Consider the following 115,343-nt stretch of genomic DNA (forward strand, 5'->3'; position numbering starts at 1 on the left):
GCGGTGCCGGCTTTCATCCTGGAGCTACCGGTAACGAATTCAGGTCCCACCACTGCCTCAATAGGAAATTTGGCTACTTGCGCTAAGGGACTGCCGGCATTACAGGTAATTCCTCCGGTAATAATGCCCATTTCATTACATTTTTTCAGTGCACCCACCACGTATGGCGTAGTCCCGGAAGCAGCAATACCCACGACCACATCCCTTGGACTCACTTCATGAGACTGGAGGTCGTTCCAGCCTTGTTCCTTGGAATCTTCGGCGAATTCTACGGCCTTCCTGATCGCACTGTCACCTCCGGCAATAAGACCGATCACCAAATTGTGAGGGACGCCAAAGGTGGGTGGGCATTCACTTGCGTCTACAATTCCCAGTCTACCGCTAGTTCCTGCTCCAAGATAGAATAGTCTCCCTCCGGCATTGATCTTGTCGGAAATAGCCCTCGCCAATTGCTCGATCTGGGGCAGAACGGCATGTACCGATTCCGCCACCGTCTGATCCTCACGATTGATATTGGCCAATAACTCGGAAATTGGCATTTTTTCCAGGTCTTGATAAAGCGAATCTTCTTCTGTGGTTTTTTTGAAGGCCATGGTCAAAATTACGACACTTTATGGATAATTTCCGATTAACTGTATCTTTAAGCGAACTATGTATTCTACCGACCAACTTCGCAATCACTTTACCGCAGTACTCAACGACAATTGGCAGGACGGATTTACGATTCCCTGCCAGGGATTGTATCCTTTTCAGTGGTTTTGGGATTCCGGGTTTATAGCACTGGGATGGGCACATCTCGATATGGATAGAGCTAAGCAGGAGATACTGGCTCTGCTTAAAGGGCAGTGGTCCAATGGGTTTATTCCTCATATTGTTTTTCATAACCCATCGGATAGTTATTATCCCGGACCTGAGGTATATCGGGCAGATCTCAGCGAGCACGCGCCAGAGATTCCTACCTCAGGGATCACTCAGCCCCCGGTTACCGGATTTGTTCTGCAGGATATGTTCCGGATCTCTGGCAACTCCCAGGAGTTGTTATTCTTTATAGACTCCATATACGACCAGGTCTTTGCCAATCACCAATATTTCTATGAGAACAGGGACCCGAATATGGAAGGATTGGTTTATATCTGTCATAACTGGGAAGCCGGGACGGATAATACTCCCGTTTGGGACTTGATCTGGGATACATTTAGCGTACCGGAGTATCAACTGAACAGAAAGGATACTAAGCTGATCGATGCCTCTCACAGGCCTTCAGATGCCGAATACCGCTATTACATTCATCTGGTGGAATTGTTTAAATCCTGGAATTACCAGGATGATCTCATTGCCGAACAATGCCCATTTCTGATCCAGGATCCCTTGTTCAACAGCATGTTGATCGCGTCCAATCGTTCCCTGATCTGGTTGGGAGAGCTCTTGGGGAGGGACCAACAGGTCGAACAGTTAAGGGCCTGGACCGAGTTGGCAGTACAAGGGATGAATGACAAGTTATACGATCCGGACTTGAAGGGGTATGTCTATTACGATCTGAGAGGAGAACGGAAGCTACCGTATTTGTCCTCTTCCAGCTTTGCTCCTTTAATGGCCCAAATACCTTCTGCAAGTCAGGCGGACGAAATGATCGGTCATCTGTGCGGGGGGCGATTTGGTGGAAAGGATCAGGAAAATTTTCTGTGTGCCTCTTTTGACCCGCTAAGCGAATGGTTCGAATCTTCGCGGTATTGGAGAGGTCCGGTTTGGATCAATCTGAACTGGATCATTTACAAAGGACTGCGGAATTACCAGTTAAATACCGAAGCCGAACAAATCAAGAAGGATACGCTTGATCTCTTGACCAAGTACGGTTGCTTTGAATATTTTGAACCCTCTCGTGAGATGAATGAAGGACTCAAAGCTGGATACGGAGGGAATAATTTTTCCTGGAGTGCAGCTCTGGGGCTCGACCTATTAAACCAATAAGACCTATATGAACTGGATCGATTACGCCATCGTCGGAATTTACATTGTATTCTTCCTCGGGATGGGATACTTTTTTAAGGACAATAAAGACTCCAAAGATTATTTCCTAGGAGGTCGTAGCCTGGGCTGGTTTCCTCTTAGTCTTTCTACCATGGCTACTCAGCTTTCGGCTATCAGTTTTATTTCGGCGCCGGCATTTGTAGGGCTCAAAATGGGTGGAGGTATGAAGTGGCTCAGTTTCGAATTTGCTGTTCCTCTGGCTATGATCTGTATCATGTTGTTTATTATCCCACCACTCTTCCGATCTGGGGTAGTGAGTATTTATGAATTTGTAGAGAAACGGTTCTCTGCGAGTACACGCTTGGTACTCAGCGTGGTCTTCCAGATCTCCCGCGCTCTGGGTACCGGAGTTATGGTGTATACCATTGCGATAATATTACAGGCAGTTCTGGATGTGGATTATATCTATACCATACTGATCATATCTGTGATCACTATTATCTATTCCTGGCAAGGTGGCATGAAGGCTGTGGTTTGGGGAGATGCCATACAGATGATCCTACTATTTGGCGGCCTTTTGGTCTGCTTGGTCTATGGCTGGCAATTGGTACAGGATGCCGGAGGTTTGGCTAACGGATTTGACCCGGAGCGACTGCAGGTCATCGATATGAATCTGGGAATAGGACCGGACCAGGAATATGGATTCTGGCCCATGCTCATCGGTGGTTTCTTCTTATATGTTTCTTATTACGGCTGTGATCAGACCCAGGCACAACGTATGCTTTCGGCCAAGAATGAAAAGACGATCAGACAATTGCTGCTGGCCAACGGACTTCTCCGATTCCCTGTAGTGCTGATCTACTGTACCATGGGTCTTATAATTGGGGCTTTGGTCAGCTTGTCACCCGAGTTTTTGGCGGACATAGCCTCGACCACTCAAAAACACTTTCCACAGGAATATGCATCGACCGGCTTTAAGGCCGATCTGATGATCCCGGTGTTTATTATCCGCTACCTGCCTCATGGCTTTATTGGCCTGTTGATGGTGGCCATTATGTCTGCGGCCATGTCCTCACTCAGCTCTACGGTAAACTCCTTATCTGCGGTCAGTGTAGAGGACTTTTTTAACCGGGGGAAGAAAAAATTAGAAGGTGCAGCCTATATGCGATTGTCCAAATATGCCGTGGTCTTTTGGGGAGTGGTCTGTATTGCTTTCTCATTTCTTTTCGGGGGCAATAAAAATACCGTGATCGAGATCATCAACGCTATAGGCTCAGTGTTCTATGGTCCGGTGCTTGTAACCTTTATCCTGGCCATCTTCTCCAAGCGGGTCAATCACATTGGTATGAATGCTGGGATCATCACAGCTGTTTTGATCAACCTGATGTTTTCCGGAACGATTCAAGGCATTTTCGGCTTCGATCTAGGAATAGAGATATTCTGGATCTGGCTCAATTTTACTGGGGTGCTTATATCCCTTGTGATTGCGTATGTGGTTTCCTGGCTGACTCCGGCTGTCCCTATAAAAAACGGAGGAACCAGGCCCTTCGAGGTTAAGCGCTCTGATATCTTTTCCAAGGAAGTATATATACTCGCGGCCTTTTTTGTGTTGATCCTGATCGTTAGTTATTTCATTCCTCAGATCTTTGGTTAGATGCATATAGCTGTAGTGCCGGATAAGTACAAGGGCTGCTTGACCGCCGAAGAGGTTGGGGAAGCAATAATATCTGGAGTGAGGGACTACGATCCGATGGCTAGCTGTCACCCATTCTACATATCGGATGGAGGAGATGGATTTTTGGATGCCATACAGCGGTACAGACCGGAGTTGAGGCGTATCTCTGTTCCAACTGTGAACGCTATGGGTCAATCCATCACAGGAACCTATCTAGTGAACCAGGTGGAGAGGACGGCCTATTTTGAGCTGGCGTCGGCATCTGGTCTGGCGTCCTTGAATCCAAATCGTCTTGATGTTGTAAATGCATCCACTTACGGCACAGGTTTAGAGATCGCCCATGCCCTGAAGCAAGGTGTGGAGAATATTATAATCGGTCTGGGGGGAAGTGCCACTAACGATCTGGGACAAGGTATTGCCCGGGCGTTGGGGTATCGGCTCTTTAACGAGGAAGGAGAAGAACTAAAACCAGGTCTTTTATCGCTAAAGCAAGTTCACCACATTAAAAGTCCACAAACTTCACTTGAAAAGCTCAATTGGACAGTTATCAACGACGTAGATAATCCCCTGCTTGGACCCGAGGGCGCTACCCGTGTATACGGACCACAGAAGGGGGTGACCCCAGAGTTGATCGACCCGATTGAAAAAGGTATTGCCCATCTTGCGACCCTTTTCGAAGAGCTTTCCGAAAAAGAAGTTCGGGATATTCCGGGCTCGGGAGCAGCGGGTGGTACTGCCTTCGGATTGATGAGTCTGTTTAAGGCAGATTCCGTTCAGGGAAGCCCGTTTTTGTTGGAATTGACGGGATTTTCCAATCTATTGAGCAGTGGTGAGATCGACGCGGTGATCACAGGAGAAGGGAAGATGGACACTCAAACTGCCTATGGCAAATTAATAGCTGGAGTAGCAAAGGTTTCTGGCGAATACGAAGTTCCCGTGGGAGCAATCTGCGGAATGATACAGGAAGACCTGGATTGGGAACAACTTGGCCTGAATGCCGCATTGTCCATCTCAGAATTAAATCCGGACCCTAGATACAGTTATCATCACGCGGCTGATTTGATCCGGCAGCAAACAAAGTTGCTTATTGAGCAATTACTCGATAACTAGCGTTTCTTTAAATTCTTGGACGATAGCAAAGTAACCAAGTGCAAAGTTGTTCGTGTTTGCGGTATTGTCAAATATCCCGTCATTATCTATATCAGTAGCATTGATCAGGTTTCCCCTTACGGTTAAAGACGGTGTTTCAAAGAATCCAAAATTCTGGGCGCTCTGTTCAATTACCTTATTCATATAGTCATGGAAACGTTCGTCCACACCCATGATGGAGATCTCAACCTCAGCGCCGGGTTCGATTTCCGCGTCGTAGAAATAGGAGAATGAAAACTGTTGTCCCTGGTAAAACTGATCCCGACTGGCCAGGAATTCGGTGAGGTCAAAATCAAAGAGATACCAGTCGTCCCTGTCCCCGTTATCGGTAAAGGTAACTACAACCTCAAAATCGTCCTCATCAAAAAGACCTCCAGGCCCTTGCTCCACCTCGTCAAAGGGAACTGTTGGCTGAAACTCCGCATAAGCTACATAGAAACTATCTTCAAAGTCGATCTGCAGAATGATCTCTCCATTTATCAAATTCTCGGTTAGAAAAGGCTCCGGATTCTGATAGATACCGCTTCCTTCTTCCAGTTCGACAAGCACATCTCCCTCACCATTTTCCAGATTGGTGAATGATATCTGCTGTAAACCCGCCGGAGGGACGGGTTCGAAGAAGGAATTGGTCTGGCTGACCTTGACCACAAAATTGGTGAATTGCTGGCTGGTGTCTACTCGTATCAGGGCATCCACCACCAGGCGGGGATCCTCTGAAGGTGTATCGACCTCTACCACATCCTGGCAGGACGAAAATCCTATCAGCAATCCGATAACACCTATTCCAAGTTTTATAAAAGTTCGGTTATTCATTGGCTTCTATGGTTAGAGTAGTGGTGTATTCTTGCACGATCGCAAAATATCCCAGAGCAAAATTGCCGGTGGTATTGGTATTGTCAAAATTTTCGATGTTATCGATCTCTGTGGCATTGATCAGGTTTCCCCTTACCGTTAGTGAAGGCGTCTCAAAGAATCCAAAGTTCTGGGAACTCTGTTCGATCACCTTACTCATGTAGTCATGAAAGCGATCGTCCACTCCCATGATCGAAATTTCCACCTCCGTACCCGGTTCAATTTCCTGGTTATAAAAATACGAAAAGGAGAACTGCTGTCCCTGGTAGAATTGGTCCCTACTGGTGAGGAATTCGGCCAGGTCAAAATCAAAGAGATACCAGTCGTCCCGATCCCCATCATCAGTGTAGGTCACCATGACCTCTATATCATCCTCATCAAAGAGCCCGCCAGGACCCTGTACCACCGAGTCGAATGGCGCGGTGGGCTGAAACTCCGCGTAAGCGACATAGAATTCGTCCTCAAAATCGATCTGCAGGAATATCTCTTCTCCGATCAACCCCTGGGTTGAGACTAATTTCGAATAAATCCCGGATCCAGGAACTTCCTCTATTAAAATCTCACCAAAACCACCATCCAATCCAGTAAGGGTGATTTGCTGCAAGCCTGCGGGAGGGACCGTTTCAAAGAAGGAGCGTGTCTCACTGACCTTTACCTCTACAAAGGTAAAAGCCTCAGTGGTGTCCACCCGTATTAATGCGTCTACGATCAGGCGTGGGTCCTCTGTAGGTGTATCTACTTCGATCACATCCTGGCAGGAAATCAATCCTACTGTCAGTAGCCCGTATATTAACCATCTTTTCATCCTAAAATTTGAAGTTATAGGTTACCGATGGGACGATGCCGAAGATTGAGGTTCGGACGGCTTCGTTAACTCCGGTATCCTGATTCTGCCGGAAGTTGATGGAAGCTGCATTCATTCTGTTGTACAGGTTGTATATGCTGAACACCCATTGAGACTGGAATTTACGGTCTTTATTCTTCGATGGTGTGTAGACTGCCGAAACATCCATGCGGTGATAGTTGGGCAGGCGCTCCTGGTTCCTCAGACCATAATATGGCACAACTATTCCTTGAATAACAAATTGCCCTATCGGGTAGTTAGTTGGCTGACCGGTTTGAAAAATGAAATTGGTGTTGAAACTCCATTTGTCGTTAAGGATGTAATTCCCGTAAATAGCGATATCATGGGTCTTGTCAAAGGGTGTATTGTACCATTCCCCATTGTTGATCCCTATTTCATCCGGTGTCCTTCCCGGGGTACGTTGTTCGGATTTCGAAAGGGTATAGGCAACCCATCCCTGCAACTTCCCTCTGTTCTTCCTAAAAAGGATCTCAAAACCATAGGCTCTGGCCTCTCCATTGAGGATAACTTGTTCTATATCGTTGTTGGCAATCAGGTTGGCTCCGTCGATATAATCTATCCTGTTCTGGATGTCCTTATAGTAGATCTCGGTTTCCAGGGTGTATTCTCCGCCATTGATATTTCTGAAATACCCCAGCGCATACTGATCCAACAATTGGGGTTCCACGTATGGTCCACTCGGTGTCCAGACATCCAAAGGGGTAGGGGAACTGGTATTGGACAGTAGGTGTAGATATTGTGCCATACGGATATAACTGGCCTTGACAGAGCTTACATCGTTAAAGACGTAGGAGGCCGCTATCCGAGGTTCCAGGTTGGTAAAGGACGCCAGGCTTTCTCCTCTGCTGGACTCCCTTACACCTATGGGTTCTGCTCCTTCATATATCAGCAACAGTGGGTCAAAGACCACAGGTTGATCGTTCTCGTATAGCTTCAGTTCGTCCTGTCCCAAACGGGTAAAATGACTCAGACGCAGTCCGTACTGTAAGCTGAAATTACTGGATATGTTGTGGCTAACGTCAACGTATGCCGCAAATTCGTTGGCGTATTTCTTGGTCAGTTGCTCTTCTACGATCCCGGATTCTGGGCTGTTCGGAATGATCCTTCCAGGATTGAACTGGTAGTAAATATTATTGATTCCGTAATTGACCTGAAGCTTGTCGCTGAGGTAGTGTTTCAGGTCGTACTTCAAATTGAAATTCTGAATTCCAGAGTCCCATTCAAACCCGACAAAATCCAGTTCCAGACCATAGAAATAATCCGAATAGATAAGAGATAGATTGGAAAACAACTTCTCAGAGAATATGTGGTTCCAGCGGAAATTAACTAAAGCGTTACCATAGGTGTTCTCAAAGTTGTCGCTTATTTCAAAGACATCTCTTCCAAAATAACCGGAAAGGAATATACTATTTCGTTCGTTGAGCCTGAAATTTACCTTGGTGTTCAGATCATAGAAGTAAGCGCTATTATCCAGGTCAAAAAGGGGCAAGAACAAGTGGGCGTAGGAGGCTCTACCTCCTACCAAAAAGGCAGCCTTATCCTTTATAATTGGGCCTTCTGCCAGCAAGCGGCTGGCTACAGCACCAATACCACCGTTCATATGAAATTCTTTGCTATTACCTTCTTTCTGATAAATATCCAGGACAGATGACACCCGACCACCATAGCGCGCAGGGATTCCTCCTTTGAATAACTTGACATCCTTGATAGCGTCGGGATTGAATACCGAGAAGAACCCAAAGAGGTGGGAACTGTTAAAAATGGTGGCCTCGTCCAATAAGATGAGGTTCTGATCGGCAGCTCCTCCTCGGACATTGAAACCTGAGGAAGCTTCTCCAGCACTGGTAACCCCCGGGAGTAACAAAATGGATTTCACTACATCGGCCTCACCCAAGACCACAGGGATCTGTTTGATGGTCTCTGCCTTCAGTGTGGCAACACTCATCTGTGGAGACCGGATACTGAGTTGCTCCACATCGGCCTCGATCAATACTTCATCCAATTGTTCCAAATCTTCAGAGAGCGCGATGTCCTGGACGATATTCTCCTTAAGATTTATGGTTTGACGGATCTCCCCAAACCCCAAACTGGTATAAACCACTTCGTAGGTGCCTTCCGGTAGGGTGATGGAATAAAATCCGTATTCGTTGGAGGCCGTTCCTGTACTGAGTTCTGGGATCAAGACGTTGACCCCGATGAGTGTCTCCCCGGAAGCGGCTTCTGTGACGGTGCCGCTTAGTGTATAGCGACTCTGAGCAATTCCCGATACAACGAACAGGAAGATCAGCAGGTTAGTTAGTTTCAAGAGCAATTATTTCTTCGAAGATAATCACACAAAAAAAGATCCTCCGATTTGGAGGATCTTTTTAACAGTATTTTCAGTTAAAAGTTAGCGAGGATGCCATTCAAGGTCTGGCTCGGTCGCATGGCTGGATCGGCTTTCCCGTCATCAGGACGATAATAACCACCGATGTCTACAGCATAACCTTGGGCATCATTCAATTCATTGACGATGTTGCTTTCATTAGCATGAAGTTCTTCGTGTAACTTCTTAAATCGGTCACTGAGGGCTGAGTCTTCTTGCTGTTTGGCCATGGCCTCTGCCCAATACAGTGCCAGATAGAAATGGCTTCCACGGTTGTCCAATTCATTGACCTTCCTGGAAGGACTTTTTCTATTTTCTAGTAATTTTTCTGTCGCATCGTCCAGAGTAGAACCCAGCAGACCGGCTCCCTGGTTGTTGTAAGCCCTGGACAAATGCTCCAGGCTCACAGCCAAGGCTAGGAATTCTCCAAGGGAATCCCATCGCAAGTGACCTTCACCTACAAACTGCTGAACATGTTTAGGAGCAGATCCGCCAGCACCAGTCTCAAATAACCCTCCTCCATTCATCAGTGGAACGATGGAGAGCATTTTGGCACTGGTTCCCAATTCCAGGATAGGGAAGAGGTCGGTCAAATAATCCCTTAGGACATTTCCGGTAACCGATATGGTATCCTTGCCAGCTTTTACGCGCTCCAGGGTGAAGTTTGTCGCTTCTACCGGAGACATAATATGAATTTCTAAACCATCCGTATCATGGTCTTTCAAGTATGCAGTTACTTTTTGGATCAATTGGGCATCGTGGGCGCGATCCTTATCCAGCCAAAAAACGGCCGGGGTTTCAGATAGTCGGGCACGGCTAACTGCAAGCTTCACCCAATCCTTGATAGGTGCATCCTTCACCTGGCACATTCTCCAGATATCTCCTGCTTCCACCCTATGCTCCATCAGGGTATTACCACTCTGATCGACAACTTGTACAACTCCTTCAGTACCGATCTCGAATGTTTTGTCATGAGAGCCGTATTCCTCGGCTTTCTGCGCCATTAAACCGACATTGGGAACAGTACCCATGGTGGTCGGATCGAAGGCCCCGTTGGCCTTGCAGAAATCGATGGTTGCCTGATAGAGCCCGGCATAGCTGCTATCTGGGATCACGGCTTTGGTATCTTGGACATCACCGTTCTTGTCCCACATCTGCCCGGAATTTCTGATCATGGCAGGCATAGAAGCATCGATGATCACATCGCTAGGCACATGTAGGTTGGTGATTCCTTTGTCACTGTTGACCATGGCCAGATCAGGACCGTGATCATAACATTCTTGGATCTTTGATCGAATGGCACCTTGCTTCTCATTCGGCAGTTCGTCCAGTTTACTTTCAAGATCTCCAAAACCATTGTTGAGGTCCACACCAATTGCCTCAAAATCTGCCTGGAATTCATTCAGCATGGATTTGTAATAAGCCCGAACACCGTGACCGAAAATGATCGGGTCACTAACCTTCATCATGGTTGCTTTCATGTGCAAAGAGAACAAGATACCTCGCTCCCTGGCATCGGTAACCTGAGTGTCCAGGAACTCGACAAGTGCTTTCTTACTCATATAGGTGGAGTCCACGATCTCTCCTGCAAGAACGGGTACAGACTGTTTTAGGACGGTGCGGTTTCCAGCATGGTCCTGGTGCACAATCTGCAATTGTCCATCTGATGCAATCGTCACCGATTGTTCGTTGTTGCGAAAATCTCCGCTCTCCATGGTAGAGACATGGGTTCTGGAGTCACTGCTCCATTTACCCATGCTATGTGGATTCTTCTTGGCGTAGTTCTTCACGGCCTTCGGTGCACGTCGATCACTGTTACCCTCTCTTAGAACAGGGTTCACAGCACTTCCCTTGATCTTATCGTAGATGGCCTTGATCTTTTTCTCTTCTTCGTTCTGCGGTTCTTCGGGATAATCCGGAAGTGCAAAGCCTTTGTCCTGAAGTTCTGCAATGGCGGCGTTCAGTTGTGGAACAGAAGCACTGATATTGGGGAGTTTGATGATGTTTGCCTCTGGGGTCTTAGCCAGTTCACCTAATTCGGCTAGGGCGTCCCCAATTTGCTGATCCTCTTTAAGCCATTGCGGGAAGTTGGCCAGTATACGTCCCGACAGGGAAATGTCTCTGGTTTCTACATCCACTCCAGAGGTGGCGGTAAAAGCCTGTATGATCGGCAAAAATGATCGGGTGGCTAAAGCAGGCGCTTCGTCCGTGATCGTATAGATGATTTTCGGAGATTTCGACATGGTGGTCTGTAATTAAGGTTGAATGCAGCTGAGGAAAAAGGAGAGAAGCTCCAGGGGGTTTCCGTCAAAGCGGAGCAAATATAAGGATTTGAAGAGGCTTATAAAACCGGGGACCGGTAAAAAACGGTGTTTGTATAAACAAGAAAAGCCATGTCCTTACATTACTGCACCGACATGGCTTCTTGTGAAACAAATCGTTACCAACTAATCTTTACGATTTCAAGCAAGTTTATTAAACCCTTGCAGCTGTGATTCGTTTCAAATGAGTGGCTTCTTCTTCAGACTTGCCGACCGAAGCCGACCTGTGTCTGAGGCCTCCGCCTCTCGACTCGATCTGATCTCGAAGTCCCTATCGCGAAATAGTCTTCTTCTCAGGCAATCAGAACAAGTTTGTAAAAGAACATTCTTTTAAATCTCATCGGGTGTTTCACCGATTCGATATTGTAAATGTAGAACAACAACTGAAAAATGCAAGAAATTTGGAGGTTTAAATAGTAACATGTTTTTAACGTCACTTATTAACAATTGTAAATAAAAAAAGCGAACCGTATTTGGTCCGCTTTTTTAAACACTTGATAGATGTTTTTAGCTCCTTTTCTCTTTGATTCGAGCTTTCTTTCCGGTAAGTCCTCGGAAATAATAAATTCTTTTTCGTCGAACACTACCACGTTTGTTCACTTCGATCTTCTGAAGTGCTGGCATATTCAGTGGGAAAATTCTTTCCACACCAACTGTTCCTGACATTTTTCGGATGGTAAAGGTTTGGCTTGAACCTGTTCCTTTCACCTGGATCACAGTTCCTCTGAAGAACTGAGTCCTTGTTTTGTTCCCTTCCTTGATCTCGTAGTAAACTGTGATATTGTCACCGGCAGAGAATTCTGGAAACTCATTTCTGGTTACAAATTCGTCTTGGACAAATTTAATTAACTCTTCCATGTCTGATTAACTTATAGTTACGTTCAAAGCAACATCCACGATTTTCGCCAGAGGTTGAGTTGAATCTGCCTTTGTTGCTTTAGGCGGGTGCAAAAATACAGCATTTTAACTGTTTCGCAAGTGTTTTTCGTGTTTTATTTGCTCTGATTCGACCTTATTCGTCCAATAGATCCGGTCGTTTTTCTTCGGTATTCCTCAGGGCCTCTTGCTCTCGCCAAGCCTCTATCTTAGGGGTGTTTCCGCTGAGTAATATATCCGGCACCTTCCAACCTTTGTATTCTGCAGGACGGGTATATATGGGAGGTGCTAGCATATCGTCCTGGAAAGAGTCAGTCAATGCAGAGGTTTCATTTGACAATACCCCGGGAATCAATCTGATCACTGCGTCGCATAAGACAGCAGCACCTAATTCGCCACCGCTCAGCACGTAGTCACCTATGGAAATCTCCTTAGTGACAAAATGATCCCGAACGCGTTGATCTACTCCTTTATAATGACCACACAGAATGATCAGGTTGCCTTTAAGGGAAAGCTCATTGGCCATGGACTGATCCAAGCATTTACCATCAGGGGTCATATAGATCACTTCATCATAACTGCGTTGCTCTTTTAATTGAGAGATGCATTTGTCGATGGGTTCTATCATCAGTACCATTCCTGCTCCACCACCAAACTGGTAATCATCTACCTGTTTATAGTTGTTCGAGCTGTAATCCCTTAGGTTGTGAAAATGGACTTCAACAAGGCCTTTATCTACAGCACGCTTCATTATGGAGCCTGAGAACGGACTGGCCATTAACTCGGGCAGCACGGTTATGATATCAATTCTCATGAGTTTAGAACTAGCGTTCAAAAATACGGTATTACATCAGTTCTCGACCTTCCATGTATAATGAAAAACTTCGGTGTCTTTTTTCCAACCCAGTGCTTCATATAGATGTTGGGCCGGATTATCTGTCGCGGTTTCAAGGACCAGTCCCTTGGCTCCATCTTCCCGGGCAAACCGTTGTGCCGCAAGTAAGAGTGCTTTACCCACTCCCTTGGACCGATGATCGGGATGCACAAACAGATCGTTTAGTATCCAATTGTGCTGCATGCTGACCGAGGAAAAAGTAGGATACAATTGGGTAAATCCCATGGCTATTCCATTTTCGTCCTTACAGATCAAACAGCGAGATTGATGGTGATTCAGCCGCTCCTTTAAAAACTCCCGGGCGGCCTCTATGTCGGAGGACTGTTTATAGAATTTCCGGTACCCGTCAAAGAGTTGTGTGAGATCTTCCAGGTCTGATAATGTGGCCGATATGATTTGCATTTGAACGTTTGCACAAATTTAGTTTAAATCGCCCGAAATCAGACGGCCTAGAAGACGTCTGTTTTTATATCTTTAAAGGGATTAAACACCAACCTTAAATGAAACGAAGAACCTTTATCAAGCAATCTGCGGCTGCGTCAGTGGCCTTTTCTATCGTTCCTAGTTATGTGCTGGGAAAACATCACATTCCACCCAGCGATACGCTCTATTTGGCTGCCATAGGAGTAGGAGGCCGAGGAGGGGGCATAGTCCGTGAAATGGCAGCTACCGGCAAGGTGAAATTCGTGGCCTTGTGCGATGTAGACGATAAAATGGCTGCCGGAAGTTACAAGGCGCATCCCAATGCCAAACAGTATAGGGACTTCAGGAAGGTTTATGACAATCATCTGTCCGAGATCGATGCCTTTACCGTTGGTACTCCGGACCATACACACGCCGTGATATCGCTTCCTTTTATGCGTGCTAAGAAACACGCATATGTCGAAAAGCCACTTACACACAACATTCACGAGGCACGATTGATGGCCAAGGTTGCTGCCCAAGAAGGTATAATTACGCAAATGGGTAACCAGGGAGCTTCCAGTGATGGAATTCGTCAGGCCCAGGAATGGATCAATGCGGGAGTGATCGGGAAGGTACATCGGGTAGACTGCTGGACCAACCGCCCGGTATGGCCTCAGGGGTTTAAACATATAACCGAGAGTCAGCCTGTTCCGGACACCTTGGATTGGGATCTTTGGTTAGGACCTGCTGCAGCCAGAGGATATAATGCGAATTACTTACCATTTAAATGGAGGGGATTCTGGGACTTCGGGACTGGTGCCATGGGTGATATGGGATGCCATATCATGGAAACACCATTTAAAACACTAGGACTGGGCTTTCCTTATGAAGCTGAGGCCAGTTGCACAACGATCTGGTCTGGTGATTTTGTAGAAGCCGATTATTCCGAGGCTTGTCCACCATCTTCTATCGTGCGGCTCAAGTTCGATTCGCCTGTTCACGGTGATGTTTCCCTGAATTGGTACGACGGTGGTATTATGCCGGATCTACCTCCAGAGCTTCCGGATGGGGAAGAACCAGGAGGAAGTGGAGGTGGAAGTATCTTCCATGGATCGGAAGGGATAATGATCACGGATACCTACTCCGGTAATCCACGTTTGTTGCCGGCCGAGCGAATGAAGGATTTTAAGCCTCCTGCCGAAACTATTGCTCGTGTCAAGGCCTCTCATGCGGGTGAATGGGTAGAAGCCTGTCTGGACAGTTCCAAGTCTACATCTTCACCTTTCTCATATGGAGGGCCGCTTACTGAAGCTGTATTGATGGGCAACTTGGCTATCAAAGCCTTCCAGTATAAGACGCTGAAAGAAGGAAAAAAAGTGGGGGACTGGGCGCCCTATGAGTATCCTGGTAGAAGAACAATCAAATGGGATGGTGACAACATGAGAGTCACCAATTACGACTATGCCAATAACTGGGTTAAGCGAAGTTATCGACCAGGTTGGGAAGTCAAATAAAATTAAAAAGGCCCGTAATCGGGCCTTTTTCTTTGTCTAAAATTTCGCTTCACACTTCTCTAATAATACGTATATCGTCTTACCTTAGAGATGTATTTGGCCAGCCGTATTACCTGATGGCTATATCCATACTCGTTGTCATACCAAACATATAGTACTGCGTTCTTGCCGTCTTCCGTGACTATAGTAGCATTGCTATCATAAATGGACGGGGCAGGAGACCCTACGATATCAGAGGAAACAAGTTCATTGCTCAAGGAATACTTGATCTGCTCCACTAGATTACCCTCCAGGGCATATTTCTTTAATATGGCATTGACACCGTCCTTGGAAGTGACTTTTTCCAGCGATAGGTTTAGTATGGCCAATGATCCGTTGGGAACGGGAACGCGAATGGCGTTAGAGGTCAGTTTACCCTCAAAAGACGGTAGAGCCTTGGAAACAGCTTTCCCGGCCCCTGTCTCAGTGATCACCATATTTAGGGCAGCTGCACGACCTCGACGGTATTTCTTGTGCATATTATCCACCAGGTTCTGATCGTTGGTGTAGGCATGGATAGTCTCCAGGTGTCCGTGTGCAACACCAAGGCTATCTTCCACCGCTTTGAGTACAGGAGTAATTGCGTTGGTGGTACAAGATGCTGCCGAGAAAATATCCACTTTCTCCGGATCGTAATCTGTATGGTTTACCCCGTGTACAATGTTTGGAACTCCTTTACCAGGCGCCGTAAGCAATACTTTGGATGCTCCTTTGGATTGCAGGTGTCTGCTCAGGGCCTCTTTATCTCTGAACGCACCAGTGTTGTCTATGACCAAGGCATCCTCGATACCATAGGTAGTATAGTCGATATCTTCAGGGGCATTGGCCGAGATGATGTGAACGGTGGTTCCGTTGATGATCAAGGCACTATTCTCAACGTCCACCTGTACGGTTCCTGGGAAATCCCCATGAACAGAATCGAACTGCAGCAGGGAGGCTCTTTTTTCCAGTACGGTTTGATCTACCGCTCCGCGGGTAACTATCGCTCGAAGCCGCATTTGATTGCCTTGTCCGGTGCGGGTCATTAGTTCGCGGGCCAATAGGCGGCCAATTCGACCAAAACCATAAAGTACAACGTCCTTGGGGCTGATCCCATTCTGGTCTGGTGCATCTTTCAGTTTGTTGCTCACAAAGCTGATAGCGTCTTGATGTCCGTTGTCCTCCAGGTGATATTCGTAGGTCAGTTTCCCGATATCCAGTTTGGCAGCGGGAATGTTCAAGGTTTTGATTGCCTGGGCGATCTCAACAGAATCAAAAATTGAAATGGGTTTTTGAACAAATTCCCCGGCATATTCATGCAGGTTCAGGATCTCACTTACATTGCGATCGATCAATTGATTGCGAAACAATACCAGTTCAATGGAACGATCGTACCACAGATCGCTAACGATCTTGATGAATTCGACAGATGCCTTTCGGCGATCGGTCTGAAAGGAAAGTTCTTTTTCGTAAACGTCTTCGAAGCTCATGGAATTTAGGTTATGTCATCAGGCGGATATAGCCGCTTTTGAAATTTTGTGCAAAAGTAGTTATTTCAAACGTTTTCGTAAAGCTTCTTGCTTCAAATTTTAAACCCCGTAGTTCGGTCCAACTACGGGGTTTAAAAAGAAGAAAATTCGTAATATCAACTGGATTTATCTAAAGATCACTGACCCACTTTTTCCGTCCTGGTCAACGAAATTAACTTTGATCGGATCGTCGTAATCTCGGCGGCTCATAATGCGTTTAACATCGTTAATGTCCTCTACGGAATAGTCGTTAAGCGCGGTGATTATGATTCCCTCAAGATCGTAACGGGCCATTTTATTAGACAGCGTTCGGATCACCTTTACACCGTTCTCAACCCCTCTGTCGTCTAGTTCTTCCCGGGAGATGTTCTTGACCTCCAGATCCAGGTAGTCGATCTGATAGGTCTCTAATTTGATCAAGGTTACAGGAACGATTCTGGAATTACCGTTACGAAGTACGGTCACGTCTACCACATCGTTGGGACGTTTTCCTCCCAGGTAGCCACTTAGATCAGCAAACTTTCCGATTTTAACCCCATCTATATCTTTAATGATATCTCCTGGTTTCAGACCGCTGCGCTCTGCGCCACTGCCTTGTTCCACACCACTGATGTATACACCTTCGGTCTCTGACAGTCCATATTCCTCTGCAACTCTGGAATTGAGGCTTCCGCCTGTAATTCCAAGGATTCCTCGTTGGACATCCCCATATTCCATAATGTCTTCGATCACCTTCCTAGCCACATTGGAAGGCACGGCAAACGAATATCCTATAAATGAACCTGTTTCTGATTGAATGGCCGTATTGATACCAACCAGTTCGCCACGGGTGTTCACCAGAGCGCCCCCACTGTTACCTCTGTTAACTGCAGCATCAGTCTGGATAAAGGACTGCGGATTGCCATCAAACTGGTTCAGGTCTCTGGCCTTCGCACTTACAATTCCAGCCGTGACCGTTGAGGTCAGGTTAAACGGGTTCCCTACGGCCAATACCCATTCTCCAACCTTCAAATTGTTGGAGTCGTCGAAAGGGATGAACGGTAGCTTCTGCTCGGAATCGATCTTGATCAAGGCGATATCAGTATTGGGATCCGTCCCGATCAGCGTTGCTTCGAATGAACGATTGTCGTTCAAAGTAACCTCCAGTGTAGCCGCTTGATCAATTACGTGGTTATTGGTAATGATGTAGCCGTCCGGAGAGATGATCACCCCGCTACCGGTACCCACCATCGCCCGAGGTTCTCCACCTCCAAAGATCAAATCCCTCAAACTCCCGGACTGACGGCGAATACTGGTATTGGTTACGTGTACTACTGCATTGACCGTCTTCTCTGCAGCCTCTGTAAAGTCTATGCCTGCTTCAACAGCGGCCAGTGCTTTATTCGAAGTCAGCACTGTACCAATAGAGCTTGGTTGGGAAACAACCTGTATCGGCTGCTGTTCGAAGAATAGCTTATATCCGCCCAAGGTAACTGCTCCGGCTACCAGGGCTATGGTCAAAAGGCGAAGATTGTATTTCATTTCAGTTCTATTTTACCTAAAATTACACTTAATAAGACGAGCGTTCTGTTAACAAATTTCATAATTAACGGGCATTTAACAACTTAAATTGCACGCCACTAGAGTTGGGATTTTTTACCTTTGAACCGTGAGTTTTACCTTTTATAAATACCAGGGAACCGGAAACGACTTTATCATAGTGGACAATCGTCTTCAACACTTCCCTAAAGATGACCATCAGGGTATTGCGCGCATTTGCGATCGACGTTTTGGTGTAGGGGCAGACGGACTTATTTTATTGGAGGACCATCCCAACCTGGACTTTAGGATGGTATATTACAATTCCGACGGCCATCTGAGTTCCATGTGCGGTAATGGTGGACGCTGTCTGGTTAGCTTTGCCCGGCATATGGGCTTGATTCGTGACGAGGCCTCATTTGAAGCGATAGATGGTGTTCACATGGCGAGCGTAGAAGAACGAATCGTCCGCTTAAAAATGAACGACGTCAGCCAGCTTAGGGAAGAATATGGCGGTGTATTCCTGGATACAGGTTCTCCTCATTTGGTTTTATTGAAAGATGAGGTGGAGCAGGTAGATGTGCAATCCGAAGGGCGACAACTAAGAAACGAGTGCTATGGGACCGAAGGAGCTAACATAAACTTCGTTCAACCCCAGAGTGCCAATGAATTTCGGGTTCGAACCTATGAAAGGGGAGTAGAAGGCGAAACACTATCCTGTGGTACAGGTGTTACGGCTGTAGCACTTGCCATGCATCATCAAGGCAAGACGGAAGAGGCAGAAACAGTATCAATTGTTACTCCGGGAGGAGATCTCGCTGTCCAATTCCAATTCGATAATGGCATCTATCGCGATATTTGGCTAATCGGTCCTGCCCAGTTCGTGTTCAAAGGAGATTGGCATGCATAATATGACTGGGAATAAAATATTGCTTAGAGCCCTGGAGCCCGATGATCTGCAATTGTTGTACCAGGTGGAGAATGACCAGTCCATTTGGGAAGTCAGCGGGACCATCAATCCATATTCTAAGTTTGTACTCAAACAGTATTTGGACAATGCACATCGCGACATATATGAGGTTAAGCAGTTACGTCTGGTTATTGAGCGTGTTGACGATAACTTTGCGGTTGGATTGATCGATCTGTATGATTTTGATCCCAGGCACAAGCGAGCAGGCTTGGGTATCGTGATATTTGAAAAAGAGGAGAGGCGAAAAGGTTATGCTGGAGAAGCCATACAGCTTCTGTCACAATATTGCTTTGATCACCTGGATATGCATCAGGTTTATGCCTGTATAGGAGCAGATAATGCGGGTAGCCAGGTATTATTCGAAAAGAATGGATTTGTCAGGACCGGAACCCGCCAGGACTGGTTACTGCGATCTGATGGCTATCAGGACGAATTATTTTATCAATTGATCAGGAATGTACATTAAAAAGATATTATGGGCTATAGCCATACTTGGGTTGATTGGGATGGGAGGCTTTGCCTATTACGTCTACAACCATGTGTTCAGTCCAAATACGGCTTTTCAAAATGAGGAAGCACATGTGTACATCCCCACAGGTGCCAGTTTTGAGCAGGTAATTCAGGAGCTGGAGCCCCTATTGAAGGATATAAACTCTTTTGCCTTGGTTGCCAAGCGCAAGAAGTACGATCAAAATGTGAAAGCGGGACATTTTCTGATCAGCAAGGGAATGAACAACAATGAACTCGTCAATGCCATAAGGATCGGGAATGTGCCTATAACGGTGAAATTCAATAATCAGGAGCGATTACAGAATTTGGCTGGTACCCTATCCCAGCAAATGGAAACCGATAGTATAGCTCTATTCCAGGCCATGACGGACAGTGTTTTCCTCAAGCAGGCCGGCTTTAACCCGGAGAATGCCCTGGCCATGTACATTCCCAATACCTACGAGGTGTATTGGAACGAAACAGCCGAGGCGTTTTGTAGTAGGATGAGTGATGCCTTTAAGGCTTTTTGGAATGAAGATAGAAGAGCGAAGGCATCAGACTTGGGACTTCAGCCCTGGGAAGTCAGTGTTTTGGCCTCGATTGTGCAAAAGGAAACCAGTCAGGTCGATGAACGTCCCCGGGTAGCTGGCTTATACCTGAACAGAATGCGGATCGGTATGTTGCTGCAAGCTGACCCGACCGTAATCTATGCTAAAAAGAAGGAAGAGAATGATTTTGATCAGGTGATCAAAAGAGTGCTTTACAAGGATTTGGAGATCGAATCCCCATACAACACCTACAAGAATGCAGGTGTTCCACCAGGTCCCATCACCATGCCCGATATTTCGAGTATTGATGCTGTCCTCAATGCCGAAAAACATACGTATCTTTATATGGTAGTCAATACCGAGAACTTGGGATACCATAAGTTTGCTAGCAGCATATCCGAACACAATCGCAACCGGGCAGCCTACATCCGATGGATTAACAAGCAAGGTATTAATCGCTAAGGCTATTCTGTAAGAGAATACTGAGCGAATTCCCCGAATCACCCCAAAATATACCCAATTATTGTCCGTTTAGGTTAAGCCTAATCACCTGATTTGTAAATGAAAACGTTTTCGTTCAGGGATTTAACACATTTTAACGAAGGGCATATCAATTTTGTAAAATAATTCGTACCTTTGCGCTCCCAATTTTAAGGTGGTAAAGCACCTGAAAAAATGGACCAAATGATGAGAAAAAATATCTTGTTAATCAGTGGAATAGGCCTGCTTCTTTGGTGGGTGGTCAGTGGTTTCGAGACACCAGAAAAGGTGGATCTTTCCCATTACCAGACCGGCGAGCAGGACATTTGTTATTACGTACCTAACCAGGAGGAGATCGCGCTGACGGATCAAGAGAATCTGACCTACGATCTGCTACTGGGTAAGACCTATCTCGGATTTAAAGAGGCCCTTGGCTTTAAAGAATCGCGAGGAGACTATTCTGTAATTAACCGTTTTGGTTATTTGGGTAAGTATCAGTTTGGGCCATCAACCCTTGCGCTGATCGGTATACACGATACCGCCCAGTTTCTTGTAGATAGCAAATTACAGGAAGAGGCCTTTGCTGCCAATCTTTCCAGAAATAAATGGATACTCAGACGTGATATCGCACGCTTCGAGGGTAGAGTGATTAATGGAGTCCGTGTTACGGAATCCGGAATACTAGCTGCAGCTCACCTGGCCGGGGCAGGTAACGTCAAGAAATACCTCAGAAGCGGCGGGGAACAAGCCTTTGCCGACGCCTTTGGAACGACCATCGGCTATTACCTAAAGAAATTTTCCGGTTACGACACTTCGTTCGTGGTACCGGACAGACACGCGAAGGCGACTATAATCTAAGCCTAGTGGCGGTGTAAGACAAAAAGGGTGGGTCTCTTGTTGAGATCCACCCTTGTTTTTTTCCATTCTTCTATGGTTTGTGTCAGGATATATTCAGTAGGCAGGCTGATGTCTGCAGCCACACAAAGATCTGTTTGAGGTGATAAACTGCGGAGCATGGCTTCCATCAACTGGTTATTCCGATAAGGTGTCTCGATGAAGGCTTGAGACTGTCCTGTCTCTACGGATAACCGCTCCAGCTGTTTCAATCGCTGTTTTCGTTCTTGTTTATCGATGGGTAAATAGCCATTAAAGGCAAAGGACTGACCATTCATGCCACTAGCCATGAGTGCCATTAGGATAGAAGACGGGCCTACCAAGGGGACTACACGAATTCCTTCTCTATGAGCTTCCCGCACCACTAAAGCACCAGGATCAGCTATGGCCGGACAGCCCGCATCACTGATAATTCCAACATCCAAACCCTGTCTGCATGGTTCTAACATAGCAGGGATATCTGCAGGATCGGTAAATTTATTGATCTGACTGAATTGCAAGTCTCCCTGAGACTTACGCGGAACGATCAGTTTGATGAACTTCCGCGCTGCCTTCTCGTGTTCAGCGATATAATGGTCGATCTCTTCCACTGCTTTCTTGACCAGCAGCGGTAAAACCTCCAGGGGAGGGGTTTCCCCCAGTGTATTGGGGATCAGATACAAATTTCCCTTGTCTTCTGCCATTTATCGTCGGACGATCTGTTGTGAGATCTGCTGTCCTGATCCCAAAAAGGCCCGAATGAAATAGACTCCCGCGGTAAGATCGGCTAACTGCAATTGTACCTGATCTGAGGAATTACCATTTAGTGTTCTGATCAAGCGACCGTTGACATCCATAAGCTCGATCTGCTCAATAGAGTCGTTGTCCGCACGAACAGTTAATAGGTTCATCGTTGGATTGGGATAGACGGCAATTGTTCCTTGATTTGGGTCATTAATCCCGAGTACTTGCGCCGTTAGCTTGTAGATGTCTCCTCCTATACTGATAATATATAGTTCTCCCTCACTGTCTTCTCCAAAGGAAACCCAAGTGCCACTAAAACCTGTATAGATCTCGTTATCCTCGTTAGGGTCTACAACTCCGATGAAATTGCGATAGGTGTCGGCGTAGAAATAGAAGCCTTGTAGGTCGGGATTATCAGTACCGCGATAAACATAACCACCGACAATTGAATTTGAAGTCCCACCTGAGTGTTCGTATTCTGTTATGGGGAAGGTCAGTTCAGATGGGTCAGGACACCCTCCGGTGTTAAATTCCTCACTTCCCTCATAACAACGCCATCCGTAATTGAGACCAGCCAAGGTCCAATCTACTTTGTTTACCTCTTCAACGGCATTTTGACCAACATCGGCTATCCACAGATCGCCTGCTGTTACATCAAAAGCAAATTTCCAAGGGTTTCGCAGACCATAGGCCCAGATCTCCTGGGCGTCCGTATCACTGCCAGCAAACGGATTGTCGTTAGGAATTCCGTAGTTATTGCCACCATCTGGATTATCGACATCCAGTCTAAGCAATTTTCCAAGGACCAAACTGGTGTTTTGAGCACGGTTCCCGGGATCTCCACCGCTTCCTCCGTCACCGGAGGCTATGTATAGATATCCATCAGGCCCAAACTGTATACATCCTCCGTTGTGATTTGCAAAAGGTTGATCGTATTCGATAATAATCAGCTCTGAGGCAGGGTCTGCCACGTTAGGATCTCCGTCACTGACCTTGAAACGAGAGACGCGGGTGTCACCGTCCAGTTTAGTATAATTGACAAAGAAGAACCCATTTTTATCATAATCAGGATGAAAGGCCACGCTCAATAAACCCTGCTCTCCGCCATTGGAAACATCTCCACTCAAATCGAGAAATGGAGTTCCATTGGTAGTTCCATTGCTGTTTAGGATCTTGATCTGTCCGGTCTTTTCGACTACAAACAATCGATCGTCTCCTACGTGCTTCATGTCGACCGGTTGACTGAACCCATCGGCAAATAAATCGATGTCAATTTCCACCTGTTGTGCAGAGAGCAAACAAGTACTGAACATCATTCCTAGAAGTAATAAGTATTTCATAGCTAAGTATTTAAGTATAGTAAGGTACGTATTTTCGTAATAATCAAAGATCAGATTTCGGTGGCTATAATATCACAGGCTTCATCCAACATGGCGTATACCTGATCAAAGCCTTGATTGCCACCATAATATGGATCTGGTACGTCTACATTCTCACCCGGGAACACCAAGTTCAGTATCAGCTGTACCTTTTGCCTCTGCTGCTCAGTCTTGGCCAGCTGCAATACATCCCGATAATTGGAATTGTCCATGACATAGATCCGGTCAAACAGATCCAGATCCTCCACTCTGAATTTTCTTGCTCGCTGATCCGTAATATCCAGTCCATTTTTTCTAGCAACGGCCACACTACGGGAATCAGGGAGCTCGCCGGCATGCCACCCACCAGTTCCGGCAGAGTCGACCAGAACCTGGCTGGAATCGATCTTAGACCTTAATATCCCTTCAGCCAAGGGTGAGCGACAGATATTGCCCAGGCAGACCATCAGTACTTTAATTTTCATGTCTAAAATTAAAAAATCCGGCCGAAGCCGGAATTAGTTATAGCGTTAATTTCTTGTTGAGGTCTTCCACATATTTGCGGAATTGCTTATCCGTACTGGAGAGGTTGTCTACCGTTTTGCAGGCATGAAGTACGGTGGCATGATCCCTTTGTCCAATCTGGGACCCAATGGAGGCCAGAGAGGCCTTGGTGAATTTCTTAGCAAAGAACATGGCCAGTTGGCGAGCCTGAACGATGTGACGCTTCCTTGTTTTGGACTGCAAGGTTTCTACATCCATCTGGAAGTATTCGCTCACAACCTTTTGGATGTAATCGATGGAAACCTCACGTTTGGTGTGCTTCACATAATTGTCTACAATCTTCTTGGCCAGATCGATGGTGATCTCTCGTTTATTAAAGGAAGAATGAGCAATCAGTGATATGATGGCGCCTTCCAACTCTCGTATATTCGTCTTGATGTTGTTGGCTAGGAACTCGACGATATCTTCTGGCATTTCTACACCATCCCGGTATAGCTTGTTCTTGATTATGGCCACACGGGTATCGTAGTCCGGATGGTTCAATTCTGCGGAAAGCCCCCACTTGAAGCGCGAAAGCAGTCGTTGCTCGATGTCGATCATATCCACAGGAGCCTTGTCCGAGGTCAGGATCACCTGCTTGCCATTTTGATGTAAATGGTTGAAAATATGGAAGAACACGTCCTGAGTACCGGCTTTACCGGATAGCAGTTGGATATCATCCACGATCAACACGTCTATGATCTGGTAGAAGTGTATGAAATCGTTCCGGTTGTTCTTCTTGACCGACTCAATATATTGTTGAGTAAACTTTTCAGCGGAGATATATAAGACGGTCTTGTCCGGGTATTTGTCTTTGATCTCAACTCCGATTGCGTGAGCGAGATGAGTTTTCCCTAGTCCAACACCTCCAAAGATCAGCAAGGGGTTAAATGAAGTTCCACCTGGCTTGTTCGCCACGGCTAATCCCGCAGAACGCGCAAGCCTGTTGGATTCACCTTCCAGGAAATTCTCAAAATTGTAACTGGGGTTCAGCTGCGACTCTATCTTCACATTACGGATACCAGGGATCACAAATGGATTCTTTAGTTCCGGGCTCTTGTGCTTTACAGGAACATCTACTTCCTGTGACTTTACCTGTGATCTGTTCGCACTGGGTATCTTTTCTGTGTAGGGTTGACGATTGCCATAGGTGTTCTCCATCTTAATGATGTAGACTAGCTTGGCTGTTGGTCCCAATTCCTTGGTCAGGGCAACTTTTAGCAAATTAACGTAGTGCTCCTCCAACCATTCGTAGAAGAATTTACTCGGAACCTGAATGCTAAGGGCATTATCGGTCAGCTTAACTGCTTTGATGGGTTCGAACCAGGTCTTATATGCCTGAGAAGTGATATTATCCTCTATAAAAGACAGACAATTATTCCAAACCGATTCCGCAGTTTTCGCCATTGAGTATTCGAGGAAGTTTAAGTTAGTTATTTGCGCGGTTAAGAATGCCAATTCGGAGGTCTCGCTAACAATATCTTAACAATGCAAATATGTGAACAAAAAAATGAAAAAAAAAATGGAACGGCTATTGAATTTTCACTTTTTTTTTCGGAATATGACCCTGACCTAAACTTACGAAAATAGTTCCACTTTTCAATCCCGAATTTGTCAAAAAAAACAGTCACCGAGTTACGCGTTCGATATGGGGAAACCGACCAGATGGGAGTGGTGTACTACGGAAACTATGCTGCTTACCTTGAACAGGGGAGGACTGACTGGCTAAGGGCTCAGGGCTTTTCCTACAAATGGATGGAGGCAAATGGAGTCCAATTACCAGTGGTCAAATTAAGTATCGATTACAAGCGTCCGGCGCATTATGACGAAGTAATTCGCATTACGACGAAATTAAGGAATATTCCTACGTATAAGATCGAGTTCGATTACGAAATTCACAACCAGGATAACCAGCTGTTGGTGAGTGCTTATACGGCTCTTGTTTTTGTGGATATGGAGACCAAAAAACTGATGAAAGCACCCGATTATTTGGACCAGAAACTAAGGGAAGAATAAGGGGTGTTTAAACCTGCAATTCTGCACTGACCAAATGCATCTTATTTAAGCTCAGCAGAGCGTCATCTGTCTTTGACTTCGGAACACTTATTTCGAGCAGGCAATTCTCCATTAATTCCTGGCCCAAAATGATATATCCTCTCATTTTGATCAATCGCATGACATCATTCAGTTGAGGATAAGTCGTCTTTATGATCAGGTTGGATGTTAATGGAAAGGAATCGATCACGGCGTCCTCCAATGCCATACTCGCTGCGGTCCTATATGCTTGTATCAAACCACCAACTCCTAATTTCACCCCTCCAAAATAACGTACCACTACGATGAGCACTTCAGTTATACCATTGGCCTTGATCTGACCATAAATAGGTTGGCCTGCGCTGTTGGCGGGTTCACCATCATCATTGACCCGGTACCTGAATGTTTCCGTGCCTAATTGCCATGCATAGCAATGATGTCTAGCCTTGTGATGCTTTTTCCGAAGCTCATTTAATCGTTCATTTATGTCCTCTTCTGTCTTTACGCGATAGGCATAGCCGTAGAATTTGCTGCCTTTGGCTTTCCAAAGTGATTCGCCAGGCGTGTTTAAAGAGAGGAATTGATCTTCGGTATTCTGCATTAGAGTAGGCTTACTGCGATTATACTGATTACAGCTAATAGAACACCTACCCAATTCCTTCTGCTCAGCAATTCTTTGAACAGCAATATACCCAGCAGGGTGGAGCTTAGGACAATCGCAACATTATTTAAGGTGAAGATCCCTGAGCTCGGCATGAAATCACTCTGTAATGTCCTTACCAGAAAATAAACCGAAAAGAAGTTGGGGATTCCCAGTGCCAGACCTCCCAGTGCATCTCTTAGTTTAGGTAGTTCCCGAAATCGCAAATAACGGTACAGCAGTATCAGCAGACCTATGATAGCGGCCCCACCAAAGATGATACCCGAGAATAGTGCGACTTCCTCCGGGTCAACAAATCGTTGCTCCAAATATTTAAGGCTGGTATCAATGAAGCCACTTCCCAAAAAGACCAGGGTAGGTAACAAGACCGATCGCAACCCCATACCCTGAGCTGTCCTGGGGTTTGTGGTCGTCATGTAAACTGCAATTAATGCCAGTACTATACCTGCTATCTTTCCGGCGCTCATGGATTCTTTATAGTAGATCAAGCCGAATAATATCGGAACGATCAAACTCATTTTGGTAGCCACGCTGACTACAGATAATCCATGTCTTTGAGTGGTCATCCCCATTAGATTAAAGACAACGATAAATACCACCCCGAGTGAGATGGCATATAAGAACCAAGGTTTTTCCGTGATCTCGCCCAGACCGGGGACCACCGGATTAACCAACATTCCCAGGCTAAATGCCGTGATATAATTCCCAACTATGGCAGGAAGTAATTTGACATTGAATCGTTCAAACAGCTTGAATACCACAAAGAGCGTGGTTGAAGATAGAACGCTGAGCAGGAGATAGATCACAATGAAGCTTTGTAATGGGTCAACACATCCCGTTTCACAGTATAATCCGTCTGGTGATGGCCTTCAATGACAGGTGCTTTTAATCCTTGGACGATGTTTTGTTCACCACGAAAGACCAGCGCTTCGTCCCAATATCCGGAATTGATGAACTGATTTAAGGTCTCTGCACCGCCTTCTACGATCACCGACTGGATGCCGTACCGGTATAGGTGGTCCAGAATCTCCTTCACTCCTTCCTTATTCACCGTTAACTGGATGTTTTCCCCTTTAGGATCACGATGGGTTTTAGCACCAATTATAAGCTTGTTCGCCTCGGTTTTCCAAAGTTTCCGCTCCTTAGGTAGGTCGCCACTTCTGCTAAGTACAATGACCTCCGGCGAGTTGCCGTACCAGTCCCTGGTAGTCAGAGATGGGTTGTCTTTCCTCAGTGTACCGGCACCGATCATTATGGCCTGTTCTTGTGAGCGAAGCCTATGCACTTGTTGTTTTGAATAAGGGCTAGAGATCCAAAAGGGCTCATCGGATTGCTGCTCAAGTGGCGCTATGAAGCCTTCAGGACTCTCTGCCCATTTCAAAATGATATGAGGTCGTTTTTCTTGGTGGAAGGTGATAAATCGTTTGTTCAATTCCGTGCACTCCTTTTCCAGAACTCCGGTCACCACCTCTAAACCAGCCTCCTCCAGCCTGGTCCGTCCTGTTCCATCCACCTTGGGGTTTGGGTCCAGTGAACCGATAACCACGGTTGGAATTCCGCTTTTTACAATGAGTTCACTGCAAGGCGGGGTTCTTCCGTAATGATTGCAGGGTTCCAGATTCACATAGATGGAAGAACTACTCAATAGCTCGGGCTGGCGGACCGAATTGATAGCCATGACCTCTGCATGAGGTTCTCCGGCACGCTGATGCCACCCCTCTCCAATGATTTTTCCTTGGTGAACAATAACAGATCCGACCATGGGGTTGGGATAGGTTGTTCCCAGTCCATTAGCTGCGAGTTGCAGGCAGCGCCTCATGTATTTTTCGTGTATCTTCACCCGGGCAAAAGTACGACGATTTTAGTTGAAGAACTGGAGGGTTGCGTCAGCCTGGATTGCCGATGAACAACCAGCAACTTCGCACTCAATTTATCAGTCAACGTCCAGATCCTATGGAGGGGTCAGAATGGGAACATTTGTTCTATACACTGATATCAGATTACGCCGGGCTCAGTCGTTTTCAATTCGTACAACAACTTAACGATGAGACTCCTGTTGAAGTGGTTCATCAGGTTCAGATAGCTTTACAACGACTTATGGATCATGAACCTATTCAATATATATTAGGGTACACCCAGTTTCTGGACCTCACTATAAATGTTGGACCAGGTGTACTGATTCCAAGGCCAGAGACTGAGGAGTGGGTCAGCATGTTGATCTCGAGTGAGTCTAACTCCGCGGATGACGAAACAATTAAAGTGCTTGAAGTAGGTACTGGCTCAGGTTGTATTGCGCTCTCCATCAAACATCATCTCGCAGGAGCTGAGGTAACCGCCCTGGATCTGTCTTTAGAGGCCTTGAAAATAGCCAGGGGGAATGCTGGGAAGCTCGGCTTGAACTGTGAATTTCTGCAGATGGATTTCACAAAAGCTTCACCCTCGGGAACCTTCGACGTTCTGGTTTCAAATCCTCCCTATGTTCGAAGAAGTGAAGCGCAATGGATGCGTCCTAATGTCCTAGAACACGAACCAGATCTGGCTCTTTTTGTTCCAGACGACGATGCCCTCCTTTTCTACAGGCACCTGGCAGTAAAGGGGCGAAAATTACTGAATCCCGGAGGCCGGATCTACCTGGAAATAAATGAGTATCTTAGTGTGGAAGTGTCAGAACTATTTGAAGATCAGGGGTATGAGCAGGTGCAAGTTCACAACGATCTGTTTGGTAAGCCCCGGTGCCTGACCGCAATGTTCTAATATGCGCAGTGTTTGTGTTTTTTGTGGAAGCAAGGAGGGAAACGATCAGCAGATCATTGCCCAAACTTTGTTATTGGGTCAATCCTTGGTACAACGAGATCTGACCTTGGTCTATGGCGGGGCCAGAATTGGCCTGATGGGGCAACTCGCAGCGGAAGTATTATCTGCCAAGGGGAAGGCGATCGGTGTGATCCCAGGATTTTTAAAGACCAAAGAATTGGTTCATCAGGGATTGACAGAATTGGTAGAAACCGAGAACATGCATCAGCGTAAACTGGTCATGCAACAGCGAAGTGACGCTTTTATGGCCTTACCGGGAGGCATGGGCACCATGGAAGAACTTTGCGAGATAATTACCTGGCTTCAATTGGGTCTTCATAACAAACCAGTAGGAATTCTTAATCTAAATGGCTTCTACGATCCCTTACTTCAGCTTATGGAGCAAATGGTCAGAAGAGGGTTTATGAGTATGACCAATTACGAATTGATCCTTGTAGATTCGGATGTAGACCGACTCCTGGATAAGATGTCTGAGTTCAGGGCTCCTCAGCGTCCGAAATGGCTGAATGAGCAACGGTCCTGAGCGGTCATAAATTAGTTCATTTCACTCTTCTATTTCTTCTTATTCAGTTTCATTAATTTCTATCTTTGCTTCTATGGACGCAGCCACCCAGATTGAACAATTACGCCGCGAACTCAGAGAACACAATCACCGGTATTACGTCCTGGACGAACCTGTTATTTCCGACTTCGAGTTTGATCAATTGCTCAGGCAACTACAGGATCTCGAAACACAATTCCCTCAATATGACGATCCAAATTCCCCAACGCATCGGGTAGGGGGGCGATCACCAAGAATTTCCAGACGGTGGAGCACGATTTTCGCATGTATTCTCTGGATAATTCCTATTCCAGGCAAGATCTCTTGGATTGGGAAAAGAGGATTCGAAAAGTTGTGGAGGGCCCGGTCGAATATACCTGCGAATTAAAATATGACGGGGCTTCAATGAATCTTACTTACCAGGATGGTAAACTGCTTAGGGCGGTTACGCGAGGAGATGGGGTTCAGGGTGACGAGGTAACCAATAATGTTAGAACAATCCGGTCTGTTCCCTTGAGTTTGACAGGTAACTATCCGGAACGATTTGATATCCGGGGTGAGATCGTCTTGCCCTTTGCCGGGTTCGAGGCCATGAACAAGGAACGAATTGCCCAGGGAGAAGAACCTTATCGCAATCCTCGAAATACAGCTTCGGGAAGTTTGAAGCTTCAAGATAGCTCGGAAGTAGCCAAGCGGCCATTGGAGTGCCTGCTATATAGCCTGAAGGCAATAGAACTTCCGGTTAAAACACAGTTTGAAAGCCTGGAACTGGCAAGATCCTGGGGTTTTAAGGTGCCCTCAGCTGCGCGCTTGATGTCCAATATGGAGGAAGTCTTTGCTTTTATCGATCACTGGGATATACATAGAAAGGAGTTACCCTACGAGATCGATGGGGTGGTGATCAAGGTCAATGATTACAATCAGCAGGAAGAACTGGGGTTTACCTCTAAATCGCCCAGGTGGGCAATGGCCTATAAATTCAAGGCGGAGCAAACAGCCACCCGTCTGGACTCCATCAGTTATCAGGTAGGGCGAACAGGAGCAATAACACCTGTGGCTAATCTTCAGCCAGTAGACCTTGCTGGGACAATAGTAAAACGAGCCTCCCTTCACAATGCAGATCAAATTGCCAAATTGGATATACGGGTTGGTGATCTGGTGAACGTGGAAAAAGGAGGAGAGATAATTCCAAAGATCGTAGGAGTGGATCTGACAGCTCGACCAGCGAATTCGACACCGACACAGTATATTGAGGTTTGTCCGGAATGTGGAACCGCTTTGGAACGCAAAACCGGTGAAGCTCAGCACTATTGTCCAAATACGATGGGCTGTGCTCCTCAGATCATTGGGCGGATAGAGCATTTTATTTCGCGAAAGGCTATGGACATCGAGGGACTTGGTGGTGAAACCGTTGCCTTGTTAGTACGCGAAGGTCTGATATCCAATTATGCCGATCTCTATACCTTAAAAAAGGAACAGCTATTGCCGCTAGAGAGAATCGCCGAAAAGAGTGCGGACAACCTTTTAGAAGGGGTAGAGAATTCGAAACAAGTCCCTTTCCCGCGTGTTTTGTTCGCAATTGGAATCCGATATGTAGGAGAAACAGTGGCCAAAAAATTGGCTAAACATTTCGGTTCAATTCACGGTTTAATGAGTGCTGATACCGATCAGCTTATCGAAGTGGACGAGATCGGGGATCGAATAGCGGCTAGCGTGACCGAGTTCTTCAGTCATGAAGAGAACCGCGAGCTGATCCTACGATTAGAAGCCTATGGTTTGATCCTCGAAAATCCTGAGGACGAAGCCGAAGGTGTTAAATCTGATCTCTTAGTTGGAAAAATCTTTGTTGTGTCCGGAGTTTTCGATAACTTTTCCAGGGACGAAATAAAAGGGCTGATAGAACAATACGGTGGTAAGTCTTCCGGTTCTATATCAGGCAAGACCTCCTACGTATTAGCCGGTGCCAATATGGGGCCGAGTAAACGGGATAAAGCCGAAAAATTAGGTGTTCCTATTATTTCGGAGGCCGATTTTCTAAGTATGATCGCTCCATGAGAGTATATAACTAACTAACCTCACATGTTACAAAGAATTAAAAAGCGGTCCATTCGTAAGCTGACCGAGCGGAATTTGTCCGATCGGGATACCAGCGGGCGCAATGGCCCGGTGAATAGTCTGGGAATACTGGTGGATGAATCCATCTACGGAGATCCCGATGAGTTTTATGAGTTGGGTCGAAGACTAGGGATTCAGCGTAAGGATATGCGGGTGTTCGTGTTTTCATCGGACAAACACAATCTGCCGACTCTGCGTCACAATCAGCTCAACATGAAGGAATTTAGCTGGAGCGGGGAGATCCGTAACCAGGATGCCGTTGAATTCCTTGACAAACCATTCGGATTACTACTAGGTCTATACAAAGGGCCACATCTGTTCCTGGATATGCTTGTTTCCAGGAGCAGGGCAAGGTTCAAGGTTGGCCTATCCGGCTCCGACGAGCGCTTGTTCGATCTATTGATCGGGCTGCCAAGTTGGAACCCACTGGCATTCCAGGACGAGTTGACCAAATACCTGAAAACACTTAATAAGATAGAGTAACAATTGAGTATTGTAAATGAGTTGAAAGGGACGGGAGTAGCTTTAGTCACGCCCTTTCGGAAAGATGGTGGAGTTGATGAGGTCGCACTGAGGAAACTGGTTGGTCACGTGATCGATGGTGGAGTAGAATATCTCGTTATCCTGGGAACGACGGGTGAAAGTGTTACCCTGACCCAGGAGGAGAAACAGTTGGTCAAACGGACCATAGTGGACCAGAATAGGGGGCGATTACCACTAGTTCTGGGGGTAGGAGGAAGTAATACGGCTCAGGTCATATCCGAATTGCAGGATGTGGACCGCAAGGCGTACCAGGCTGTACTTTCGGTTTCTCCGGCCTATAATAAACCTACACAGGAAGGGATTTATCAGCACTTCAGTTCTGTAGCCAGCTCTACTGAATTGCCCATTCTTCTGTACAATGTTCCAGGAAGGACAGCCTCTAACATGTTGCCTGAAACGGTGTTCAGACTGGCCGGTGACCATTCGAATATCATCGGTATCAAAGAAGCTGCCGGAGACCTGCAACAGGCCATGGAGTTGATCCATGGGGCGCCAAATGGCTTTTTGGTGATCTCAGGTGAGGATATGATCACACTTGCTATGGTGCTTATGGGAGGTGAAGGTGTAATTTCCGTAATAGGGCAGGGATTGCCGGCCGAATTCTCAGAAATGGTTCGCTTGGGATTAAGAGGAGAGGCAGCACATGCCAGGGCCTTGCATTACCGCATGATGAAGTCCATAAGCTTGATCTTTGAGCAAGGTAATCCTGCCGGAATTAAATCGATGTTATCACATCTTGGAGTTTGTTCCTCTGAAGTCCGTCTACCCTTGGTCAAGGCAGATCCAGATTTACATAAGCGGATCGGCTCCTTCCTGGACGAATTCTAAAGTTTAGTTAATTCGCATGAAGGACGGCAATCGCTGAAGGCATTGTGTTATCTTGTCCGCTAAGAAAGTTTTATAATACCCCATAAATCACTACTTTTGCCCGATGTTTTTGAAGAAAACGCTTAGAATATCTGTTGCCCTCTTATTAATGGGCGTGATCCTTGTTTCCTGTGGAGAATACCACAAGGTTTATCGTAAAGAGAACGTGGTAGACAAGTATCAGATGGCAGAATCCTTGTACGAAATTGGCAAGTACAAGAAAGCCCTCAAGCTGATGGAGCAGATCGTCCCGGTATATCGGGGCAAGCCACAGGCTGAGAAGTTGATGTTCATGTATGCCAATACCTTTTACAGCCTGGAGGACTATTACCTTTCTGGTTATCAATTTGAGCGTTTTGTCACCTCCTATCCCAACAGTGATAGTGTCGAGATAGCGGCTTACAAGTCTGCCAAGAGTTATTATGAGTTGTCTCCACGCTTTTCGCTGGATCAGGAAGATACACAGACTGCACTCGAGAAACTGCAGGCCTATGTGAATCAATACCCCAACAGCAACTACCGTTTGGAGGCCAATGCTTTAGTTAAGGAACTAAGAACCAAATTGGAGCAAAAGGACATTGAAACAGCCAACCAGATGTTGGGGCTGGGCGATTATCTGGGCAGCTACACACCGGCCATAGAATCCTATGACAACTTTATCAGTGATCATCCAGGTTCTATTTATCGAGAAGAGGCCTTTCTCGGAAAATTTAAAGCCGGTTACTACCGAGCCATAAACAGCTTACCTAATCTGAGGAAGACCAGGTTGGAAGAAGCGAAAGAATATTACAACAGCTATCTGAAATACTATGCTGATTCAGAAAGACGCGCTGAAGCAGACGAACTGCTTACAGACATCGATCTGAGAATGGCACAACTAACGGAGGGTTCCACCGTCCCGATAAACTAAGAAAGATGAATACCTTGAAGAACACGGATGCACCAATTACCACTACTACCATCGATAAGAACAAGATCGATGAGCCAACTGGTAATATCTATGAAGCGATTTCGATCATAGCCAAACGAGCTACTCAGATCAACGGAGACATCAAAAAGGAACTCTTGGAAAAGCTAGACGAGTTTGCTACTTACAATGACAGCCTGGAAGAGATCTTCGAGAACAAGGAGCAGATCGAGGTGTCCAAGTTTTACGAAAAGCTTCCTAAGCCACATGCCATGGCCGTTCAGGAATGGTTAGAAGGGAAGATCTACCACAGGAATACAGAAGACGAGGACATTCAACAATAGGCCTTATGTCCATTCTGAGCGGTAAAAAGGTTGTCCTTGGCGTTACTGCCGGGATCGCTGCCTATAAGTCCGCTTATATTGTTAGACAACTCATCAAGCGAGGTGCGGAAGTAAAGGTTGTGATGACCCCTGCATCTCGCGATTTTGTTACCCCCTTACATTATCTACGCTGTCCAAGAATGAGGTGCTGTCCTCCTTTACAGACGAAGAAGACGAGAACGCCCAATGGAATAACCATGTGGAACTTGGTCTTTGGGCAGATCTGATCCTGATCGCACCGGCCACGGCCAACACCCTTTCCAAGATGGCGCACGGCACTTGCGATAATCTCTTGCTGGCCGTTTATCTTTCTGCCAAATGTCCTGTGTACTACGCACCTGCGATGGATTTGGACATGTATAAGCATCCTTCTACCACCAAGACCTTCGAGCAACTCAACCGCTTCGGAAATATCCAGATCGAGGCCGGAACCGGCGAATTGGCCAGTGGTTTATACGGCAAGGGAAGAATGGCAGAGCCGGAAGAGATCGTCGACTTTCTGGAGCAGCACTTGTTGCAATCCGCTCCGCTTTTTGGAAAAAGGGTCTTGATTACAGCAGGTCCCACCTACGAAGCAATCGATCCGGTACGTTTTGTCGGCAATCATTCCAGTGGAAAGATGGGTTTTGCACTTGCCCGGGCAGCCGCGACAGCAGGGGCACAGGTTACCCTGGTCTCAGGGCCAACTGCCCTGGACATTCAGCATCCTTCCGTTGAACTAAAGAGAGTGACTTCGGCCGTAGAGATGATGCAACACTGCCAGGAGGTGTTTCCCAGTGCAGACCTGGCCATTCTTAGTGCAGCCGTGGCGGATTATCGTCCGGCAGATCCTGCCGATCAAAAGATCAAGAAGAAGGAGGATCAAATGAGCATAGAGCTGGTCCAAAATCCCGATATTCTTGCAGGCTTAGGCGAGCAAAAACAAAATCAGATCCTGGTTGGATTTGCCCTGGAGACGGAGAACGAGATTGAGCATGCCAAAGGCAAGATCCAAAAGAAGAACTTAGATTTAATTGTGCTAAATTCGCTCAGGGACTCCGGTGCCGGTTTTGGCACAGACACCAATAAAGTCACCCTGATAGACAAGCACAATAAGGTGACTCCTTTTAAAGTTAAAGACAAGCGGGAGGTTGCCGCGGATATTGTTCAATACATCATACAGAATTACTATGCGTAGCATAATTGCAATCATATTAATATTCTCATTTACAGTTTCTTACAGTCAAGAACTTAATGCGACAGTTAATATTGATGCCGTTCAGACCGGTCAACCTAATCTCCAGGTGTTCAGGACCTTGGAGCAGCAACTGACGGAGTACCTAAACAATACTCGATGGACCAATCAGGCGGTCAAGAATCAGGAACGTATAGATTGTAATTTCAGCATCATTGTTTCTGCTTTCGACGGGACCCTTTTTAGTGCCAGCCTGCAGGTACAGGCGTCGAGGCCTGTATACAATTCGACCTACGATAGTCCGATCTACAATTACAATGACGCCCAATTCAATTTTGACTATATCGAGTTTCAACCCTTGGTTTTCAATCTTAACCGTTTTGATTCCAATTTGATGTCCGTGATTGCCTATCATGTCTATACAATCTTGGCCTTGGATGCCGCTACCTTCGAACGAGGAGCGGGAATTCCTTTTTTCCAGACCGCTAAGCAGATCATCAATACGGCTGCCGGGAGCAATTTTTCTGGTTGGAAGGCCACAGATGGACAGCAGTCCCGTTTCCGGTATAACGATGCCATCCTATCCAATCTCTTTGCACCATACCAAGATGTACTTTACGATTATCATCGCTTGGGTATGGATGTGATGGCCGATAATCCCAGAGAGGGTAAAGAGGCGGTAATTGCCAGTATGCAAGGCCTGAAAGGGATCAACAGCAGAAGGCCTAATTCCTTTGTCCTGAGAACATTTTTCGATGCGAAAAGTCAGGAGATCAGTTCGATGTTCAGTGGAGGTCCACAGGTTGATATTGCCAATTTTGTGGAGGACCTAAACCGTATGGCACCCACCAAAAGGAACGACTGGTCGCAAATCAAGTTTTAAGACAACTTTCCTCTTGTCAGTCTGATTATTTCTCCTAATTTCGAAGGAGTAGGTTACACCCATGATCAAATCCATTTCTGTTAGAAATTTTGCCCTGATCGACGACATCGAATTCGATCTGGAGAAAGGTATGACGGTACTCACCGGGGAGACCGGTGCCGGTAAATCCATACTCCTGGGTGCCATTTCCCTGCTATTGGGGAAACGGGCCGATCTGAGCAGTGCAGGTGACCCCGAAAAGAAATGCGTGATCGAAGCCGAATTTGATGTTTCTGATCTCAATTTGATCCACTTTTTCGAACAACAGCAGATCGACTATGAACCACTGACCATAATCCGTCGCGAGATATTGCCTGGTGGTCGTTCCCGGGGATTCATCAACGACGCTCCGGTCAACTTGAACCAGATGCAAGCATTGGGTAAAGAGTTGGTCGACATCCACAGTCAGTTTGATACCCAGACACTTAATTCTCAGCATTATCAGCTGGGGGTGATGGACAGCATGGCCGGCTTGGAGATAACTATGGATGAATACCAGAAGTTATTAAGACACTATCGAAAGCTGGAAAAGGAGGAGAAGGAGCTATCTGAAGAATTGGCTCGCTCTAGGCGGGACCTAGATTATCATCAGTACCTCCTGCAAGAGTTGGACGAGATCGATCTGGAATCTGTGGATCAGCCCCAATTGGAGTTGGAATCAGAAAAACTGTCCAATGTTGAAGGAATACAGGAGACCTTGCATCGGATCAAGGCCATGATGCAACAAGACGCCGTTGGATTGATGGACCAATTATTTGAACTTCGGCGGGAACTGTCTTCGCTCTCTGGTTTCGGGGAAGTGTATCAGTCCTGGGCAGATCGATCGCAATCTATTATCGAAGAATTGGACGATCTCTCCAGGGAGATCGATCGGGAATCTGATTCGCTGGAACTGGATCCGGAACGAATGTCTTTTGTGTCTGAACAACTCGATCACCTCCAGAAACTGCAAGATAAACACCATGTTACGGATACTGATCAATTAATTGGCATTAGGGAAGAGTTACGATCCCAGGTGGACAATAGCGGTCAATTGGAAGAACGTATCGCTCAGATACAATCCGAATTGCAAGCCACTGCCACCAAACTGAGCAGTTTGGCGAATAAGATCCATCAAGGACGAAAGGAGATCATCAGGCCCTTTTCAGATCAATTTCAGGAGATCCTGGCAGATCTGGGCATGCCGGATGCAGAATTGAATATAATCTTAAACCATACGGCCGAATTCAGGGATACTGGTATGGACCAGCTAGAATGGCTTTTTACAGCTAATAAAGGAGGTCGGGCCGGCGAATTGGCCAAGGTTGCCTCCGGTGGGGAATTAAGTCGCATCATGCTGGCAATCAAATCTATTCTCTCTAGGAGAAAGCAACTTCCAACCCTGATCTTCGACGAGATCGATACCGGGGTATCCGGTAAGATCGCAGAACAGATGGCTATTCAAATGCATCAGATCAGTCGGCATTCACAGCTATTGGCGATCACCCATCTGGCACAGGTTGCTGCAAAAGGTTCACATCATTTGAAGGTGTTTAAAGAGACGGATGCAGTACGAACAATAACCCACCTGAAACCATTGGATGAAGACGCCAGAATAGTGGAGATTGCTCAAATGATCGGAGGAGATCAATACTCTGATTCTGCCCTTGCACACGCCCGTGAATTGTTGAATTAAAGCTTATCTTTGACCATTCAAATAGGTAGTCAACCCACAAAATAGAACTATGTCAAACAATCTACTAGCCGGAAAAAAAGGGATAATATTCGGTGCCCTGGATGAGAATTCAATCGCCTGGAAAACGGCCGAACGCGTACATGAAGAAGGAGGGCAGATCGTCTTAACCAATGCGCCAATTGCCATGCGAATGGGGCAGATCAACCAACTGGCCGAGAAAACGGGTTCCCAGATCATTCCTGCTGACGCGACCAAATTGGAAGACTTGGAAAACCTGGTAGATCAGGCCATGGAAATCCTGGGCGGTAAATTAGATTTTGTACTTCACTCCATTGGTATGTCTGTCAATGTGCGGAAGGGAAAACATTATACCGAATCCAATTATGACTGGACTCACAAGGGATGGGACGTATCTGCCTTGTCTTTTCACAAGACCATGCAGGTCCTGTATAAGAAAGATGCCATGAACGAGTGGGGTAGCATAGTTGCTTTAACCTATATGGCGGCTCAACGAGTATTTCCTGATTACAATGATATGGCAGATAACAAGGCTTATCTGGAGTCAATTGCGCGTAGTTTTGGCTATTTCTTTGGAAGGGATAAGAAAGTTAGGGTCAATACCATATCCCAGTCTCCTACACCTACAACCGCAGGTCAGGGAGTAAAGGGCTTTGATGGCTTCATTGCCTATGCAGAGAAAATGTCTCCTTTGGGTAATGCTACCGCTATGGATTGTGCCAACTATACGGTGGCCATGTTCAGTGATCTGACCAAGCGGGTAACCCTTCAGAATTTATACAATGATGGCGGTTTCTCCAATATGGGAGTGAGTGATGCTGTTATGGATGCATTTGTGGATTCACAATAGAATTTTCCTTCATCAATTTTGTTTAGCCCGGTACACCCGGGCTTTTTTGATGAAAAATGCTGCTAAACCTATATATCGCAAGGGTTTTCATGGATATTTAATTCTTTGGTTTATTCCAGAAATTTTAGATACCTTTAACACATAATAACTAATCTTATTTAACTAATTGATTATGAGAAAAATTACTCTATTTCTGAGTGCTTTATTCGTTTCGACTATTGGCTTTGCCCAGCTTTCGGCGAATAGCACCGGAGTTGCAGGAGTCACGACCAATCTAGAAAGAGGGGGCTCGGAGATCCTGCTCACTCATTCAAATGATCCAGCCACCATAGACGATGGTATTTTCTGTGGCCCGGCTAACCCTGTGGCCTTGACATCTTTCCGGTCTTATGTTCTAACCGATTTTGGTATTACTGGAGATTTCAATGTTAACCGTATTCAATATGGTTTCTTTGCTCTGGACGGTGTTCCTGGTTCTGGAGTTGATGTGACAGTCGAAGTGTGGACTACTGATGCAGCTTTTCCAACGGGCAATCTAACTTTATTAGCTTCAGCCACAGAAAATGTGACTGCCGCGGATGTCGGTCTTGTGCTTGAGACTGCAATTGATGCGACTGTACCCGCCGGTTCTGAAATGGTTATTGCACTTCGGACACCAAATGACGGTTTGACGACTTTTTCTATCGGAGCAAATAATGCAGGACAAACTGCACCATCATGGATCCAAAGTTTGGATTGCGTTGGTGACGACGGGATTTACGATTTAGACGCCGATTTTGCGTTGTCGCAATCTTGGGTGCTTAATGCAGTAGGTGAAGAGACAGAGCCTGGCATTAGTTGTGATTCTAACAACTACGAAGCGACTGGTCTTCCGATCGACATAGACGGTGGCGACACCCAAACTGCCGATTGTGCTAATGCGCCAAACCTGGTCCCTGTGGATGTTGACGCCATTGGTTTTGTCGGTATGGATGCAGAGATCGAAAATGTAGAAATTACAATTACCCACACCTGGGTATCTGATCTACAGATTTTCTTGGTCTCTCCTTCTGGAACAGAATTATTGCTGTCTGCCAATAACGGAGGAAGTGACGACAATTATGTAGCAACTGTATTTGAAGATGGTGCACCATCTATTGTTGGAGCATCTGCTCCATTTACAGGAACATTCTCTCCGGAAGGCGGAACTTTCGCCGATACCTTTATGGGTGAGAACGTAGGAGGAACCTGGAACTTGAAGGTTTGTGATGGTGCTTTTGGAGATACCGGACAGATCGTTTCTTTCGAAATGAATGTTTGTGCACAGCCATTCAACGATGTTTGTGATGACGCTTATGCACTGTCTTGTGGAGATGTTTATGCAGGAAGTACTGCCGGTGCAACGGACACGGCTGGAAATGATGGGCCTGATGTATATTTCTCTTTCACCGGAGAGGGCGATCAGGAAGCTGTTACCCTTTCGCTTTGTGACGGTGGAACAGGTTTTGACTCAATCCTTTGGGTATTTACAGATTGTACCTTGAGTGAGTTAGTTGCTACCAACGATGACTCTTGTGGATTACAATCAGAGTTAACTTTCGTATCTGACGGTTTTTCTACCTATTATATTGTTGTTGATGGGTTCTCCGGTAGTTCCTCAGGTGACTTCAGTCTTGAGGTAGCCTGTGGTCCTGTGACCAACGACTTCTGTGAAGGTGCCGAGTCTATCTCTTGTGGAGAGACTGTAACTGGGACAACCGACGGCGCAACTGCTGACAACTCTGAACTATGTGGTGGTGAGTTCAATATCGGAAACGGTGTATGGTATACTTTCACTGACGATTTTGGTTTCTCATCTGACTACACAGTTTCCCTGTGCGATGGAGGAACAACTTACGATAGCCAGTTAACCGTTTACGAAGGTGACGATTGTGGGAACTTGACCTGTGTTGGTGGAAATGATGATTTCTGTGGACTTCAGTCTGAGGTTTCTTTCACTGGTGACGGAAACTCTACTTACTATATCCTTGTTCACGGATTTGGAGGATCAACTGGTAGTTATAGCCTGAGCGTGAACTGTGATCCAATCCCACCACCAAACGATGATATCGAGAATGCTATCGACGTTGATGAGATCGGATTCCCTTACACTGATCCTGCTGTAGCCATGCCAGCGGCAACTACAGAAGATGGTAACCCAGTAGATTGTAATATCGATGGAGCCAATGGTGTATGGTATAAGTTCACTGCTACTGAAGCTGGTTTCGCTGAAGGCGAGATCGTTTCTCCAGCTGGATTCTCTACTGTTGTCTTCTTCCGCGCACCGGACGAAGATTCCTCTGAGGAAGATCTGATCCACATTCCGAACGGAAATAACCAATGTCTGCCTAGTACAACTGCGTCAATTCTTACTGTAGAAGGCCGTACGTACTATGTATTCGTTACCAACCAGGGAGGTGGAACAGACATCAACTTGGATTCTGGTATACTGGGTGTAGAAGAGAATGGAATCGAAGGATTCACTTTCTCACCAAACCCAGCTAGCGATGTATTGACTCTGAATGCTCTGGATGTAATCGAAAGAGCTACAGTTTATAACATCCTTGGTCAAGAGGTGATCGATAGAAACATCGATGCCACTACTGGTCAACTGAATGTATCCAGCCTTTCTGTTGGTACATATATTATGAAGGTGACTGTGAATGGTCAGGTAGGTACCTACAAGATCGTTAAGCAGTAAGCTAAATAACTTCTAATAAGAGCCATCTATCCTCGGGTAGATGGCTTTTTTTTTGACTAATTTTGCTCTCATGAGCAGGAGTTACTCCTTTGTCGTTCCGGTTTTCAACAGACCAGACGAGATCCAGGAATTGTTGGTGTCCATGACTCAGCAAACTACTGGCATCCCATTTGAAGTTGTCATTGTGGAGGATGGTTCTTCTCAATCCTGTGAGCACATCATCAAACGATTTGACACCAAGCTAAATATTACCTATTTGGTCAAGGCCAATACGGGTCCCGGACATTCCCGCAACTACGGAATGGAAAGAGCGAGCGGTAATTACTTCTTGATCCTGGACTCAGACTGCATTCTACCACCGGAGTATTTAGAAGAGGTAGATCGATATCTGGATAGTGATTTTCATCACTGTTTTGGAGGTTCGGATGCCGCCCATCCGGAGTTCAATGAATTTCAAAAAGCGGTCAGTCACGTAATGACCTCTTTTCTAACCACCGGAGGTATCCGCGGTTCTAGCAGGGCGGTTAGTCAATTTGAGCCACGCAGCTTTAATATGGGACTCTCCAGGGAAGCATACGAACAGAGTGGCGGATTTGGGCGCATCCATCCGGGAGAAGACCCCGATCTGAGTCTTAGGCTTCTTGAACAAGGTTATAAGACTACCTTCGTACCAAATGCATTTGTTTATCACAAACGAAGGATAGATCTTAATAAGTTCTATCGGCAAGTTCGAAAGTTTGGTCTCGTTAGGCCCATTATTAGCCTTTGGCATCCTAGCTCGGCCAAGATCACCTTTTGGTTTCCCAGTTTTTTTGTCTTGGGAGTGTTGATCAGTGTTCTCCTAGGAGTTCTTCAGAGTTCACTGTATATGGTTCCATTGTTGGTCTATTGCCTGCTGATTATGCTGGAGGCCTCTCTGCGTTCCGGAGGATTAAAGGTTGGAATATTAGCGGTGCTTGTCTTATTTGTACAGTTCTTTGGCTATGGTCTCGCATTTCTTGAGAGTACTACAAAGATCCGAATCCTCGGGTCAGATCCAGAGAGCGCCTATCCCGAACTCTTTTTTAATTAATTTAGAGGAAAGTTCCCTTCATGTCAGAATCTTCTCAATTCAAAAAATCGAGACCCAGGATCTTCTTCCTATTCCTATTGCTGTCCTTTGTCTTTTGGATGATGGCGCGCTCTTCAAGAGAAAATTCGAGTAGAATGGAACTTGCTCTGGCCTATGAGAATGTTCCGGAGAATAGCACCGTTTCGGCAGTAGCACCACAGTTTTTGGTAGCAGAGATCAGGACGACAGGTTTTCAGTCGTTGTTCTATAAATTAAAATCACCAGAGCTTAAGATCAATGTCGGGGTTTATGCGGCTCCAGAAGATACCCTGGTCGTAATCGGCAAGGAAGAACTTCGGCAAATGATCGGGCGTCAATTGGGACAGGATGGAGAACTCAGGTATTTAGCGGGAGAAGACTTAACCATACCGTTAGAGCGCATAATTAGAAAACGCCTACCTATAGTAGCGGATATTCAGTTGGCTTTTGAAAAAGGATTTCGGCCTATTGGACAGCCTAATGTTCAACCAGATTCGGTCACTTTGACTGGTCCTCAAAAGTTAATGGAATCTATTCAGGAGGTTCGCACACAACCGATAGAAGGAGAGAATATCAATTCTAATGTGCAGCGGAACAGCCAGTTTGTACTTCCCGCAGGCTTGCAATCTGATTATTCTTCTCAAGAGGTCACTGTAGAACTCAATGTATCGGAGTTCATTGAAAAACAAATTCAGATCAGCCCACAAATAATAAACTTGCCTCCAGAGACAGAAATACGGTTGATCCCGGAAACGGTCAAGGTGACCTTCGATATTTCTGTGGATCAATTCAACGCGGTAGGTCCAGATGATTTTGTGGTGATCTGCGACTTCAATGAAAGAAACGATCAGGAAAATTTCATGATCCCCAGGATCGATCAATATCCCGAAATGGTACAACGGGTAGAATTGGCAGATAAAAAGATCGACTATTTGATCTTCAAATGATGGTAGTCGGTTTAACAGGGGTATCGGTAGTGGAAAGACCACAGTTGCGGAAATGTTCCTGGAATTGGGTGTTCCTGTTTATATTGCCGACGATAGGGCCAGGGAACTCACCAATACGTCCGAGCGGATCAAAATCGGAATCATTGAACTTTTTGGTAAGGAGGCCTATCGTCAGGGTGAGTTAGACCGGGCATATGTGGCCGCTAAAGTGTTCAAGGATAGATCCTTACTAAACGATCTCAATACTATAATTCATCCTGTTGTGGGAGAGGACTTCTTAACCTGGAGCCGGCAGCAGCAGGCACCTTATGTGATCAAGGAGGCCGCCATCCTTTTTGAGAGTGGGAGTTACAAGGGCTGTGATCAGATTATCTTGGTAACTGCCGATCTCAAGGAGCGAATCCGTCGAATCCTTCTTCGTGACCAGACCACCAAGGAGGAGATCCTGGATCGTATGGCGAATCAATGGTCAGATGAAAAGAAGTCCGAAATGTCAGACTTCATTATCGAGAACAACCAATTGGAAAGCACTAGGGCCCAGGTGGAAAGGATCCATTTGCAGTTACTCGAAAAGTCGCGCTAGGACTGCGCTTGCGGTGTTAACATTTGGTTAAACCGCCAATCCTCTAAATGTTAAAATACTACTTTTGAGTGATGAACAAAAAGCTTTTTGCTGTCCTGATCGCGCTAATGAGCCTCGCATTGCTTGGGATCATATTCGTTCAGGGATATTGGATTCGAAATTCTTACCAGCAAAAGGAGGATCAGTTCACCATTGATGTTCGGCAGGTATTGATCGAAGTATCCCGTAGGATCCAACTGCGGGAGGTGGAAGATTATTATGCCGTATACAGTTCTTTGGCAGACAGTGTTGATATACCCGATAATGTCACCCTGACCGAGTTGGTGTACACCACAGAAGATGAAGATAAGAACGAGACAGTTATTTATACGGATCGAATTATAGAGGAAGATTTTAAACTCTCTTCAACTTTGTTCGATACGGAATTGGATTCCATTGATTTCAAAAAGATCACCAATAAAAAGAAGACCACTCGAATTGTAAGTGGATTGGACGGACGGGGCGCCCCCCAAGAGACCATGGTTGAGTCCTTTAGTCGGTTGAGGGATTATGAGCGTGGCCAATTTGAGGAGGCCTTCAAGAATATTTCTGCCAAGACCCCTATTCACAAGCGGGTCCAAGGAGAAGAGATCGAGCAATTGCTTCAGGAAGAACTGCTTAACCGCGGGTTGGCTACCAGTTTTGAATATGCGGTATACAGCAAGACATTAGCCACCAAGATCCGTTCCCGCAATTTCGAATTGGATCCAAAGAGCACCTATGGAGTTCCGTTGTTTGTGAACGATGATCTGAACACCAGTTACAGGCTTTATGTCAACTTTTCCGAAAAGCGAAAGGAAGTTTTTGGCGAAATTCTTGGGATGGCAATTTTGTCCATCATTTTCACCTCAATCATCATATTAGCATATGCCAGTGCGCTCTCACAGCTATTTAAGCAACGGCAGATCTCCCAGATCAAGAGTGATTTCATCAACAATATGACGCATGAGTTCAAAACTCCCATTGCAACGATCAACCTGGCATTAGATGCGATGAAAAACCCTATGGTCGCAGACAACAAGGAGTTTGTTTCCAAGTATATGAAGATGATCCGGGACGAGAACAGACGGATGCATGCCCAGGTAGAAAATGTATTGCGTATCTCAAAACTGGAGAAGAATGAATTGGACCTGCCTAAGGAAAGAATCAAACTCCACGATTTGATCGAGGAGGCTGTGGGGCATGTCAGTTTGATTGTAGAGGACAGAGGAGGTTATATCAAAACGCATTTAGGTGCGCTCAAGTCGTCGATATTAGCCAATCGTCATCATATGGTTAATGTGATAACCAATGTGTTAGACAATGCTATCAAGTATTCTGAGGAAGTGCCAAAGATCGACTTATATACCGAAAATGTTAAAAATAGTATTATCTTAAAGGTAAGGGATCAGGGTATTGGGATGACCAAGTCTGTTCAGAAACGGATCTTTGAGAAATTTTACCGGGAACACACCGGCGATATCCACAATGTGAAGGGCCACGGGCTAGGTTTAGCCTATGTTAAAAGGATCCTGGACGATCACGATGCCGAGATCTATGTGGAAAGCGAAAAAGGAAAAGGAAGCACATTTGTCATTAAAGTACAGTTAATATCATAGTATTATGGAATCAGAGAATAAGAAAATTCTGCTTGTAGAGGACGATCCAAATTTTGGAACAGTTCTTAAAGATTACCTATCCATGAACGGATACGATGTGACTCACGCCAAAAATGGTATGGAGGGCTTCGAGAAGTTCAAGAAAGATGATTTCGACCTCTGCATCCTGGATGTCATGATGCCCTATAAGGACGGATTCACCCTTGCCAAGGAGATCCGTGAAAAGAACGAAGAAGTTCCCATTATATTCCTCACCGCCAAAGCGATGAAGGAAGATGTGTTGAAAGGCTATAAAGTGGGAGCAGACGACTATCTGAATAAACCCTTCGACAGTGAAGTTCTTCTGATGAAGATCAAGGCCATTATCCAGAGAAAGTCTACGGATTCCCTGGCAGACAGCAAACAATTCGAATTCCAGATTGGGAATTTCCATCTCAATTCCAAGCTGCGCTTTCTCACCTACAAGGACGAGGCGCCAACAAAATTATCTCCTAAGGAGAATGATCTGTTACGCTTGCTGGCCCTACATAAGAATGATCTGATGCCGCGAGAGTTGGCGCTTACCAAAATCTGGCGCGACGATAACTATTTCACCTCCCGCAGTATGGATGTGTATATCGCCAAGCTCAGGAAGTACTTGAGCCATGACGATGGGGTAGAGATCATCAATATTCACGGAGAGGGCTTCCGTCTGGTGGTCAAAGATGAGGTGGATCAGTAATCGATGATCACTAAAATATAAACGGCTCTAAGGGGCCGTTTTTTTTTGGATATGGTCGATGATGACCTGGATATCCACCTGGTAGTCGAACCAGCTCACTCTTGGATCTCTGCGGAACCAGGTAAATTGCCGCTTGGCAAAACGTCTGCTGTTCTTTTTGATCTCTGAAATGGCCATATCCAGATCAGATTGGCCGTCTAGATAGCTAAACAGCTCTTGGTAACCTACAGTTTGTAATGCATTGAGATCTTTTTTCGGATGTAGTGACTTGACTTCTGACAACAATCCTTCTTCCATCATCAGATCTACCCTTCGGTTGATCCGATCGTAGACGATCTCCCGGTCGGCTTCCAAGCCGATCATTATGATCTCAAAGGGACGTTGTGCTTTCTTGTTGTTCCTAAAGCTTGAATACGATTGACCACTACTTATACAAATCTCCAAGGCTCGGATCAGCCGATGGGGGTTCTGAAGATCCACTTGTTTGTAGTATTCAGGATCCAATTGCTTCAGCTGCCGTTGCAGTTCCTCAATTCCTTTTTCGCGGTATAGGGCATTGATCTCTTCCCGAATTCCGGGTGCAACATCGGGAAACTCATCCAGTCCATCTAATACGGCTTGAACATAGAGACCAGACCCTCCAACCAGCACGGCGACCTTGTTTTCGGTGAAGAGCGCATCAAGTCTTTCCATTGCGTCTCGCTCAAAATCACCCACGCTGTATGGTTTGTCTATGGAAATATGCTGTATGAAGTGGTGTTTGACCAGACTTAGTTCCTCCTTAGTCGGAACAGCGGTACCAATAGACATTTCTTTGTAGAATTGACGGGAATCTGCAGAGAGGATCTCAGTGTTATAGTGTTCGGCCAGTTGAATCGCCCGAACGGTTTTGCCGATTGCGGTTGGACCGACCACCGCGATAAGCAGGGGAGAAGACTGTTGCATCACATCGTCAATTCCTCTGGATTCAGCTCTTCTCCACATTTAAAACAGAAGCGCGCGTTGTCCTTGTGACCCCCAATGCCGCATCCTGGACAGGCCTGGGTATTGTGTTGTACATCTTGTGAAGCCCGGCCGTATTCGGCGGTAACAATTCCGGTAGGAACAGCTATGATCCCGTAACCCATGATCATGATCACACTGGCTATAAACTGCCCAAGAGGAGTTATAGGAGATATATCGCCATAACCAACAGTGGTCAGGGTCACTATACACCAATACACACTATGGGGAATACTGGTAAAACCACTCTCTTCTCCTTCCACCAGGTACATAATGGTCCCGGCTATGATAGCGATGATCACCACTGTGAACAAGAATACCAGGATCTTTGGCCGGCTAAGCAACATGGCCCGCCTTAAGCGGGTGGCCTCTCCAATGTACCGGGTGATCTTCAGGATACGGAAAATTCTGAGTAGGCGCAGAGACCTCACCGTAAGCAGGTAATTGGAACCTGTTAGAATCATCGACAGATATAGCGGAATGGTGGAGAGCAGGTCGATGATCCCGTAAAAACTGAAAATATAGTTAGTGGGACGTTTTACTGTGATGATGCGGGCGATATACTCTATGGTAAAGAAGATGGTAATGATCCATTCCCCTATGTTCAGCAGATCATGGTACTTGGCATCTATCTTGGGAACACTTTCCAACATGACGAAGACCACAGATAGAATGATCAGGACCAGCAATACAATATCGAAGGCTTTCCCTAACGGGGTGTCGGCTTCATAAATTATCTCGTGCAGTTTATGCCGCCATTTTCTCAGTGTGGATGTGTTCAAATCCTTGCTGTTTAACGTAAAGGTAGCAAAGATTCCTTATATGGCGCTGGTCTTGGGAAGAGGAACGATTCGCATAACCTTGTTCTTCCGCAGGTAGGATTGAATGATATGCTGGGCATCCCGATTGTTGGACATGGGGTTCACTATGCTTCTGAGTATCTCCGGATTATCGATCTGGAAATTCAAGTTGTAAAAACCATAACCCTTGTATTGGCCATCTTCGATCAAGATCACGGAACGTTCGTCGGTATCCCTTCCTCTGTCGATCAGCATCATGTGTTTATTGTCGTAACTATGGCGTTGGATAAATCCTTCTACCCTGGCATTATATGCCGAGATCTCTTCTTCTTCAATACAGGCTCCATTGCATGTCTTTACACTGTGGTGAAAACAGGGGCCTTTCCCTTTGTCCAGTCCGGTGAGTCGCTGACATAGTTGATGCTGTTCGGTAATTTTAAACACGGCAGAGCGCGCCTGCTGGTAATTGGAAAAGGTCGTAATTGCTGGTTTTCGCCCATCCGCCTTATCTATTTTCAGATTGATATAGCCATTCTGATCGGTGAAGGAGCTCAATTGATAGGTAAAAAGCGTACGCCTGAGGGCCCTGTTATACAGTGGCTTCTTTTGCTTGATCTCCTCGCTTTCCTTAAGCTGGGCGATCAGATCGTTCCCTGTTAGCTCATAGGTAACGGTATGCACCTCGAGCTGGATCTTTTTGGATTTGCGCTTGTCGCTGGTAAAATGCTGAACCAATCTTCTGCGCATGTTCTTGCTCTTCCCTATATAGATAATCTCCCCGTCTTCCCGATGCATGTAGTACACTCCGGTCTCTGTGGGAGTAGAATCTATAATATCGATCAGTTTTGGTTCCAGTTGTCGTCGAGGATCCTGCCGGACAGAAGCTGTCAGTATATCCTTATTGATGTCCTTGGACATCAGTAGCTTAAAGAGGGTAAGCGTGGCCTGTGCATCTCCTTGCGCTCGGTGCCTGTCACTAATTGGGATTCCCAGTGAACGAACCAGTTTTCCCAGGCTGTAGGAGGGCATGTCCGGGATGAGCTTTTTGGAAAGTTCTACGGTACAGAGGGTATCCTTTTTGAACTGATAACCCAGCCGATCAAATTCGGTGGTCAGGATCCGGTTGTCAAACTGAGCATTATGTGCTACCAGAACGCAGCCTTCGGTAATCTCTATGATCCTTTTGGCCACCTCGTAGAACTTAGGTGCGGAACGCAACATTTCGTTGTTGATCCCGGTCAGGTTGACCACAAAGGGTTGAATCCGCCTTTCCGGGTTGACCAAACTGGCAAATTGATCCACCACCTTATGACCATCAAATTTGTAAATGGCGATTTCGGTAATACCCTCTTCGTTGTATTTACCTCCGGTAGTCTCTATGTCCAGTATTGCGTACATCTGCTTAGTCGGTCATGGAATTTAGTGATAATTTCTGGCACCGAATATGGCACTTCCCACCCGGATCATATTAGATCCGCATTCGAGGGCCAGTGGATAGTCGCCACTCATACCCATGGAAAGAACGTGCCAATTATGAATTGTGTTTAATCGTTTATAGAGCTGTTGTAAATGCTCGAATTCCTTTCTTACCTGGGTCATATTCGAGGTAAAACTTGCCATGCCCATAAGTCCAACAACCCGCACGTTTTGCAGTTCTTTGAAGGCTGAAGATTCCAATAGGGTATCCAATTCATGTCCCGGCAAGCCAAATTTTGTTTCCTCCTGGGCGATCCTGATCTGCAACAGGCAATCGATCACTCGCTGGTGTTTTGCAGCTTGCTTATCGATCTCTTGCAGCAAGCGAAGACTGTCAACCCCATGAACAAGATCCACAAAACCAGCCATATACTTTACCTTGTTCCTTTGTAAGTGCCCGATCATATGCCACTGTATATCCTTGGGCATCTCTTGCTGCTTGCTCACCATTTCCTGAACCTTATTCTCGCCAAAGACACGCTGACCTCCGGCATAAGCCTGCATCAGGTCCGATACAGGTTTAGTCTTGGAAACAGCAACCAGTGTAACCTCAGGCGGTAGGTCCTTCTTTAATCGAGCTATATTTTCTGCGATGGAACTCAAAATTCGTAAATGGTCACTCCGCTTCTCAACTTAGGTTCTATGAATGTGCTCTTTGGTGGCATGACCAGACCTTGATCGGCCACGGCTTTGAGTTCTTCCACGGTTATTGGTAACATACCAAACCCGACGGCAAATTTTCCACTATCCACCATAGACTGAACGTGAGCCAGATCTTTCTTTCCGTGGGAGTAGGCCAATCGGTCTTCCGTCCTGGCGTCTTCTATTCCTAGAAGAGGCTTTAAGATGGTGCGATACAAGATCTCCGTGTCCAGGGCATCCAGGGCATTGGTCATCTTATAGCGGTCTTTGCGAAGGTATAGGGAATAGAAATCCCCGTCTAGGTACATGCTAAAGTGATGTTTTTTGGAGGGTTTGTAGTATTCTGCTCCCCGATTGTCGATCCTGAAGTAAGTATCCAGTCCAATCAGAAACTCCTCCTTATCCATACCATTGAGATCTTTAACCATACGGTTGAACTGATAGATCTTCAGTTCGCTCTCTGGGATGAGGTAACTCATAAAGAAACGATAACTATTATTCATTTCATCCTGTGACAGAGCACCGGTGGTCTCGGCCAATAATATGGAAGAAGCCGTGCGATGATGCCCATCGGCAATGTAAACGGCAGGGATTTCCTCGAATGCTGCTTTGATTTTTTCTACCAAGGCTTTTTCACTTATGGGCCACAAATAATGGGTATCCCGATAGGTGGTTGTGAATTCATACTCCGCCCTGGAGTTCATTTGCTGTTGGATGATGCTGTTTATGATCTCGTTGTCTGGATAGGTCAATAGAACTGCCTCAGCATTGAAGCCAACTGTTTTAAGATATTCCATAAACATGGCCTCCCTGTCCTTGAGCGTAGCTTCGTGTTTGCGGATTCCATCCTTGTTGAGTTCGTCTACGTCTGCAGCACCAACTATCCCGTGAAAGCTAAAACCTTCTCTATTAACGATCTTGTAGACGTAATAGGAGGATTCTTCGTCTTGCATAAAGATGCCATCCTCGCGAAATTCCTGGTAACGGTTCTTCACCAAGCCGTAACGCAGCTTTCCTGAAATCTTCTTTCGGTACTTAAAGCCAGGGTTGATAATGTGTAAGAACGAGAATGGATTATCCCTTAATCTGGCCTCTAACTCCTCTTTGCTGTAACTCTCATACGATCTGGAGGCCATCAAACTGACCTTGTCTCTGGTAGGACGTACTGCTTTAAATGGGAGTATCCGAGGCATGCCTGACTAAGCGAATTGTGAAGCTACTTTCTCTGCTTTTCTGCTCTCGGAATAATCGTAGAAGCCCTCGCCGCTCTTTACGCCAAGTTTTCCCGCTGTGACCATATTGACCAATAGGGGACAAGGAGCATATTTCGGGTTCTTAAAGCCATCGTACATCACTTGTAGAATGGACAAGCAAACATCCAACCCTATAAAATCCGCCAATTGCAGGGGACCCATCGGATGGGCCATTCCCAGCTTCATGACGGTGTCGATCTCCTGTACGCCCGCAACGCCATTGTACAAGGTCTCAACGGATTCATTGATCATGGGCATCAGTATGCGGTTGGCTACAAAGCCTGGATAATCGTTTACCTCTACAGGTACCTTATTCAATTTCTTTGAAACGGATTCCACCATTTGATAGGTCTCCGCACTTGTATTGTACCCTTTGATGATCTCTACGAGCTTCATAATGGGTACTGGGTTCATAAAGTGCATACCAATTACCCGGTCCGGTCTGGAGGTTACCGCTGCGATCTGTGTGATGGAGATGGAGGAGGTATTGGTGGCTAGAATAGTATCTTCCGGGCATAGCTTGTCCAGGTCCTGAAATATCTTCAGTTTGAGGTCGACATTTTCGGTCGCTGCCTCCACCACCAGGCTTGCATATTCTAGACCTTCTTCTAAACTCGTATAGGTTGTGATATTGCCAAGGGTAGCGTTCTTATCTGCCTCGGTAATCCTTTCCTTACTCACCATACGATCGAGGTTTTTCTCTATAGTTGCCAGCGCCTTATCCAGTGCGGGCTGAGAAACATCGATCAGTTGAACCTTATAATTGAATTGTGCAAAGGTGTGGGCAATACCATTACCCATGGTACCCGCGCCGATTACGGCAACATTCTTCATAATATATCAGAGCTGTTTAAAGTTATTGATTACTTCCATGGCTACTTCCAGGGCGTCTCTACCTTGCTCCAGGGAAACCACTGGTTCTTTTTCTTCTTTGATCGCCATGGCAAAACTATCTAGTTCGTCCAGGATAGCATTATTGGATTCTATCTTGGGATTGTCAAAGTAGATCTGTTTCTTCACTCCTTCGGCATTGGTCAATACCATAGCGAAAGGATCTGAGTCATCCGGGGCGTCCTTCATTCGGACCACCTCTACCTTCTTCTCCAGAAAATCCACCGAGATATAGGCATCCCGTTGGAAGAATCTGGATTTACGCATCTTCTTCATGGAGATCCTGCTGGCGGTGAGGTTGGCCACGCAGCCATTTTCAAATTCGATACGGGCATTGGCGATATCCGGGGTCTCTGATATCACCGATACACCACTGGAATAGACTTTTTTCACAGGAGATCGCACTACACTAAGAATGACGTCGATATCGTGGATCATCAGGTCCAGTACGACGGAAACATCGGTTCCTCTAGGATTGAATTCCGCCAAGCGATGAGACTCGATGAACATGGGAGAATCAAACTTGTCACTTACAGATTGAAAAGCTGGGTTAAAACGTTCCACATGGCCTACCTGACCTTTTACCTGGTGTTTTTTAGCCAGTTCGATCAGTTGATTGGCTTCCTGTACTGTTTGAGTGATGGGTTTTTCGATGAACAGATGCTTGCCTTTCTGGATCACTTTCCGGGCACAGTCAAAGTGTGAAACGGTTGGTGTTACAACATCGATCATGTCGCAGGAGTCTATCAGGGTATCCATGTCCGGGTAACTTTTATAGCCGAATTCGTCTTCAATTTGTTTGGAAGCCTGCTGGTCCGCATCATAAAAACCGACAAGCTCGTAATTGGTTGATTGTTCCAGTAATTTCAGATGAATTTTGCCTAGATGACCGGCACCTAGTACGCCCGCTTTTAGCATGTAAACCGTTTTCAACAAAGGTAAATCTTTTTGCCCTTATTTGTATAGGTTAGAACGAGGCTGAGTTAAATTTTTCGGATAAGAAACCTTGTATTTCCTTAAGTCGTTACCTTACTTTGTATACCGTGAAAGACGACTACATTCATCAAGGAAAAAGAAAGCAACTAGTAGAGTTGTTGCGCAAAAAAGGAATAGCTGATGAGGCTGTTTTGCAGGCTATGAATCGGGTTCCTAGGCATTTGTTCATGGATTCCGGTTTTCTGGAGCACGCTTATGTGGACAAGGCCTTCCCAATAGCGGCAGATCAGACCATCTCCCAGCCTTATACGGTAGCTCGACAAACTGAGTTGTTAGAGGTAAAAAGCGGAGATAAAGTGCTGGAGATAGGCACGGGTAGTGGATACCAAAGTGCTGTTCTCCTAGAAATGGGCGTACAGGTCTATACTGTCGAACGGCAAAATGAACTCTTTAAGAAGACATCCAAGCTGTTGCCTCGTATGGGATACAGACCCAAGAAGATGGTCTTTGGCGATGGGTATAAGGGCTTGAAGGAATTTGCCCCTTATCACGGGATCGTTGTGACTGCCGGTGCACCAGAGTTGCCCAAGGATCTGTTGGCCCAATTAAAAGTTGGAGGGCGTATGGTCATACCTTTAGGCAAGACCACCCAGATCATGACAGTCTATACCCGTAAGGGCGAAACGGAATTCGAAAAACGAGAATATGGGGCCTATCGCTTTGTCCCAATGCTGGAGGACAAGAACTAATAGGCGCAACCTTTCGGACATTTCAATATCATCTAATCAGATTCCGTACTTATGAAGCGATCCATTCCTTACGCCCTGATCTTGCTAATTGCGTTTGTATTGGCAAATGCCGTGTTCTTCCTGGATGAAGGCCTGTACAGCTTCGACTATTGGAAAGAACCAGGAGAGGTCATCATCTTATTTTTGCTTAGCCTGATTATTGCCATTCCACCTGTGGTGATTCAAAGTAGGATCAAAAGTAAGAACCCGGGACTGGTCGCCCTGGGATACGCTCCCTGGATACTATTGGTTCTCGTTCTGCTCTAAATTCAAGTTCCCAGATCGAAAATATTTCCGAGCAAACTACTTTTCATTCGGTAGAATTCCGTGTATTGGCAACGCTCACAGGTAATGTGCGAGAATTTCTTGTGCTGAACATCGAATACTTTGCTTAAGAAGGTACCCGTTGTTCGAATTTCACCGATGCTAAAGGTGTTATTACCACATTTTACACATTTATAGGCTGCTTTATTCATTATTTGTTTGTTTTTTCTGTATCAAAAAGGTGGTTGATATTCCTACTGCCAGGGCCACGATAAAGGTCATTAAACGAGATGTGATCACCTGGTCCCATCCGCTTCCCATCCAAACCAGCGTAAAGATCACCCCGATAATTATGGTCCACAGGGCGGCCTTACCGTGATAGCGCTTCCAGAAGAGTGTTAGCAATATAACTACGGAGAAGGTCGAACCAATACCTGCCCAGACAAAACTGACTATGGTATATATCAGATCTGAAGGTGACCAATAGGCCACTGCCAGCGCAATCAGGGACATAATACCAGTGATCAACCTTGAGGACCTCAAATTTCCGTTATTGGAATTCGCGGATCGAGGCATCAGGTTCTCTGAGAATTCTGTGGCCGAAAGGATCAATAAACTATTTGCAGTGGAAATAATGGCCGCAAGCACCCCGGTGATCAAAATACCCGAGATGATGGGGGGAAATACGGTAGTCAGCACACTGGGCATTACTGTTTCCTGATCTGTCAACCCCTGTGGTCCGAAGATAGCCAGACCGATATATCCCACACACAAGGCACCCGTATAGGCGATCACGGTCCAGATCACACCGATATTCCTGGCAATCCTAGCATCCTTTTTGCTTTTTATGGCCATAAAACGAGTGGTGAGTTGAGGTTGCCCTCCCAGGTATCCAAAGAACCAAGAGAAGGCTCCGGCAATTACGATACCCGTAGCCAATCCGGAGGCCAGGTTGGCTCCATCTCCAAGTAATGGTTGTAAAGCGGAAGTGTCTAGTCCTTCAGTTAAGCTGGAATAAGTACTGCCCGCTTTCTCCAGGGCTTCGGACATGCTGCTCGCAAAAAGCTCCTCTTGCTTATGGGATCTCAGGTAAAAGATTCCGGCGATTGGAGCAACGATCAGGGTGACGATCATCAATATGGCCTGGATTACGTCCGTATAGGTCACAGACCTAAATCCACCGTAAATGGTATAGGGGATCACCAACAGCACTATAAGCAGCATTGCCCAGTCCTGATCCATCCCGAATAAGTTGTTCAGGGTTTTTCCACCTCCTATGAATTGAGCCCCGACATAGAAGAAGAAAAAGAAAACAATGGTCAAGCTTCCACTTATGCGGATCCACTTTCCAACTTCTCCGTGCCGTTTGGCCAGAAAGTCCGTAAAGGTGACTGCTTGGTACCGGGCGGCCTCATCTCTGAGACGACCAGCCAAAAAGATCCAGGCAACCAGTATCCCCATTACACATCCGATCGCAGTCCAGACCTCGAGAAGTCCGGTAGCATAAGCAGCTCCTGGTAAGCCTAGCAAGGCCCAGGAAGATTCGCCTGTGGCCCGTTCAGAAAGTGCCGCCACCCATCCGGGTAGCTTCCGGCCGGCTATGGAGAAATCGGCTCCGGATTTAACTTTTTTTCCTTGGTAGAATCCCCAGAAAAGGATGCCGGAAAAATATAAGATCATGATGACCACCAGGGTCGATTGTAACTCCATGCGGATAGCTTTGCCCTAAATGTAAGCAATCCTGTGAGTAATTTTTATTGGTTAGTGGAGTTCGCTAAGAGCGGTTGAAATTCTTCTTTATCCGTCCCAGGTCCCGTTTGCTCTCCCTGGATTTAATGGTCTCACGCTTGTCGTAGAGCTTTTTTCCTTTGGCCAATGCGATTCGCAATTTAGCCAGTCCCTGGTCGTTTATATAGAGCAGGGTAGGGATAATGGTCAGACCGGAATTTTTTACCTCTTTCTCCAATTTACGCAGCTCTCGTTTATTCAATAAGAGTTTTCGGGCACTTTTAGGTTGATGGCCATAGTGTGAGGCATGGCTGTATTCCTCTATGGTCATATTGATCACGTAGAGCTCTCCGTTGGAGAATTCACAAAAACTTTCGGCGATGGATGCTTTTCCTTCCCGGATCGCTTTTATTTCTGTTCCCCTAAGTACAATACCGGCCTGGTAGGTATCCAGTAATTCATACTGGAACCTGGCTTTCCGATTCTTGATCTCGACTTTCTTTTGGATGGCCATGGGCAGGCAAAAATACGAGATTAGTTCTCAATACTCCTGATGCGGTCCAACCTTATTGGAGAGTAATCTTCCCGTATCTCTTTATTGACCATCAGCCGGTCAAAAAAACATTTAATGCCCACTGAGGTCAACATTTTGGGACCATCCTGAATATGTAAATGCAGATGTGGTTCGCTGGAATTTCCGGAGTTTCCGCAATTACCCAGCAATTGACCTCGCTTAACCCGTTCTCCATTGCTTACTTTTACGGTACCTTTTTCGAAATGGGCATAGACAATATATTCACCCTTGTCTGTTAAGAGGGTCACACTATTTCCAAGTGCTTGTCTGGGATTCATAGCTCCAGGTTTGTTATCCTCCACACCGGTAATCACTTCCACAACCAGGGCGTCACAAACGGCAAAGATCGGTTTACCAAATGCCCAGTAGTCTTCGTTTCGCGTACCACTTCGTTGGTAGGTCTTATTGTTGCTTCCCAATACGAGAAAATCGAAGGCTCGGCGCTGAGCATTGGAGATCACATGATAGTTCTGGGCCTTTGTATCACCACCCCAAACGGTAAACCATTCTCCTTTGAACGGGAGGGAAAGCCTGGTTAGGTTTCGCTCAATTTTCGGTGTGACGTCCTCGGTAACAGGCATGAAGCGCAATCCACTTAGTTTGTTCTCTCTATCCAACGACAAGGCCATTTTTTGCTTCCCTCGGACAAAATGTAATAGATAGACTTCCGCCAGATTGCCTTCCTGAATGAACTCCAGGCTATCGATATTTCCATAGGCTTCCCTGTAATCTTTGAGGATCTGGTCTATGGTCTCAAAACCTAGTTGCTTCTGTACATCTTCGTTCAGCATGTCAAAAACAGCCTGAGAATCCCCCTGATTGAAATTCGTTTTGAAATTCTCCACCTGCTGCATGTAGCTAGGCTGCTGACCCAATGACAAGGCAGTAGCCAAAATCATGAATATGCAAGAAATAAGTCGTTTCATCATCGTAAGTTATTACCCTGATTAGGGACTCAATATTTACTTTTGTTACAAATATACTTTATGCGGGCACTCATATTACTCGGTCTTATCTCCATTTTAATCGGATGTCAAGAACAAAACCCCAAAACGGCACAGGAAATAGTTGATGCTGCCATTCTCTCGGCTTGTCCTGGTGGTTGTGATCAGGTTAAGGTTCAATTCGATTTCCGAGATAAACACTACAAAAGCTCTAGGGATAACGGCATGTTTACTTATGAGCGTATTTTCAAGGATTCCCTGGGATTGATCCGCGACCAGCTTCGTAACGACGGGTTTACCCGTTTCATTGACGATCAAGTCGCCAGGATTCCGGATAGCCTGGCGTTTAAATATTCCAACAGCGTGAATTCCGTGCATTATTTTGCTCAATTGCCCTTTGGACTCAACGATCCCGCCGTACAAAAAGAGTATTTGGGTCTTACTGTAATTGGGGGCAAATCCTATCACAGTATTCAGATCACTTTTCGTCAAGAGGGAGGGGGAAAGGACTTTGAGGATCAGTTCATGTATTGGTTTGCCGAAGACGACCTTCGACTGGAATTTCTGGCGTATAACTACATAACAGATGGTGGAGGGGTACGTTTGCGGGAAGCCTTTAACCTCAGGGAAATTGACGGGATCTGGTTCAGTGATTATCGCAATTACAAACCGGTCAGTAAGGAAACACCACTGACTGATCTACCTGCCTTATTTGAGGCCGGGGAGTTAGAATTACTATCCTTGATCGAGTTAGAGAATGTTATTGTAGACCGTTCCTGAAAGACTAGTTCAGTTTTAAGATCTGCACTTCGGACTTCCCGTCCATCAATGTGACCACAAACAAGGTCCCATTATCGTTATCGTCCATATCAGCGTATTTGTTTTCACCGATCATGGCATTGACCATGGCTGGAGTTGTATTGCTGTGTCCCACAACTAAGACCGTTTTGCCCGCTGTGGCCTGTTGGAACTCTTCAGAGAACAGTTTGGAGGGGTCATAGAGCTGTATCTCCAATTCCTTCTTTCGAGCAGTAGGGGAGGCGGTCATTAAGGTACGGTCGTAATCGGTAGAATAGATGGCGTCCAATTCGGTACTCGAAAACAGATCTGCCCAACGATCGGCACGGAAAAATCCTTTTTTTGTCAATCCTGGATTTTTGTTCGAAGGATCGCTGCGATCTTTTTCTGCGTGTCTAATCAGAAAATAAGTGGTCGCACCTTCTTGGACTTCTGTGGTTTGCTGGGCTGTCGTCGTCTGAAGTAGTCCGGTGGCCAGCCAAAGGAGCAAAAAGATTCGTTTCAAGGCAAAAGATTTGTGCTAAAATAAAAAAACCAACCCAGTGGTTGGTTTATTTTTTTCGGTATGTAGGTAGGTGGTCGCTTCCTTGAGCAGACATTCACACAATTGGACTCTTACAGATATTGGTAAGCAGTGATCAAGGTGTAGGTCGCCATAAAAAGGGTCACACTCGCTATATAGATACCCAGGGTCTTGTTTGTCTGAGGACGGCTGAGTTTCAATGCTTTTTGTGTTGTTTTCATCGTAATAGTTTTCTGATTGTTGTACACCATTAAGACGAAAACCCCATTGCTTTGTTACAGTTGGAATGTCAATTATTTGTTAAAGTGTCCTGATTGGCTAAGGTGTAATTCATGAACCCGATAAGCATTTCATCCGTACTTTGTACACCGTACCCTATATCTACGGATGGGTTAGGGTTTAACGGATTCTGAAAGGTGTTATCGTAAATACCTTCAGTAACGATAACAGAACCGCTTGGCAGAAATATAGGTTTTTCTAAAAGGTATTGAAATTGCCAATTGAAGTTGTAATCTGGAACTGACACCAAATCTACCCGTGTGGAGTCGGGTAATAGAGCGAACATAGAAGCCCGCTTGCCACGGTAATGCATATGAGGACAAATGGCGTGTACAAATACATCTTGCGTAATTGTATCGAATGCGACTACCTTAACTTCATCAGTATGTGCTGGGATGCTGAAATTTCGTGTTGTCGATGCTAGCGAACGATATTCTCTTTCCGGAGGTTCATTCAAGTAGTAAAAACCAATTAGTGTTTTATCGATTTCACGTTTTCCCGTTGCATTGTAATGGAGTTGCATCCCTAATTTTGAACCTTTCTGTAAATAGATACCCGTTCCTTTCGGAGCTTGATTTAACCAGCCAGAACCAGCGCTGATTGCCAAAAAATTATCGTTCCATGGAATGATCTTTCGTTTGACCAATCCTTCCACGCGGGAATTGCTTTGGCTGGTTAATAAGGTATGGTGAACAGATTTGGTGGCGGATGATCGAATATCGATATGCCCTATCCAGCGATCTACAGAGTCATTAAATTTGAAATTCTGAATACGGTAAGGAATAATTCCGGTTGCAGGCAGATCTTCTGTTTTGAGTTCGACAATGTAATCGGGTTCACCCATACTCCATTTAGTGGGTTCTTCCGACAAATTTTTCAGCGGATCGCTCCCTTCACCTTTGGTCATTCCAGATTCGATCCATTTGATAATATTTCTTGCATCTTGCTCGGCAAGAGCAAATGAATTCGAAAATTTTCCAATTTTTGGATCCGCTTTCCAAGGTGGCATGCGTTTACTTATAAGGACCTCTTTGATCATATCTGACCAGCCAACAATAGTCTGGTATTCGTCCATGGACCATGGCGCCATCCCGTTGTCTCTGTGACATCGGACGCAGTTATTCTTAAAAATTGGTGCTATATCCTCGGTGTATGTCAATGGAGTTTCAAATTTAACCCTTCGGGTCACCTTACAACCACGTACGGCCTTAGGCATCGATTTTACCTCTGATCCATTAATGATCCCATCCAATGCCTCTATCAGGAAATCATTTTCGGAAGTATCCTTTTGTGCTTCGTAGTCTAGGCGATCATTTAGAGGACCTCGGTAAAGGATTTGCCTGGAGACAGGATGCAGGACAATAACTTCAGCAGTAATCCTAATGTCCAACTCATCGGCCAAAATTTGATTTTGGTCCATAAGAACAGGAATCTCGATTCCATATTTAGAGACCTCAGATTCCACAGTATCCCTATTATCCTGAATATTAGAATTCACCATAAAGAACTGAACCCCTTTTGGTCCATATTCATCGACGATCTCACGCAGGTCGTTCAGGTAGTTACGGACAATTGGACAACCGTTGCCTTGCACAAAAAGTACGATAGCTTTTTTGTTGTTGTAACGTGAAAACCGGTGGAAACCACCTGCAGAATCATAGAGCGCATAATCGTTCATGCGATCATCCTGAACAGGGCCTGGAGTCTCATCCTTGCAGGAAAACAACAGGAATAGGCAAAGTAGTAAGAAGATCCTGGGGGACATGAGGCCAAATTACGGAATTTAGCCCATAGCTTAAACGGCCTGCATACGAAGTTCGACCAGTCGGTCTTCAAAGGTATGCTGTTCTACTGCCTCCACTACGCTTTGGAAAAGGTTCATGAATTCAGGATCGTGTAGGTGTCTTTTCTGATTGATCAGGTCAAAATGCACATATCGGCTCCACATCAAAGCCTTTAATTCCGTTCTGTCGGAACTGTACATTCTTAGTTCGACTTGAAGACTGCTCTGGTCAAAGCTGATCAACTGGGATTGGATCAGCACCTCCTCCATAGTCCAGGCCGGGCGGATATAAGCGATCTGGTTGGAACCCACCACCCAACTCTTACCCTCTTTACGGGCCATTTCGTAGATGTCTATGCCATAATTTTCGATCAGCTGGTCTTCTCTTGCGTTGACCATATAGTTGAGATATTCAGCATTATTCAGGTGATTGAAGGGATCACAATGCTGGAATCGAATTCGCGTTTTAGTTTCTAAGATCTTGGGTAAATTATCCATGTTTTAAAATTTATACCAAACGGTATATTATTATTCAAAAAAATTAGACGACCAGGGTACGATTAATGAGTTCCTCCACCTGGTCTGCTGCCTCCCTGAGGTACTGATGATTGTTCATAGTGTGACTCATAAACACGGCACCTTGGATCCTGGTGTAGAGTTCACGGGCAAATTTCTCGGAATTGGCAGCAGGTTTAACTTCGCCTTTTGCCTTTGCCCATTCCACCAACTTAGCCACATTTGCCTGGGTCTTGTTGATGACCAACTGTACACGCGCCAATAAGGCCGAGTTCTGGTGATTGGAATCAACACCTATGTTCAGAATGGGACAACCGCCCAAATGCTGGCTATAGTCGTAATAGTTCCGATAAAATTCGGGTATGAGCAATAATCGTTGTAGAGGTGAATCTGATTGCTGCTGAAATTCTGCGATGCGCTGAAGCAGTTGATTCACGCTTTTGTCAAAAGCAGCGATCGCTATGGCTTCCTTGTTCTCGAAATTACCGTAAATAGCTCCCTTTGTGAGTCCGGTTGCTCGGGTAATATCTGTCATTGAGGTAGCGGCATATCCCTTTTGGTTGAAAATAGGGGCAGCTTTTTCAATGATGAGTTGGCTCGTGCGTTGTGATTTGCTCAGCATGGGTCAAAGATATAAAAAAATACCGAACGGTATATTATACAATGAAAACAACCCCGAAGCTAGTCCGGGGTCGTTTTCGTTCAACCAATCAATCATAAAAGACAGTTTTAAGGATCTACTGCCAAACCGAAGTTCTTTTATTGTTCGATCAGGTCGGTCTGATTTCTAAAGACCAGTTCCTGGTCGAAATTGTCCAGTAGGATGATGCTATCGGTATGCACCTTTCCGGAAAGGATCTCTTTGGACAGCTCATTGAGCACTTCCCGTTGGATCACCCGCTTAACCGGTCTAGCTCCAAACTGGGGGTCATAGCCCTTATCGGCCAGGTAATCGATAGCCTCTGCTGTGGCGTCCAATGTAATGTGCTGCTTAGCAAGCATCTTGGAGACACCTCTCAACTGCAGACCCACTATTGCCTTGATATCCTCGCGCGAAAGCGGTGTAAACATCACGATGTCATCGATCCTGTTCAAGAACTCTGGCCTTACACTCTTCTTCAATAAACCCAGGACCTCCAACTTGGCCGTTTCCATGGCAGTCTCAATATCCTTGACTGCTTCAAACTGTTCCTGGATCAAGTGACTGCCCAGGTTACTGGTCATGATAATCACCGTGTTCTTAAAATCAGCTACCCGTCCTTTATTGTCGGTCAATCGACCCTCATCCAACACTTGTAACAAGATGTTGAAAGTATCCGGATGGGCCTTTTCGATCTCATCCAACAGAACGACCGAATAGGGTTTTCTTCTTACGGCCTCGGTCAGTTGGCCACCTTCGTCATAACCTACATACCCGGGAGGCGCCCCTACCAATCTGCTCACACTATGCCGTTCTTGGTATTCGCTCATGTCGATTCGCGTCATGGCATTTTCGTCGTCAAAGAGATATTCTGCCAGGGCCTTGGCCAGTTCGGTCTTACCAACACCAGTTGTTCCTAGAAATAGGAAGGACCCTATGGGCTTCTTCACGTCCTGTAATCCGGCTCGACTGCGCCTGATGGCGTCGCTAACCGCTTTGATCGCTTCGTGTTGACCAACCACTCGCTTGTGGAGTTCCTCTTCCAGACGCAGCAGCTTTTCTCGTTCGCTCTGTATCATTTTGGTCACCGGGATACCGGTCCATTTAGCGACTACTTCTGCAATGTCTTCGTGGGTAACCTCCTCCTTGATCAGGGCATTGTCCTCCTGTAGCCGAAGTTCCTCTTGGTATTTCTCCAGCTGTTCCTGGGCCTGCTTGACCTTACCGTAGCGGATCTCTGCAACCCGGCCGTAATCTCCTTCACGCTCGGCTTGTTCCGCTTCCATTTTGAAGGCTTCGATCTCCTTCTTGGCATTCTGGATGTTCTCTACGACCTCTTTCTCACTCTTCCAGCGGGCGTGAAGTTCATTTCTTTCCTCTTTGATATTGGCCAGTTCGCCGTGAAGAAGCTTCAGTTTGTCCTGGTCATTCTCCCGTTTGATCGCCTCGATCTCGATCTCCAATTGCATGACCTTTCGATCCAGTACGTCCAATTCTTCGGGCTTACTGTTGATCTCCATGCGCAACTTGGATGCAGCCTCGTCCATCAAATCAATGGCTTTGTCCGGTAAAAACCGATTCGTGATATATCGCTGTGATAGCTCTACGGCTGCAATGATGGCATCGTCCTTGATCCTCACCTTATGATGGGTCTCGTATTTTTCTTTGATTCCTCTAAGGATGGAGATCGCACTCTCGGTATCTGGCTCGTCTACCATTACTTTTTGGAAGCGCCTTTCCAGTGCCTTGTCCTTTTCAAAGTACTTCTGGTACTCGTCCAGGGTAGTTGCGCCAATCGCACGCAGTTCCCCTCTGGCCAATGCTGGTTTCAAAATATTGGCCGCATCCATGGCACCTTGGCCACCGCCAGCCCCTACCAGGGTATGGATCTCGTCTATAAAGAGAACGATATCACCATCGCTTGAGGTTACTTCCTTGATGACCGCTTTGAGTCGCTCTTCAAATTCTCCTTTGAACTTGGCTCCTGCGATCAAGGCACCCATATCCAGGGAATAGACCTCTTTAGTTTTCAGATTTTCGGGCACATCACCGGAAATAATTCTGTGCGCAAGGCCTTCCGCGATGGCGGTTTTACCTGTTCCGGGTTCTCCAACCAACATGGGGTTGTTCTTGGTTCTCCTGGAGAGGATCTGTAAAATGCGCCTGATCTCTTCGTCCCGGCCAATGACCGGATCCAATTTCCCTGTTCTGGCTAATTCGTTCAGATTACGGGCGTATTTATTTAGGGAATTATAGGTGTCTTCTGCAGACTGAGACGTAACGCGATCTCCCTTACGCAGTTCCAAGATTGCATTTTCTAGGTCCTTTTTAGTGACCCCCTGATCCTTCAGGCTTTGGGCCACGGCACTCTTGGACTGGAATATCCCCAAAAGCATATGCTCGATGGAGACATATTCATCGTTCATTTTCTTGGCGATATTGACCGCCTCATTCAAGGACCGTCCTGTCGCGGGAGCCAGCATAATGTCCGTGCCACTGACCTTGGTGTAACTTTCCAACTGCTTGTCCAGGACCTGTGCAAGTAAGCCGAGGTTCACGTCTAATTTTTTCAACAGAAATGGGGTGACATTCTCATCTACCTCCAAAATGGCCTTCATCAAGTGCTCATTTTCGATCTGCTGATGTCCGTACTCCATGGCCAATTGTTGAGCCCGTTGTACGACTTCCTGTGATTTTATGGTAAAATTGCTAAAATTCATAAGCTGTTTTCTCCCTACTGTTCAAAAGCCGCGCCAAGCCCAAAAAGTGTCAAAATGACTGGAAAAAGCATGGATTAGCACGTCATTTTGGCGGAAATTGCGTGTAAAGACACCCTAGATCAATGTTGTATCTTTACCAAAAAGATTGACTATGTTTAAATGGTTTGGATCCTCCAAGGATTCGTCAGAAGCCAAGCCAACGCTTAATTGGCAGGAATTGACCGAAATCGAACAATTGGACCAGGTGGAAACCGATTCACAGGAGAAGCCTGTTGTTCTTTTTAAACATTCGACGCGCTGTGGGATTAGCCGAATGGCCTTGAATCAGTTTGAACGATCATTCTCCCCTGAAAAGAATTACGGTTTGTTTTACTTGAATCTGATCGCTCATCGGGATATCAGCAATCTTGTTGCCAGCCGATTTCAAGTGTACCATGAAAGCCCTCAAGTATTAGTGATACACCAAGGAAAGACCATTTATCACGCCTCACACGGACAGATAATGGGTGATCACATTGCGGAGCTTGTCAACCAGCTGGTTTAACCTTTGAAGGGTTCTGCGGGTAGCACTTTTGCCTCACAGTTTCCGAAACCGATGCGTACACCTTGGTGTTCGGAATAACCCTTTAAGGTAACCGTATCTCCGTCATTGATAAATTTACGTTGACTTCCGTCGTTTAATGTGATGGGATTCTGACCACGCCAGGTCAATTCCAACATGGAACCAAAGGATTCCTGTGTAGGCCCCGATATGGTTCCACTTCCCATCATATCTCCAGATCTAACATTACAACCATTAACGGTGTGATGCGTCAATTGTTGGGCCATGGACCAGTACATATATTTGAAGTTCGATCGACAAACGGTGGTTTCATCTCCATTTTCAGGACTGATAGTCACTTCCAGGTTGATATCGAAGTTCTTGTCTCCGACTTGCTGCAGATAGGGCAGGGGGACAGGGTCCTGATCGGGTCCGGCGGTTCTAAATGGCTCAAGAGCATCCAGGGTCACGATCCAGGGACTGATGGTAGACGCAAAGTTCTTACCAAGGAATGGGCCAAGAGGTACGTATTCCCAGGCCTGAATGTCTCGGGCGCTCCAATCATTGAAAAGGACCAAACCAAAGATGTAATCTTCTGCCTCGTCCAGTCCGATTCGCTTTCCAAGGTCATTGCTATCAGTGGTAATAAAGGCCATTTCCAATTCAAAATCCAAGAGCTTGGAAGGACCAAATCCGGGTACACCGTCTTCTCCCGGCTTTGTCTGACCGACTGGTCTTCTGATGGGAACCCCAGATGGAATAATGGACGAACTTCTACCGTGGTATCCAATTGGGATACGAAGCCAGTTGGGTAGGAGGGCATTCTCTGGATCTCTGAACAAGGAGCCCACATTGGTGGCGTGCTCTTTGGACGCGTAAAAATCAGTATAATCTCCAACATCCACCGGAAGCTGCATTTCGATCTCCTCCATACTGAACAGTACTTGTTTGCGATGCGCCTTGTTATCTCTAAGCCAGGGATTGTCCTTCATAAAGATCTCCGAGATCCTGTTTCTGACCAGTCGCCAAGTCTTTCTGCCGTCTGCGATGAAGTCGTTCAGACTGTCCTGTAGAAAGATATCGTCCGTCAGGTCGATTCCTTGAAAGTATCCCAGTTGATGTAGGGCGCCTAAATCGATGGCAGTATCCCCGATACGGGTACCGATGGTGATGATATCATCCCGGGTCAGGAAGACTCCAAAAGGTATATTCTGTATGGGGAAATCGGATTGTTCCGGAACCTCTAACCAGGTAGATCTGGATGGGTCATTTGCAGATAACGGCATAGCTAATTGGGTGTTGGTAAAATGTTAATCAAATATAGGATTTCTGGGATTCTAACCATAAGCTTTTACTATTTTTGAAGATATTCAAAAACACCCCTGAAATGATCGAACGTGACCAGCAGATCTTTGAACTGATCGATGCAGAAAAAGAGCGACAAACCAACGGATTGGAACTGATCGCCTCAGAGAATTTTGTGAGCCCCCAGGTCATGGAGGCAGCCGGTTCTGTACTGACCAATAAATACGCCGAAGGCTATCCTGGTAAGCGGTACTACGGTGGTTGTGAGGTAGTGGACGAAGTGGAGCGCGTTGCGATTGAGCGAGCCAAGACCCTATTCGGGGCTGAATATGCCAATGTACAGCCGCACAGTGGTTCTCAGGCTAATACAGCTGTTTTCTTTACGTGTATGAAACCGGGAGATAAGTTCCTGGGTTTTGACCTGGCGCATGGAGGTCACCTGACCCACGGATCGCCGGTGAACTTTTCCGGGCGTTTGTATAAGCCCGTGTTCTATGGAGTAGATCCGGATACCGGTCTACTTAATTACGATACCATTGAGGAGATCGCGGTCCGAGAACAACCCAAAATGATCATTGCCGGAGCTTCGGCCTATTCCCGTGAGATCGATTACAAACGATTCCGGGAGATCGCGGATAAGGTAGGCGCTATTTTGCTTGCCGATATTGCGCATCCGGCCGGTCTGATCGCCAAGGGAATATTGGCGGATCCAATTCCACATTGTCATGTGGTAACCACCACCACGCATAAGACCCTTAGAGGACCACGAGGAGGCTTGATCTTGATGGGGAAGGACTTTGAGAATCCATTCGGAATTACTCTGAAGAGTGGTAAGAAACGTATGATGTCTTCTCTGCTGGACAGTGGAATCTTTCCTGGGAACCAGGGAGGCCCATTGGAGCATATCATAGCTGCTAAGGCGATCGCCTTTGGTGAGGCCTTGACAGACGACTTCCTGCACTATATGGTGCAGGTCAAGAAGAATGCTGAGGTTATGGCACAGGCTTTTGTAGACAAGGGTTACCAGGTGATCTCCGGTGGTACAGACAACCACATGATGCTGATCGACCTGCGCAACAAGGATGTGACCGGGAAACAGGCGGAGGAAGCCCTAGGCGCAGCCGAGATCACTGTTAACAAGAACATGGTCCCCTTTGACGATAAATCTCCTTTTGTGACCAGTGGTATACGGATTGGGACAGCTGCGATCACCACGCGCGGTCTAGTGGAGTCCGATATGGCGCCCATAGTCGATCTGATCGATAAAGCGATCATGAACGCGGACAATGAGGAGATCCTTGATGAAGTAGCCGGGCAGGTGCATGCGATGATGGCGCACAGGCCGCTGTTTGTCAATGCCTAATTACGGAAGATGTTCAATGGGCTTAGAACAGAGCGTTTGTCCTTTGAGACAATAAGCACTGAGGATGCTATCTTTCTTTTAGAACTTCACAACTCCAAACCCTGGCAGCAAAACATCGGTGACCGTGGCCTGCGGACAGAAGAGGACGCTGCCAATTACATCCGTGATTCTTATTTACCCTTGTACGAGCAGGGCCTTGGCCCCTATAAATTAGTGCTTGAAAGCGGGGAGACCATAGGGACCTGTGGTATGTATCAGCGAGACAACCTGGATCATCCCGATCTTGGGTATGCATTACTTCCTGAGTACTTTAAACAGGGATACGCCCTGGAAGCGACCCAAGTCTTTATTGAACAGGTCAGAAAAGAGGGGCAACACCAAAAACTGCTGGCCATCACCTTGCCCTCCAATTTGCCATCGGTCAGCTTGCTTAAGCGGCTGGGGTTTCAGTTGGATGGCCCCTTTCAATTGCCTGACGATAAAGACGTGCTTCATTTGTTTTCCATTGAAATCTAAGTAGTTAATCTTCTCCTAAATTCATACTTACATCTTTAAGGGGCCGCAGGCAATGCTTAACTTCGTTGCGCTATGAAAGGACTAATCCTGGGATTGTTGTTGCTAATCTCAATCCCTAATTCTTCTGTTGTGATCGATTTTGGCAAGGAACAAGGTGCCTATGGCTGGCGGATCGTCAATGATGACGTTATGGGTGGTCGTTCTGCCTCATCGGCCTATCTCACGGAAAATACCCTGTATTTCGAAGGAGACGTCTCCTTAGAGAACAACGGTGGTTTTGCATCAATAAGGGCGCCTTACGGCAAATACGACCTTTCGTCCTTCCAGGAAGTAATCATCCGGGCTCGGGGATCCTCACGTGACTTTGCGCTGTCCTTTGACACCAACAGGGCTTGGTATCGACCAAACTACAAGGTGAATTTTACACCGAGTGATGATTGGCAGGAATTTCGATTTCCCTTGGTTGATCTAAAGCAATATTCCGTGGGACGTCCCACCGGTCGAACTATAGATCCTGACAAGCTTGATGCTGTCAAACGCTTGGGAATCATATTGTATGACAAACAGGCTGGGCCCTTTTGGCTGGAGGTGGATTTCATCCGGTTCCAATAGTTTTTTTCCTGCCCTTTTCTCCTTAAATTGAAAACTTCAAATCGTCATTCTATGAAGTCTGTTTTTCGCGCTTATTTATTACTTCTGATCCCAGTCCTGACCATGGGGCAGAATCGGGAGATTCCGGTGGATACCACTGTGGTTACCACCCATTCTTCAACGATTAACGGAACCCGTATCTCGTATACCGCTACTGCTGGGACCCAACCCGTTTGGGACGAGATGGGTAAACCCATTGCAACCTTATTTTATACCTACTACCAGCGTACCAACGCAGGCAGTCAGGCCGAGCGGCCCTTGATCATTTCCTTCAACGGTGGGCCTGGATCCGGTTCTGTTTGGATGCACGTAGCCTATACCGGGCCTCAGGTGCTAAACATTGACGATGAAGGCTATCCGGTCCAACCCTATGGTGTATCTGAGAACCCTTATTCTGTATTGGACGTGGCCGATATTGTTTTTGTAAACCCAGCCAATACAGGACTTTCTCGAACTATCCCCGCTTCCGGTAAGGAAGTTGACAGAGAGAAGTTCTTTGGTATCAATGCCGATGTGGAATACCTGGCAGAATGGATCAACACCTTTGTTACAAGGAACAACCGCTGGTCATCTCCAAAATACATCATTGGCGAGAGTTATGGCGGTACCCGAGTGATGGGACTAGCGTTGGAATTGCAACAGTCACAGTGGATGTACCTCAATGGGGTCATCATGGTGTCACCGGCGGATTACCAAGTCTTCAATTCGGATGCTGCTGTTTCTTCTGCACTCAATTTGCCGTATTACGCAGCTGCTGCCTGGCACCACAATATGCTTCCACCAGCCCTTCAGAATAAGGAATTGGAAGCCATGCTGCCTGAGGTGGAGGATTACGCCATTAATCAGCTGATGCCGGCCTTAGCCAAAGGCGGGTTTATCTCGGCTGCAGAAAAGAACGCAGTAGCCGATAAAATGGCCTATTATACCGGCCTTAGTAAGAAATCCATTTTACAGAATAACCTGGATGTGCCCACGCAGTTCTTTTGGAAGGATCTGCTCAGAGAACGCGATGGTTATACAGTCGGTCGCTTAGATTCGCGCTATCTGGGGATAGATGGCCGCGATGCAGGGGACGGTCCGGACTACAGTGCAGAGCTTACGTCCTGGCTGCATTCCTTTACACCAGCTATCAATTACTACATCCAAGAAGTGCTCAACTTTAAAACGGATATCAAGTACAATATGTTTGGGCCGGTACGCCCTTGGGATAACAGGAATAATAATGTACGAGAGGGACTGCGTCAGGCAATGGCCATGAATCCATACCTGAATGTCTTGGTGCAATCCGGTTATTACGACGGGGCGACCACCTACTTCAACGCTAAATATACCATGTGGAATGTGGATCCCAGTGGAAAGATGAAGGATAGGTTCGATTTCAAAGGATATCGCAGCGGGCATATGATGTATCTCAGAAGAGAAGACCTGAAAGCTGCCAACGACGATCTTCGGGTGTTTATTCAACGTACCCAGGCCAATGGTAAAGCGGCCAAATACGAATAGTAACTGGTAAGTAACAACAAGAACGCCGGCAAATGCCGGCGTTTTTTTTATCCTTTATGGTCGTCCGTCCGGGTCCGGAAAGACTATGGCTTCAGATGCACCGGCATCCGGATTGGTCAGACTCCTGATAACACCATTAATATCTACTGCAGGCGGTACGCCAGCCAGACCTATTCCATCGGCTCCGGATGTTCCAGACTCAATGTTGAGGTTGTTGGTGTCCACATCTTGAAAAGCGGGATCCACATTGAATACCACGTTTGTATAGAGGGTGGGATTTTCAAAATTGTAATTGGGATCATCCGCAAAATCCCCAGAGAAATCGTCGAATTTGATCAGGGAATTGGTAAAGTTGAAGTTGAACTGGGCAGAGGGATCTTCGATCAGACCCAATTCCAGGAATTCACTTCCATAGATAATGCAATTGGTGAAGTTAGCTTCGATCAGGTCCCGGACCTCAACCTGGTCCTCTGAAATGGGGAGTACGTTGTCTATTTGAACAGTAGGGAAGGTCCTAAAGCTGTTGCTCCAATAATTACCAAAGGTGCAATGGTTGAAATTGTATCTTCCTCCCAGAGAACAGGCCAAAGAGGCTTGACCGCTGTTGCTGATCACCACATTTTCACCGTACACATCTCCGGTACGCGCCAATAATCCAACATTGGAGTTATTGTAGATCTGAACATTGCTTAGGGTCAGTGTGCGATCTCCATCATTGCTATCCATCAGTATTCCCACAATACCATTCTTGATGGTCGTATAGCTAAACTCGTGGTCGGTGCTCCCTTGGGTCAGCCATATGGTACCCCATTGTCCTGGAACATCACTAAAGGCCGGTTCCAAACGGTCTCCCTCAAAGATCACCTGATTTTCCATAGCAACCGGATCTGAACTTGGAGCCCCATTGACCTTCATGGATGCGTCCGGAGCTACCAGGATACCACTATTGGCATGAAAATGAACACGTGCTCCCGCGTCCACAGTCAATGTACGGTCGTTGGGGACTGCCGCATAGCCATAGATCACATAAGGTTTTTCATTGGTAAAATTGAGTTCATCATCCTCCAGCACAAACCCTTCGATAGCAATATCGTTCCCATCTGCATCCATACCAATGGTTATGGTCTCAACAGTTCCATCCTCGTTCTGATCAGGGAACAGGAAAATAGCGTCCTGTACCAGGCTAACCAATTCTACTTGCTGTTGTCTCCCGCCCGGATCGAAAAGGATCTGGTCGGTGTACAAGAACTCAGTATTTCCATTATTCGGCAGGTTGTTGATGTCTATGGTGGTCTCCACAAAAACAAAAATGCTATCCTTAGCCAGTATTCTGACATTTTCGAAGGTCTTACCGGGAATCCCGTCTACGTTCAATCGATAAAAGGAAGATTCTCCTTGGCCCAGTCGGACACTGGGAATGCTAATATCATCATCGCTGCGGTTATATACTTTGAAGGTATAGGTACTTGATCCGATATTGGTAAACACCGTATCGAGAAAAATGGTATCGGAAGAAAATTCGAGGTTACCGGTAGAAGGGGTGGTCTCAAAGTCATTTCGACAAGAGCTCCAAACAACAATCATCAGGAGCAGAACCAGACCGGAAAAATATCTCATGAAATCAAATTTGAGTAAAAATATAACAATTTATTCAGCCAGATCGTATCTCTGCTACCTCGGAACGACCCTAATTTTAAATAGTCTGTCCCAATTCTTACCAGTGACATACAAAATGCCGGGCTCGCCTTTATAGGCAATTCCGTTGAGTACATTCAATTCCGGGTGTTGGGTCACCTCATCTTTCAATCCTTTCAGATCTATCACGCCTTCTACTGCCCCTGTTTCAGGGTTTACAATAGCGATGGCATCCTTTTCATATCGGTTGGCGTAGATCTTTCCATCCACCCATTCCAATTCATTTACATTAGGGATTTTGCTGGAGTGGGTGTAGATCTCAATATAATCGATCTCCGCCAGTGTTTCCGGATCCAAACGCCAGATTCGCTCCGTTCCATCACTCTTGTACAAATATTGTCCGTCATTACAGAGTCCCCAACCTTCCTTACTTTGGCCGTACACAAAGGTTCCGGTCTGTTGCAGATCTTCCTGGTTGTAGATATAACCTATATTCTCTCGCCAAGTGAGTTGATAGACCTTATTGTTTAGTACAGTAAGTCCCTCTCCAAAATACTTGTCCTTCAGATTGGTTTTTCTGATCACCTCCCCGGTTTCCATTCTGGTCTGGCGTATGGAGGATTCGCCATATTGACCAGTGCTTTCGAATAACAGCTCACCGCCAAATTCCAAACCTTGCGTATAGGCTTCCATATCATGGGGATAGCTCTCCAGTATCTCATAGGTGAACAGGGAAGGAACTTCACTGGACAGTAGGGTGACTTCGTCTTCCAGGTCGTATGCATTACCGCCGGTAAAGACCGTCGCTGTCAAATTTCTTTTACCAAGTTTTTGATCCTGAATAAGGATGGATGCTTTTCCGTCCGAAGAACCAAGCTGCCGATCACCATCCAGGGAATAGACTACAGAATCAATTGGTAAATTCTTTTGATTCTGCAGACTCACCTCGATGGACTTGTTTACGGCATATGCCTTTTTTGAATCAGAGAATTTTATTGAAAGGCCATTTTCAGAAGGGTCGGAACTTCCACCACAACCTAGTAGGAGCAGGGGTAGGCTCAAGCCGATCAAGAAGTTAGGTAACGAGCTATTCATTTCAGGGGTTTGTCGCGAAAGTACGAACTTATAATTGTCTGTCAAATTGTTTGCCCAAGGGGTTAAATCGACGTATCTTTGCGTCGGCAAGTCCTACACGACCAGCTCCTGTTGAATCCCCCAGGGTGGGAACACAGCAAGGGTAGACGGTTGTAGCGGTGCGATGTAGGTAGCTTGCCATTTTTTGTACCCGAAATTCTCCTCTCTTCTTCCCGTTTGCATACTAAGTCTCTTCTGCTCATCTTTGTGCTTTATCGCTGAGTCTATGTCAGGAGTCGTATTGATCACCGGAGGGTCTTCCGGATTAGGTAGGTCCATGGGTGTTTACTTGCAAGAAAAGGGGTTCCAGGTCTTCGGTACAAGCCGGAATCCTGAAGGGGTTAGCGATTCCCAGTTTCCGCTGGTTAAGATGGATGTGCGTTCTCCTGAGTCTATAGCCGCCGGAGTATCTGAGATATTGAAGAATGCGGGTCGGATCGATGTATTGGTGAACAATGCAGGTGTCGGTATTACCGGGCCATTGGAAGAAACCCCTCAGGAGGCAATTCACAATGCCTTCCAGACCAATGTCTATGGGCCAATTGAAGTGACCAAAGCAGTTTTACCTGCCATGCGTGAGCAGGGGAGTGGATTGATCATCAATGTGACTTCTATCGCTGGTTTTATGGGATTACCCTTTCGAGGGGTATATTCCGCAAGTAAAGGTGCTTTAGAACTGATCACAGAAGCTTGGCGGATGGAATTGGCATCCTTTGGGATTAAGATGACCAACCTAGCTCCGGGCGATTTTGCCACCAATATTGCAGCCGGACGATTCCATGCACCTCTAATCGATGATTCGCCTTACCATAGAACATACGGGGATTCACTTCAACTGATGAACGAGCATGTGGATCAAGGGATGGATCCTGAGGTCATGGCCAATGCCGTTTACAACATCATAAAAAAGAATAACCCAAAGGTCGGATACCGTGTAGGTTCAGGCCTACAGAAGTTCTCGATTGTACTAAAAAAGGTATTACCGGGTAAAATGTACGAGAAACTGTTGATGAAACATTACAGGCTTAATCGCTAATTTCTAAGCCGAACTGAAATTAACTGGCTCCTAATTTTTTACTGCTGGCTGAGCTTTGTAATTTTGCTGCCATCAAACTGGAAAAATTCACTCTATGAAATTCTTTATCGATACCGCCAATCTTGAGCAGATCAAAGAAGCCCAGGACCTGGGTGTTTTGGACGGGGTTACCACCAATCCTTCCTTAATGGCCAAAGAAGGTATAACTGGTCACGATAACATCATGAAACATTATGTAGATATCTGTCAGATCGTCGATGGAGACGTTTCTGCAGAGGTCATTTCGACCGACTTCGAAGGCATGGTTCGGGAAGGTGAAGCGCTGGCTGAGCTGCACGAGCAGATTGTGGTTAAGGTACCCATGATCAAAGAAGGTGTAAAAGCAATAAAGTATTTCAGTGATAAAGACATCAAGACCAATTGTACGCTGGTCTTTTCGCCGGGACAAGCTTTATTGGCAGCTAAAGCAGGAGCGACTTATGTTTCACCATTTATCGGCCGTCTGGATGATATCTCGACAGATGGATTGAATCTGATTGCCGAGATCCGTCACATCTACGATAACTACGGATACGAAACCCAGATCCTAGCTGCTTCAGTGCGACATACCATGCATGTGATCGAATGTTCTAAGATCGGTGCGGATGTGATGACAGGACCTCTTTCGTCTATCGAAGGACTTTTAAAACATCCATTGACGGATATAGGACTAGCTAAATTCCTTGCGGATTTCAATAAAGGAAACTAAAGAACTATAAAGCAATTGAAGGCCACCTGAACGGGTGGCTTTTTTTATTGAGATATTCCAGCCAGGATGGCTTCAATATCCCTGTAGAAGAGGTTGGAATTTCCTTCTAGGATATTCCCTGATCCATCTATAATGATCGCCTTATTAATGGAGCCGACCATAAGCTTTTCTTGTCCTACCTCCACGTTGTCGAACAGGTACTCCCTGGAAGGAAAATAACCCATTTTGTCGATGATCTTTCTCCACTTTCGGTAGTCTGCACCCGTGTTTATGCCCACAAAATCGAACTTGGGATAGTCCGACTTCAGGCTTGCGACGCGTTCGTGTATGGATTTGTAGTGATTGCTGGACTCGGTGTTCCAAAAATAAAAGACCGTCGGCCTGCGAATAACTTCATGTAGATCCACGGAGGTCTGATCATAGCTGATCAAGGCCACATTGGGGATGATGTGATCTGGTGTGAGTTTCATGGCATTCTCCGCCAATCGCTGGATCTCCAGTTTGTGATCTTCGTTGGTACTGCTGTTCATGAACAGATCCAACATATTGCGCTCCTCTTCTTCGTTATTGGCATTGATCAGGTATCGCCCGATATTGGAGCGCAACATCATATTCTTCAGATGTTCGTGATCGATCAAGCTATCTACCAATTGCATCCTAAGGAAGTTATGTCTGAAAGAGTTACGATTAAATCGTCCCTGGTCTTGGTACTGCTCGTAGGCCAGGTTGTCAAAAAGCCGGTTTATGTACCGATAATAGGAATAGTGAGCATGTACATCACAATCGTCGTAATCATCGACCATCCGATGGGCAGTAAAACTAGCTGGAACAGGCAGCTGTTCATTGCGCTGATAGTTGGAGGCATTCGCGGTTAAATACAGTTCTTTGCGGGCAAAGAAATCATAATCTACGTTAGCCTCCATCAACTTGGCGAAACGAGGTCCGGGTTGGTGTTTTTCTTTGAACTCGGTTAAAAGTTCCCATCGAATATCTTGCAGTGAATCTAGTTCTGCCTGGAATTCCTCCGGAGGCAGAGCGTACTGACTAGAGAGTAGTTGATCCTCCTTTTCGTTAATCAGGAACATCTCGATCATCAGGTTGTTCTTCGGCGCTCCTCTGCCACTGAAGGTCAGGGATTCGTCAAAATCTACGGTGTTTACGCGCAGCATCAAGCTATCCCCCGGTTCTACATAGAATACCTGATACTCGTAATGTTGAAAAGAATAAAGTCCTTCCTTAAGGTCGTTGGATTCGTAAAGAAAGAAATTGTTGGATTGAAGGGGAATGGTGTCCACCACGATGTCGTTGTGGAAAAGCAGAACATGATCCAGTTTAGGGTTAACGATCTCACCGCCTATCCAACTGGAACGCTCGTCGCATCGCTCGCTGGCACAGGAAAATAGTATTGCTATGTAAAAAAGGCCAAGTAAAGTTCTTATCATACACCGACTCAATCCTATCATCAAGACAAAAATAGTCTTACACTCTGGGGGAAACTGTTAACTCCTAGTTAAAAGATATTTAAAAGGAAATTGGCCGAGTTTTCCCTTTGTTTTAGCTACTTTTGCGCCGAATTTACAAAAACATTCAACACATGTTATCCGTCTCGAATTTGTCTGTGCAGTTTGGTAAACGCGTCCTTTTTGACGAGGTGAATACGCAATTTGTCAATGGTAACTGTTATGGGATCATCGGTGCCAATGGAGCCGGTAAATCCACCTTCCTAAAAATCCTTTCCGGAAAACAGGATCCGACCTCAGGTCAGGTTCACCTGGAACCAGGTAAGCGGATGAGTGTGTTGGAGCAGGATCACAGCGCCTGCGATGAGTTCCCTGTGTTGGAGACCGTTGTTCGAGGAAACAAGGAGTTGTTCGAGATTAAAACCGAGATAGACCGTTTGTATGCTGATTACACAGATGAGAACGCTGAGAAGATAGGTGAGTTGCAGGTTCAATTTGAGGAGATGAACGGCTGGAATGCAGATTCCGATGCGGCGGCACTGCTTAGTAATCTGGGGATACCGGAGAGTTTGCATTACAGTCAGATGTCTGATCTGGATGGAAAGCAAAAAGTTCGAGTGCTTTTGGCTCAGGCCCTTTTTGGTAACCCCGACGTACTCATCATGGATGAGCCCACTAACGACCTGGATTACGAAACGATAACCTGGTTGGAGAATTTTCTTGCCAATTATGATAACTGTGTGATCGTAGTCTCCCACGACCGTCACTTTCTGGATGCTGTTTGTACACACATCAGTGATATTGATTTTGGTAAGATCAATCATTACAGTGGTAATTATACCTTCTGGTACCAAAGTAGTCAGCTGGCCGCTCGTCAACGGGCTCAGCAGAATAAGAAAGCCGAAGAAAAGAAAAAGGAGCTGCAGGAGTTTATCTCTCGTTTTAGTGCTAACGTAGCTAAAAGTAAGCAGGCAACTGCCAGGAAGAAGATGCTGGAAAAACTGAATGTAGCCGAGATCAAGCCATCTTCGCGTCGTTATCCGGCCATCATTTTTGAACAGGAGCGGGAAGCCGGTGATCAGATCCTGCATGTAGAGGGGCTGTCTGCCAGCATGGAAGGAGAAGTATTGTTTGATAATATCGATATCAACCTTGCCAAGGGAGATAAGGTGGTAATTTATTCCCGCGATTCTCGAGCAACTACGGCCTTCTATCAGATCATAAACGATCAGCAGGCTGCAGATTCTGGGACCTACAGATGGGGAGTGACCACTAACCAGAGTTACTTGCCTCTGGACAATAGTACCTTCTTTCAAAACGATATGAGTCTGGTTGATTGGTTACGCCAATGGGCCACGACCGAAGAAGAAAGAGAAGAAGTATACCTACGAGGATTCTTAGGTAAGATGCTGTTTAGTGGTGAAGAAGCCTTGAAAAAATCCAATGTGCTGTCCGGAGGGGAGAAAGTCCGTTGTATGCTTAGTCGTATGATGATGCTACGAGCCAATGTGGTCATGTTGGACGAGCCTACTAACCACCTGGACCTGGAGTCCATTACGGCTTTCAATAACTCTTTGAAGACGTATAAGGGGACCGTTCTCTTTACCACCCACGACCACGAATTTGCCCAGACAGTGGCCAATCGAGTGATCGAGTTAACTCCTCAAGGTGCTATTGACCGATACCTGACTTTCGACGAATATATGAGCGACCTGAAGATCAAGGAATTGAGGGAGAAGATGTATGCGGTTGGAGTGAATGGCTGAAAACAGCAGATCCCTGCTGAAAACTGACAGATTCAAATTTAGTTTTATTCTCTTCAAGTGTTCATTTAGGAATACGCAGTGTGCATTCTTGAATTCGATGGTAGTGCCGGGATTTCTTATGGGAGTTACGAGTTATGTATATAGCTTGTCCTGGGAGGGGAGTGGTGCCCCAAGGTAGAAAGTTAGTTGTAGTTTGTAGTCGGCAGTTCGCAGTTCGTTCGCATTAAATTTCGACTCACGACTCACGACTCACGACTCACGACTCACGACTCACGACTCACGACTCACGACTCACGACTCACGACTCACGACTCATGACTCACGCATTGTAATACTTACTGTCCCAGATGGCGTTGTTGAAGTTCTTGCCCTTTGCAAAACCATAATACAAGACGACACCACCAACCGACTTGAACATAAACAAAAACATCAGTACATATTCCTGCATGCCGGGTTCAGGATGAAAGAGGTGAACCGGGGTTATCCAGGTCAGCACCATACTCAGCAAGAATATGGTCAGAATAAGGTTTTCAAAGTTCTTGTATGGCCACATCAGCCACTTGCGCATAGGGTGGAGGTCATTACCCCACTTATCGATCAGGTAGTATTGGTCCTTCCCGATTGGCAGGAAGAGCAGAGGGTCATCCGCATTTTCAAGTAACAACCTTTTGGAGGGAGCCATGATCTTAAAGCCAGACAACTGCATTCCTTGTTCATTTTCCATTTGCCGGATCTTGCTGACGGTCTCCTCTGGGAAATCACCTTTGAAGTAACGACTTTCCAGAAACCTTAGCCGATAATCGATGCAGGTGCGTTTTATGTCCTCCAAGGAATATACCCTACGGGGGTCTAAAATGCTTAGATCGATTTCCTGATTGGATTCATCTGAAGCCGAACGCAGACGCTGCTCAATATGCTGGCGGTCCTCGTCCAATTCCGCCAACAAATGCTCAACCTGCATTAGAATTTCGTCTTCAGTTAGACGACGATCGCGGTTTCGCTTCAGTTCAATTTCGACATCGGTTTTATGGAACATAGCTCTTTTTTCATAAAAATAAACCCTATCTGGTGTAGTCGCAAGATTTTAACATTATGAAGACCCTATTGATAGATCTTGTTTAAGGTTAATTATGCAATCTAGATCCAGGTATATTGTAATATACTGGTTTGTAGTCGGTTAAAGCGAAATCACAGCAACTCTAAACCGCATTTGACTAAACAAATTACACGTCCAGTTTAGCGTAGAACAGCCCCAAATTGTTCTTCGAAGGTTTTTTGAAGCTTGCCCATGACCTTGTCGATCTGTTTGTCCGTCAAGGTTTTTCTGTCGTCCTGCAAGGTAAAACTAAGGGCATAGCTTTTCTTGTTCTCGGGAAGATTTTTCCCGGTGTAAACGTCAAACAATTGGACTTTTTTCAGCAAATTATGTTCTGTCTTATAGGCAGCTGAAGACAAATCATCGAAACTGATCTGTTGATCCAACAATAGAGCAAAATCCCGTTTCACCAGCGGGTATTTGGAAATGGCTTGAAACTGAATATTACCTTTCCCTATCACATTCAGGATCATGTCCCAGTCAAAATCAGCGTAGATGACTTCCTGTTCCAGATCTAAAGCTTTCAATACAGATTTCTTAATAACTCCAAATCGCACCACTGTCCCCTGCTTGATCTTCAAATCAAGACCCTCAGAAAATATAGCTTCTGTGGCTGATTGTTCTGAATATTGTTTAATACCCAGGCGCTCTAACAAAGCACTGACAATTCCCTTCAGATAGAAGAAGTCCAGATCGTCCTGTCCGGATTGCCAATTGGGTGAATTCTTCTTCCCTGCAACCAGGATCATTAGGTGCTTCTTCTCTTCTCGTTTGTCAGCTAATTGATGATAGGTCTTGCCAAATTCGAAGAATTTTACAGACTGTTGCCGCCTGTTCAGGTTGTACCCGACAGACTCCAGCGCACCAAATAACATGGATTGTCGCATGACTCCAAGATCTTGACTTAAGGGATTGAGCAAGCCGATCTGTTGATCTTCTTTAAAATCAGGACTGAGTTCCAGATGCTGAGAAGCTGTCAGGGAATTGGTCATGATCTCATAAAACCCCTGACCGATCAACTGCCCGCTAATCCTTTGTTGGACCAAATGATCGTCATTCGGATCCTGATTGGCTATGGTAGCATTGAGTTTATTCGAGAAGTCAATGTTGTTATAACCAAACACCCTCAAGATCTCCTCTATGACATCGGCCTCTCGACGCACATCATTCCGATAGGCAGGAATAGTCATTCCAATACCGGCTTCAGTAACATTGTTCACCTTGATCTCCAGAGAGGTCAGGATCTGTTTAATGGTCTCCCTCGGGATTTCCTGACCGATCAAGCGGTTGGCATTCTCAAAGTTGAGCACAACCTGGTGGTCTTCAATCTTTCTGGGATAAATATCGGTAATCTCACTGGTCACTTCTCCGCCTGCGATCTCCATGATCAGGATGGCTGCGCGCATCAGTGCATATTCAGTTATGTTTGGGTCAATTCCTCGTTCAAAACGGAAGGAAGCATCGGTGTTGAGGCCATGCCTTTTCGCTGTTCTACGTACACTGATTGGATCAAAGTATGCGCTTTCCAGGAAAATACTGGTGGTATCTTCGGTAACCCCGCTGAACTCTCCACCAAAAACACCTGCAATACACATGGGTTTTTCGGCATCACAGATCATTAGATCTTCCTGGTGCAAGCTTCTTTCCACACCGTCCAGCGTGACGAACTTAGTACCTTCGGGCAGGGTTCTAACATGTACCTCATTACCCTTTATCTTGGTTGCGTCGAATGCGTGTAGTGGCTGTCCCAATTCATGCAGCACATAATTGGTTATATCCACGATATTGTTGATCGGTGCCAGGCCTATTGCTTTCAGTCTATTTTGCAACCAGCTCGGAGAGTCAGACACTTGCAGACCACTTATGGTGACTCCACAATACCGTGGTGCCCTGTCTAGATCATGGACCTCGACCTCCATTTTTAATGTCCTGCTACCAATCTTGAAATTGGTGGTGGAAGGAGTGATCAGTTCCAATTGGATCTCCTGTTGCAACAAGCCGGCTCTCAGATCACGGGCAACGCCCCAATGGCTCATGGCATCGGCTCGGTTGGGAGTCAATCCAATCTCAAAGATCTCATCTTGTTCTATTTCGAAGATCTCGGCCGCCGGAGTACCTGGAATTAGATCTTTATCCAAAACCATGATCCCGTCATGGCTATCGCCAAGGCCCAATTCATCTTCTGCACAGATCATACCCATGCTGACCTCGCCCCTTATCTTACCCTTCTTGATGGTCCATGGTTTACCCTCGGCATCAAAAAGTACAGTGCCAACAGTTGCGACTGCTACTTTCTGTCCCGCAGCAACGTTGGGTGCACCACAAACAATTTGAACAGCTTCTGCTGTTCCAATATCAACAGTGGTCAATGACAGTCGGTCTGCATTGGGGTGTTTACCACAGGTCAGTACCTCACCGATCACAACACCTTCAAGGCCACCCTGAACAGAGCTGAAGGATTCTATGCCTTCTATTTCCAGACCTAGGTCCGTAAGGAGTTCTCCTGCTTCTTCTGCAGGTAGTTCCACATTGATAAACTGCTTCAGCCAGTTATAGGAAATCTTCATAGAATTGTCCGGTTTTCGAGCCCCATTAGATTAAACTCGGGCAATGAAGCGCAAAGATACTATTTCGCTCGTTTTTTGTAAGTAAATTGGAGACTTTCGATCTAAGTGTTGTCATGAGACCAAAAATCTTAATCCTTGTTGTACTTATTTCTTCTGTGCTGGGTTGCCAACATGCCACCTCAGAACTAGATCAGGGGCTGTGGTTATTGACCTTTCATTTGGATAACGGGCATGATCTGCCGGTCAATGTGGAGGTTGGATCAGATGGGACCTTAACCTTTGTCAATGCCGAAGAACGGGTTAGTATGGAACAACCCATCTATCAGGGCGATTCCGTTTATATCATGCATCCCGTCTTTGAAGGTTATTTCAAGGGAAAATTACAAGAAGGGGAACTGGAAGGTGTATTTGTAAAGGAAAGTCTGGATAGGATAGTTCCGTTCAATATGATCAAGGGCGATTATCCGCGTTTTCAGTCTTCTCCTGCAGATTTCACGGCAGTAAGTGGCCGATGGGAATCAGTATTTAGTCCGGATTCGGATGAAGACCGTTATCCAGCTATGGGGCTCTTTAGCCAAACAGGAGATCAGGTGGAAGGTACTTTCAGGACCACCACAGGAGACTACAGATATTTACAGGGTATCATGGATGGCGATAGTTTAAAACTGTCCACATTTGACGGAGCACATGTCTTTCTTTTCGAAGCCCATGTCCGAGATAGTTTGATGGAAGGCGTCTTTTATAGCGGGAACCATTGGGTAGAACCATTTACAGCACGCCTTAACCCGGTATATGAGCTTCCTGATCCTTTAGGGCTAACCGGGCTCAAAGAAGGTTGGGAGACCTTAGCGTTTTCCTTTCCGGATGAGCAAGGGCAAATGATCTCTTTGGCCGATCCCCAATTTGAAGACCAGGTTGTCGTGGTTCAGCTGATGGGAAGTTGGTGCCCCAATTGCCTGGAAGAATCCAGGTTCTATGCTTCCTACAACAAACAGCACAGGGATAGAGGTTTGAAATTTGTGGCCCTTGCCTTCGAGTACGCACCGGATCAGGAGCGGGCCTGGAAAGGACTCAACCGATTAAAAGAAAAACTTCAAATTGAGTACCCGATATTACTAGCCCAATACGGAAGCAGTGATAAGGAGGAAGCGGCGGCCAAACTGCCGATGCTAGATCATGTGTTGTCTTATCCGACCACTCTTTTCATTGATAGAAAAGGGGAGGTCAGAAGGATTCATACTGGCATCAATGGTGAGGCAACCGGACGCTTTGAGTCTTTCCAAGAAGATTTCGATCTGTTCGTGCAAGGACTTCTTAACGAATAGTTAATTAACAGAGTCTCAATTATTTTAACACCCTCCTAACAGGGGTAAGGGTCTTTCCATTCTACATTTAGGTCAACAATCTAAACCAAAAATCATGTCAAAGCTTTACACCCACCTGACCATCGTGGTCGTACTCCTGCTTTTTACACTTTTCCATTCCCATGCTCAGATCAACACTCCAAGGGGTAGTCAGATGGCTACGGTTAATCAGACCGTCGGTACGTCAACCATAGAGATCACCTATTCCCGACCCAGTGTCAACGGGCGGGAGATCTGGGGTAGCCTAGTACCATATGGGCTGAATAATCTGGGGTTTGGAACCTCAACCGCGGCGCCTTGGAGAGCGGGTGCTAACGAGAACACCATTATTACCTTTTCGGATGATGTTCAGGTAGAAGGTAAGCCTGTAGAAGCCGGGACGTACGCCCTCTTTCTAAATGTTCAGGAAGGGGAAAAGGCCAACCTCATACTAAACAAAAAGAATACGGCCTGGGGCAGTTTTTTCTATGAGGCCAAAGACGATGTGGTCAACGTAGAGATCACCACCAAGACCATTCCCCACACTGAGATGCTGACCTTTGGATTTCCTGAAGTCACGGCCACTTCGGCTACGGCGGCCTTAATGTGGGAAAAACGTTCATTCCCCTTTACGATCGAGGTGCCTGTAACAGATATTGTCCTCAGAGATATACGGAATTCGATGGAGAATCAATCCGGTTTTAACCGACAGACTTGGGAGCAGGCTGCGGCTTATGCGGCCAATAACGGAGGAGACCTGAACGAAGCCCTCGGTTGGATCGACGCTGCTATCGCCGGCCAATTCTTCAGTCAAAAGACCTTTGCCAATGTGCAGATCAAGGCCGGAATATTGAACCAAATGGGACGGCAACAGGAAGCCTTGGCCCTTGTGGAAGAGAATATGGATTTAGGTACTATCCTGGAGATCCATCAATACGGGCGCCAGCTAATAGCCATAGGTATGAAGGATCAGGCCATGGAGGTTTTCCAATTCAACGCAGACAAGAATAAAGATACTTGGCCCGTGCATTACGGTATGGCGCGTGGGTTATCGGCCAAAGGAGATTATAAGAACGCTCTGAAACACTTAGAAAAAGCACTTGTCAATGCACCAAACGAGGCCAGTAAGGGTCGGGTAGCGGCAAATATTGACAAGTTAAAGAACGGAGAAGACATCAATTAGAAAGCGCTATCGTTAGTCGTTTTAATTTGTTGTAGTTGGCCCGCCAGTTTCTGGCGGGTTTTTTATTGTTGATAGATCAAGCTTAACGCCTCGGCAAAATTGCTCTTCCAGCAGTCCCAATCGTGTCCACCGTTGGTGATTCTCAACTCATTGGTGATCCCAAGGCTTAAAAATTCCTGCTGGATGCGCGTCACGGCCGGAACTATGTTGTAGACATCATCGTCTCCGGTAGAAATATAGAATCCCGGTAGTTGATCGCCCGGTTTCAGCCGCTTCAATAAATGCAAATAAGAGAAGGAATCCCAAATGGAATCATTGAACTTTCCATTCACAGCAAACGCTTCCACCTTTCTGGAGGAGGAAATATCTGGAGGAAGCGGGGTGTAGGAGGCAGGACTCAGTAAAATGGTGTTCTCAAAAAGTTCAGGTCGAATCAATGAAAAGCGCAGCCCACCGTATCCTCCTGCCGAATTTCCTGCCAGTAATCTCTGCTTTGGTTCAGACTGCAAATAGGTGCTTTCGATGTGTTGAATAAACTCCTGCAGGTAAAAATCCTGGGCCGGAGCAGGACGATTGACGTACCAGCTATTGCCCATATTGGCTGATACGGCCAGGACGGGCGGGATTATGTTGTTATCGATCAAAGAGTCAAGTATGGCCGCCACAGCCCCTTCCTCGTCCTGGAACCAATCCCTGTGGTCGCCTCCATGACCGTGCAGCAGATATATAATTTGTTCAGGCAGACTTTGGGTCGAATTGGTCGGGGTGTATAGCGAATATTCTACAGAACGTTGAAGTAGTTCGGAATTGATCTGATGGACGGACACTTGCCCGGATTCAAATGCGGTATCCTGGCAGCCTAAGAATAGCGTGGTGAAAAGAAGGATAGCGATCGTTCTGGAGAGAAAAATCATAAAATAGCACGATTAAAATAGCAGTAGCTAAGATATGTAGTTCCAAATATTTCGGAATTTGCTCAATTCCTGGTAGGTTTTTCTTATGGGTAGATTCTGCACTTTCTTTAAGCCAGGATCTTCTCTCAGCACCTGGAATGCCATTGATCTTGCTAGTTTCAAAATCGGTTCGTCCTGCACCAGGTCGGCAATGCGAAGGGCAAGCACGCCACTCTGCTGAGTGCCCATAACATCTCCTGGCCCTCTGAGCTTGAGGTCAACCTCGGCAATTTCAAAGCCATCGTTGGTCCTGACCATAGTTTCTAAGCGTGTCTGTGCCTCTCTGGTCAGTTTATGGCCGGTCATCAGTATGCAATAGCTCTGTTCTGCACCCCGGCCAACCCTTCCTCTTAGCTGGTGGAGTTGTGAAAGGCCGAACCGCTCAGCGCTTTCTACCACCATGACGGATGCATTGGGTACGTTGACTCCAACCTCGATCACAGTGGTTGCTACCATGATCTGAGTCTCCCCTTTTACAAATCGACTCATTTCGAAGTCCTTGTCTGCTGGTTTCATCTGACCGTGGACAATGGAGATCTGGTAGTTGGGCAACGGAAACTCCCTTACCATACTTTCATAACCATCCATGAGGTCCTTGTAATCCATGGCTTCACTTTCCTGTATCAATGGGTAGACCACATAGACCTGCCTTCCCTTGGCTATCTCCTCCTTTAAAAAGCGAAAAACCTTCAGGCGGCTGGCATCAGTCCTATGAACGGTCCTGATGTCTTTTCTTCCCGGTGGAAGTTCGTCTATAACACTGAGATCCAAGTTGCCATATACACTCATGGCTAAAGTTCTGGGGATGGGTGTAGCGGTCATCACCAATACATGGGGTGGGGTAGTGTTCTTATGCCAAAGCCGGGATCGCTGAGCAACTCCAAAACGGTGTTGTTCGTCTATCACTGCAAGACCGAGATTTTTGAATTTCACCTTATCTTCGATCAAGGCGTGAGTGCCAACCAGCAGCTGAATCTCACCATTTTCTAGCTTTTGGTGTATTTCTCGTCTAATTGAATTTTTAGTTGAACCTGTTAGCAAATAAATACTGATATTAAGAGACTTACACCAATTGTATAAACCTTGATAGTGTTGGACTGACAAAATTTCAGTTGGCGCCATCAAGCAAGCTTGGTAGCCATTGTCAAGTGCTATAAGCATTGACATGAAGGCGACTATGGTCTTACCACTTCCCACATCTCCCTGGAGAAGCCTGTTCATTTGAGCACCACTACCCAGATCATGACGGATTTCCTTTAGTACTTTCTTTTGAGCGCCCGTCAATTCAAAAGGTAAATACTCCTTAAAAAAAGTATTGAGGTAGGTTCCGATCTCAGCAAAATTATGTCCCTTGATCTGGGTCTTATGCAGGAGATTCTTTCGTACGAGTTGCAACTGAATGTAGAATAGTTCCTCAAATTTTAAACGATATCGAGAACTTGTCAATAATTCCTGGTTGGTAGGAAAATGAATATTGATAAGTGCCTTGTTTTTATCGATCAAATTAGCTTCGGACATGATCTTGTCGGAGAGGGACTCGTCGAATTGCCCTTGAAATTGTCGAAAAAGTTCCTCCATTAGTTTTATAATCACTCTGTTGGTAATTCCCCGATTAACGAGTTTCTCGGTAGAGGGGTAGATGGGTTGCATCCCCTTTCTGATCCTTGTTTTATATTCAGAAAGTAACTCCATTTCTGGATGAGGCATGGAGAATCTGTTGTCGAATTTGTTTACACGACCAAAGATGACATAAGGTTGAGTAAGTTTAAGATTCTCCCGTATCCATTTCTGACCGCGGAACCAAACCAATTCCATGTGCCCGGTCTCGTCCTTGAAAGTGGCTACAAGACGGCTACCCTTTTTTTGACTGACTGTCTTGATATGAGTGATCTGACCAACGATCTGTATTTCTGCGTTAGACCCCTGTATTTCTGAGATCTTGTAAAACCTGGTCCTGTCTATATAACGATTTGGAAAGAGGTGTAAGAGGTCCTGATAACAGTGAATTCCAAGTTCACTAGCTAGTAATTGAGCCCGATTAGGGCCAACACCTTTTAGGAACTCTATGGAGGTTTGCAGCGAGTGGCTGTTCATAGAACGAATTTAGTTAATTTGGCTTCAAATTTTTCAACACATATGGGGCCCCGCTGTCTTCTTCTACTATTCGTCTTTTTCGGAGTGGTATCACATGCTCAGCAGCTTGATATAGTCGATTTTATCAGAATCACGGCTGATCTGGAGATCGATCGATCGGAAAAATCGGTTAAAGGGCAGGTTCAGTTAACTGCTATGATCAAACAGCCGGTGGATTCCATTTATCTGGACGCCAACGAAATGGAGATACTGAGTGTGACCTCACCCGGAATCTCGGTAAGGTCATCCGAAGGCAAAATATGGATCATTGGGAGTTTCCGGGCAGACCGGCAGCTAGACATAAGTTTTTCATACCGGGCAACTCCATCCCAAACGCTTTATTTTTTTGGTGATCAGGTCTGGAGTCAGGGACAGGGGAAATATACTTCTCATTGGTTACCATCACTTGATGATATGAACGATAAGGTCGAATTTGACCTCAGCTTCACCATAAATGACGAAGATGGGTTCATGGATATTGTCTCTAATGGGAACGAAATAAAGCGAATTCGAGAAAACGGACAACTGACTGTAGGTTTCGATATGGAAAAGCCCATGTCCAGTTACCTAGTGGCAGTTGCCGCGGGACCTTTCCAACGTCAGGAATTCGATTCAGGTTCAGGCATCAACAATAAATTATACTATTTACAAGAGGACGAAGTTTATTTTGAATCTACTTACAGGTGGTCTCGGGAGATCTTTGATTTCCTGGAAGAGGAGATCGGGATGGCTTATCCCTGGACTGACTACAAACAGGTTCCCGTCCGTGACTTTCTCTATGCGGGAATGGAAAATACAACGGCTACGCTATTTTCTCAGGCCTTTGTGACAGATTCCATCGGCTTTGCAGATCGAAATTATGTCAATGTAAACGCTCACGAGCTGGCCCATCAGTGGTTTGGAAATCTGGTAACCGAGACTTCTGGTGATCATCATTGGTTGCATGAGGGGTTTGCTAGCTACTATGCCCTCCAGGCAGAAAAGAAGCTCTTTGGTTCAGAATACTACTATTGGAAATTGCTACAGTCTGCAGAACAACTACAGCTGTTAAGTGACGAGGGTAAAGGTCAGTCCTTGCTGGATCCAGGAGCTTCATCGCTCACCTTTTACGAAAAGGGTGCCTGGGCACTGCATCAGTTAAGAACCTTAGTGGGCGATGAGTCCTTTAAGGCAGCTATATTGAAGTATCTGACTGATCATAGTTATGGCAATGTGAGTACTTCCGATTTCATAGCTGCGGTTAAGGCCAATACCCTGGTAGATATTGATCCTTGGTACCGTAACTGGTTGGAACAGTCTGCCTTCCCAGCGGAAGAAGCCTATAATGTCCTCAAACAAGAGAAGATAGTCCAACAATATTTTGAGGTCAGTGCCTTAAGAGCTAAACCATTGGCGGAGAAACAGAAGGACCTGGAGCGATTCCTTTCCATTCCGGATGATTACAGCGGTCAGGAAGCCATTTATCAGTTATCTGGCGAGGTAGGGCCTAAGGTAAGAGAACTGTACAGGATCGGTCTTAGCAGTGGAAACCTGATGGTCAGACAGGCCGTTGCGCTGAGCCTGGAACGAATCCCAGATCCTTTGAAGGAGGATTATGAAACATTATTGGAGGATCCTTCCTATGTTACCAGAGAGGCTGCCTTGTACCATTTGTGGTATAGTTTTCCGCTCGACAGGCAGCGTTTTCTGGACAAAATGGATGGCCAAATGGGCTTTCAGAACAGGAGCCTGAGACAACTTTGGTTAGTACTGGCCTTAGCTACAACAGATTACCGGCAGGGTAATCGTGGAGCTTTGATCAAAGAATTAAGAGATTACACCATGCCCGATTACAGTTTTGAGATCAGAGAGGGAGCCCTTGAATACCTTCATCAATTGCAGGCCCACGATGATCAATCGCTGAAATCCCTGGTAGATGCCTGTATGCATCCTAATTGGCGGTTCAGGAAAGCTGCAAGGGGTATGCTAAAGGAAGCCATTGGCACTCCTGCTTACCGGACCAAGCTTGTCGAGATGCTCGGCAGGTTAAAGGAGGATCAAAAGAAATACTTGGAATCGGTTCTAGGCGAATAGTTCACCCACTTCCTTCTTGATATAAGCTAAGGCCTTTTGTGATGGTGTGATCTCCTCCATGAAATTTTGGAGAATATATTCCCGCATCTGGTCTGCGGTCTTTGATTTTTCATGCATGGAAGCCTGTCGGATCACATGTATGGTGGCATTTTTTGCAGCGTTGATCAAGTTCCAGCACTCGTGGGTCACATAGATCTGTTGTGCCACATTGTGTTCAAATTCCTGTTCGATATTCTTGATCAGCAGTGCTTCGTACTTATCGATATCGTCGGAATAAGGCTTTACTCGAATAAGCAGTTTGTTAGGGTCTATTCTTTCCATAAGCAGGGAGAGCCTCTCGTAGGCCTGAAGACGGGTGGGGAGGATCTTATTCTGAATTTCTTTTTGCAGCATATAACGTCTGCGACCCTCTTCGTTGGCTGTATGTCCCTTAAAAAAATAGTAAGCAACGATCCCAACAATGATAGAGGGGATGATGTAGGCCAGGTAATTTAGGACTGGTGCAATTTCCATAGATCTGGTATTATTGGATCAATTGATGGGTTGAAAATAGGGATTAATAACGGACTTTAGCCGCTTTGCGTGCTTGTTTTACCGCTTTCTTGGCCGATTTAGGTTCGTAATTACCGCCCAAATGAGGGCAGTCCATACAGTCCTTAATACCCGTAAACGGAATCTTCACCTTGTTGTACCCGAAGGCATCTGCCAAGGTCTTGAGCAGATTTCTATCGCCCAGTGAAAACTCAACATCATCCATGGTAAACTGCGATGGATGTTCATATCCACAGGCGTGGGTAATCTCAAGCAATTCCTTCCTGAAATTCTTAAAATAGAAGTGAGTCCGAGTGGACTTATCCTGGATATTGATACCGCTTTGTCGCCATTTGCTCTGTGTAGCCACACCGCTCGGGCAATGATTGTTATGACAGATCTGAGCTTGTATACAGCCGATAGACATCATGGCTTCCCGAGCCACGTTAATACAATCGACACCCATGGCAAAGGCCATGGCCGCTTTGGCAGGGAATCCCAATTTTCCGCTACCCACAAAGACAACCCGTTCACAAAGCTGATGTGATTTAAAGATCTTATAGACATCACTGAATCCAAATAACCAGGGCAGGGCAACATGATCGGCAAAACTAGGCGGGGCTGCACCAGTTCCACCTTCACCTCCGTCTATGGTAATAAAATCGGGTCCTCTACCAGTATCTTGCATGATTTTGGCCAGCTCACGCCAATCGTCCAATTTCCCCACTGCCGATTTGATTCCAACCGGAAGACCCGTGGCTTGGGCAAGCTCTTCGATAAAGTCTATCATTTCACGGGTACCTTGGAATGCGGAATGGGTGGGAGGGGAAAGCACATCCTTTCCTTTAGGCACGCCTCGGATTGCGGCGATCTCGGCCGTGATCTTGGAAGCGGGCAATACACCACCTTTCCCGGGTTTTGCTCCCTGGGATAATTTGATCTCCACCGCACGGATCTGGGGGTATTCCTGGGTCAATTTCACCAAGTGCTGGAGCGAAAAATTACCTGCTTCATCACGAACGCCGAAATAGCCTGTACCAAAATGAAAGACCACATCGCTCCCGGAGCAGTGGTAAGGAGAGAGGCCACCCTCTCCGGTGTTGTGATAAGCATTCGCCAAACCGCAGCCCCTGTTGAGGGATTCGATGGCTCGAGCAGACAAGGATCCAAAACTCATGGCCGAAACATTGATCACAGAGGCCGGCCTGAATGGTCTGATCCGTCGACCAGCTCCCATTACTTTTGCACAGGGTAAAAAATAAGGGTCATTGGTGTTGGGGTGTCCCTTCTCCAATCTGAAGGGGAACATGGCATTGTTGATAAAGATGTAGTTGGGCGCATAGATATCCCGGTCTGTACCAAATCCTTCGTAATTGTTCTCGTTCTTGGCCGAGGCATAGATCCAACTTCGTTCGATACGGTTAAAGGGAAGTTCCTCCCGGTTATTGGCAACAATATATTGTCGCAGTTCCGGACCGATCCGTTCCAGAATATAGCGTAAATGGCCAATTACGGGGAAATTGTGCTTGATGGTATGCCTTTTATTAAAAAAGACATCCTTTATAGCTATTAGCAGCAGGAATAACAGGACCCACCCCCACCAGGGTATCAGACTAAACGTATTCCAAAAACCATCCATGCTATGATCCGAGGTAATCCATAGTGAGCTGAACGAAAGCCTTCACACCTAGTAACATTCCCCCTTCATCTATGTAAAAATCAGGAGTATGGTGGGGGAAAGGAGTAGTGTTTCCCGGAGTCATTCCTCCCAGGAAGAAATAAAGACCGGGAACCTCTTGAGCAAAAAAGGAGAAATCCTCGGCTCCGGTAATGGCTCCGATCTCGAATACTCGGTTGTCGCCTGCCGCCTTTTTTAGGGATGGCACCATTTGGGCAGTCAATTCAGGGTCATTGTAGGTGATGGGATAGCCTTTGTCGATCTCAATGGTGGCCTCGGCCCTGTAGGCAGCTGCTATGGCAGGTACCATTTCTTTCATCCTGCGGTTGATCATGGCTTGCATGCCCTTGTCCAGGGTCCTCAGCGTACCCACGATCTGTACCTCTTCAGGGATAATATTGCTCCTTACACCTCCTGCAATCTTACCGATTGATAGCACTGCTGCCTCCTGGGTGAGTGGCGATTCCCTGGAAATTATGGTCTGAAGCCCGTCAATGATCTTGACAGCCGCCATGATGGGGTCAATTCCGCCCCAAGGCATAGAACCATGTGTTTGTTTTCCTTTTACCGTTATCTCAAAGCTCTGCGAGGCCGCCAAAAGTCCTTGGGACTTGTAAGCAATGGTGTTTATGGGCTGACTGGAACCTATGTGCAACCCAAAAATGGCGTCCACATCGGGATTGGTCAACACTCCTTCTTTAACCATCATTTCGGCACCACCTTCTTCTCCCGGAGGGGCTCCTTCCTCGGCGGGTTGAAAAATGAATTTGATGGTTCCGGCAAAGTCATTATGCTTGGACATTACCTCGGCCACTCCCATCAGGATGGCGATGTGTGTATCATGTCCACAGGCGTGCATCACCCCGGTCTCTACACCCCTGAAGGTAGTAGTCACCTCCGATTTGAAGGGCAGATCCGCCCTTTCTGTGACCGGAAGAGCATCAATATCTGCTCTTAGTGCCAGTACCTTTCCTGGTTTATTGCCCTTTAGGATTCCAACTACCCCGGTATGGGCGATGCCCGTCTGAACTTCCATGCCGAGGGATTCTAGATGTGCGGCTATCTTCTCGGCCGTTTTGAATTCCCTGTTAGAGAGTTCAGGATACTGATGGAAATCCCTCCTCCATTCGATCACCTTGGATTCGACCTCGGTAATGCTTGTTTCGATTGGTGCCTGGGCCCAGGCTGAAATACTGATCAAACTCAGTACTAGAATAATTGTAAAGCGCTTCATATGGTAGTTTTATTGTGCATTCAAGTAATCCATGGATAGCTGTGTAAGTGCCTTGACACCCAATAGCAATCCGCTTTCGTCTATATAAAAATCTGGTGTGTGATGCGGGAAAGGCTGCTCATTCCCAGGGGTCATTCCTCCCAGAAAGAAATAGAAGCCGGGGACTTCTTCTTGGAAATAACTGAAGTCTTCACCCCCCGTGGTAGCCTTTGTCAGAACAACGTTATCTGCACCGGCGACCCTCTGTAAACTGGGAAGCATTTGGGCTGTCAGTTCCGGATCGTTATAGGTGATTACCGTATTGTTTTGCCATTCTATACTGGCCTTGCCTCCATAAGTCTTGGCTATTCCTTCGGCCATTTCGTTCATTCTCCTCATGATCATGGACCGCATAGTTGGGTCCAATGTTCGGACAGTTCCGATCATTTCCGCACTTTCCGGAATGATGTTGAACCGGACTCCCGCGGTGATCTTACCGACGGTAATTACGGCAGCCTCGTTTACCAGCGGGGACTCTCGGCTGATTATAGACTGAAAGCCATCGATGATCTTGGCAGATATATAAATAGGATCAACACCAGTCCAGGGAGCTGATCCGTGGGTTTGTTTCCCTTCTACAGTGACCACGAAACGCTCTACAGCAGCCATAGTACCACCGGGTTTGTATCGAATATCACCTACAGGGGTGCCTGAGTTGATATGCAGGCCAAAGATTGCGTCCACATCGGGATTCTTGAGTACACCCTCTTTGATCATCAATTTGGCACCACCTTCTTCTCCCGGTGGTGGTCCTTCCTCGGCCGGTTGGAAAATGAACTTAACCGTTCCTTGGATCTGATCTTTGTGCTTGGAGAGCACTTCAGCTACACCCATTAGGATGGCTGTGTGCGTATCGTGTCCGCAGGCGTGCATCACTCCGGTTTCCTGCCCCAGAAATTCCGTTGACACTTGACTGCGGAAGGGTAGGTCATTCCGTTCGGTAACCGGTAGGGCATCGATGTCTGCCCGTAAGGCCACCACTTTCCCTTTTTTGCTCCCTTTTAGAATTCCCACTACGCCTGTTTTTGCAATTCCGGTTTCGACCTCCATTCCTAGCGATCTGAGGTGGTCGGCAATCTTGTTGGCGGTATTGAATTCTCTGTTCGACAATTCCGGGTTCTGGTGAAAATGCCGTCGCCACTCGATTACTTTAGATTCGATCTGCTGAAAGTCATCTTCCCAATTGTTTTGTGCCTGAATCAGCAATGGGGAAATGAATGCAACAAGACCTGCGGATAGAATTAGCTTCTTCATGAGGTTCATTTTAAGGTGATCACGGCAAATCCCTGTTGTTGTAGTTCGATCAGTACGGTCATGGCAGAGAGGGCCAGTTTGACCTCTTGCAGTCGCTTCTCTTCACCAATATCCCTATGAGCTGCCGTTTGCCCACAGATATAGATTTCTACACCGGCCCTGTCCAATTCTTCGATCAGACCAATGTTGGGGTTGTCCACACCGTATTTTTCTTTGTAGAATTCGTTTCTAAGCAATCCGTAACTAGCCCCTCCATGTACGATCATAACCGGATTTAAGGTCTTTGGATCCTTGCCAGCGCCTACATGCATATTCAGAAATCTGGCCGCAGTCTCCAATCCTTTGTTTACCTGATCCGGTTTGGACTCACTGGAGGTGGTAACGTCGAAGAGCACTTTGTACTCCGCCGCCTTGTCCATGACAAAATCAGGATCTTCGACTGCAGATGTCGGGCCGTAGCTCATAATTACCGGACCTGGCTTTTTGGTTTTCTGAGCTGTGATCACGGCCGTGATCATAAGAAACAGGCAGAAGATGGATTGCCGCATAGAAATGTTTGTATTCGGACTAGTTGATGTTGTCTTTAAAGATATCTAAATTTCGCTAAATCCGAAATCCCAGGCTGTTTATAAGTTGTTGGCAGATCGGGTTCAGAATAGAGGCGAATTTCATTATTTTCACCCTATCACTCTGGAGTCAATTTCACCTTGCAAAATTATTTAGATCAACTCAATGAAGCCCAACGGGCACCGACCGTTCACAAGGATGGACCTCTAATGGTCATCGCCGGGGCAGGCTCCGGAAAGACCAGGGTTTTAACCTATCGGATCGCCTATCTGATGTCCCAGGGAGTTGACCCCTTTAACATCCTGGCTTTGACCTTTACCAATAAGGCGGCCCGAGAGATGAAGAAACGTATCGCCGAGATAGTCGGCAATTCTGAAGCTAAAAATCTTTGGATGGGTACCTTTCACAGCATCTTTGCTCGAATACTTCGCTTTGAAGCCGACAAACTGGGCTATCCCTCAAACTTTACGATTTACGACACCCAGGATTCCCAGAGTCTGATCAGGAGTATCATCAAAGAGATGCGACTGGACAAGGACATCTACAAATACAAGCAGGTGTATTCCAGAATTTCCTCCTACAAGAATTCGCTGATCACGGTAAGGGCCTACTTCAACAATCCGGAGCTGGTAGAGGCAGACGCCATGGCCAGGATGCCGAGGATGGGAGACATTTACAAAGAATATGTGGATCGCTGCTTTAAGGCCGGAGCCATGGACTTCGACGATCTTCTCCTGAAGACCAATGAATTATTGACCCGTTTCCCTGAGGTATTGGCCAAATACCAGAATCGATTCCGATATATCCTGGTGGACGAGTACCAGGATACCAATCACAGTCAGTATCTGATCGTTCGGGCCCTGAGCGATCGGTTTCAGAATATCTGTGTGGTCGGCGACGACGCCCAAAGTATATATGCCTTTAGGGGTGCGAATATCAACAACATCCTGAATTTTCAAAAGGATTACGACAATGTCAGTGTATATCGGTTGGAGCAGAATTATCGGTCGACCAAAACGATAGTCAGAGCAGCCAATAGTTTGATCGAGAAGAACCAGTCTCGTTTAGAGAAGGTGGTCTGGACGGCCAACGACCAGGGAAATCCCATCAAGGTGAATCGCAGCATGACGGATGCCGACGAAGGCCGTTTTGTTGCAGGTTCAATCTTTGAGAACCAGATGAACCTGCAGATGCAACACAAGGAATTTGCAGTGCTCTATCGTACTAATGCACAGTCCAGGGCTATTGAGGACGCACTGCGGAAAAAGGACATTCCCTATCGAATATATGGAGGTCTGAGTTTTTACCAGCGCAAGGAGATCAAGGATGTACTGGCCTATTTACGGCTCATACTCAATCCAAGCGATGAAGAAGCCCTGAAGCGAGTGATCAATTATCCGGCACGCGGGATCGGCCAGACCACTGTGGATAAGATCGTAGTGGCCGCTAACGAGCGGGGAGTTTCCATGTTCGAGGTGATGGAGCAATTACAGCAAAACCCCATCAACGTGAACAAAGGAACCCAAACCAAACTAGAGAACTTTGTCACCATGATCCGATCCTTCCAAGTGACCAATGAGCAGGTGGATGCCTTCCACATAGCGGAACAGGTTGCCAAAAAGACCGGCTTGGTTCAGGAACTCAAGAAAGATGGTACCCCGGAAGGAATTGCCCGAATTGAGAACATAGAGGAATTGCTCAATGGTATTCGGGATTTTGTGGAAGGTCAGAAAGAACTGGCGGACACTACCGGCTCCCTGACCGAATTCTTAGAGGACGTGGCTCTGGCCACAGACCTGGATAATGAGAAAGGAGACGATAACCGGGTTGCCCTGATGACGGTCCACTTGGCAAAGGGTTTAGAATTTCCATTCGTCTATGTGGTGGGAATGGAAGAAGACCTTTTCCCTAGTGCCATGAATCTAAATTCCAGATCGGAGTTGGAGGAGGAGCGAAGACTGTTTTATGTGGCACTGACACGGGCCGAAAAACAAGCCTACCTAACCTATGCTCAAACCAGGTATCGTTGGGGTAAGTTGATCGATGCCGAACCAAGCCGATTTTTAGATGAGATCGATGAGCAATACTTGGATTATTTAACCCCGATCACCGAAACCCGGTTCAAACCCATGATCGATGCGGACATTTTTGGGGAGGTAGACAAATCCAAATTGCGCTTAAAGAAACCAGTGTCAGGAACCCCACCCAAGATGCCGATATCTGCAGGAACCCGAAAATTGCGGAAGGTCAAACCCGCATCGAGTTCCCCTTCCAATGGCGCCAGTACTCCCAAAGTCAATCTGGAAGTAGGAAACCGGGTGGAGCATCAGCGTTTTGGAAAGGGCAAGGTGCTTAAGATCGAAGGTGTTGGCGCCGATGTCAAGGCCGAGATCCAATTTGAGCAGGGTGGCTTAAAAAAACTATTGCTTCGCTTTGCTAAGCTGAATGTCCTGGATTAGTTCCTTATTTCTATTGTTATAGGCATCCACGTTCAATCGCCTGACCTTAAGCCCAAATAGTGGGCGTATCCATTTCCATCTCCTGATCAGAAACTCGTATATCAGCCAGGAGCCGCCAAAAGTGACCACAGTCAGAATTACGAATTTGGTGGTGACAGACCAATTGAGGTCCATTAAGTAATAGGCTACAACTAAAGTGATTGTTTGATGCAGAATATAAAATGGATATACCGCCTGGTTGGCATAGGCCAAGGCCCTGCTAGGCTTGTTCAGGTAGGCACTACCGTAACCAAATATGGCCAATATCCAGGACCAGATATTGAAGACTTTGATTCCGGCCTCCGTAAAATGACGCCAGGTTGAATCTGGATATAACAAGATTATCCCAATCAATGCAGTAAAACCAACGATTCCACACATCAGATAAATACGTCTATACCTGGCAACGAATTCCCAGAATCTTCCACCAGATGCGATCAAAAGGAAACCGTAGAAGAAGAGAACAAGAAAGAAGGCTAAGGCAAACCAATCGCCGACCAATGCATGGGTAACAGGAAAAAAGGGCTCCAAAAAGGCCTCGGCCAGGTAAAGTGGAATGATCAGTAAAAAGATCTTCCAGGGATTACTGTACATTCCGGCTGTCCATTTTAGAAACCTGGCTTGAGGGTTCTTTCTCAAGTAACTGAACACCGGGATCAGAACCAAAGAGAAGATCAAGAGATACGGCAAGAACCATAAATGATGCCAGGTGAGATTACCATCGGGATAGGTGCCGCCTGAAAAGGCATGAGCTGGCCAAAAGTCAAAATATCCACCAGAGAATTGTCCGGTGGCTATTCGCTCAATATAGACCTGAGGAGGAACGATTAGAAACATCCCTACAGCCAGCGGGATGAACAATCTGATGAGACGTTCCTTGGCAAATTGACCAGCTGAACGTTTTCCAAAGGCGTAGTAAGTTCCCATCCCGGAAATCACAAAGAGTATAGGTAACCGCCATTGATTTACAAATAGCATAGGCCACTGTAGATCCAAGGAGATCTCATTGTTCTTGATGTGCCACCCCCAAGGGACAAAGAACATCCCTACATGATAAAGTATTAACAATCCAAAGACCAATACTCTTAACCAATCCATATCAAATCTACGCATGACTATTTTGTTTTGAGCCAAAACTATTTCAAGCTCGAAAATCCTGCAAAAGAATGGGATGAGGGTAAACGAAATGGGATGTCTAACGAGCTTTTGGGACCAATGACAAGACCTAGGGACGAACGGATCAACCCATGGATTCCATTCGCTCCTGAAAACTAGGAATAAAGGATCTCGAAACAGGAATGGGTATAGTCGCTCCCTCCAATTGAAGCTGGTAGCCAGAAGCATTGCCTTCTACGGAAAGAACTCTTCTTAAATTCACCAGATAGGACCTGTGTACTCTAACCAGGTCCGAGATGTCCTCTAGTTGATCGTCCAATTGTTTCATGGGCATGCGGATCAACTTCTGTTGTGTGGTGCCAGCTACTTCCAGGTAAAGATTGAGATAATTCTTTTCGGAATGTGCGTAGACAAAAGCATCTGGGTTAAGGGAAAAGTTATCCTGTTGTACGGTTGTCCGGATGGCAATGGATCGGTTCTGATCTGGTCTCTTTCTGGGTTGAATAATAATGGACTGAGCCTGGACCCGGTTTTGAAAGTAGAGGCGATTGAAATTAAGTGACACCAACATCAACAGTAGAATACCCCCGATGAGATAGGTGTTCCTAATTTCCTCCAACAGGTATCTGGTGGTCCAGTTTCGCGGATTGTCGTATACGAAATCCCTGATGAAGAATTGAGCAATTCCAACAGCCAGAAGGAAAATACTCCACAAAAGAAGTTCCCTGCCTGTGGTCCAGTTGTCCTTATCGACCACAAAATGAGCAACAAACACCACCAACGCAATGGTTAGGCCAGCATTCAGACTATGGATCACGCAGATCCAAAAGAAGGAGAACTTCATCTCGGCCGGGTTATTTCCAAAAGGTTCGAAGAAATAATTGAAACTGGTGGAAGCCAGGAAAAGCAGTCCCAAAAGGATTATCAATGAACGTCCCCGATAGTAGTAGGGATAGGGTTGTTTTAAGAAAGTTCCAATAGAAGCGAGCACACCATTAACTTATCAGCCTCAAGTTACACAAGTTTGTTTAGTTGGATATCATACCCATAGACAAATTTGAAAGCGATTCGCAGTACGAAATTTTGTATCTTAACTATGGTCTAAAAAACATGCTATGTTACTAAAGATATACCCTGAAAATCCTAATCCCAAACAGGTGGAACAGGTAGTTGAGGTCCTGAAAAAAGGTGGTCTTATTGTCTTTCCTACGGATACGGTTTACGCTTTCGGTTGCGATCTGAACAACAATAAAGCCTTGCACAGGCTTGCAGATATCCGCGGTGTGGATCTGGCCAAAGCTAATTTCTCCTTTATCTGTTCGGACTTAAGCAATCTGAGTGACTTTACCAGGCAGATCGATAACCCGACCTATAAGATTCTGAGACGGACCTTGCCAGGGCCCTACACCTTCATACTTCCGGGAAGTTCAAAATTACCTTCGGCCTTTAAAAAGAAAAAGGAGGTGGGGATCAGGGTACCGGATCATTCGGTGGCGAGATCCATAGTCGAGACTCTGGGTAACCCTTTAGTGTCTGCCTCCCTCTACGACGATGATGAGATCCTGGAATATACTACTGACCCGGAATTGATCCATGAAAAGTGGATAGACAAGGTCGATCTGGTCGTTGACTCTGGCTATGGGGGTAATGTTCCCTCAACGGTAATTGACCTTAGAGGTGACCAGCCCGAATTGATAAGAGAGGGTAAGGGTAGTGTGGAGATCTAAACTACTCAAGCCACATCAAAAGGCAATTTATCAGGCTCCAGATATCGTTCTCTTGCCTCCTCACTGGCCAGCAAGTCTTTGGAGTAGTGTTGCCCGATCAGCTCATTGAACCCCGTTAGAAGCCGGGGAAAATGACGAAGCAGATCTTCGAAACCTAATTCTGGTTTCCGATCCATAAATTGGGACATAGTGTAAACAGCTGCCTGGGTAAGGGTCTGGTGATATTTAGTTGCTGCACCCCAATGAATTGTGTAGTCTTTGATCTGTTTGCTGATCAATTCACTGGCGGTATCACGGCCATGCTGTTTTATCTGGAGATAGGCCAACCTTAGGTGAGCCTTATGATCAAACTGGTCAGGGGGGAGTTGGGCTGAACCAAAGGCCGTTAAAAATTCCTGATCCTTCATGGGCTCAATATACGCATTAAAAAACCCGGCCGAAGCCGGGTCAATTATCATTGTCTTTAATTACCTAGTCATTGATCGCAGGATCCTTAAGACCTTCTTCGATCATGCTGTAGAACTGATCCAGTTTAGGTAAAACCGCGATCCTTGTTCTTCTGTTCTTGGCTTTGCCTTCCCGTGTTTCGTTGCTCGCAACCGGAATGTATTCGCTGCGTCCTCCTGCCGTCATACGCGCTGGGCTCACACCAAAATCATTCTGAAGAATACGCACTACTGAGGTCGCTCGCAGAACACTCAGGTCCCAGTTGTCTTTGATGGATGCTGTGGCTATCGGATCGTCATCCGTATGGCCTTCCACGATGAATTCGAAGTCGGGCTTGGCGTTTACAACCTGAGCTACTTTACCCAGGATCTCTCTGGCTTGAGGAGTAACAGTATAACTACCACTTCTAAACAATAACTTGTCCGAGATATTTACGATAACCACTCCCTTGTCTACGCTAATTTCAATGTCAGTATCGTCCAGGTTCCCTAACACTCCCTTCAGGCTCTGAACCAGGGCCAGGTTAACGGAGTCTCTTCTTGTTAAGGCATCACGTAATTTATTGATGGTAAGATCCTTTTCCTTAAGACTTTCCAGTGAACGCTCCAGGTTTTCGGCACCTTTCTTGGTCAGATCTGTAAAGTTCCCGATCTGGTTGATCAATTCTTTGTTGGTGTCGTTCAGCGAGGCCAATTGGCTTCTGAGGGCGTCCTTCTCGTCCTCGCAACTGTTCAATTTTACGGTTGTCGTATTAAGACGATCCTGAGTGTCCCGTTGTTTGGCCTCCAATTCAGCATATTTCTTATTGGATACACAGGAAGTAAAAATCAAACCGCTGCAAGCGGCAAGGATAAAGAGCTTTTTCATTGTAATGTGTTTTAGGGTTAGTCAAAATTAGGAAAACAGCTGGAAGCGCTCTTTCACTTAACAATACTTTAAGCAAGACAGCCTAAAGCCTGTTAAAGGTACGTTTTTTTAACAGAAAATAACTCCTGACAATCGAGCCATTTTCAAAATATTTAAGGCCTGTCGCCCAACGTTGACGTTTCACTCGAAAGCTGGAAATCAGCCGATAAAAGCCAATATGTGCACGGAGAACTGCGGTGGCGTGTTTGGGTTGAAACTTGATTAAGAAACGAAGTACTGCCAATGCATCTAGGATCAATCTAGCCAAAATAACAAAGTAGGCCTGCCAGCCCTTAACGTTTTTAAAGATCACCAAGAGAGAGTTCCTAAAATTAAGATAGGTTTTCCTACTGCTGGCGGTGTCTAAAGTGCCACCGCCCAGGTGGTAGACCACCGAGTGGGGAGTAAATAGGACTATTCCACCTTGGCTTTGAAGTCTCCAGCACAGATCGATCTCTTCATGGTGGGCAAAGAGATCTTCATCCAAACCATCTACTTCCCAGTATTTTTGACGCTTGACCACAAGACAGGCCCGCTGGCCCAGAAGATGGGACGGACGTCGTCATATTGACCTTCGTCGTTTTCAATATGTTCAAATATCCTGCCTCGGCAGTAAGGATATCCCAGCTTATCCAGGAATCCACCTGCAGCACCCGCATAATCAAAACGATCGCGATGCTGGTGGTTAACAATCTTTGGTTGTATTGCAACGCAGCCTGGGTTTTCTTCGAAAAGTTTGATAAGGGGATCGATCCAGTTGGGAGTAACCTCTACATCGCTGTTCAATAAAATGTAAACCTCTTCCTCTATCTGTTTCAATCCTTGGTTATAGCCACCCGCATAACCCAGATTCTGTGGAAGCGAAATGACCTTAAGATCGGGATAGGTAATTTTCAGCCAGTCTACAGATCCGTCCTCGGAACCATTGTCGATCACATAGATTGAATGCCCTTGACTATTGACTACAACCGATGGCAGAAATTGCTTGAGGAGGGGGATTCCATTCCAGTTAAGTATGACAACAGCCACTTTCACGCTCGCAAGTTAATTACTAATTGTATACGCAGGAATTTCCTTCAAAAAATGATAGGACGCATTGTCCTGATCTACCTGGCAACAATAATGAGACAGTCCGTTGCCAATTAATAAAAAGTCTGCCTGAAGGCTGAGGTGATAGCGAGCGATCTGATCGAAGGTCTCTTGATCTATCCTCACCTGCGGAGCTTTGCATTCTACCAAGATACGAACTCGTCCATTTGGATAGAAGACCACGATATCATAACGTTTGGGTTGCCCGTGGACGCTGATCTTCTTTTCTACGTTGATCAGGGTAGGGGGATAGTGCTTGATTTCCATCAGGTAGCTGAGGTAATGTTGACGGACCCATTCTTCCGGTGTAAGGATCACAAATTTTTTTCGGATCCGGTCGAAGATCAAGCTTTTGTTTTCCCTATTTTTGAATCGGAACTGAAATTCCGGAAAGTTCAGCTTTTCCACAGCCGCAAATTACGTATTACAACCCAATCTAAACCTGCTTCAAAACCATGGCCTTGGAAGAAGTCCAAAAAATAGTTCAGGCAGTTCGCTCCGGCAATCCAGCACCCATATACCTGCTGCATGGCCCGGAGCCCTATTATGTCGATCTGATCAGTTCCATCATCGAGAAAGAACTATTGAGCGAAGAAGAAAAGGGATTTAACCAGGTAGTGCTTTACGGCCGGGATGTCCAGATCAACGATCTGGTGGCCCAGGCCAAACGATATCCCATGATGGCTCCCAGGCAAGTGATCATTCTGAAAGAGGCCCAGGATCTGGCCCGGACCATTGATCAATTGGCCCCCTATGCCGAAAATCCTCAACCAACCACCGTATTGGTTATTGCCTACAAGTACAAAAAACTAGATAGCCGTAAGAAACTGGTCAAAGCCATCAGGGACAAAGGAGTGGTCTTTGAAAGTAAGAAGCTCTACGATAATCAGCTCCCGGAATGGATCCGGCAGGTACTGGCCCTGAAAGGATATTCCATAGTACCTAAAGCAGCTCAAATGCTGGTCGAATTCCTGGGTAATGACTTGAGTAAGATCGATAATGAGCTCAATAAATTGATGCTGCTGATCCCGGAAGGTCAATCCATCACCCCGGAACTAGTAGAGCGAAACATTGGGATCTCGAAGGATTTCAACAACTTCGAATTACAGGCTGCTATTGCCGAGCGGGATGAGAAGAAAGCCTTCGGGATCGTGCATTATTTTGGACAGAACCCTAAGAGCCATCCCTTACTTATGACCACGGCAATTATGTATGGCTTCTTTACTAAGCTGATGAAGTATCATGCTCTTATAGATAAGTCTAAAGCATCGCAAGCCCTGGGTATGTCCAATTATAATGTGAGACAATACAGAACGGCTGCCAGTAATTATCCCATGAAGAAAGTGAGCCGGGTGATAGGCTCGATAAGAACAATCGACATGAAAGCCAAAGGGGTGGAATACACCGGCTCTCATGCCGAATTATATAAGGAATTACTCCTTCAGATCATGCGCTAAGGGACCTTATCTGCGGTCTAGGGAATATTTACCAGCTCCCATAATACCTATGGCCACAAAGGCGACCAGATAGAATAAAGCCTTTTCTTTGGTTCCGACCGGATCACCGGCGTGAACGATAAAGGCGGCAACAGCCATGGTAATAGCCGCAAGGGCAGCCGCTAATCGCGTCTTATACCCAATAATTATCAGCATTGGGGCAATGGCCTCACCAACTACTGCAGCTATAAGTGAAATAGTGGATCCCCATCCGATGGGATCAGGAAAATCGAAATCTCCATTAAAGAGTTTGAGCAATTTGGGGATGCCGTGGGTAAGCATCAAGGCGGAAACACCTATCCTCAGGATAAGCATTCCCAGGTCTTTGTTTCGATTCATAAGTTAAGTTTAGTTGTTATCGGCATTGAATGTAAGCAATTTCTGCTCAAATAGTATTGGAATTATCTTCAGGAACAGCCAGCTGTGAGGACGGGGTTCCCCAGGATTGTTGGTTAACTTTCTCATATTGTGTTGATCAGCTAATAGAAATAGTCCTGAAGAACTGAGAGGTAACAAGGACACCTTCTTGGATGAACCATCTTTATGCACCATTCAGGTTCAATTGTAAACCGGAACCAGGATGTCTAACCACAAAAATTTTATGAGTTTACATCCAATTTTGACTGACTTCCCCTAGAAGACGGCTTTTTTTATCCGTAATTTTGTGAGACGATCGAAAACTGCATGAGTAAGACCAAAGCCTGGATAGAGGCTGCACGTTTAAGGACTTTACCCTTATCCCTTTCGGGTATTATCGCCGCGGCTGCGGTGGCGATCACAGAGGATGTTTTCTCGGGTGTGATTTTTACCCTTTCCCTACTCACAACGCTATCCTTCCAGATCCTTTCCAATTTTGCAAACGATTATGGCGACGGCGTGAAAGGTACCGATAATGACGAACGCCTTGGACCCAAGCGGGCATTGCAATCTGGAATCTTGACTGCTCACGAATTGAAACAGGGCATGCTGTTTAATAGTGTAGTCAGTATGCTGCTGTCTGCGATTTTGATACTGATTGCCTTTTGGGAAAGAGATTGGATGTACATGGCCATTTATGCAGGTCTGGGAGTGTTTGCTGTGACGGCAGCCATCACCTACACCGTGGGCAAAGGAGCTTATGGTTATATCGGTTTGGGAGACCTCTTTGTCTTTTTGTTCTTCGGCATCATCGGGGTGGTCGCGGCTTACTTTCTATATACGGACCAGCTGAATTATGAGATCGTTTGGCTATCCCTAAGTGTCGGATGCCTCAGTACAGCCGTACTCAACCTGAATAATATGAGAGATCGTGATAACGATGCCAATGTGGGTAAGATCACCCTGGCGGTCAGGTTAGGCGAGAAGGGAGCCCTTCTTTATCACAGTTTGCTTGTGGTTACGGCCATCGTTTTTGCACTTCGGTTCATGTTATCCAAAGACAACACCATCTGGTTAATTCCTGCTTTGGCCTTGATACCCCTGATCATACACTTGATTCGAGTTGTAAGGATCAAAGAACCCGCTGGTTTTGACCCCGAACTCAAGAAGGTTGCCCTATCTACTTTTGCCCTATCTATACTTATCTTTATCTGTAGTTTGATCGTTTAATATCATTAAAACCTGGCAGTATGAAAATCAATTTTTACGGGCACAATTGCCTAGGCATAGAAGTAGGTGAGACCAAGTTACTGATCGACCCATTTATTAGTGGAAACCCACTGATCACCGATCAAGTAAACAAAGATCAAATACCGGCCGATTATATTCTGCTGACCCATGCCCATCAGGATCATACCCTGGATGCGGAGGAAATAGCACGTAGAACGGGTGCTACCATTGTGAGCAACTACGAGATCGCCATGTATTATCAAGAAAAGGGACTGACTGTTCATCCCATGAACCACGGGGGTAATTGGAACTTTGATTTTGGGCGAGTGAAGTATGTGAATGCCATCCATACCAGTAGTTTTCCGGACGGAGCTAACGGCGGGCAGCCGGGAGGGTTTGTAATAGAAGGGGAACACAAGAACATTTACATAGCCGGGGATACCGCCCTGACCATGGATATGAAACTCATTCCCATGCAGACCAAACTCGACTTGGCTATTTTACCCATCGGTGACAACTTCACAATGGGAATAGCAGATGCTATCATTGCCAGTGATTTTGTTGACTGCGATAAGATCCTGGGAGTACATTACGATACCTTTGGTTATATAGAGATCGACCAGGACGAGGCCAAGCGAAAGTTCTTCGAGGCTGGAAAGGACTTGATGTTATTATCCATTGGCGAATCTATTGAGCTCTAGACGCTAATTATGCAAGCAGAATACAAGCGCTACCTGCTGCATTTCAAACAACCCGGAGGCACTTCCAGGGGAGTACTGCATGATAAGGAAACCTGGTTTCTCATCCTTCGGCAAGGCCATGAAATCGGCCTTGGAGAATGTGGGCTATTTCGGGGACTCAGTTCGGACGATCGGCCGGATTACGAGCAGCAACTGGCCAAAACCTGTGATCATATTAACTCTCCCTTGGAGGAACTATTAGAGATGAACAAGGAATTTCCGTCTATTCGCATTGGGTTGGAAATGGCCTTTCGTTCTTTGGAAAACTCGGATTCCAGTCAGGTTTATCCATCAGAGTTTTCAATGAATGGACATCCTATTCCCATCAATGGATTGGTGTGGATGGGAGATCCGGATTTTATGCGAAAACAGATCCGGGAAAAAATTGACCGTGGTTTCGATTGTGTCAAACTCAAGATCGGTGCCCTGGATTTCGATACCGAATTGGAGTTGTTAAAAGAGGTGAGAAGACACTATTCTTACAATGAGATCATGCTCAGGGTCGACGCCAATGGTGCTTTCCATCCTGATGAAGCCATGGGGAAGCTTGAACAATTACACAAGCTGGATATTCACTCCATCGAACAACCTATTGCCGCCGGACAGTGGAAGGAAATGGCCGAACTTTGTAAACACACACCACTTCCCATAGCACTGGACGAGGAGCTGATTGGGGTACACCATTTACAGGATCGCAAGCAACTGATGGAGGAGATCAGACCGCAATACCTCATTCTAAAACCCAGTCTTCTGGGGGGATTTGCCAGTTGTGATCAATGGATCGATCTGGCAGGCCAATACGGTGCTGGATGGTGGGTCACATCGGCTCTGGAAAGCAATATTGGACTCAATGCCATTGCCCAATATACCTTTACGAAAAATAGTAAATTGCCGCAGGGATTGGGGACCGGGGCTTGTTTCACAATAATATACCGTCTCCTCTAATTGCGGATGCCGGTGTGCTGAGATGGGACCCGAACAAACACTGGGATTACTCCCTTATTCTATAAGATTTCAACTGATACTGAATTTATGTTTTTAGCTCAAGCCTACAATTATTTGCACGATGCCTGGAGATACTTCCTCGGGGCAGTCCTCGTGTTCTTTGGCGCTCAACTGATCGGTATTCTACCTTTCTTTGGCTTTGCCGCTGCAAAACTGATCAGTGAGGGGAGAGATTTGTCCGAATTGGGTGATCCCAATGGAATGATGACCATACTGGATTCCAATCTCACTTTGTTTTTAATGCTACTGAGTTTTGCGATCGGATTATTCTTCTTATTCCTATGGATAAGAATGGTCCATAAGCAGCCTGTTTTGACAGTTACGACCAGTAGAAAGAAAATGGACTGGGGCCGGTTTTGGTTTGGTTTTGGCCTGGTAGCTGTATCCACCATTGTCTTGACCTATATTGATAACAGGACCAACCCGGACGACTATGTGCTTCAATTTCAGTTGGTCCCATTTTTGATTCTGGCCTTGGTTGCCGTAGTGATGATCCCTTTGCAGACAAGCTTTGAGGAATATCTCTTCCGAGGTTATCTCATGCAGGGAATTGGGGTGAATGCTGGGAACAAATGGTTACCACTGATCATAACCTCGGTGATCTTTGGAGGCTTGCATATCCTGAATCCGGAGGTGGAGAAATTGGGTTACATCATCATGTTCTATTACATCGGTACCGGGTTCTTCCTGGGTATCATGACCTTGATGGACGAGGGTATGGAACTCGCCTTGGGCTTTCATGCCGGGAATAATCTGGTGGCTGCCCTTCTGGTGACGGCAGATTGGACCGTCTTTCAGACCAATTCCATTCTCAAGGATGTATCGGAACCTTCTGCAGGCATCGATATTCTGCTGCCTCTGGTTATTGTTTATCCCCTGTTTCTAGGCTTGATGGCCTGGCGATATAAATGGTCAGACTGGAAAGAAAAACTAACTGGGAAGGTGGTCAGGCCCGCTGCTATAGAAGATGAATGGCCAGCCGGAGGACATGAGTGATTTCAAATTCATATTGCATCCTGATTTTAAGCTAAACGGCTTGACTTTCTCTTCTACGGAGGAGTTACTTCACTTTGCAGACGATTTGCAGAATCAGGGAGAAGCTTATGAATACAGTGTGGGGAGCTTTTTGGAACAATGGGTCGATTTTGAGCCATGGATCGAGGTTTCTACCTCAGGATCTACCGGTATCCCCAAACGGATCAAACTGGAGAAATCGCGCATGATCAATAGCGCAGAAGCCACGGGTGCCTATTTTAAGTTGGGTCCTGGAACTACCGCACTGCTCTGCCTGTCTGCGGATTTTATAGCGGGCAAGATGATGTTGGTTCGGGCTATGGTACTGGGTTGGGACCTGCACGTTGTTGCTCCGGAAAAAGATGCATTGACCCAATATGACAATGCCTACGATTTTGTAGCCATGGTACCCTATCAATTAGATTATTCCATTGATGCCCTGTCTAAGGTCAGGAAGCTGATCGTAGGAGGAAGTCCTGTCTCTCAACAGTTGTTGGATAAGATTCAGGACGCCCAAACCGAGATTTTTGCTACGTATGGAATGACGGAGACCATCACCCATGTGGCTGTAAGGAGACTGAATGGTTTTGCGCGCTCCGATATTTATACTGCGCTGCCTGGGGTTCAATTTGAGGCGGACGATGAGGGTCAATTAATCATACATGCACCTAAGATCAGTGAAGAAGTGATCAGGACCAATGATCAGGTAGATCTCGTTTCACCAACATCCTTCAAGTGGTTGGGCAGAACAGATTCAGTAATCAATAGTGGAGGTGTAAAGATCTATCCGGAGTGGGTAGAGCAAAAGTTGTCTAGGTTTCTGAATAACCGATTAATCGTTACTTCAGAACCCGATGCAGCCCTGGGCGAACGCCTGATCCTGGTCATCGAATCCCAGTCTACAGAGCTTCCGGGGCTGGAAGAAGCACTGAATAGTCTGGGTAAATTTGAACGACCAAAGAAAATTTACACCCTGTCTCATTTCCCGATGACACCAACAGACAAGATTAGGCGGAGCGATATCCGGCAGCTTATCCATCACTACGGATTGCGATAAGCCCTTAACGAGAATGATAATCGAGGCAAAATTTTGCATCTTTGTAAAAATTTAAATGAATGATGAAAAAGATCAGTATTCTGATGTTGATGAGTGTAATTGCCGGGACCGGAGTCCTGCAGGCCCAGGTCCGACCTATTCAACCTGGACAGCGGGGATATACTCCTCCTCCATTGGAGCGGGCAGAATTAAATCGGGGAGTAGAGAACACCTTGGCTGATCTGGATGCCAAAATGGAGATCTATCAGGAAGAGTTCAACCTGGATGCCTTTGAAATGGCCGTATTAAAGAACTCCATTATCAAATTTGAAGAAGATAGAATGGCCATTATGGCCATCGAGAATATGGATTATGCAGAGCGCCGCGAGCAGATCGAGAAGCTGAAACCCGCATTCTACAAAGAGGTTGAGGTATTCCTTACCGAAGATGAGATCAATCGGTTCATCGAGTTATATGCAGGAGAGGATGTGATGAAATCCGAAATGAAGAAGAGGAAGAAAGCCAAGAAGAAAAAGAAAAAAAAGAACAACGGATAACGGAAAGAGGCCTTCAGGCCTCTTTTTTTATGCACGAGTAAAAGATTATCGGGGTTCCCACTCCATTTGATTTATTCGTTACTTTAAGGGAGCACTAACAATCAGAGCTATGAGAAGAATTACTTTAATCATTGTCGTCCTTGTCTTAAACTTTCAAAGTCATGCTCAAGAAAAAGAGCCTGGTATTCTGCTTTTGTGGGATAGCTCTTTGGGCATGATGCAGAAAGATGGCCAGGCAGAAATGGAGAAGCTCCAGGAACTATTAGCCGCCGAAGAGAACACAGTTGTTCGACTCAAGGTATTTAGTAACCAGGTTCATCTGGATCAGCACTTTAGGATAGAGCAGGGCCAATGGAGTGAATTGGCATCCGCTTTAAAGACGGTGGTATATGATGGTACTTCTAGTTATGAAGGGCTCTTTGAAGGGGCTTATAAAAGTATTATTCTGGTTAGTCGGGGAAAAGAGCATATTGATAAATTACCCACCTATCTGGATACCCCGGTCTATGTGATCAATAGCTGCGAGGATTCCAACAAGGTCGATCTCAAAGTCCTTGCCCTAGCATCAGAGGGAGATTATTTTGAAATGATCCCGGATAATGCCGATGTTGCCTCTTCAGCTAATGCTGACACGACTTTCAGCCGAGTTCAGACTGTGAGAAACGCCTCGGAACTGGCAACTTCGGATTCTGGCCGACGGGAAGCCCTGGATGTGGTAATTTTAGAAGCTGATATCCAAGACGAACCTGAGGACGAGGAGGTGAATCTAGGAGATCGAAAACGCTCGAAGAAAACCTTGGGATATGCCGTCGAATCGATTACTTCGGACGATATCGCCCCGACGGATACCGATGTGCAGCAGGCAGTCAAAGGCCAATTCTCCGGCCTCTACATACAGAACGATACCGCAAATGACGACGTAGACCTGACCCAATTCCTTGGGAGAAACAAGAACATGACCATTTTAGGCAATCAGTATGGCCTGGTTGTGATCGATGGTGTTCCCCAGGCCTCAGATTCCAGTGCATTTGGTGCTGGTGCACCCTCCAACAGAGGTAGGACTGACCATCTTGACCCAGCAAACATTCACAGCATTACTTATCTAAAGGGCCTTGCGGCCACTAACCGCTATGGTTCACTTGGTTCTGGTGGGGTACTCGTGATCAAGACCAAGACCTTTGCGGCAACGGAGGGCACGGTTTCGCAGCGGAAGAAAAAGGCCAAGCCATTGGGAACAACGGCTACTTATGACGGTTCTGCTGCCACAGGAACAACCTCTGGCCAACCTTATCTGACGAAAATTTCCCAAAGTTCTGATGTGAATGAGGCATACGAGATCTACCTGCAGACCAGAGCAAAATACGGAAGCAACCCTTCTTTTTATATCGATATGGCCAGCTACTTTAACCAATGGGGTAACCAGGACATTGTGGATCGTATCCTGTCCAATATCAATGAGTTACCAAACGCAAAGCCTGCTGATCTTACCGCAATGGCCTACTGTTATCAGGCCAACGGAATGCATATAAAGGCAGCCCAGATCTATAAGCGCCTGGTCCAGCTGGATGCCAACAGTATACAGCATTATCGTAATCTTGCTTTGGCCTACACCGAAGCGGACATGTATAAGGAAGCCGAGGATATCTACAATAAATTGGACAGGGGTTACGTGAAAGAAGTACAGGGTAAGAATGGACTGAAGAAGACCCTGGACTTGGAAACTGCTCGTATGGTAAAACAAGCCCGGCCAAAAACAACTCTCCGCAAACTGGATACCCGGTTCAATCAGTTAACTACAGCACGAAAACGAATTGTTATAGAATGGAATTACTTCGATGCGGAGTTCGATCTGCAGATCGTCAATCCACAGAATCGCTACTTTACTTGGTCGCACAAACCCGATGGTGAACCCGCTCGTTTCCGGGAGGATGTAGAGCAACGGATAGGAGTAGAGGAGTTCGTCCTTTCCGACACGGACCAGGGTAATTGGTTATTCAACCTGACCAGTTTGGGTAGTAAATCTGCGACCAAAGGCGAACCGATCTACGTAAAGGTGACCGTTTATGATCATTTTGGAAGTCCGAATGAGCAAGTGCAGACTAAACTGATACCGCTTGATGTTGTTGGACAAAACCGTGAATTACTTTCAATAAGCGTGGAAAAGTGAATAGTATGAAGAAGATCGACCTATTGAAGAAGATGTTGGTGGTACTGGTATTAGCCTGCTGCACAAATGCACTGGCCCAAACGCCGACCAAAAATGTGAGCCTGCTGTGGGATAGTTCCTACGGGATGATCCAGAAGGACATTGATAAGGAATTTGAATTCCTCAAGTCTTATTTTAATCAGAATCCGGATATAACCGTTAACCTGGTGGTGTTTTCCAATTCCATCGTTCAGCGCGAGACCATTCCGATTAGTGGAGGAAATTGGGAAGATCTGAAACTGAAACTGAGAGAGATCATCTATGACGGGTCGGCAAGTTACGAAGGCCTTTTCAACACGCGTTCGGAACAGATCATATTGGTTAGTGATGGTAAGGTGAATACCGATAAATTGCCTAATTCTTTCAATCGTCCGGTATTTGCGATCACCACTATCCCCGACTCCAATATCGATGGTCTCAGGGATCTGGCCATTAGCTCCGGAGGCGCCTTGTTCGATCTTTCCCTCAGCGCTAAAGATGGGATGCAGGTCTTTGGGGATTCTGATGTTCCCCTGGACTTGGTTAAGATCAGGGAGGCTACAGCAAGACCACAACAGCAATCCCTTGGAGAAGTTCTTATCTCAACCAAAGTAGAGGGTAGCAGAGAGGAGGATATGATCAATACAGGGAATATAGTGCAGGATAAACGTAGCCTAGGTTACGCCATAGAGACCATTGGTAGTGATGAGATACGCGAACAGGATATTACCATAGAGCAGGCCGTTACGGGTCAATTCTCCAATATCGATATCAAGTCCGACCAAAACCTCAGCCAGTTTATCTCTCGTGGTAAGAATATGACTATACTGGGGGATCAGACCGGTTTGATCGTAGTGGATGGAGTTCCCGTTGAGAGCTCTGTTAATGCCCTTACAGGTATCAATGCACCCTCCAATGGACCGGGTACAAATATCGATAAGACCATACTAAATAATGTCAGTGCGTTCGATCCGGCCAATGTGGAAAGCATTACAGTTCTAAAAGGATTGGCGGCTACGAATAAATACGGTACCCTGGGTAGAAATGGGGTAATTCTGATAACCACTAAAACGGCTACCTTCAGGAAAGCTGCTCAGTCGGATTCCCCTGTCGTTGTGGGTACCACAGCAACCTATTCCGGGGATGTACTTTCCGAGGCCAGCCTACCTGATACAGACTATATGCAGGCCTTGAAGGAGACATCAGATGTGAACGAAGCCTTCCAAGTCTATCTGCGGTACCGGGAGAAATACGGCTGGTCACCTGATTATTTCTTGCACACGGCTTCTTATTTTCAAAGCTGGAATAATACGGACCTGGTCAAAAGGGTATTGTCGAATATTTCCGAGCTACCCATTTCCGATACATCTATTTTGTTGGCCCAGGCTTATAAGTATCAGGAATTTGGGATGAAGGATGAAGCGGTGCGTGTGTACGAGCGTATTCTGGAATTACAACCCAACCAGTTGCAGCACTACCGCAATTTGGCATTGGCTTATTCCGAGAGCGGTTATCCTGAGAAGGCCTTGCTCTTGATGGATCGAATGGATAAGGGGCATTTTACCGAGATCTTGGGTTACAATGGGCTACGCAATACGCTGGATGTCGAATTCAAGAATCTGGTGAACCAACAAAAAGGGCGGCTGAATACGACCTATGTCGATCAGAAGTACAAACAAAATGTTCGGTATCGAACCAGGGTGGTATTCGAATGGAATCATTTTGACACCCAATTTGACCTGCAGATCATCAATCCGCAAAAACGGTATTTCACCTGGTCGCACACCCAAACGGACGAAGGCTTAAGGATGAAACAAGAGATACAGCAGGGTTACGGCCTGGAAGAATTCTTTATGACCAATGCTGACCAGGGGTTATGGACCTTTAATTTGAACTATCTGGGTAAGGCAAGAGGGGA

The 115,343-nt window shown here is 46.1% G+C and carries 104 protein-coding genes, 1 other RNA gene and 2 pseudogenes (2 of these 107 only partly in view); 52 read left to right on the forward strand and 55 right to left on the reverse strand.

Annotation, left to right across the window (positions count from 1 at the left end; all coding sequences use genetic code 11):
- Positions 1-593, reverse strand: partial view of an N-acetylmuramic acid 6-phosphate etherase gene (murQ, locus tag BST85_RS03085; RefSeq protein ID WP_104811918.1) — the 5' portion only. 226 nt of this gene lie to the left of the window's left edge; 593 of the gene's 819 nt are visible here — the first part of the coding sequence; its start codon is at positions 591-593; its stop codon lies off the left edge, out of view.
- Positions 594-651: 58 nt separating this feature from the next.
- On the opposite strand from murQ, the gene BST85_RS03090 reads away from it, so the two are divergent.
- The 3 genes from BST85_RS03090 to BST85_RS03100 are packed head-to-tail and all read left to right on the forward strand — an operon-like array spanning position 652 to position 4,753.
- Entirely contained in the window at positions 652-1,968 is a 1,317-nt protein-coding gene (locus BST85_RS03090) for an MGH1-like glycoside hydrolase domain-containing protein (protein WP_104811919.1), read from the forward strand.
- Positions 1,969-1,975: 7 nt separating this feature from the next.
- Positions 1,976-3,622, forward strand: a complete 1,647-nt coding sequence (locus tag BST85_RS03095) for a sodium:solute symporter family transporter (RefSeq protein WP_104811920.1) — start codon at positions 1,976-1,978, stop codon at positions 3,620-3,622.
- The gene (locus BST85_RS03100) at positions 3,623-4,753 is read left to right on the forward strand and encodes a glycerate kinase (RefSeq protein ID WP_104811921.1); all 1,131 of its coding nucleotides are present in this window, start codon (positions 3,623-3,625) and stop codon (positions 4,751-4,753) included.
- Here BST85_RS03100 and BST85_RS03105 read toward each other — a convergent pair.
- The 7 genes from BST85_RS03105 to BST85_RS03135 all read right to left on the reverse strand — a co-directional run bounded on the left by BST85_RS03105 (position 4,739) and on the right by BST85_RS03135 (position 13,368).
- Positions 4,739-5,605, reverse strand: coding sequence for a DUF4249 family protein (locus tag BST85_RS03105; protein ID WP_104811922.1), 867 nt, complete (start codon positions 5,603-5,605; stop codon positions 4,739-4,741). The genes BST85_RS03100 and BST85_RS03105 overlap by 15 nt on opposite strands.
- Complete coding sequence (locus BST85_RS03110; protein ID WP_104811923.1) at positions 5,598-6,449, reverse strand: DUF4249 domain-containing protein; 852 nt, start codon at positions 6,447-6,449, stop codon at positions 5,598-5,600. Before BST85_RS03110 ends, BST85_RS03105 begins: the two co-directional genes overlap by 8 nt.
- A gap of 1 nt (position 6,450) precedes the next feature.
- On the reverse strand, positions 6,451-8,814 hold the full coding sequence (locus BST85_RS03115) for a TonB-dependent receptor (RefSeq protein WP_104813880.1): 2,364 nt from the start codon (positions 8,812-8,814) through the stop codon (positions 6,451-6,453).
- A gap of 77 nt (positions 8,815-8,891) precedes the next feature.
- On the reverse strand, positions 8,892-11,117 hold the full coding sequence (locus BST85_RS03120) for an NADP-dependent isocitrate dehydrogenase (RefSeq protein WP_104811924.1): 2,226 nt from the start codon (positions 11,115-11,117) through the stop codon (positions 8,892-8,894).
- 585 nt (positions 11,118-11,702) lie between these two features.
- Positions 11,703-12,053 carry a 50S ribosomal protein L19 gene (gene rplS / locus BST85_RS03125; RefSeq protein WP_104811925.1) on the reverse strand — a complete coding sequence of 117 codons (351 nt, stop codon included), beginning with the start codon at positions 12,051-12,053 and terminating at the stop codon, positions 11,703-11,705.
- Between the two features lie 154 nt (positions 12,054-12,207).
- The gene (trmD, locus tag BST85_RS03130) at positions 12,208-12,885 is read right to left on the reverse strand and encodes a tRNA (guanosine(37)-N1)-methyltransferase TrmD (RefSeq protein ID WP_104811926.1); all 678 of its coding nucleotides are present in this window, start codon (positions 12,883-12,885) and stop codon (positions 12,208-12,210) included.
- Positions 12,886-12,921: 36 nt separating this feature from the next.
- On the reverse strand, positions 12,922-13,368 hold the full coding sequence (locus BST85_RS03135) for a GNAT family N-acetyltransferase (protein ID WP_104811927.1): 447 nt from the start codon (positions 13,366-13,368) through the stop codon (positions 12,922-12,924).
- 98 nt (positions 13,369-13,466) lie between these two features.
- Between BST85_RS03135 and BST85_RS03140 the strand changes: the two genes are divergently transcribed.
- Positions 13,467-14,885, forward strand: coding sequence for a Gfo/Idh/MocA family protein (locus tag BST85_RS03140; RefSeq protein ID WP_104811928.1), 1,419 nt, complete (start codon positions 13,467-13,469; stop codon positions 14,883-14,885).
- 59 nt (positions 14,886-14,944) lie between these two features.
- On the opposite strand, the gene BST85_RS03145 is transcribed toward BST85_RS03140, so the two are convergent.
- Both BST85_RS03145 and BST85_RS03150 read right to left on the reverse strand, forming a co-directional pair.
- Positions 14,945-16,393 carry a glyceraldehyde-3-phosphate dehydrogenase gene (locus BST85_RS03145; RefSeq protein ID WP_104811929.1) on the reverse strand — a complete coding sequence of 483 codons (1,449 nt, stop codon included), beginning with the start codon at positions 16,391-16,393 and terminating at the stop codon, positions 14,945-14,947.
- Between the two features lie 165 nt (positions 16,394-16,558).
- On the reverse strand, positions 16,559-17,953 hold the full coding sequence (locus tag BST85_RS03150; protein WP_104811930.1) for a trypsin-like peptidase domain-containing protein: 1,395 nt from the start codon (positions 17,951-17,953) through the stop codon (positions 16,559-16,561).
- A 127-nt stretch (positions 17,954-18,080) separates the two neighbouring features.
- On the opposite strand from BST85_RS03150, the gene dapF reads away from it, so the two are divergent.
- From dapF to BST85_RS03170, 4 genes are all read left to right on the forward strand, one after another.
- Positions 18,081-18,860 (forward strand): diaminopimelate epimerase, encoded by a 780-nt coding sequence (dapF, locus tag BST85_RS03155; RefSeq protein ID WP_104811931.1) that lies wholly within the window; start codon positions 18,081-18,083, stop codon positions 18,858-18,860.
- A complete protein-coding gene (locus BST85_RS03160; RefSeq protein WP_104811932.1) occupies positions 18,853-19,386 on the forward strand; it encodes a GNAT family N-acetyltransferase in 534 nt (177 codons plus the stop codon). The genes dapF and BST85_RS03160 overlap by 8 nt, the downstream gene beginning before the upstream one ends.
- Positions 19,376-20,419, forward strand: a complete 1,044-nt coding sequence (gene mltG / locus BST85_RS03165) for an endolytic transglycosylase MltG (protein ID WP_104811933.1) — start codon at positions 19,376-19,378, stop codon at positions 20,417-20,419. Before BST85_RS03160 ends, mltG begins: the two co-directional genes overlap by 11 nt.
- Before the next feature lie 225 nt (positions 20,420-20,644).
- On the forward strand, positions 20,645-21,295 hold the full coding sequence (locus BST85_RS03170) for a peptidoglycan-binding protein LysM (protein ID WP_104813881.1): 651 nt from the start codon (positions 20,645-20,647) through the stop codon (positions 21,293-21,295).
- Positions 21,296-21,297: 2 nt separating this feature from the next.
- Here the strand turns inward: BST85_RS03170 and BST85_RS03175 are convergent, their stop codons facing one another.
- Genes BST85_RS03175 through dnaA form a run of 4 tightly spaced genes read right to left on the reverse strand, consistent with a single transcriptional unit; the run spans position 21,298 to position 25,362 of the window.
- A complete protein-coding gene (locus BST85_RS03175) occupies positions 21,298-22,014 on the reverse strand; it encodes an SAM-dependent methyltransferase (protein ID WP_104811934.1) in 717 nt (238 codons plus the stop codon).
- Positions 22,015-23,394 carry a PQQ-dependent sugar dehydrogenase gene (locus BST85_RS03180; RefSeq protein WP_104811935.1) on the reverse strand — a complete coding sequence of 460 codons (1,380 nt, stop codon included), beginning with the start codon at positions 23,392-23,394 and terminating at the stop codon, positions 22,015-22,017.
- A 50-nt stretch (positions 23,395-23,444) separates the two neighbouring features.
- Complete coding sequence (locus tag BST85_RS03185; RefSeq protein WP_104811936.1) at positions 23,445-23,897, reverse strand: low molecular weight protein-tyrosine-phosphatase; 453 nt, start codon at positions 23,895-23,897, stop codon at positions 23,445-23,447.
- Positions 23,898-23,934: 37 nt separating this feature from the next.
- The gene (gene dnaA, locus BST85_RS03190) at positions 23,935-25,362 is read right to left on the reverse strand and encodes a chromosomal replication initiator protein DnaA (protein ID WP_104811937.1); all 1,428 of its coding nucleotides are present in this window, start codon (positions 25,360-25,362) and stop codon (positions 23,935-23,937) included.
- Positions 25,363-25,566: 204 nt separating this feature from the next.
- Here dnaA and BST85_RS03195 point away from each other — a divergent pair, with 204 nt between their 5' ends.
- Positions 25,567-25,971, forward strand: a complete 405-nt coding sequence (locus tag BST85_RS03195) for an acyl-CoA thioesterase (protein WP_281259674.1) — start codon at positions 25,567-25,569, stop codon at positions 25,969-25,971.
- Between the two features lie 7 nt (positions 25,972-25,978).
- On the opposite strand, the gene BST85_RS03200 is transcribed toward BST85_RS03195, so the two are convergent.
- Genes BST85_RS03200 through ribD form a run of 3 tightly spaced genes read right to left on the reverse strand, consistent with a single transcriptional unit; the run spans position 25,979 to position 28,490 of the window.
- A complete protein-coding gene (locus tag BST85_RS03200) occupies positions 25,979-26,590 on the reverse strand; it encodes an IMPACT family protein (RefSeq protein WP_104811938.1) in 612 nt (203 codons plus the stop codon).
- Positions 26,590-27,456: a DMT family transporter gene (locus tag BST85_RS03205; RefSeq protein WP_104811939.1), complete on the reverse strand. Its 867-nt coding sequence runs from the start codon at positions 27,454-27,456 to the stop codon at positions 26,590-26,592. Before BST85_RS03205 ends, BST85_RS03200 begins: the two co-directional genes overlap by 1 nt.
- The gene (gene ribD, locus BST85_RS03210) at positions 27,453-28,490 is read right to left on the reverse strand and encodes a bifunctional diaminohydroxyphosphoribosylaminopyrimidine deaminase/5-amino-6-(5-phosphoribosylamino)uracil reductase RibD (RefSeq protein WP_245917624.1); all 1,038 of its coding nucleotides are present in this window, start codon (positions 28,488-28,490) and stop codon (positions 27,453-27,455) included. Before ribD ends, BST85_RS03205 begins: the two co-directional genes overlap by 4 nt.
- 62 nt (positions 28,491-28,552) lie before the next feature.
- Here ribD and prmC point away from each other — a divergent pair, with 62 nt between their 5' ends.
- The 17 genes and pseudogenes from prmC (at position 28,553) to BST85_RS03295 (ending at position 47,156) form a co-directional block, all read left to right on the forward strand.
- Positions 28,553-29,404, forward strand: a complete 852-nt coding sequence (gene prmC / locus BST85_RS03215) for a peptide chain release factor N(5)-glutamine methyltransferase (protein ID WP_104811941.1) — start codon at positions 28,553-28,555, stop codon at positions 29,402-29,404.
- A 1-nt stretch (position 29,405) separates the two neighbouring features.
- Positions 29,406-29,987, forward strand: a complete 582-nt coding sequence (locus tag BST85_RS03220; RefSeq protein WP_104811942.1) for an LOG family protein — start codon at positions 29,406-29,408, stop codon at positions 29,985-29,987.
- Between the two features lie 73 nt (positions 29,988-30,060).
- A pseudogene (ligA, locus tag BST85_RS03225) lies at positions 30,061-32,060 on the forward strand (NAD-dependent DNA ligase LigA).
- Positions 32,061-32,084: 24 nt separating this feature from the next.
- On the forward strand, positions 32,085-32,603 hold the full coding sequence (locus tag BST85_RS03230) for a DUF6913 domain-containing protein (protein WP_146090632.1): 519 nt from the start codon (positions 32,085-32,087) through the stop codon (positions 32,601-32,603).
- Positions 32,604-32,612: 9 nt separating this feature from the next.
- Positions 32,613-33,491, forward strand: a complete 879-nt coding sequence (gene dapA, locus BST85_RS03235) for a 4-hydroxy-tetrahydrodipicolinate synthase (protein WP_104813883.1) — start codon at positions 32,613-32,615, stop codon at positions 33,489-33,491.
- 103 nt (positions 33,492-33,594) lie between these two features.
- On the forward strand, positions 33,595-34,440 hold the full coding sequence (locus BST85_RS03240) for an outer membrane protein assembly factor BamD (RefSeq protein ID WP_104811944.1): 846 nt from the start codon (positions 33,595-33,597) through the stop codon (positions 34,438-34,440).
- Between the two features lie 5 nt (positions 34,441-34,445).
- Complete coding sequence (locus BST85_RS03245) at positions 34,446-34,781, forward strand: DNA-directed RNA polymerase subunit omega (RefSeq protein WP_104811945.1); 336 nt, start codon at positions 34,446-34,448, stop codon at positions 34,779-34,781.
- A gap of 5 nt (positions 34,782-34,786) precedes the next feature.
- Positions 34,787-35,997 (forward strand): annotated as a pseudogene (coaBC, locus tag BST85_RS03250) (bifunctional phosphopantothenoylcysteine decarboxylase/phosphopantothenate--cysteine ligase CoaBC).
- Positions 35,990-36,877 carry a type IX secretion system protein PorD gene (gene porD / locus BST85_RS03255; RefSeq protein ID WP_104811946.1) on the forward strand — a complete coding sequence of 296 codons (888 nt, stop codon included), beginning with the start codon at positions 35,990-35,992 and terminating at the stop codon, positions 36,875-36,877. The pseudogene coaBC and the gene porD overlap by 8 nt, the downstream one beginning before the upstream one ends.
- A 61-nt stretch (positions 36,878-36,938) precedes the next feature.
- Positions 36,939-38,591 carry a DNA repair protein RecN gene (gene recN / locus BST85_RS03260; protein WP_104811947.1) on the forward strand — a complete coding sequence of 551 codons (1,653 nt, stop codon included), beginning with the start codon at positions 36,939-36,941 and terminating at the stop codon, positions 38,589-38,591.
- 49 nt (positions 38,592-38,640) lie between these two features.
- Positions 38,641-39,459 carry an enoyl-ACP reductase FabI gene (locus tag BST85_RS03265; protein WP_104811948.1) on the forward strand — a complete coding sequence of 273 codons (819 nt, stop codon included), beginning with the start codon at positions 38,641-38,643 and terminating at the stop codon, positions 39,457-39,459.
- Positions 39,460-39,631: 172 nt separating this feature from the next.
- Complete coding sequence (locus tag BST85_RS03270) at positions 39,632-42,178, forward strand: proprotein convertase P-domain-containing protein (RefSeq protein WP_104811949.1); 2,547 nt, start codon at positions 39,632-39,634, stop codon at positions 42,176-42,178.
- 70 nt (positions 42,179-42,248) lie between these two features.
- The gene (locus tag BST85_RS03275; RefSeq protein ID WP_104811950.1) at positions 42,249-43,250 is read left to right on the forward strand and encodes a glycosyltransferase family 2 protein; all 1,002 of its coding nucleotides are present in this window, start codon (positions 42,249-42,251) and stop codon (positions 43,248-43,250) included.
- A gap of 20 nt (positions 43,251-43,270) precedes the next feature.
- The gene (locus BST85_RS03280) at positions 43,271-44,215 is read left to right on the forward strand and encodes a CdaR family protein (RefSeq protein WP_104811951.1); all 945 of its coding nucleotides are present in this window, start codon (positions 43,271-43,273) and stop codon (positions 44,213-44,215) included.
- Between the two features lie 52 nt (positions 44,216-44,267).
- Entirely contained in the window at positions 44,268-44,798 is a 531-nt protein-coding gene (gene coaE / locus BST85_RS03285; RefSeq protein ID WP_342750382.1) for a dephospho-CoA kinase, read from the forward strand.
- A 71-nt stretch (positions 44,799-44,869) separates the two neighbouring features.
- Positions 44,870-46,435, forward strand: a complete 1,566-nt coding sequence (locus tag BST85_RS03290; RefSeq protein WP_104811952.1) for a sensor histidine kinase — start codon at positions 44,870-44,872, stop codon at positions 46,433-46,435.
- Between the two features lie 4 nt (positions 46,436-46,439).
- On the forward strand, positions 46,440-47,156 hold the full coding sequence (locus BST85_RS03295) for a response regulator transcription factor (RefSeq protein WP_104811953.1): 717 nt from the start codon (positions 46,440-46,442) through the stop codon (positions 47,154-47,156).
- 27 nt (positions 47,157-47,183) lie between these two features.
- On the opposite strand, the gene miaA is transcribed toward BST85_RS03295, so the two are convergent.
- The 7 genes from miaA to BST85_RS03330 are packed head-to-tail and all read right to left on the reverse strand — an operon-like array spanning position 47,184 to position 54,138.
- Positions 47,184-48,140, reverse strand: a complete 957-nt coding sequence (miaA, locus tag BST85_RS03300; RefSeq protein WP_245917626.1) for a tRNA (adenosine(37)-N6)-dimethylallyltransferase MiaA — start codon at positions 48,138-48,140, stop codon at positions 47,184-47,186.
- Positions 48,101-48,940 carry an ion transporter gene (locus tag BST85_RS03305; RefSeq protein WP_104811955.1) on the reverse strand — a complete coding sequence of 280 codons (840 nt, stop codon included), beginning with the start codon at positions 48,938-48,940 and terminating at the stop codon, positions 48,101-48,103. The genes miaA and BST85_RS03305 overlap by 40 nt, the downstream gene beginning before the upstream one ends.
- A 36-nt stretch (positions 48,941-48,976) precedes the next feature.
- Entirely contained in the window at positions 48,977-50,356 is a 1,380-nt protein-coding gene (locus BST85_RS03310) for an exonuclease domain-containing protein (protein WP_104811956.1), read from the reverse strand.
- 21 nt (positions 50,357-50,377) lie between these two features.
- Positions 50,378-51,037, reverse strand: coding sequence for a YggS family pyridoxal phosphate-dependent enzyme (locus BST85_RS03315; protein WP_181039944.1), 660 nt, complete (start codon positions 51,035-51,037; stop codon positions 50,378-50,380).
- Positions 51,034-52,269 carry a DUF1015 domain-containing protein gene (locus BST85_RS03320; RefSeq protein WP_104811957.1) on the reverse strand — a complete coding sequence of 412 codons (1,236 nt, stop codon included), beginning with the start codon at positions 52,267-52,269 and terminating at the stop codon, positions 51,034-51,036. The genes BST85_RS03315 and BST85_RS03320 overlap by 4 nt, the downstream gene beginning before the upstream one ends.
- A 6-nt stretch (positions 52,270-52,275) precedes the next feature.
- Positions 52,276-53,163: a 3-hydroxybutyryl-CoA dehydrogenase gene (locus BST85_RS03325; protein WP_104811958.1), complete on the reverse strand. Its 888-nt coding sequence runs from the start codon at positions 53,161-53,163 to the stop codon at positions 52,276-52,278.
- A 6-nt stretch (positions 53,164-53,169) separates the two neighbouring features.
- The gene (locus BST85_RS03330) at positions 53,170-54,138 is read right to left on the reverse strand and encodes a Gfo/Idh/MocA family oxidoreductase (protein ID WP_104811959.1); all 969 of its coding nucleotides are present in this window, start codon (positions 54,136-54,138) and stop codon (positions 53,170-53,172) included.
- 125 nt (positions 54,139-54,263) lie between these two features.
- Between BST85_RS03330 and BST85_RS03335 the strand changes: the two genes are divergently transcribed.
- Together BST85_RS03335 and BST85_RS03340 are read left to right on the forward strand one after the other, a co-directional pair.
- Positions 54,264-54,905 carry a protein-L-isoaspartate(D-aspartate) O-methyltransferase gene (locus BST85_RS03335; RefSeq protein WP_104811960.1) on the forward strand — a complete coding sequence of 214 codons (642 nt, stop codon included), beginning with the start codon at positions 54,264-54,266 and terminating at the stop codon, positions 54,903-54,905.
- Positions 54,906-54,956: 51 nt separating this feature from the next.
- Positions 54,957-55,211: a hypothetical protein gene (locus BST85_RS03340; protein WP_104811961.1), complete on the forward strand. Its 255-nt coding sequence runs from the start codon at positions 54,957-54,959 to the stop codon at positions 55,209-55,211.
- Positions 55,212-55,213: 2 nt separating this feature from the next.
- On the opposite strand, the gene BST85_RS03345 is transcribed toward BST85_RS03340, so the two are convergent.
- The 4 genes from BST85_RS03345 to BST85_RS03360 all read right to left on the reverse strand — a co-directional run bounded on the left by BST85_RS03345 (position 55,214) and on the right by BST85_RS03360 (position 58,436).
- Positions 55,214-55,420 (reverse strand): zinc ribbon domain-containing protein, encoded by a 207-nt coding sequence (locus BST85_RS03345; RefSeq protein ID WP_104811962.1) that lies wholly within the window; start codon positions 55,418-55,420, stop codon positions 55,214-55,216.
- Positions 55,413-56,918, reverse strand: a complete 1,506-nt coding sequence (locus BST85_RS03350) for a sodium/proline symporter (RefSeq protein ID WP_104811963.1) — start codon at positions 56,916-56,918, stop codon at positions 55,413-55,415. The genes BST85_RS03345 and BST85_RS03350 overlap by 8 nt, the downstream gene beginning before the upstream one ends.
- A gap of 64 nt (positions 56,919-56,982) precedes the next feature.
- On the reverse strand, positions 56,983-57,450 hold the full coding sequence (gene smpB / locus BST85_RS03355) for an SsrA-binding protein SmpB (RefSeq protein WP_104811964.1): 468 nt from the start codon (positions 57,448-57,450) through the stop codon (positions 56,983-56,985).
- Between the two features lie 20 nt (positions 57,451-57,470).
- Positions 57,471-58,436 (reverse strand): peptidoglycan DD-metalloendopeptidase family protein, encoded by a 966-nt coding sequence (locus BST85_RS03360; protein ID WP_181039945.1) that lies wholly within the window; start codon positions 58,434-58,436, stop codon positions 57,471-57,473.
- 60 nt (positions 58,437-58,496) lie between these two features.
- Here BST85_RS03360 and BST85_RS03365 point away from each other — a divergent pair, with 60 nt between their 5' ends.
- Positions 58,497-59,234, forward strand: coding sequence for a DUF6503 family protein (locus tag BST85_RS03365; RefSeq protein ID WP_104811966.1), 738 nt, complete (start codon positions 58,497-58,499; stop codon positions 59,232-59,234).
- A 4-nt stretch (positions 59,235-59,238) separates the two neighbouring features.
- Here the strand turns inward: BST85_RS03365 and BST85_RS03370 are convergent, their stop codons facing one another.
- The 6 genes from BST85_RS03370 to clpB form a co-directional block, all read right to left on the reverse strand.
- Positions 59,239-59,757, reverse strand: coding sequence for a SixA phosphatase family protein (locus tag BST85_RS03370; RefSeq protein ID WP_104811967.1), 519 nt, complete (start codon positions 59,755-59,757; stop codon positions 59,239-59,241).
- Between the two features lie 110 nt (positions 59,758-59,867).
- Entirely contained in the window at positions 59,868-59,996 is a 129-nt protein-coding gene (locus BST85_RS14565) for a hypothetical protein (protein ID WP_281259676.1), read from the reverse strand.
- A 68-nt stretch (positions 59,997-60,064) separates the two neighbouring features.
- Positions 60,065-61,819, reverse strand: coding sequence for a redoxin family protein (locus BST85_RS03375; RefSeq protein WP_104811968.1), 1,755 nt, complete (start codon positions 61,817-61,819; stop codon positions 60,065-60,067).
- Between the two features lie 30 nt (positions 61,820-61,849).
- Entirely contained in the window at positions 61,850-62,335 is a 486-nt protein-coding gene (locus tag BST85_RS03380; protein WP_104811969.1) for an acyl-CoA thioesterase, read from the reverse strand.
- A 43-nt stretch (positions 62,336-62,378) separates the two neighbouring features.
- Entirely contained in the window at positions 62,379-62,975 is a 597-nt protein-coding gene (locus BST85_RS03385; RefSeq protein ID WP_104811970.1) for a TetR/AcrR family transcriptional regulator, read from the reverse strand.
- Between the two features lie 137 nt (positions 62,976-63,112).
- On the reverse strand, positions 63,113-65,713 hold the full coding sequence (gene clpB, locus BST85_RS03390; protein WP_104811971.1) for an ATP-dependent chaperone ClpB: 2,601 nt from the start codon (positions 65,711-65,713) through the stop codon (positions 63,113-63,115).
- Positions 65,714-65,864: 151 nt separating this feature from the next.
- On the opposite strand from clpB, the gene ytxJ reads away from it, so the two are divergent.
- Entirely contained in the window at positions 65,865-66,257 is a 393-nt protein-coding gene (ytxJ, locus tag BST85_RS03395; protein ID WP_104811972.1) for a bacillithiol system redox-active protein YtxJ, read from the forward strand.
- Here ytxJ and fahA read toward each other — a convergent pair.
- Entirely contained in the window at positions 66,254-67,540 is a 1,287-nt protein-coding gene (gene fahA, locus BST85_RS03400) for a fumarylacetoacetase (protein WP_104811973.1), read from the reverse strand. The two genes, ytxJ and fahA, sit on opposite strands and share 4 nt — an antisense overlap.
- Positions 67,541-67,644: 104 nt before the next feature.
- On the opposite strand from fahA, the gene glyA reads away from it, so the two are divergent.
- From glyA to BST85_RS03420, 4 genes are all read left to right on the forward strand, one after another.
- Positions 67,645-68,922, forward strand: a complete 1,278-nt coding sequence (gene glyA / locus BST85_RS03405) for a serine hydroxymethyltransferase (RefSeq protein ID WP_104813885.1) — start codon at positions 67,645-67,647, stop codon at positions 68,920-68,922.
- Between the two features lie 9 nt (positions 68,923-68,931).
- A complete protein-coding gene (locus BST85_RS03410; protein ID WP_104811974.1) occupies positions 68,932-69,438 on the forward strand; it encodes a GNAT family N-acetyltransferase in 507 nt (168 codons plus the stop codon).
- Positions 69,439-69,510: 72 nt separating this feature from the next.
- Positions 69,511-70,050, forward strand: coding sequence for a CIA30 family protein (locus tag BST85_RS03415; RefSeq protein WP_104811975.1), 540 nt, complete (start codon positions 69,511-69,513; stop codon positions 70,048-70,050).
- Between the two features lie 51 nt (positions 70,051-70,101).
- Positions 70,102-71,592: a S10 family peptidase gene (locus BST85_RS03420; RefSeq protein WP_104811976.1), complete on the forward strand. Its 1,491-nt coding sequence runs from the start codon at positions 70,102-70,104 to the stop codon at positions 71,590-71,592.
- Between the two features lie 54 nt (positions 71,593-71,646).
- Here the strand turns inward: BST85_RS03420 and BST85_RS03425 are convergent, their stop codons facing one another.
- Both BST85_RS03425 and BST85_RS03430 read right to left on the reverse strand, forming a co-directional pair.
- Complete coding sequence (locus tag BST85_RS03425; protein WP_104811977.1) at positions 71,647-73,209, reverse strand: hypothetical protein; 1,563 nt, start codon at positions 73,207-73,209, stop codon at positions 71,647-71,649.
- Positions 73,210-73,263: 54 nt separating this feature from the next.
- Positions 73,264-74,322: a glutaminyl-peptide cyclotransferase gene (locus BST85_RS03430; RefSeq protein ID WP_104811978.1), complete on the reverse strand. Its 1,059-nt coding sequence runs from the start codon at positions 74,320-74,322 to the stop codon at positions 73,264-73,266.
- A gap of 84 nt (positions 74,323-74,406) precedes the next feature.
- On the opposite strand from BST85_RS03430, the gene ffs reads away from it, so the two are divergent.
- From ffs to fsa, 3 genes are all read left to right on the forward strand, one after another.
- Positions 74,407-74,505: signal recognition particle sRNA small type (gene ffs / locus BST85_RS03435), an RNA gene on the forward strand.
- An 82-nt stretch (positions 74,506-74,587) separates the two neighbouring features.
- Positions 74,588-75,397 (forward strand): SDR family oxidoreductase, encoded by an 810-nt coding sequence (locus BST85_RS03440; RefSeq protein WP_104811979.1) that lies wholly within the window; start codon positions 74,588-74,590, stop codon positions 75,395-75,397.
- 94 nt (positions 75,398-75,491) lie between these two features.
- Positions 75,492-76,145 (forward strand): fructose-6-phosphate aldolase, encoded by a 654-nt coding sequence (gene fsa, locus BST85_RS03445; RefSeq protein ID WP_104811980.1) that lies wholly within the window; start codon positions 75,492-75,494, stop codon positions 76,143-76,145.
- A 44-nt stretch (positions 76,146-76,189) separates the two neighbouring features.
- Here the strand turns inward: fsa and BST85_RS03450 are convergent, their stop codons facing one another.
- On the reverse strand, positions 76,190-77,587 hold the full coding sequence (locus BST85_RS03450) for a TlpA family protein disulfide reductase (RefSeq protein ID WP_104811981.1): 1,398 nt from the start codon (positions 77,585-77,587) through the stop codon (positions 76,190-76,192).
- Between the two features lie 152 nt (positions 77,588-77,739).
- Between BST85_RS03450 and BST85_RS03455 the strand changes: the two genes are divergently transcribed.
- Positions 77,740-79,371 (forward strand): ABC-F family ATP-binding cassette domain-containing protein, encoded by a 1,632-nt coding sequence (locus BST85_RS03455; RefSeq protein ID WP_104811982.1) that lies wholly within the window; start codon positions 77,740-77,742, stop codon positions 79,369-79,371.
- 319 nt (positions 79,372-79,690) lie between these two features.
- Here BST85_RS03455 and BST85_RS03460 read toward each other — a convergent pair whose 3' ends face one another.
- Both BST85_RS03460 and pheT read right to left on the reverse strand, forming a co-directional pair.
- Positions 79,691-80,407, reverse strand: a complete 717-nt coding sequence (locus tag BST85_RS03460; protein WP_104811983.1) for a hypothetical protein — start codon at positions 80,405-80,407, stop codon at positions 79,691-79,693.
- A gap of 200 nt (positions 80,408-80,607) precedes the next feature.
- Positions 80,608-83,034: a phenylalanine--tRNA ligase subunit beta gene (gene pheT / locus BST85_RS03465; protein WP_104811984.1), complete on the reverse strand. Its 2,427-nt coding sequence runs from the start codon at positions 83,032-83,034 to the stop codon at positions 80,608-80,610.
- Between the two features lie 113 nt (positions 83,035-83,147).
- On the opposite strand from pheT, the gene BST85_RS03470 reads away from it, so the two are divergent.
- Both BST85_RS03470 and BST85_RS03475 read left to right on the forward strand, forming a co-directional pair.
- Complete coding sequence (locus BST85_RS03470; protein WP_104811985.1) at positions 83,148-84,359, forward strand: TlpA disulfide reductase family protein; 1,212 nt, start codon at positions 83,148-83,150, stop codon at positions 84,357-84,359.
- 94 nt (positions 84,360-84,453) lie between these two features.
- Entirely contained in the window at positions 84,454-85,560 is a 1,107-nt protein-coding gene (locus tag BST85_RS03475) for a DUF2911 domain-containing protein (RefSeq protein WP_104811986.1), read from the forward strand.
- Between the two features lie 62 nt (positions 85,561-85,622).
- On the opposite strand, the gene BST85_RS03480 is transcribed toward BST85_RS03475, so the two are convergent.
- Both BST85_RS03480 and recG read right to left on the reverse strand, forming a co-directional pair.
- A complete protein-coding gene (locus BST85_RS03480; RefSeq protein WP_104811987.1) occupies positions 85,623-86,474 on the reverse strand; it encodes an alpha/beta hydrolase in 852 nt (283 codons plus the stop codon).
- A 27-nt stretch (positions 86,475-86,501) separates the two neighbouring features.
- A complete protein-coding gene (recG, locus tag BST85_RS03485; protein WP_104811988.1) occupies positions 86,502-88,607 on the reverse strand; it encodes an ATP-dependent DNA helicase RecG in 2,106 nt (701 codons plus the stop codon).
- Positions 88,608-88,649: 42 nt separating this feature from the next.
- Between recG and BST85_RS03490 the strand changes: the two genes are divergently transcribed.
- A complete protein-coding gene (locus tag BST85_RS03490) occupies positions 88,650-90,719 on the forward strand; it encodes a M1 family metallopeptidase (RefSeq protein WP_104811989.1) in 2,070 nt (689 codons plus the stop codon).
- Here BST85_RS03490 and BST85_RS03495 read toward each other — a convergent pair.
- From BST85_RS03495 to BST85_RS03515, 5 genes are read right to left on the reverse strand one after another with little or no spacing between them, the layout of a single operon-like run.
- Positions 90,708-91,232: a DUF7935 family protein gene (locus BST85_RS03495; RefSeq protein ID WP_104811990.1), complete on the reverse strand. Its 525-nt coding sequence runs from the start codon at positions 91,230-91,232 to the stop codon at positions 90,708-90,710. The two genes, BST85_RS03490 and BST85_RS03495, sit on opposite strands and share 12 nt — an antisense overlap.
- Positions 91,233-91,275: 43 nt before the next feature.
- A complete protein-coding gene (locus BST85_RS03500; protein WP_104811991.1) occupies positions 91,276-92,889 on the reverse strand; it encodes an FMN-binding glutamate synthase family protein in 1,614 nt (537 codons plus the stop codon).
- A 1-nt stretch (position 92,890) separates the two neighbouring features.
- The gene (locus BST85_RS03505; RefSeq protein WP_104811992.1) at positions 92,891-94,162 is read right to left on the reverse strand and encodes an amidohydrolase; all 1,272 of its coding nucleotides are present in this window, start codon (positions 94,160-94,162) and stop codon (positions 92,891-92,893) included.
- 9 nt (positions 94,163-94,171) lie between these two features.
- On the reverse strand, positions 94,172-95,455 hold the full coding sequence (locus BST85_RS03510) for an amidohydrolase (protein WP_245917627.1): 1,284 nt from the start codon (positions 95,453-95,455) through the stop codon (positions 94,172-94,174).
- Between the two features lie 5 nt (positions 95,456-95,460).
- Positions 95,461-96,003 (reverse strand): DsrE family protein, encoded by a 543-nt coding sequence (locus tag BST85_RS03515; protein WP_104811994.1) that lies wholly within the window; start codon positions 96,001-96,003, stop codon positions 95,461-95,463.
- A 159-nt stretch (positions 96,004-96,162) separates the two neighbouring features.
- Between BST85_RS03515 and BST85_RS03520 the strand changes: the two genes are divergently transcribed.
- Positions 96,163-98,481, forward strand: a complete 2,319-nt coding sequence (locus BST85_RS03520) for an ATP-dependent helicase (protein WP_104811995.1) — start codon at positions 96,163-96,165, stop codon at positions 98,479-98,481.
- On the opposite strand, the gene BST85_RS03525 is transcribed toward BST85_RS03520, so the two are convergent.
- Positions 98,443-99,633: an acyltransferase family protein gene (locus tag BST85_RS03525; RefSeq protein WP_104813886.1), complete on the reverse strand. Its 1,191-nt coding sequence runs from the start codon at positions 99,631-99,633 to the stop codon at positions 98,443-98,445. The genes BST85_RS03520 and BST85_RS03525 overlap by 39 nt on opposite strands.
- A 127-nt stretch (positions 99,634-99,760) precedes the next feature.
- On the reverse strand, positions 99,761-100,627 hold the full coding sequence (locus BST85_RS03530; protein ID WP_146090634.1) for a LytR/AlgR family response regulator transcription factor: 867 nt from the start codon (positions 100,625-100,627) through the stop codon (positions 99,761-99,763).
- A 124-nt stretch (positions 100,628-100,751) separates the two neighbouring features.
- Here BST85_RS03530 and BST85_RS03535 point away from each other — a divergent pair, with 124 nt between their 5' ends.
- Positions 100,752-101,363: an L-threonylcarbamoyladenylate synthase gene (locus tag BST85_RS03535; protein ID WP_104811997.1), complete on the forward strand. Its 612-nt coding sequence runs from the start codon at positions 100,752-100,754 to the stop codon at positions 101,361-101,363.
- 5 nt (positions 101,364-101,368) lie between these two features.
- Here BST85_RS03535 and BST85_RS03540 read toward each other — a convergent pair whose 3' ends face one another.
- From BST85_RS03540 to BST85_RS03555, 5 genes are all read right to left on the reverse strand, one after another.
- On the reverse strand, positions 101,369-101,770 hold the full coding sequence (locus BST85_RS03540; RefSeq protein WP_146090635.1) for a hypothetical protein: 402 nt from the start codon (positions 101,768-101,770) through the stop codon (positions 101,369-101,371).
- Between the two features lie 64 nt (positions 101,771-101,834).
- On the reverse strand, positions 101,835-102,677 hold the full coding sequence (locus BST85_RS03545) for an OmpA family protein (protein WP_104811999.1): 843 nt from the start codon (positions 102,675-102,677) through the stop codon (positions 101,835-101,837).
- Positions 102,678-102,759: 82 nt separating this feature from the next.
- A complete protein-coding gene (locus BST85_RS14655) occupies positions 102,760-103,239 on the reverse strand; it encodes a glycosyltransferase family 2 protein (protein WP_342750440.1) in 480 nt (159 codons plus the stop codon).
- The gene (locus BST85_RS14660; protein ID WP_342750384.1) at positions 103,209-103,751 is read right to left on the reverse strand and encodes a glycosyltransferase family 2 protein; all 543 of its coding nucleotides are present in this window, start codon (positions 103,749-103,751) and stop codon (positions 103,209-103,211) included. Before BST85_RS14660 ends, BST85_RS14655 begins: the two co-directional genes overlap by 31 nt.
- A 9-nt stretch (positions 103,752-103,760) precedes the next feature.
- Complete coding sequence (locus tag BST85_RS03555; RefSeq protein ID WP_104812000.1) at positions 103,761-104,213, reverse strand: type I restriction enzyme HsdR N-terminal domain-containing protein; 453 nt, start codon at positions 104,211-104,213, stop codon at positions 103,761-103,763.
- Positions 104,214-104,260: 47 nt separating this feature from the next.
- Here BST85_RS03555 and holA point away from each other — a divergent pair, with 47 nt between their 5' ends.
- Positions 104,261-105,262 carry a DNA polymerase III subunit delta gene (gene holA, locus BST85_RS03560; RefSeq protein ID WP_342750385.1) on the forward strand — a complete coding sequence of 334 codons (1,002 nt, stop codon included), beginning with the start codon at positions 104,261-104,263 and terminating at the stop codon, positions 105,260-105,262.
- 6 nt (positions 105,263-105,268) lie between these two features.
- Here the strand turns inward: holA and BST85_RS03565 are convergent, their stop codons facing one another.
- Positions 105,269-105,640, reverse strand: a complete 372-nt coding sequence (locus BST85_RS03565) for a DoxX family protein (RefSeq protein ID WP_104812001.1) — start codon at positions 105,638-105,640, stop codon at positions 105,269-105,271.
- A 345-nt stretch (positions 105,641-105,985) separates the two neighbouring features.
- On the opposite strand from BST85_RS03565, the gene menA reads away from it, so the two are divergent.
- From menA to BST85_RS03610, 8 genes are all read left to right on the forward strand, one after another.
- Positions 105,986-106,888 carry a 1,4-dihydroxy-2-naphthoate octaprenyltransferase gene (gene menA / locus BST85_RS03575; protein WP_104812003.1) on the forward strand — a complete coding sequence of 301 codons (903 nt, stop codon included), beginning with the start codon at positions 105,986-105,988 and terminating at the stop codon, positions 106,886-106,888.
- Positions 106,889-106,908: 20 nt separating this feature from the next.
- Positions 106,909-107,589, forward strand: coding sequence for a metal-dependent hydrolase (locus tag BST85_RS03580; RefSeq protein WP_104812004.1), 681 nt, complete (start codon positions 106,909-106,911; stop codon positions 107,587-107,589).
- A 9-nt stretch (positions 107,590-107,598) separates the two neighbouring features.
- Positions 107,599-108,573: an o-succinylbenzoate synthase gene (locus tag BST85_RS03585; protein ID WP_342750386.1), complete on the forward strand. Its 975-nt coding sequence runs from the start codon at positions 107,599-107,601 to the stop codon at positions 108,571-108,573.
- 87 nt (positions 108,574-108,660) lie between these two features.
- Positions 108,661-109,629, forward strand: a complete 969-nt coding sequence (locus BST85_RS03590; protein WP_104812005.1) for a CPBP family intramembrane glutamic endopeptidase — start codon at positions 108,661-108,663, stop codon at positions 109,627-109,629.
- The gene (locus BST85_RS03595) at positions 109,622-110,704 is read left to right on the forward strand and encodes an AMP-binding protein (RefSeq protein WP_104813888.1); all 1,083 of its coding nucleotides are present in this window, start codon (positions 109,622-109,624) and stop codon (positions 110,702-110,704) included. The genes BST85_RS03590 and BST85_RS03595 overlap by 8 nt, the downstream gene beginning before the upstream one ends.
- Before the next feature lie 59 nt (positions 110,705-110,763).
- A complete protein-coding gene (locus BST85_RS03600) occupies positions 110,764-111,240 on the forward strand; it encodes a hypothetical protein (RefSeq protein ID WP_104812006.1) in 477 nt (158 codons plus the stop codon).
- A 109-nt stretch (positions 111,241-111,349) separates the two neighbouring features.
- Complete coding sequence (locus tag BST85_RS03605) at positions 111,350-113,407, forward strand: TonB-dependent receptor plug domain-containing protein (protein ID WP_104812007.1); 2,058 nt, start codon at positions 111,350-111,352, stop codon at positions 113,405-113,407.
- Between the two features lie 5 nt (positions 113,408-113,412).
- On the forward strand, positions 113,413-115,343 hold the 5' portion of the coding sequence (locus BST85_RS03610) for a TonB-dependent receptor plug domain-containing protein (protein WP_146090636.1). It continues 133 nt past the right edge of the window; only the first 1,931 of its 2,064 coding nucleotides appear in the window; its start codon is at positions 113,413-113,415; the stop codon falls past the right edge of the window.

The organism is Aureitalea marina (assembly GCF_002943755.1).
GTDB lineage: Bacteria > Bacteroidota > Bacteroidia > Flavobacteriales > Flavobacteriaceae > Aureitalea > Aureitalea marina.

Coding starts and splice junctions, on each gene's coding strand:
- BST85_RS03090 (WP_104811919.1), top strand. CDS start 652: ATGTATTCTACCGACCAACTTCGCAATCACTTTACCGCAGTACTCAAC.
- BST85_RS03095 (WP_104811920.1), top strand. CDS start 1,976: ATGAACTGGATCGATTACGCCATCGTCGGAATTTACATTGTATTCTTC.
- BST85_RS03100 (WP_104811921.1), top strand. CDS start 3,623: ATGCATATAGCTGTAGTGCCGGATAAGTACAAGGGCTGCTTGACCGCC.
- BST85_RS03105 (WP_104811922.1), bottom strand. CDS start 5,605: ATGAATAACCGAACTTTTATAAAACTTGGAATAGGTGTTATCGGATTG.
- BST85_RS03110 (WP_104811923.1), bottom strand. CDS start 6,449: ATGAAAAGATGGTTAATATACGGGCTACTGACAGTAGGATTGATTTCC.
- BST85_RS03120 (WP_104811924.1), bottom strand. CDS start 11,117: ATGTCGAAATCTCCGAAAATCATCTATACGATCACGGACGAAGCGCCT.
- rplS (WP_104811925.1), bottom strand. CDS start 12,053: ATGGAAGAGTTAATTAAATTTGTCCAAGACGAATTTGTAACCAGAAAT.
- trmD (WP_104811926.1), bottom strand. CDS start 12,885: ATGAGAATTGATATCATAACCGTGCTGCCCGAGTTAATGGCCAGTCCG.
- BST85_RS03135 (WP_104811927.1), bottom strand. CDS start 13,368: ATGCAAATCATATCGGCCACATTATCAGACCTGGAAGATCTCACACAA.
- BST85_RS03140 (WP_104811928.1), top strand. CDS start 13,467: ATGAAACGAAGAACCTTTATCAAGCAATCTGCGGCTGCGTCAGTGGCC.
- BST85_RS03145 (WP_104811929.1), bottom strand. CDS start 16,393: ATGAGCTTCGAAGACGTTTACGAAAAAGAACTTTCCTTTCAGACCGAT.
- BST85_RS03150 (WP_104811930.1), bottom strand. CDS start 17,953: ATGAAATACAATCTTCGCCTTTTGACCATAGCCCTGGTAGCCGGAGCA.
- BST85_RS03160 (WP_104811932.1), top strand. CDS start 18,853: ATGCATAATATGACTGGGAATAAAATATTGCTTAGAGCCCTGGAGCCC.
- mltG (WP_104811933.1), top strand. CDS start 19,376: ATGTACATTAAAAAGATATTATGGGCTATAGCCATACTTGGGTTGATT.
- BST85_RS03170 (WP_104813881.1), top strand. CDS start 20,645: ATGAGAAAAAATATCTTGTTAATCAGTGGAATAGGCCTGCTTCTTTGG.
- BST85_RS03175 (WP_104811934.1), bottom strand. CDS start 22,014: ATGGCAGAAGACAAGGGAAATTTGTATCTGATCCCCAATACACTGGGG.
- BST85_RS03180 (WP_104811935.1), bottom strand. CDS start 23,394: ATGAAATACTTATTACTTCTAGGAATGATGTTCAGTACTTGTTTGCTC.
- BST85_RS03185 (WP_104811936.1), bottom strand. CDS start 23,897: ATGAAAATTAAAGTACTGATGGTCTGCCTGGGCAATATCTGTCGCTCA.
- dnaA (WP_104811937.1), bottom strand. CDS start 25,362: ATGGCGAAAACTGCGGAATCGGTTTGGAATAATTGTCTGTCTTTTATA.
- BST85_RS03200 (WP_104811938.1), bottom strand. CDS start 26,590: ATGCAGAATACCGAAGATCAATTCCTCTCTTTAAACACGCCTGGCGAA.
- prmC (WP_104811941.1), top strand. CDS start 28,553: ATGAACAACCAGCAACTTCGCACTCAATTTATCAGTCAACGTCCAGAT.
- BST85_RS03220 (WP_104811942.1), top strand. CDS start 29,406: ATGCGCAGTGTTTGTGTTTTTTGTGGAAGCAAGGAGGGAAACGATCAG.
- BST85_RS03230 (WP_146090632.1), top strand. CDS start 32,085: ATGTTACAAAGAATTAAAAAGCGGTCCATTCGTAAGCTGACCGAGCGG.
- BST85_RS03240 (WP_104811944.1), top strand. CDS start 33,595: ATGTTTTTGAAGAAAACGCTTAGAATATCTGTTGCCCTCTTATTAATG.
- BST85_RS03245 (WP_104811945.1), top strand. CDS start 34,446: ATGAATACCTTGAAGAACACGGATGCACCAATTACCACTACTACCATC.
- porD (WP_104811946.1), top strand. CDS start 35,990: ATGCGTAGCATAATTGCAATCATATTAATATTCTCATTTACAGTTTCT.
- recN (WP_104811947.1), top strand. CDS start 36,939: ATGATCAAATCCATTTCTGTTAGAAATTTTGCCCTGATCGACGACATC.
- BST85_RS03265 (WP_104811948.1), top strand. CDS start 38,641: ATGTCAAACAATCTACTAGCCGGAAAAAAAGGGATAATATTCGGTGCC.
- BST85_RS03270 (WP_104811949.1), top strand. CDS start 39,632: ATGAGAAAAATTACTCTATTTCTGAGTGCTTTATTCGTTTCGACTATT.
- BST85_RS03275 (WP_104811950.1), top strand. CDS start 42,249: ATGAGCAGGAGTTACTCCTTTGTCGTTCCGGTTTTCAACAGACCAGAC.
- BST85_RS03280 (WP_104811951.1), top strand. CDS start 43,271: ATGTCAGAATCTTCTCAATTCAAAAAATCGAGACCCAGGATCTTCTTC.
- coaE (WP_342750382.1), top strand. CDS start 44,268: ATGTTCCTGGAATTGGGTGTTCCTGTTTATATTGCCGACGATAGGGCC.
- BST85_RS03290 (WP_104811952.1), top strand. CDS start 44,870: ATGAACAAAAAGCTTTTTGCTGTCCTGATCGCGCTAATGAGCCTCGCA.
- BST85_RS03295 (WP_104811953.1), top strand. CDS start 46,440: ATGGAATCAGAGAATAAGAAAATTCTGCTTGTAGAGGACGATCCAAAT.
- miaA (WP_245917626.1), bottom strand. CDS start 48,140: ATGTGGAGAAGAGCTGAATCCAGAGGAATTGACGATGTGATGCAACAG.
- BST85_RS03310 (WP_104811956.1), bottom strand. CDS start 50,356: ATGTACGCAATACTGGACATAGAGACTACCGGAGGTAAATACAACGAA.
- BST85_RS03320 (WP_104811957.1), bottom strand. CDS start 52,269: ATGCCTCGGATACTCCCATTTAAAGCAGTACGTCCTACCAGAGACAAG.
- BST85_RS03325 (WP_104811958.1), bottom strand. CDS start 53,163: ATGAAGAATGTTGCCGTAATCGGCGCGGGTACCATGGGTAATGGTATT.
- BST85_RS03330 (WP_104811959.1), bottom strand. CDS start 54,138: ATGCTAAAAGCGGGCGTACTAGGTGCCGGTCATCTAGGCAAAATTCAT.
- BST85_RS03340 (WP_104811961.1), top strand. CDS start 54,957: ATGAAGCGATCCATTCCTTACGCCCTGATCTTGCTAATTGCGTTTGTA.
- BST85_RS03345 (WP_104811962.1), bottom strand. CDS start 55,420: ATGAATAAAGCAGCCTATAAATGTGTAAAATGTGGTAATAACACCTTT.
- BST85_RS03350 (WP_104811963.1), bottom strand. CDS start 56,918: ATGGAGTTACAATCGACCCTGGTGGTCATCATGATCTTATATTTTTCC.
- smpB (WP_104811964.1), bottom strand. CDS start 57,450: ATGGCCATCCAAAAGAAAGTCGAGATCAAGAATCGGAAAGCCAGGTTC.
- BST85_RS03360 (WP_181039945.1), bottom strand. CDS start 58,436: ATGAAACGACTTATTTCTTGCATATTCATGATTTTGGCTACTGCCTTG.
- BST85_RS03365 (WP_104811966.1), top strand. CDS start 58,497: ATGCGGGCACTCATATTACTCGGTCTTATCTCCATTTTAATCGGATGT.
- BST85_RS14565 (WP_281259676.1), bottom strand. CDS start 59,996: ATGAAAACAACACAAAAAGCATTGAAACTCAGCCGTCCTCAGACAAAC.
- BST85_RS03375 (WP_104811968.1), bottom strand. CDS start 61,819: ATGTCCCCCAGGATCTTCTTACTACTTTGCCTATTCCTGTTGTTTTCC.
- BST85_RS03380 (WP_104811969.1), bottom strand. CDS start 62,335: ATGGATAATTTACCCAAGATCTTAGAAACTAAAACGCGAATTCGATTC.
- BST85_RS03385 (WP_104811970.1), bottom strand. CDS start 62,975: ATGCTGAGCAAATCACAACGCACGAGCCAACTCATCATTGAAAAAGCT.
- clpB (WP_104811971.1), bottom strand. CDS start 65,713: ATGAATTTTAGCAATTTTACCATAAAATCACAGGAAGTCGTACAACGG.
- ytxJ (WP_104811972.1), top strand. CDS start 65,865: ATGTTTAAATGGTTTGGATCCTCCAAGGATTCGTCAGAAGCCAAGCCA.
- fahA (WP_104811973.1), bottom strand. CDS start 67,540: ATGCCGTTATCTGCAAATGACCCATCCAGATCTACCTGGTTAGAGGTT.
- BST85_RS03410 (WP_104811974.1), top strand. CDS start 68,932: ATGTTCAATGGGCTTAGAACAGAGCGTTTGTCCTTTGAGACAATAAGC.
- BST85_RS03415 (WP_104811975.1), top strand. CDS start 69,511: ATGAAAGGACTAATCCTGGGATTGTTGTTGCTAATCTCAATCCCTAAT.
- BST85_RS03420 (WP_104811976.1), top strand. CDS start 70,102: ATGAAGTCTGTTTTTCGCGCTTATTTATTACTTCTGATCCCAGTCCTG.
- BST85_RS03425 (WP_104811977.1), bottom strand. CDS start 73,209: ATGAGATATTTTTCCGGTCTGGTTCTGCTCCTGATGATTGTTGTTTGG.
- BST85_RS03430 (WP_104811978.1), bottom strand. CDS start 74,322: ATGAATAGCTCGTTACCTAACTTCTTGATCGGCTTGAGCCTACCCCTG.
- BST85_RS03440 (WP_104811979.1), top strand. CDS start 74,588: ATGTCAGGAGTCGTATTGATCACCGGAGGGTCTTCCGGATTAGGTAGG.
- fsa (WP_104811980.1), top strand. CDS start 75,492: ATGAAATTCTTTATCGATACCGCCAATCTTGAGCAGATCAAAGAAGCC.
- BST85_RS03450 (WP_104811981.1), bottom strand. CDS start 77,587: ATGATAAGAACTTTACTTGGCCTTTTTTACATAGCAATACTATTTTCC.
- BST85_RS03455 (WP_104811982.1), top strand. CDS start 77,740: ATGTTATCCGTCTCGAATTTGTCTGTGCAGTTTGGTAAACGCGTCCTT.
- BST85_RS03460 (WP_104811983.1), bottom strand. CDS start 80,407: ATGTTCCATAAAACCGATGTCGAAATTGAACTGAAGCGAAACCGCGAT.
- pheT (WP_104811984.1), bottom strand. CDS start 83,034: ATGAAGATTTCCTATAACTGGCTGAAGCAGTTTATCAATGTGGAACTA.
- BST85_RS03470 (WP_104811985.1), top strand. CDS start 83,148: ATGAGACCAAAAATCTTAATCCTTGTTGTACTTATTTCTTCTGTGCTG.
- BST85_RS03475 (WP_104811986.1), top strand. CDS start 84,454: ATGTCAAAGCTTTACACCCACCTGACCATCGTGGTCGTACTCCTGCTT.
- BST85_RS03480 (WP_104811987.1), bottom strand. CDS start 86,474: ATGATTTTTCTCTCCAGAACGATCGCTATCCTTCTTTTCACCACGCTA.
- recG (WP_104811988.1), bottom strand. CDS start 88,607: ATGAACAGCCACTCGCTGCAAACCTCCATAGAGTTCCTAAAAGGTGTT.
- BST85_RS03490 (WP_104811989.1), top strand. CDS start 88,650: ATGGGGCCCCGCTGTCTTCTTCTACTATTCGTCTTTTTCGGAGTGGTA.
- BST85_RS03495 (WP_104811990.1), bottom strand. CDS start 91,232: ATGGAAATTGCACCAGTCCTAAATTACCTGGCCTACATCATCCCCTCT.
- BST85_RS03500 (WP_104811991.1), bottom strand. CDS start 92,889: ATGGATGGTTTTTGGAATACGTTTAGTCTGATACCCTGGTGGGGGTGG.
- BST85_RS03505 (WP_104811992.1), bottom strand. CDS start 94,162: ATGAAGCGCTTTACAATTATTCTAGTACTGAGTTTGATCAGTATTTCA.
- BST85_RS03510 (WP_245917627.1), bottom strand. CDS start 95,455: ATGAAGAAGCTAATTCTATCCGCAGGTCTTGTTGCATTCATTTCCCCA.
- BST85_RS03515 (WP_104811994.1), bottom strand. CDS start 96,003: ATGCGGCAATCCATCTTCTGCCTGTTTCTTATGATCACGGCCGTGATC.
- BST85_RS03525 (WP_104813886.1), bottom strand. CDS start 99,633: ATGCGTAGATTTGATATGGATTGGTTAAGAGTATTGGTCTTTGGATTG.
- BST85_RS03535 (WP_104811997.1), top strand. CDS start 100,752: ATGTTACTAAAGATATACCCTGAAAATCCTAATCCCAAACAGGTGGAA.
- BST85_RS03540 (WP_146090635.1), bottom strand. CDS start 101,770: ATGAAGGATCAGGAATTTTTAACGGCCTTTGGTTCAGCCCAACTCCCC.
- BST85_RS03545 (WP_104811999.1), bottom strand. CDS start 102,677: ATGAAAAAGCTCTTTATCCTTGCCGCTTGCAGCGGTTTGATTTTTACT.
- holA (WP_342750385.1), top strand. CDS start 104,261: ATGGCCTTGGAAGAAGTCCAAAAAATAGTTCAGGCAGTTCGCTCCGGC.
- BST85_RS03565 (WP_104812001.1), bottom strand. CDS start 105,640: ATGAATCGAAACAAAGACCTGGGAATGCTTATCCTGAGGATAGGTGTT.
- menA (WP_104812003.1), top strand. CDS start 105,986: ATGAGTAAGACCAAAGCCTGGATAGAGGCTGCACGTTTAAGGACTTTA.
- BST85_RS03580 (WP_104812004.1), top strand. CDS start 106,909: ATGAAAATCAATTTTTACGGGCACAATTGCCTAGGCATAGAAGTAGGT.
- BST85_RS03585 (WP_342750386.1), top strand. CDS start 107,599: ATGCAAGCAGAATACAAGCGCTACCTGCTGCATTTCAAACAACCCGGA.
- BST85_RS03590 (WP_104812005.1), top strand. CDS start 108,661: ATGTTTTTAGCTCAAGCCTACAATTATTTGCACGATGCCTGGAGATAC.
- BST85_RS03595 (WP_104813888.1), top strand. CDS start 109,622: ATGAGTGATTTCAAATTCATATTGCATCCTGATTTTAAGCTAAACGGC.
- BST85_RS03600 (WP_104812006.1), top strand. CDS start 110,764: ATGATGAAAAAGATCAGTATTCTGATGTTGATGAGTGTAATTGCCGGG.
- BST85_RS03605 (WP_104812007.1), top strand. CDS start 111,350: ATGAGAAGAATTACTTTAATCATTGTCGTCCTTGTCTTAAACTTTCAA.